Raw genomic sequence first — 101223 nt, forward strand, 5'->3', positions numbered from 1 at the left:
CTGTTTGTTACATATTGCTATGAACACTCATCGTTACATTGATAATAATTTTGATTGCTGCCTAAGCAGCAATTTCGATTAACTCAACACCTGTGAGTGTCCACACAGATTTACTTGTTTGATTGTTAAAGAGCGTTGACCGTGTTGGTCAGGGATGCGTATTCTACGCTTTCCCTCGTTGGCGTCAAGTGTTTTTTCAAACTTCTTTTTGCCGTTAATTTGAAGTGGTTAAAACCCTCTCAAATCAACCTGACTCAGTGTTTCGCTGTTGCGGTCTGCCGTGTCAGTGGATGCGCATTATAGGCAAATCCTGAAACACCGCAAGGGGTATTTGAAAGAAAATGACATAAATATGAATGACAGCTGCTTTTTCAAACGAAACGCATAAAAAAGGGACTAAACAGTCCCTTAATCCAGCTATAGCGTTATTTACTCACCAAAGAATCTGGATTCTTGTTTGATAATAACGGCTTTGTTTTCGATGCTAGCCTCTACGACTAAGTTGATTTTTGTCACTGTTCGTTCTAATTGACCCGGATCCACCGCAATACTAATAGGTAATGTCAGCACTTCACCTGCCTTTACTGCAACTTGTTTAGGGCCATTCCACTCATACCCCTCAAGACCATTCATTGAAAGTTGATATTCTTGAGCCTGTTCTGTTTTATTGAGCAGCTTTAACGTATAGGTATTTTCAACTAGTCCATCATTTGTTATTCGATAAAGAGCATTACGATCTCGGATAACATCCATCCGCACAGGCGCTATTGTCGCACTGGCATATATGAAAACTAAGATCATGACAGTTAAAGCAACTCCATAACCTATCAGTTTTGGTCTAACAATAGTCTCTTTAATATCTTCTAGTTTATTTTCTGTAGTGTAACTAATTAAGCCTTTGTCATAGCCCATTCGCTCCATTGTAGTATCACAAGCATCAATACAAGCACCGCAGTTAATACATTCGTATTGAAGCCCATTTCGAATATCGATACCAGTAGGACAAACCTGAACACATAAGTCACAGTCAATACAGTCACCCAAGCCCATTTCTTTATGGTCGGCTTTTCGAGATCGTGGTCCTCTTGTTTCACCACGTTTCGAATCATAACCTACTATATAAGTATTCTTATCAAACATAGCTGCTTGGAAACGAGCATACGGGCACATGTGAATACACATAATTTCGCGCATCCAGCCGGCGTTGCCATAAGTTGCAAAGGTAAAGAAAACCACCCAGAAGTAGATACTCAGATCAGCATTAAGTGTAAATACATCTATATACACTTCTCGACTTGGCACGAAGTAAGACACAAAGGTCATTGCGGTTAGTAAGGATATGAGTATCCAAGAGGAATGTTTAGCTGTTTTTCGCCATAGTTTATTGAAGCTCCATGGCATTTGGTCAAGCTTGATACGTTTATTACGCGCGCCTTCGAATTTTTCTTCGAACCAAATAAAAATAAACGTCCATACGGTTTGTGGACAGGTATAGCCGCACCACACTCTTCCAAGATAAGTGGTCACAAAAAACAAACCAAATGCGGCAATCGTGAAGAGTGCGGCCAACAAGGTTAAATCTTGTGGCCAAATAGTCAGACCAAAAATATGGAATTTTTGTTCAGCTAAATTAAACCAGACAGCCTGTCTGTCTCCCCAAGGAAGCCAAGGCAATATTAAGAAAAATGACATGGTGGCCCAACCAATACGCCTTCTTACCGTCGTCCACAAACCTGTTACAGCACGAACATAGATGCTATTACTCGGATTGAACCTGTCAGCTTTACTCGCATCTGGCTGATGGATTTTGATCCGTTTTTCTTTGGCGTAATCTTTAGGTGTAGATTCTTGGGTCATCTTAATGCCTTACTACTTATATAAATGGGGCAAAAATAAGTGGATGTTATCGAAACAAATAATCGGAATAAGTTATCGATTTTAGATAAAAAACTCTATCAACTGCTACACACTCGTATATAGAGTGTTAATTGAGTATATTATACTCGTATTATTCATTGTTATTCACTTTAATTGGACTAAAAGATGAGAGGCTGGATCCTTATTGCACTGATTGGCGGTGTTATTTACTACTTTGCGACTGAAACAGACAAATTAGATGAACCTATTGCTGAAATACAATCAGTATTAAATAGCGCAGATGAAAAAGTCACTTCGATGACGGGCACAAAAATAATAAGAAAAAGCGACAAAGTTATTTCAATGCCTTCAGGGGTTATTGAAAGGCTATCAAGTAAAGAAGCTTTAGAATTTAAGTCTATTTTTACTGATAATGCTACTGTGGCCGCTTTTGATGATGAGTATTGCGGTTTTGGGGCAAAACACCCGGTTTTTGGAAAAGAAAACCTGCAATTAATCTGTGACAAGATATAAATTTTACTTTCCTGACATCTGTCAATTGACCTGAGATTTAATTCAGCCTAGCCTTTGGATATTCGATTGAAAAAGGCTAGTAAAATGACACAACAGGTTTCTGACATATTTGACCCTTCACTTTGGGATACTGTAAGTGGTTTCGACTTTGAAGATATCACTTACCACCGAGCAAAAGACCAAGGTACAGTTCGTATTGCAATCAATCGTCCTGATTGTCTTAACTCTTTTCGTCCAAAAACAGTTGATGAACTGTATACCGCTTTAGATCATGCTCGCCAATGGTCCGATGTTGGCTGTGTATTACTGACAGGGAATGGTCCATCAGCTAAAGGTCAGTTCTCTTTTTGTGCTGGCGGCGATCAACGTATTCGTGGCAAAGATGGTTATAAGTACGAGGGCGCAGAAGAAGGTAAGCCTGATGTAGCACGTATGGGCCGTTTACATATTTTAGAAGTCCAACGATTAATTCGCTTTATGCCAAAAGTGGTTATCGCTGTAGTTCCAGGTTGGGCTGTTGGTGGTGGTCATAGTTTACATGTTGTATGCGATCTAACATTAGCTTCGAAAGAACATGCTGTGTTTAAACAAACCGACCCTGATGTAGGTAGTTTTGATTCTGGTTACGGCAGTGCATACCTTGCAAAAATGATTGGCCAAAAACGAGCTCGTGAAATTTTCTTCCTTGGCTTTAATTACACAGCAGAAGAAGCATTCGATATGGGGATGGTTAACCGCGCAATACCTCATGCTGACCTTGAAACAGAAGCTTTATCATGGGCAAAAGAAATAAACAGCAAGTCGCCAACGGCAATGCGCATGCTTAAATACGGCTTTAACTTGCCAGATGATGGTTTAGTTGGCCAACAATTGTTTGCAGGTGAAGCTACACGCCTTGCCTACGGTACTGACGAGGCTCAAGAAGGTCGTGATGCATTCCTAGAAAAACGCGATCAGGACTTCTCTAAATTCCCTTGGCATTATTGATCGACACACAAAATTAGTTTTATAAAAGTTTACCCCCCCACGGGTCAGCCCTCTGCATTTATTGAGGGGGCACTTATCCCTTTCAATCAAGCCTTCATATTCGAAATATTGATCATTTCTTATTATAAATTTTAAACCTTAATTGCATATTCCTACCTTAATCGAATAAACCTTTTCTCGTAATTGGAAAAAAACACTTTAAATAATAATGAGAACTATTATCATTGAATTAACTAAACAACACGACTCATTAAGGTTCTCCCATGAAAAAGACACTTACTTTTGCTATTTTGCATTTCAGCGTAGCTTTTACGATTACCTATCTATTAACAGGCAGTATCGTCATTGGTGGGGCGGTCGCTTTAATTGAACCTGCAGTGAATACAGTGGTGTATTATTTCCATGACAAAGTTTGGAATCGAATCGAGGCTAATGATTTAGCTATTGCAGCAAGTTAATAACCTCTATTCAGATCTAAGCTTTAGATGCCAATACTTGACTATTTTGGCGGTATTTCTTTCTCTAAACCTAATTTATTGGCTAAAGGTGCAATTGCGCCACCTTGAATAAAGATAGAGAACAATACAAAAAAGAACACCATATGCACCATGTCAATTGCACCTGGTACACCTGCGGCAGCTGGTATTAATGCGAAAACAATAGGCGTTGCTCCTTTTAAGCCAACCATTGATATAAATAGACGCTTTTTCCAACTCGCGTTTACAAATGGGAGGTAGCATAACTGCACTGCGAGAGGCCTTGCGACAAATATCAATAATAAGCCTGGAATAATAGAAACCCAAAAAACGGTCATTAAGGTTTGCGGGAAAATCTGCAGCCCCAATACGATAAACATCAGTGCCTGTGCTAACCAAGACAAACTATTAAAAAAGTGCAAATTTATCTGTTGGCCACGTTTAATACCATTACCTATGACAACACCAGCAATATAAGAAGCGAGTAAAATATTACCGCCTAACAATTCTGCACCATAAGTGGCAATGATAAAGCTTGCTAAAACAAATACAGGGATCAAACCATATTCAGACAAGCTAATCTTATTTAATAAAGTAACCGCGACCTTTCCAACCAAGAACCCTACAACAATGGCGACTAAAATCTGAGTCACTAAACTAAGGCTTAATGAAGATATAGAGATTGATTGACTAGAAGATAATGCCATTTCTGTTAATACAATCACCATTAACATCGCTACAGGGTCATTGGTTGCTGATTCAAACTCCAGCACGGTATCGGTTTCTTCTTTTAATTTTAGCTTTTTCGATTCCAAAATTGAAAATACAGCTGCAGCATCGGTAGAAGAAACCACCGCCGCAAAGAGTAAACAAATAATAAAATCAAAATCGAGCAATAAATAAAGAATGGCTGCAAATATTAATGTGGTAAAGATAACCCCGAAAGAAGCTAAAACTCCCCCTTCTTTATAAGCTACTTTTATTTTTGCAGTTGATGTATTTAACCCGCCAACAAATACAATCACATTAAGAGCAAGTCCACCTATCCAAGCCGTTTTATCTAGATTGTCATATACAAAGTTAAACTCACCATTACCCAGCGATAATCCTACGCCCATAAAAATGAATAATGACGGAATACCAAGAGTACGAGATGGGTGATGTAATAGAATGCCAATAACAATCAGAATAGACATTCCAATCATGATCATCTCGGTTGTCATAAAGCCGCCTTTAGGAGTGAGGTAAATGTATTTTGGTGTTTTGGCATCTCTGAAATAAACGCCTAAGTTATAAAGGCTGTAATTTTTATAACTAAATAGATATTCGAGCCCGACTGTAATAAAACTTTAATAAAATAATTAATAAGAAATGATTTGTGCACAATATACCACTTTTGGCGCCACCAAACTTAAAATAGACTTAAACAATGATTAACACAAAATCCATCTTGGTGAATTTTCTCACTCCAAGTCTAACTGACATCCTTTCTAACTGCAGACATCATCATTTAATTCCTATTTAAGAAATCTTGATATGTTTTTGCTGAAATATAGTTAATGAAGCAAGACAATTAACAGCACGATAACACTTAAAAAACATCACTTTAGATAATCCTCATAGAGAAGATAGCAATCATTAGCGCTGTAACTTAACTGTCATATTGATCTGTCTTAATGCACTCGCTTCAAATTACAGCGAGAAAGAAGCACCCTAACTTTCAATATCCAAGATGGGTATTAAGTACAAATTTAAGTACAAATAATAAGTGGAATTTGTGATGAAAAAAGTGATTGGTTTATTAACTGCTGTTGGCTTAATGACGGCACCTCTTGTTCAAGCTGGTACAGTAACAGTATCTGGTTCAACATCTGTTGCTCAGGTTATGGAAGTACTAGCAGAGAATTATCAAAACACTGCGAAAAAGCATGTTGAAGTACAAGGCACTGGTTCTTCTGCTGGTATTCGTGCAGCGAAAGACGGCACCAGCATGATTGGTATGTCTTCTCGTAACATTAAAGAAAATGAGTTAAACGATGATACAAAAGAAATCGTTATTGCTCGTGACGGTATTGCAGCTGCAGTAAACAAAGCAAACCCAGTTCAAAACTTAACTCAAGAGCAAATTTCAAAAATCTACCGCGGCGAAATCAAAAACTGGAGCGAAGTAGGCGGTGAAGCACGTCCAATCGTTGTAGTCACTCGTGAAAACGGTTCGGGTACTCGTGGCGCTTTCGAAGAAATCATGGACTTACAACGTACTGTAAATGGCCACAAAGTAACGGCCATTACCCCTACTGCTCAAGTCGGTAACGGTAACGGTATGATCAAAACAATCGTAGCAAATAACCCATATGCCATTGGTTATATCTCACTAGGTTCAGTTGATGACTCTCTAGTTGCACTAAGTGTAGATGGCGTTGAAGCTACTGACAAAAACATTGCAGCTGGCGAATATCAAATTGCTCGTCCATTCATTGTATTAGTGAATAACAAGCCACACCCAAATGCACAAAGCTTTATTGACTTCATCATGTCAAATGACGGTCAAAGCATTGTTGCTGAAGAAGGTTACATCCGCGTTCAGTAATTAATAAACGCAATTCCTAAAGAGGAGCTCATGCTCCTCTTTGTAGTTTCTATCAAATATTAAAATGATTAATCATCAGTACGACCTCGAGGCATATGATGAATACAGCAACTAGAGTCCAATCACAAGGACTGCAACTTGCACCCAAAAAAGCCATGGACATCAAAGAAATTTTCTTTCATGGCCTTTTCCTATGTTGCGCTATGGTTGGCGTACTATCGGTTTCCACCATTGGATGGTTTGTATTTAACGAAGGTTTACCTGCATTTAAAGAAGCAGGTGTTACTGAGTTTGTAACAGGTAAAGAGTGGCTGCCACCAGCGTTATATGGCATCTTCCCGATGATTGTAGCCTCAATCATCTCTACTGCTGGCGCCGTTATGATTGGTGTTCCAATTGCAATTCTTACAGCTGTATTCCTCGCAGAAATTGCGCCTAAATGGTTAGCAGATCTCGTTCGACCCGCCGTTGAGCTATTAGCTGGTATTCCATCTGTTGTTTACGGTTTTTTCGGGTTGGTGATTATTGTCCCAGCTATCGAAACCCTATTTAATATTCCTGCAGGTAATACCCTATTAGCAGGAATTATTGTGTTGGCGATTATGATTTTGCCAACCGTTATTACTATTTCAGAGACCTCAATTAGAGCGTTACCTTCAGTCTATAAAGAAGGAGCCTTAGCTTTAGGAGCATCTCATGTTTACAGTATTTTTAAAGTATTAATCCCTGCAGCTAAGAGCGGCATATTAACGGGTGTAGCACTTGGTGTAGCACGTGCTATCGGCGAGACCATGGCCATTATTATGGTGATGGGCAACGCACCAGCTATGCCTGGGTCAATCCTTGAGCCAGCCAGAACACTAACAGCAAACATTGCAATGGAAATGGCTTACGCAACAGGTATCCATTCAAACGCATTATATGCAACAGGAATCGTTTTATTAGCCTTCATTGTGCTACTTAATGGTTCACTGCTATATCTAAACCGCAAGAGAGCGTACTAATAATGTCTAAGTTTACTCAATCAGACTCTAAATCATTACTGTCGAGAGAAAATCAAGATAAGTTGCTTAATGGCGCTATCTGGGCTGCAGCGGGTATCACTATTTTGTTTTTACTCTGGGTTGTGTGGCATATCCTTTCAAATGGTTTAAGCCATGTAAGCTGGGAGTTTATTACCGGAGCTTATACTCGAATAGGTGAAGCATCAGGTATTTGGGCAATGATTGTTTCAACAGTTTATATGGTAATGCTTTCATTAGCATTCGCGGCGCCGATTGGCATTATGACTGCGATATACCTTACTGAATATGCTGCACCGGGTAGTAAATTAGTCCAAGTTATCCGTTTTTGTACTGAATCATTAGCGGGTATTCCATCAATTGTTTACGGCCTATTTGGTATGACATTTTTTGTTAGTACTTTAGGTTTAGGGTTCTCAATTCTTTCAGGAGCATTGACATTAGCGATGCTGATTTTACCGGTGATCATTCGTACCACTGAAGAAGCGTTAATGGCTGTACCGATGAGCTACCGTGAAGGTGGTTATGCATTGGGCAGTAGTAAGATTTACACCATTTGGCGCTTAATTTTACCAAGCGCTTTACCTGGAATTGTTACGTCAGTCATTTTAAGTACTGGCCGCGTTATTGGAGAGTCTGCACCGGTATTTTTAACCGCCGGTATGGTGACTCAAATTCCTGACTCTGTAATGGATTCAGGCCGAACATTGACTGTTCATTTATATAAGTTAACTCAGGAACTGTTTACTCAACATGAATGGGATCAAGCGTACGCTACAGCGACGATATTGATTGTATTAGTGTTGGCATTGAACTTAGCAACCAAAGTTATAGCTAACCGTTTAAATAAGTCTTCCTAAGTAAAAAACATACTGATAAATATCAATTTGTCACAAACGAATATCACGAACAGAGAATAATGACACGCAAAAAGTCGTGTCAGATAAAGGCCAGAAAATGAACAAATTACAAGTAAGCAACTTAGATTTATTTTACGGTGAAAACCACGCATTAAAAGATATTTCAATTGATATACCACAACGTCAAGTTACGGCATTAATTGGTCCATCTGGTTGTGGTAAATCAACGCTACTGCGTACACTAAACCGCATGAATGATTTGGTTGCAGGCGTAAAAATCACCGGTACTGTTGCATTTGAAGGCGAAGATATTTATGCCGATGTTGATGTAAAACAGCTAAGAATGCGTGTAGGTATGGTATTTCAAAAGCCAAATCCATTTCCTATGAGTATTTATGAGAACATCGCTTTTGGACTTAAAGCCCAAGGCGTTAAAGATAAGAAGGTACTTGATCAAGTCGTTGAAGACTCACTGCGCGGCGCGGCATTATGGGAAGAAGTGAAAGACCGTCTTAATACCCCAGCATTCGGGCTTTCTGGTGGCCAACAGCAACGCCTTTGTATTGCTCGTGCCATTGCAATGGAGCCAGAAGTCATTTTAATGGATGAGCCAACCAGCGCACTTGATCCTATCGCGACTCATAAGATTGAAGAGTTGATGGACGAGTTACGTAAAAAGTTCACCATTGTAATTGTGACTCACTCAATGAACCAAGCTAAGCGCATTTCAGACAGAACCGCGTTCTTCTGGATGGGCGAGTTAGTTGAGCAAGGTGAAACTCAGCAAGTATTTAATAACCCACAAGACTCACGGACCCAAGGGTATGTGAGCGGAGAATTCGGTTAGTATTATTACTAAATAATGACCCAATAACTTAAAATGAAAGCCTTCAATATTTATTGAAGGCTTTTTCTTTATTGCCGATCCATTTATTTCACCACTGTAAACTTTTTTGCGTTTGATTTACCATTTAACTTCTATTCATATTGGAAATAACAGTGGCCAAACCAAACGCAAAAGGACCAACCCGTACCGTTGATGTATTCTGTGCTAAATGTAAAACCCAGCTTTTTAAGTATCGTAAAGGTGGAAAAGGTGCATTAGTTAAGTGCTTTAAAGAACGGATTGTCGATGATTACACTAAAACGCCTTGTATCTGTCCACAATGTGAAACACCTTTTGCCAGAGACACTTTAGTCCGTGGAACTCCAGCATTTAAAATGATTGGTGGCAAAGTCACTATGAAATAACACACATTGTGACTTATATAGTCAGCGACACCCAAACAGAGGGAAACTGAAGCTGATAATGATGTTGTTAGTCTAACGTTTTCTTAAAACGTGTTGAGGCAATAAACAAACCTACAACAGTAAAACCAGCAAGCCACAATGTATCGCGCCATAAATCAAATAAATCAGCTTCACGTAACACCACACCGCGAATTAGACGCATAAAATGTGTGGCTGGTAATACTTCAGATATCCACTGTGCGACTTCAGGCATACCTTCATAAGGAAACATAAATCCAGACAATAATATTGAAGGTAATAATACAAACACGGTCATTTGCATCGCTTGTAACTGAGTCTGTGCCACAGTCGATATCATTAATCCTAACGACAAACTGGCAGAAATAAACAATAACGTACCCAATAATATCTGTGCAACCGACCCGTTAATCGGGACATCAAAAATAAAATGCCCTAAGCCTAAAATAATAAAAACTTGCACCAAGCCAACAAAAATATATGGGACTATTTTAGCAACCATTAGCTCTATAGAATGGATTGGCGTAGTAATCAGCAATTCAAGGTTGCCCCTCTCGCGCTCACGAACTATTGCAGTGCTAGTAAAAAGAATCATTGTCATGGTCAATATTACCCCAAGCAATCCTGGGACAATATTCACTGCTGAACGCCGACTAGGATTATAGAATAATACGACCTCAAACGTTTTTACCGTCGGCGGCCTAATATCAAAATCGAAGTCCGTTAATGGCATAGATTGTAATGCTAAAATTGCTGAACTAATCATGGTATCAGAGCCATCAACAACCCATTGCCCTAACACCCGATTTTGTACCATACGTTGAGTTAAATCACTGGGCAGAATCAATGCAGCTTTAACAACGCCTTCTTTAATTGCTTGTTCGGCCTCTTCTGCGGTAGCAAAACGTTTTACCACATTAACAACTTGAGTCACTTTTACCGACTCAGTAATCACTCTTCCCGCGGTACTCTGACTTTGATCAACCACGGCAATAGGTATTTGGCGAATATCGGTATTTATTGCAAAGCCAAACAATAACAATTGAATAAGCGGAAGCATTACAACCATGCCAAAAGTAATACGGTCCCGTGACAACTGGCGTATTTCTTTGACCATTACCGCATTCATTCGATAAAAAGAGATCATTGACGTCCCTCTCCGGTCACACACACAAAAACATCTTCTAAACTTGGGCGAGCAATGTTCATTTCCGCATGTTGTAGTTCAGGAAAAGTTGTTTTTAACCATTGAATCGGCTCTATAATATCTTGATAAATAAGCACCCTTAACCGCACACCCAGTTGAGCAGCAGAACGCACAGCGCCTGTAGCCAATAGTTTTTGCTTTAATGACCTTAGTTGCTCACTCTTAACTTCAACAATATTAACGCCCATTTGTTTCATTAACATATCAGGTTCACCGTCTGCTCGAATCACCCCCGACTCCATTACCGCCAAACGATGGCAACGCTCAGCCTCGTCCATATAATGAGTCGTCACCAATATCGTGGTGCCTTGCTCAGACAGTTCAAATAACTGCTCCCAAAATTCTCTTCTGTTTTCAGGGTCAACTGCAGAGGTCGGCTCATCAAGAAAAAGTAATTCCGGTTTATGCATAGTGGCACAAGCTAAAGACAAGCGCTGACGTTGACCACCACTCATACCTTCAACTCGTTGTTTGCGTTTAGAGTCCAAGCCATAAGTCACAAGTTGTTCATCAATGCGCTGACTGAGTAACTTGCTACCCATTCCAAAAATTTGCCCAATAAACTGCATGTTTTCTTCCACACTCAAATCGTCATATAACGAGAACTGTTGCGTCATATAGCCAATTTTCAATTTCAGTAGTTCCGCCTGCTTTGGAATAGAAAGCCCCAACACATTAACCTGGCCTGATGTCGGACTTAGCAACCCGGTAAGTACTCTGATCATTGTGGATTTTCCACAGCCATTCGGCCCCAGAAAACCATAAATACAGCCTTTAGGAACCCTTAATGTCACGTTTTCAATTGCTGTAAAATTCCCAAACTGCTTAACCACATCAACCGCTTCAATAGCGAATTCACTCATGATGACTCTCCGCCTATGCCATCAACAATAAGATCAACTTGTGCTGGAACCCCTGATGGATATTGTGCCGCTGACTCTTCCAAGTCGATCTCAGCAAGATACATTAGCCGCGCACGCTCATCTTCTGTTAGTGCATAATAAGGGGTAAAAGAGGCCTCATGGGACACCCAGCGAACCGTACCCGTTAAGGCGTGTTCGACACCATCAACATGCACTGTCACTTGCTTTCCTGGTATAAAGTTAATTCGATGTGTCGCTGGAACATACACTCTGGCATAGGGAACTCTATTTGCTAACATAACCGCAACGATGCCATTCACCGCCACTCGCTCACCCAAGTTGTAGGGTAGGTTATCTAAAATTCCGTCACGGGTTGCCACTATAGTAAGTTCAGCTAGTTTCTGAGATTGAAGTGCAACCTCAGCATTCGCCGCAGCAAGTTCAGCTCTAGCTTGCTCAATATCTTCAACTCTTGAGCCCGCCGTTAATTTACTAAACTCTTCTTTGGCAGAATGTAACGCCGCTTGGGCTTTATCTCTAGCGGCCAATGCGGCATCTAACTCCGACTGGCTGACTAGCTTACGCTCAATCAACTCAACTTGGCGCTGATAACTTTTCTGCGCCTCTACGTATTGCGCTTCAGCTTGAGCCACATTTGCTTGGGCTGAGGCAATATCTTCAGGTCGTTCACCATTGGTCAGCTTCAATAAAAATGCAGTTGCTTTAGCTTCATTAGCTATGGCGCTCGCGAGCACGGCTTGCTGATTTTTTGTATCAAGCTTTACAAGAACCTGTCCTGCGTTAACAAAACTGCCTTCATTAACCGGTAATTCACGAATAATTTCATTTGATGTTGCCGTAAAAGTCACCCTGTCACGTTCTAACGTTCCAATAGCTTGAGGTGTTGAAGTTGGCGAACAACCCAACAGCATCAAAATAAAAAGCAAGCTTATAACTATTAATCGCATCCATTTTCCTTAGCTAATTTACATCGCACTTTATTTGTACAGTAGCAAACAACCTCGTTGGTTAAAATATAACTTCTGCAAAAGTGTTAGCCCGTTTAACTGATTTCGAACAAGCACAAATAAACGAACGTTCAACTGCACCCCAAACGATCACTCAAAGCGATTTATAGTCACATCATATTGAGTAACTATTGATTACCCAAAGGCCTGAATTAAAATTCATAATAAATATACTTAGGAGAAATACATTTCAAGCTTACCAAGTACTACGCAGAGTCTTTTCTAAACCATCATTTAATGCAGAACAGTTAACTGTTGTATGGCAGACTATTAACGCTGAATACGGTTGTTCTTACTGTGTTCCAGCGCATACAGCTATCGCTGGCTTGATGAATATTGATGCTGCATTATCAGAAACACTTATAAATCGTGAAGCAATGCCAACAGTAAAACTGAAGATGCCATTGGCATGGCAGGATTAATGGTCTTTGATGTTTTTATAGTGATGTTGATTCTGAATAATCAGCAATCAAAGCCGACATCATCAAAAAACTAACGGCAGTAAAATATAAAACCGGTATCGAAGATATGATAATGACGCAAACTACGAGCGATGAATGAGATCTTACTATTTCACAATTCAATTCATCTGATGATAATCAAAAGATTAGCTTATGCTCTCAAGCTATTCAATTTAACCAAGATAGCAGTGTTGCTAGTTTAGGAATGTGATCATTCTTACTGATTAAAATCGTTTATAACTTCGTTAGAAATTTTGTAGGTAGAGCAACTAGCTAGCTGCAATTTCTGCCTTGTTCTAAGCGATTTTTCCTACGCAATATCTGATCGCTTATTTATCCCGATTGGTACTATACCCAAACAACTTGAAGATACGTGTTTCAGAGCTTCACCGTGTTTTCAATACTAGGCGCGTTAATGCGGTAATGTAGGTACCTTATAAATTAGCGCAACAACGTAGTGGGAACACGGTGAAACTCCCTGAGGGCAAGTTTTACACGCGTTTATGCTGCGTTATTGATTTTGAAAAGGGAATACCATTACCCGCAATCAATGCCTTGCCTAAACGCGTGTAAATTCTTGCTGAAATCCAGCAGCTTCAGCTTGTTTGGGTATAGACGCTTTATGATTTATTGAATAAACAAAAATGCCACTGACAGTTTGTAAAGACTGCTAGTGGCATTTTAATTATTACATTTAAATCAAAGCTTACAAACGACTTAAATTCAACAGTTTTAATCTAAATGGCTTACCGCTTCTAGGGTAAGTTTAATCATGTCATTTAAGGTTTGCTGGCGCTCATCAGCCGTCAAATGTAAACCTTGTCTTAAATGATCTGTCACTGTCATCATGGCTAATGCTTTAGCACCATATTCAGCTGCTACACCATACAAACCAGCCGCTTCCATTTCGACACCTAGAATTCCATATTTTTCCATCAAATCGTAACGTGAATCGTCAGCAGAATAGAATAAATCAGATGAATACAAGTTACCTACATGGTAATTAGCGCCTTGCTTTTCTGCTGCATCAGCTGCCAAGCGTAACATGTTAAAGTCTGCAATCATGGCAAAATCAGTGTTAGCAAAACGGGTACGGTTAATAGCTGAATCAGTACTCGCGCCCATTGCCATTACCACATCCATTAATTTAATGTTATCGCTTACCGCTCCACATGAACCTATACGAATAATGTTTTCGACACCGTATTCGGTAATAAGCTCTTTAGCATAAATAGAAATTGATGGTATCCCCATGCCCGAACCCATGACAGAAATACGCTTACCATTGAACTCACCTGTATAGCCGAGCATATTGCGAACATCGGTTACTAATACGGCATTTTCAAGGAAATTGTCAGCAATGTATTTAGCACGTAAAGGATCACCCGGCATTAAAACGGTTTTAGCAAAAGCGCCTTCGGGGGCATTAATATGTGGTGTCATCTTGTTACTCCGAAAAAGCCTGCTGCGTTAGCAGGCATAACATACAATTGAAATTAATTTGCTAGACTAAATAATAAGCCAGCAATAGTACCGCTCATCAAGTTTGCAAGAGCTGCAGCTATTAAGGCTTTCATACCTAATGCGCTTAAGTCATGGCGACGTTCAGGACATAAAGCCGCTAAACCACCGATCACCATGGCCAATGAACCTAAGTTGGCAAAGCCACACAATGCAAAGCTAATAATGATTTGGGTTTTCTCTGATAAATCATCAGCAACTTTTAAGAAATCGATATAGGCGACAAACTCATTAATCACCATTTTCTGACCGATAAATGATGCAGCTTGAGTAGCCTCACTCCAAGGCACACCCATAATCCAAGCTAACGGCGCTAACAAATAGCCGAGAATAGCTTGCATGGTTAATTCGCCATATCCAAACCAGCTACCAACGCCACCGATTAAGCCATTAACCATGGCGATAAGCCCAACAAATGCAATTAATAGTGCAGATACAGCCAATACCTGCTGCATTCCCATAGCAGCCCCACTGGCAGCAGCATCTAGGACATTCGCCGGTTTATCCTCTTGTTCTTCCATTACCTTTTTAATGTCATTACGTGGTGTTTCAGTTTCTGGCCACATCAATTTGGCAAACAGTAATCCAGCTGGTGCCGTCATAAAGGCCGCTGTCAGCACATACTTAATATCAACGCCCATTTGGATATAACCAATCATGGTGCCACCAGCCACAGAGGCTAAACCACCTGTCATCACTGCAAACAATTCTGAGCGAGTCATGTGCTTAACAAAAGGACGCACCATAGATGGCGCTTCAATTGGGCCAACAAAAATATTCGCAGTTGCCGATAATGACTCAGCGCGACTCGTGCCTAACAGTTTTGATAAGCCACCACCTATCAAGCCTATAATAAGCTGCATGATGCCTAGGTAATACAACACAGCAATTAGCGCACTGATAAAGACCACTACAAAAAGGACATTGATGACAAAGATAAAGCCCACACCGAACTTGGCCAAATCACCAAAAACAAAGGCAAGACCTTCGTTACCATAATTAATAACATGCATAACGCCGTTAGAGGCTGCATCAAGCATGCTTTGCCCTATAGGCAAATACATAACAAAAGCACCAAATGCCACTTGAAAGATCAGTGCACCGATAACCGTTCTGGGTTTAATCGCGCTGCGGCGTTCAGACAATAAAATGGCTATTCCAATTAGTGCACACATACCTAATAAACTGATGAAAACTTCCATACATTTTGGACTCATTAAATAGTTAATTGCCTGCAGTGTATCTGTGTTTACCTCAGACTCAAGTGTTCTGTATCACCAAAAAAAACAATATTATTTAAATGAGAAAAACCATGAAAAACAAACCTAAAAACAATACAAAACCAACAAATTGCACACCCACAAGAAACAATAAACCCACACCAGACAAAGAAAGCCAAACAAGCCTTACAACAAGAAAACATGGAGCGTTAGAAGAGGATACTTCAGGACAAAGAAAGATGAATAAGGAAGCTGAACAATAGAGATCAGATAATGACAAAATTGAAAATTAATTACGTATTAAATGACAATTAAACGGGGAAAAAAAACAAAAAAGCCCCCAATATTGGAGGCTTAAAATTTGTAGATTCAGAATAAAGTTGGAAACCAAATCCTTCAGTATTCCCATTTCATCCGTTAGCAAAAAACAAGCTTATTTAAATAAAGATCGAAACAAAACATATAAGTATCACTACATTGCTCAAAAGTCAGTCGCCCTCATATAAATAGAGTTGGAAACAATATGGTTCGCACCCAAACAAATTTTTATAAAACAGCAGGTTGAACTGAAGCTGATATAGCTCAGATATCGAAAATCAATATCTATACTCCGCAAGAACAGTCAATAAAAAGTATATTGCTCGGTGGGCTTACTAGGAAAAACGGTGCTTTATCAAGAGTTGGCAAAAAACTTTCACAAAACTAAATCAGTAAGATCCGAAAGAAAATTAATCTCTACTGCTTATCTGGTGTATACGTTTAGAAAATCACATATATTTACCCCCCGAATGCGATTTTCATTAAGCATAACCACCCAAGCTAACGCCCTCTAAATATTTCAATACCAGATTATAATTGCCGCATTCAACAGCTCGCTGGGGGGTCATACCTAAAGCCGGTATCATTTGACTCTCATACCAATTTATTGCATTTTCAGTTGACCCAGCCCATTCCAGAACTAAGCTCAGGATGAACTCTTTTTGGACTGATTTTTCCAAAAACTCATTGGGTATTTCGAGCTGATTAATGAGGTGTTCAGCAACTTTTAATAGGCCATTATTTCTATCACCCAATATTACCGCCAATGCAGAATCTCCACCAAAAGCATCGTTGGCTTTCTTAATCCAAGTATTTGATTGCTCACACTCAGGGAATAATATTTGAAGGCACTTGTATATTTTCAAAACGAATGAGATACGTTCTAACACTTCTGGCGTAATTAAAGAAAAGGGAGGCTCCATAAGCTTTTCAGTACTAACGTCACCGTTAAAACCAAGCAATAATAGCTGGTCTTCACCTGAAATATTCCACTGTTGCATAATACCGACATACGTCGAAATCGCTACTTTTGATATATCTTCAAAGCGGTATTCTGATAATGAGTTTTCGTCACTAAACATCATTTACTCCCTAAAAATAACTCTAAACAAACCCATGCAATTCGCATAGTTTTCTGGTTATATCAGTCATTCTTTCTTCACTTAATCCTGCATGCTTAATCAACATCCAAAAAGGAAGTGACTGTTCATAGGTTAAAACCCGAGTAATTCTTCGAATTTGATATTCACTAACCGTCTCTTGGTATACATTTAAAAACTTATTAGTAATTGGTAATTTATGAAGGTTTTTTTCAATGGCAGCCTTATTGGGTAGTTGCTGCATGAACCATAACTTTGATTGACGAGGTAATAAAAGATCTTGTTCTACTTGGTCTCGGGCTTTTATCAACCTCTTAGTTGTTTCAATATCTCGCTGATGCCAATTAACTCGATTAGTCATATTATCGATAGGTCTTCGATAACGTTTATTGAGCTTCATCAACCAACTGTGTTGGTTACGATAAAGTTGCATATATAAGCCACCGCCTGAAGTTGCTCTAGCGACTTTAGTTCCCAACACTTTTACTAGTTGCAACCATTTAGCTTTTAACTCTCTTATGTTTAATTGAGTATTTAAAACTATTTCGTGGTCTAGCTGAGGAGTATGTATGTTTTTGATTGAGCCAACGTCTTCAAGTACATCCTCTATCTCCCAAGAACCATCATATAGTGCATGTAAAATAACGATGTGCTCTAGGTATGAGAAAGACTTTCGATGTTTGCGGGTTATGCAATGAAGCCAGCTATTCGATGAATCAAGTGGCCACAGGTTATATTGCTTCAACCATGCTTCTGGCCAGTAATGTAAGACCTTTTCTTTCACAGCTTCAAAGCTGCAATATTTGCCCTTAGTGCATTGTGATTGCTGAATTAAGTGACGATAGTAAGAAGTCCATTGTTTATATGATGGTGAAGGGTGACTCCCCCTATTTAAAAGCGATTGAATAGGTAGGCTGAGCCTTTGATCAAACTCATCATAACCAAGTCTTGGCGGCATCATCAGATTAACGGTCGTGGCTGGGTAATACTCATGACGATGCCTCTTATGATTAAATTGACTAACTTCTTCAAGTAGACAATTATGTTTAGTACAGCTCACCAAACCGATGACTTGATGCATCCTCACCCAATATGCCTCCCCATAAGAGTCAATTTGCTCGGATATACACATCGGACAATAACGAATTAACTGTAATTTAGGTAAGCGACTCGCTGCCCAGCCGCTCATCAAGTGCGTTCCCCCATTAGACTTAGCTTTCATCCAATCTATACATTTCACTTTTCTAGCTAGAGGAATAAAGGGCGAACACAATGGGAATAGTGTGTGCTGATAAATTAGCAGCTCAGAGCTAATACCACCTAGAAAAAACAACTTGGTCAGTTCATCTAAGTGAGAAGGAAAATCTATTGTTGCAATGGCACATCGGTTTTTTAGTGTTAGCTCAAGCCATGTTTTATGACTAAAACTACAAAAATGCGCGCTTGCGCGCGCTAAAATACTGTAAGTTAGCTCATCTTCATATGGGTAGGGGAAGTTGAGCATAGGTGCCTACCACTCACTAAACCAATCATCATTCTTGTCATCCCTGACTCTTGATGCGTCACTCAATGTAGAGTCAATATCTTGCTTGTCCTCATCAGTGACTTTGCGCTTTTTAACTCGCTTATTAAGTTCCTGCTCAGTGACAACATCTTTCTCATTATCTTGCAGCCAATTAGCAACCTTTTCCAAAGCGACTTCTATCGGTATTTCTGGAAAATCGCTAGTTATGCGCGTCGCAACCTCCTTCGCTATCTCGACATCAACTTTTTTGTCAACTAAGAAATTTAGAACGCGTGACTGATTGGATTTATCATCCCGAGTTGTATGGTGTTCAACCTCCTCTTTGAAAGTAAACATTAGCGTGTCTACAGACGGCAGTGTCAGCCCTTTGTATGATCTCAATGCTAAAGAATCTTGTCTTTTCAGCACCGACATTTGAGTACGAACTAAACCAAACTCTTTCTTTTCCACTTGCTTAAGCAATTGCACTGTCATTTTATCTTTTTGTGAATACAACGCTTTCAATTGAGTCGCAACAAAAAGGCTAATAGCCACTTTTGGTATACCTTGTGATAACTCATATAAAGCCTCACAAAAATCACTTGGCACAGACGTTTCGGGCGCAGTAACAACTTGATATTTCCATAAAGCTGAAACAAATTTTTCCCAATTTTCCGTCGACGGAATACATTGTCCATTTTCAATTTTCACTAACGGTAGAAGCTTCCAATCAAGTGTCCCCATCCCCAAAACATCAAAGGTGATTTTTGCATGGCTCTTGAACAACCCTTCAGATTCATTGCTACCACTTAACACTATTGGAAGGCCGGTAGACTCTGATAGCTCAACAATTTTTCGAATCAAACCTTGCGGTGAGCTCCCTGAAAACAGGTTTTCGATGTCATCAATGACAAGGATCCCAAGATGGAACCGTTCAACGGAATACTTAACTGCATAGAATAATTCATGTTCATTTCTAATGCGAAATGCACTTGTCATCGCATCTGTTTTTGTTGCCCTTTGCATACTTTCAAAAAAGCTATAACAAAACGACTTAACTGTTGGCTCAACAGGACATTTCATTTCAATGTGAACCACCTGAGCTTTTCCGTATTCCTTATGACTAATAACTTGGTCATACATGTTGCCAATGCGCAATATAGCTTGGGTTTTCCCTTCACCAGCAGTACCTTTGACAAACAATAGCTTTGCACTTGCCCTACGGTCTTCCATACTCGGTATATCTGTAATAGATCGCTTGCTATAGCCTTGTCGAAGCATCAAATCATATTTAAACAATAGTTCGAAGTGCTGATCAGTGGGAAAGAAGAAATCTTCGATAGCCATACATAGCAACTGTGCTCTTTCATGAGCAGATAAGTCACTGCTATTTATGAGTTCTGTTTGTAACGACACGAGACGATTATATATATCGTCGGCGCTACCAAGTACGGGAAGAGCTTCTATTAACTCATTCCCTTGATAAGCCTGAAGTTGGCTTTTTTGATAATGAGCAGCAGGTAAGTGCCGATTCAGATTGTCGAGTTCGGGCAATAAATTCAATTGCATAACATCAAGTCCTTTTGTTTTTAAGTAGTTCATCTACTTCTGGGTTATAAAGAGCGTCATCCTGATGCTCTTTTTCTTCTGGGTTTTCAATGGGGTCAAAAATACTACCACCATCTTTCATTCTTTGATCCCGTTCTTCATGAACAGCATCGACTCTGTTTGCTTTTATGGCTCCTATTCTTGCTGCATCTGAAGCCATTTGACCTTTTGGCGCCTTGCTTCTAATTTCTTTCAAAAAGTCCTCTTTACCTACTTCTCTATCTACAAGTACTGCCTCGTGTTCCTTACCCGTTTCATGATCTGTTTTCTTGGTCTCTGCTCTAAGCACCTCGATTTCTTGTAAAGAATAAGAACGATCATAAAAGCGACTTCGGTCTGACATTTCACACTGGATAAATTGCGGCTCTTTACCGGGTAATATGACTATAATTTGTTTCATACATGATGGGTCATATATACATTCGAGTTTGTCGTAGGGACATAATTCACGGTTTTTTTCAAAAAAGGCTTTTTTTTCTAATTCATCACTCCAATAATAAAGCCCTTCTACACAAACCCCCTTAACTGAAATCGTCGCCGTTTCGCGTGGGAGCATAGATAACAAGAAAGTCTTTCTAGACACTGTCTTCAAGCTGCCCATTCTGTTTTTAACCCCCCACTTCCATAACGAGATCGGAGTCAGCGGTAAATCAACAGGCATGTCAGCGTCACGATCATAACTTTTGGACAAATCCGCATATTGATTATGAATTAGAATTTCTTCCAGAACATACCCTCTTAACTCTTCAAGTGTTACACCAGCTTTTAAACGAGTATCTTTTCCACCCTGTTTTTTGGCTTTTATTGCTTCTGCCACACCTGGGAGGTCATCCTCAAAACTTTCTTCTACCTTGCGAATAGCCCTTTCAATCATTCCATTAGCGTCGGAGCCATAACTTCGAGAAGCAGTAAATGTCACACCAAATTGATTTCTCAATACATCGCCAGCATGTGTATGTATCTCACCTTTATCACCTGATATTTTTTGACACATAGTGACAGGAACTAAGCCTGCTGGAACATTATCAAAACCCGCTTTTTTAAAATCATCCGTATTATCAGAAATAGCCGATGCTAACGCCAATACTGTTGAGTAGTATGAAGGGTTCTCAAACCCTAAATACCAACCGACGACTGTTCTCGAAAAAACGTCTTTAACCAGCACGAGAGTTGGTTTTCCGATAATTAATGTTCTATCAAAAGCTGAAACTAAATGAATTTTTGTTAGGGTTGTATCTACACCAAACATATCGGCTGGTCCGTTAACTTGTGTATTGATTGTAGAAGATTTTGCTTTAACGTCTTTTTCATACTTGTGCTTATCCATACGTTTTCTCAACGCATAAATCTCATTAAATTCAGTATGATAAAACTGTCGCATCTGCTCAATAGTGGGGATATCTTCATCCTTGATGTCCCCCTTCATAGTGCGATAACGATTTTTAAATTTCTTGTGCGTTTGTGAAAACTTTTTACCTTCTGCTAGATAGTGCTTTTCAATAACAGTCTTAAAAAGCTTATTAACCAAATCAGTTTTTATCGCCTTTGATCTGTCTTCAAATTGTGCTCTAGGCCCTGTCCGTGAATTGACAAATGTACGAACTTTACCCGCAGCACCACTGTTACTATACTTTCCAATTAGAGCATTTGGCACTGCGCCTTTGCGCCAGAAAGTTCGGCAAGTTTCACCAACAAACTTAGACTTCTTGTTATTCTCACGTTTGGCTTGTCGGAATAGTTCTCGCCGACGACTCCTCAAGAAAAACTCGCTGTCCTCTACGATATTCTTGATAACTCTATAACGTCGATCACGAACCTCTTTGTCTTTTTCTGTCGCAAATTCAGCACCAGCAATATGCTTGGCAAAAGGGTCATTAGTTATTGAAAATTCGCCCTCAAATGCCAAATTTTCCAAATAGCATTCTTGGAAAGTTTCAGGTTCAGCTAACCTTTCATCCATATTAAACAGGACGACATGCTCCACCGGCAATGCCAATACTCGATGCTTTTGTTCATTCATCTCATAAACTTGATTGAGTTGAAGGTTTAACATTAGCCTGCTGTCCTCAAGTCCATTTTAATCTCGTTGAACGAGATATCTTTTCCTTTGATCTCGGAAAAATATATATTTAAATCAAACATTAAATAATGCTTAGCAAAAAGCTGTCGTAACAGCATCAAGCCATGACCTTCTTGCAATTTTTCCAATGTAGTAGTCATTTCAAGATACTCAGCTATCTCAGCAATTCCATCATTTGGGTATTTTGTAAATAGCGCCATAAACTCAGCAGCAAACCCCATTAATTTATGAGGTGGAGTTTTGTACCACAGCGGTTGATGTAACCATTGCAGATTTTTCTTGAGCGCTAAGGGGAAATCTTTTTCTGTTTTGACCAAGAACTCGATGTTCTTATCATTCCAATAAGCTTTTTCGATTGTTAGCTTTTCAATGACGCGTGGTTTGATTAATTCGGAGAATGGCTTAATTTGCTCAGCAACAATTCTATCCTTGTAATGAACAACAAAATCCGTCGTCATAACAGTATGAAAGCCTCTAACACTAGGGTGTTTAAACGAAACACTAGGTCGATTGGCTATTTCTAAGGTTTTTTCACGATCTAATGGAAATTGTTCATTGAAGTCGATAACTGATGAGTCATGTTCAAGTTGATATACTCTAGCGGCTTCAATGTCAGAAAAAGTATGCACTATACGGCTTAGCTTGAATGATGGGATACGATGACTACGACCATAGGAAGCAACATCAAACACAGTTAACCACGGCTTGTAAGTTCCAAGCCTGCCCTGTCCGCGCCCTTCTTTTGCCCACTTCTCATACTTTTTGTCATCTTGCTCATAACAACTTCTACTCATAAAAAACTCCTTACTTAAACTACTCGTCATCCTGACAATTTAACGCTAGGTACGAATAGATCTTAGCAAAGATCAAATTTTGATCAACTGAGCTTTTTCTTGTAAATCAATGAAAACTAAAGATATAATACAATATTACACTATAATTGATTTTTATTTTTTTGAGATGTGTTGTAGAACAACAAGTTAACTGGAAGGAATTTTTTTTAAATTTTTTGAAAAAAAATTTATTTTCACACAAATATTTGAACCAAATTTGGCTGTTTTCTAGAGGGGATTTTAATTTAGAACTTTCATCCAATAATATTACACTATTTTCATAATGTTATACGTCTTATATTCAACCATTTTCGGTTCATTCAAATTGAGAAACTAACCACAGCTAGGCATAGTTTAGATTATCTCTTACTGCTGTAGTTAATGAAATATGACCGCTGATTCAGGGTATTTTTAGCTTGTTTTTGGACAAAACTGATTTTACACTATTGAATCAAGGTCTTTTATTTGTATTAGATAGTTTATAGGGAATGTCTAAAAACCAGGCCAAAACCACCGCATAGTTTTGACCTGGGAGTTATATTGTTTAATACATCTCAGATTATGCCAGTAACCCTTCTAGATTCTTCAATGCGTTTGCAATGACCGTTTCTTTCTCTTTGATACTTGAGATTATCTCTGCCGGTGTTCGGGTATCTTGTTCTACAACCGCATACGGGTTGGAGGCCTTAATATCAAACGTTGCAGCATCAATATCAGAGGCCTTAGTCTCTAGCGCTTTGGCTGCCTTTTGCTTCTGTACAATCTGTTCATCTACGGCATCTAGAGCTGCTTTCTCAGCTTTATCCTTTTTAAGTTGTTTATGCTGTTCTTTTAAATCAATAACCTCGGCTTTAATGACAGCAGCCTCTTCAAGTAAAGGCTGCATTTCTTCGCGGGCTTTAGCTCGGCGATCAGAAAAATTAACCGTCCAAGAATAGCGACTATCACCTTCTGGTTTACCGTGGTTTTGCAGCATACGTGCGTAGCTTGGGAACGGCTTATCCGATTGAGTTTGATCTTCTAACCAATCAGCGGTAAGTGTATTGGGTAGTTGAGCATCGGGAAGAACTGTACCATCTTTCGCAAAACCAAAGTGCGCTAGTGTTAATGGTGTTTTCTTACCAACTTTGATATGTGATAAGTCGTAGTACCAAATTTTTTCGGTTTTCTTTCCTTTGGTAAAAAATAGTAGATTGGTTTTTACGCCAGCTCCCGCTGTTGAAAATACACCACCGGGTAAACTGACAATTGCCCAAAGATCGCATTCATCTACAAGTTTTCGTTTGGTTTCGACAAAAGCACTTTGGTTAGTGCGGAATAGCAGACCTTCATCCAATACGATTGCACAGGAGCCCTCAGGTGCAAGTTCACTTAGAATGTCCTGAACAAAAAGTACTTGGGTCGAACTGGTTTCAAATGCAAAGTTTTTCTGTGCGTCTTTGCCTTCTTTGCCACCAAACGGAGGATTGGTCAAAATCACATCAAACTGCTTCGGAGCTTGCTCAAATAGCCCGGCGTAAGTAGCTCGGCGAGTTAATGAATTGCCATGCCAAAGGTTGGGCTGATCGATACCGTGTAGGACTAAGTTAGCCAGTGCTATAGGGATTACTAGGTTCTCTTTTTCACGGCCAAAAAACGTATCGTATTTTAGTGTGTCGAGATCAGTACTCGCAGGGCTTTGTCCAAGTTGTCGGGCGATATGTTCATAAGCAATCGCAAGAAAGCCACCAGTACCGCAGCAAGGGTCATAAACGATTTGCCCTAATTGCGGTTTCACAGTGTGAACCATTGCGCGAATGACTTCACGTGGAGTGAAAAACTGGCCTCCGTCGGAGTTTTTCTCACCCATTTTCAGCAATAGGTCTTCATACACTTGTGATAGGGTGAAGAAGTGAGTGTCGTCAACATAGTCAATATTGATCTCGTGCACTTTGTCCAGAATATCACGTAGATTAGCTTCGCTATCGACTCTAACGCGCTCAACAGCAGTCATAGTTCGACCTATTATTCGCTGTTTTCGGCTGGCTTCAGGGGTGGGTAAACCTGTTTGCGGGTCGATATCCATACTGTGTAGATGGGGCAGTAACTCTTTATTGATAAAATCAAACAATTTGCCATCACCTGCCGCAAATAACTCCTGCCTTTTCCAGCCGAACGGTTTTCCTTCTGCTGTTTTAGGGTGGTCAGTTTTTTCAGAAAAGGGAGCGGCCCAATCCTGCCAGCGGTATGGGCTGTTTAACGCAGGGGTAAAGTTTGCCCCTAATACTTCTGCTTCTTCGCGAGCTTTGGTTTCCTGCGCATCGAGAATGCGTAAAAATAGAATCCAAGTGAGTTCAGGTACATATTGTAATGCGCTGCTACAATTTGAGCGTCTCATCACATCACAGATGCTCTTTACAAAAGATGAAAGGGATTGGGTTGAGGCAATAGCCTTAGATTGTTTAGTTGTCTTTGTTGCTTTAGCCATAGTTAATTCTCAAATGATTTGGCAAGTATATGGGCGGGCAGTTTTTCAATATCTACTAATTTGGCTTTGGTGGATTGCTCTAGAGCATCTATTTCTGTCATAGCCGATTGAATACGAGCAACTAACTCTAGCTGTTCAGCTTTTGTTGGAGCGGGAACTTCAAGTGCATTCAGAAGCGTACCATTAAGCGCTGATTGACTTCCTCCACGATCAGATGATAATTCTCGTAAATCTTGATAAGAAGATTTCATCCATAGATATAAAAACTCAGGCTCCCAAGTGTCGTTTGGCATTACAGCGAAACAGTTTTGGTTTGTCGTAGCTGGAATTTCTAAAATCGCGGATTGCCCGCGAGTCTTTCCTTGACCTATCATTGCAATCAGTACGCTCTTAGGTGGAAGTAATTTTACCGAGCATTCAGCAAGAGCCAAATTAGAAATAGCTTCTTCAGTCGATGTTATCGGCGCAAAAGCGACTTCACCTGTTTTTACCCAAGCAATTTCCGCTGGTTTCCAATATTGCTTATTACCACGTGATGGTGTTGATCCGCTGGTAGTTGGAGCATTGTCTCCCAAACGCTTTTTCGGAACGGAATCAAGTGCAGCGAAGAACGCTTTTAGCATGCGGGCGCGTAACAGGTGAACATCACTTAACTGCACTAGTGCCGCCTGTCGGGCAGTTTCCACTTCTGTTAATTGCGCTTTTAGACTTGCCGCTATTTTGCGTTGTTGTGTTAGTTCAAGGTATGGAACATCTAAATTTAAGATTTTGTTTTTATTGAGCAGAGCCGCTCCCATGCTGTTTTTTGTATCGTCACGACTTGCTGCCATAGGTAAAACAAGAGACAGATAGTCTAAATCGATACCAGATGCTTTAGCCTCATCTGGGTCGAAAGTAGCAATCGCCTCATTCGTATAAAGCTCTTCTCCTGCAAAAGACGTTCGGCCAACTGTTAACTTGAAGCTAAAAAGCAAACTCCCCTTTTTAACAAGCTTACAATTGGAGTTTCTTACACCATCGTCGGAAATGCATTCTGCTGTTCTTGTAAGTATAGGCTGACCCTCCATATCTCGAATTGAAACCCATAAATTAGAGCCATCGAAGTATGATGGATTGCCTCTACTTGGGGTTCCTCCAATTTTTACGTCAGAGAAAAGATCAGATATTTTTTTGGTGGGAACGCTCATAATCCAAATAATCTCTCTTTTGCTTCATGTATCGCCTGCACTGGAGATCCTAAAGCACGCAAGGTATTTAAACCTCCAGCTAGTTTAATCTCAGGTACTTCCCATAAACTTGGGCTTTCTAGTGCATCGGTGCCACCTCGGGCAAATTGGTGGCCAAGGCCTTTCAGAACAATTGCAGCTTTATCATTCATATTTTCAAACCAGCTCTGATTGTTGTTTATAAATTGTTCACCGCGTTCTGGGCGTGTCAGGGCTCGGGTATGGTAGCCGTGGTGGCCAAAAAAGTCGTACAAATCAAAATCGTTCATTTCATCTATTTCGCGGATCACTTCCGGGCTAAAATTATCGCTAAGCAGGTGATCAATTAATTGTCGGCGCTTCTGAGTTTCAATCCATAGCGCACGGAAGTCGTTTAAATTCCGTGCTTCGCTCAATACACGTAGCATTACTTCTCGGCGGTATTCATCTACCGGTATTGGAGTGTCTCGTCCATCTCGTCGGCTGAGAATGAAACGCCCTTGCGGGTTGATAATCACGCTTTTCCCGCCGATTTCTGCTACTATAGGGCCGCTATTTCCACCGCCTCCACCGAGAAGCTCTTCGCCACCACTCTTGCCACCAGAGCCAGGAAGGGGTGGCTTAGTAATAAAATCAGTGCCAAATAATTGGGTAACGTCGGTATAGTCGTATAGCCAGAATTTGTATTTTTGGGTTTCTTCGTGAATGCGGGTGCCGCGGCCTACCATCTGGTAAAACTTTATGGGCGATTGCAAGTAACGGAAAAACACTACTGCGTTTATACGCTCAATATCGACGCCTGCTTCTAACAAGTCCACGGTACAAGCAATAAATGCCCTCTCTGCGGAGCCACGCATAGGTTCAATCATGTCCGAGCCGTTGTTAGCGCCTCCCATACATTTGAACGCATAGTGGTCTTTAGGTGTTTGGCTGTGCTCTTTACACCAGCGAACGTACAAGTTGTTCATATGTTGAGCCACGCGATCCGCGTGTATTTCACGGGTGCAGAAGAGTATCACTTTCTGCTCTGGCCCGCCATTTTCACACAGTAGTTTGAACAGATCTGCGCACATTTTTGGCGTGCGTAGTTCTATAAAGAGTTCATCGTCGAAGTCTTTGCCAGTGTATTCACTGTTGGTGAGATCATCTTCAGTAAGTGGTAATCCCGTTTTTATATCCTTCACGCCTGCTTTGAGTATTTCGTCCCTAGTAAAGGTGGCGTTATCAATGCTAGCTTTACGTTTGACTATTTCACAGGCCGCGAGGTAGCCATCCTCCTGAGCTTGAATTAGCGTGTATTCATAAACTGGCTCACCAAAATACTGGCGGTTATTGGCTGTGATTTCTTGGTCTTCTTGGCTGACGTGTTTGGATTCTTCCAGTTTTCGTGGTGTCGCTGTAAGGCCTATATGAATAGCGTTAGGGTTGCGTTTAAGTACTTCCGACCAACGCCCCCATGCCGAGCGATGGCATTCGTCGATAATGATTACACTAAAGGCATCTTCACCGTAATGCTCAGAGAGAAAGCTTGCAAAACCGTCATCGTCATCAAGCCCCAGAGTTTGATAAGTTGCAATGTGAACGCGGGCATTTGCCGCTGCATTACCACCTTTTTCGGTTCGTACAATACGAGCATTATCGCCAAAAGCTGCTTTGAGTTTTGTGTATGCTTGCTCGCGTAATTCATCACGGTCACACAAAAAAAGCGCGGGTTTAGGCAATTGACCTGACTGGCTCATACGCCAAAGCAGGTTGGTGGCAATAATGGTTTTACCTGCTCCAGTGGCTAGGGTGAGTAAGACACGTGGTGGGTTACCTGACTGTTGTTCGAGTAGAATTTTCTCAAACGCTGCGCGGATAGCGGCATCCTGATAGTAGCGAGATTGCGACCAAGCAGGACTATCAGCCTGAAACAACATTGCTGCGGCAGGGTGGCTTATGTTTATACCAACGTCTTTCGCATAGCGAGCAGTTAAATCAGAATGAGGAGGAAAGTCTATGAACGGGAATGGACCATTCTGTAAGCTAGTGGTGCAATCAAACTCGCCATATCTATGTCCGTTTGTGGAAAACACATATTTAACATCAAAGCGTTCGCAATCTGCGTAGCCCTTGGCCTGCTGCATTCCTTTGAGAGGATCTTCGCTTTCTCTTTTTGCCTCGATAACGGCGACTGGGAGAGCTTTAGGCATAGGATCAACCTTCACACAAAGGAGGTAATCTGTTCGTCCAGGTCCTTTGCGACGACGTCCCTTGCTTCCGCTTGGTTCAACTGGCGCGGGTGTTAAAATAGTTTCTAGGGTTATTCGATCCTTGTTGACGTATCCTTTGTCACGTAAGACTGGGTCTATCAGATGATAACGGGTATCCGCTTCATTCATGCTCATAATTCTTAGTCCTTATTCTTAAAATTTGTCATGGCTAGATAGATTAGTTTTTATGTTTATCCCATCTTGGAAGCCACTAGAAACCTAAACAGAATACAAAGCCCATGGGTAGTTACCTCATAGAACTTGGGGGAAAGGAAATCTAACCTACGGTTTTATTGTAATTTACTCGATATGTCTCAAGCGAGCCACTAGAAGTTATGCATAAGATGTCATTTGTCCTGATATATGGCCCGGAATTTTCAATGGTTATATGGGGCATTTGCTCATGTGGGGCGGAAGGGTTGTTACGATAAATTGATTAGATAAATTTATAAAAATGTAAAGAAAAATGGCTAAAAAGCTGACCCCCTCTAAATAGGTTTGGGGAAAAAGTGATTTTCACACATAATTGTTGCATGCAAAAATTATCCAACTTAAAGGTCTTAGTTATAGTATTTATTGCTAACAAAAATGAGATTACATGATGAGATAATGACAAGTCATAGTCAAACTCAGGGGTTCCAAATAAACCCCTTGAATTTGATTCTAACTTTATTTAGATGTTTCTATCTTTATTTAATGGTTTCCTACTTTATTTAGAATCTACAAAATTAATAACTCTTTAGGACTTTATTCAACAGTCACTGATTTCGCTAAGTTACGTGGTTGGTCTACGTCAGTCCCTTTAATCAAGGCAACATGATAAGACAATAGCTGTAGTGGAATGGTATAAATCAATGGCGCCATAAATTCATCACAATGTGGCACTGGAATCACCTTCATGGTGTCATCTGATTCAAACTCTGCATCTTTATCTGCAAACACATACATTAAGCCGCCGCGAGCACGCACTTCTTCCACATTTGATTTAAGCTTTTCAAGTAATTCATTATTAGGTGCAACGACAATTACAGGCATATCAGCATCAATCAATGCTAATGGACCATGTTTAAGCTCACCCGATGCATAAGCTTCTGCATGAATATATGAAATCTCTTTTAACTTAAGTGCACCTTCCATCGCGATAGGGTATTGATCCCCGCGACCAAGGAACAATGCGTGATGTTTATCAGCAAAGTCTTCAGCAAGCTCAGCAATAGCGTCATCCAAGCTTAACGCTTGTTCTACCTTAGCTGGCATAGATTGTAAGCTTTGAGTGATCTCCGCTTCCATCTCTTCAGTCATACCGTTATGACGACCAATTGCTGTAGTCAGCATTAATAAACCAGCTAACTGCACCGTAAAGGCTTTAGTAGATGCCACACCAATTTCAACACCCGCTTTCATCATATAAGCCATGTCAGACTCGCGAACTAATGATGAGCCAGGAGCATTACAAATGGTCAGCGTCGCTTTGTAGCCCATATCTTTAGCTAAGCGCATGGCCGCTAAAGTATCAGCCGTTTCACCAGACTGGGAAATAGTCACTAATAGGCTATTTGGGAACATGTGTGATTTGCGGTAACGGAACTCAGATGCAATTTCTACGTTGCAAGACACGCCGGCCCAATCTTCTAACCAATAACGTGCAGCCATACCTGCATGGTAACTCGTACCACAGGCAATAATTTGTACATGTTTAATATCTTTTAAGAAATCTGCGGCATTTTCACCAAACGCAGAATCCAATACTTTGCCAGCAGAAATTCGGCCTTCAAGCGTATGAGCAATAGCGGTTGGTTGCTCATAAATTTCTTTAAGCATGTAATGGCGATATTCACCTTTGTCGCCAGCATCATGAGTGACTTCAGACTCTTTAACTTCACGCTCAACGGCATTACCATCAACATCGAAAATATTGACTTCGCGACGGGTAATTTCAGCCACATCACCTTCTTCTAAAAAGGCAAATGAACGAGTAACAGGTAGTAATGCTAATTGATCAGATGCGACGAAGTTTTCACCTAGCCCATAACCCACTACTAATGGACTACCACTTCGAGCAACTATCATGCGATCGCTATCACGACGGTCAATCACAACCGTGCCATAAGCACCTTCGAGTTGTTTTACTGTCGCTTGAACCGCTGCGAGCAATGTTTCATGCGTCTTTAATTCATGATGAACTAGGTGACAAATTACTTCTGTATCGGTATCTGATGCAAAGGTATAGCCCAACCCTTTAAGCATTTCGCGTAACTTATTGTGATTTTCAATAATACCGTTATGAACAACGGCTATATCACCTTCAGATAAGTGTGGATGAGCATTGCGTTCACTTGGTTCACCATGTGTCGCCCAACGGGTATGAGCAATACCTGTTCCGCCCGTTAATGATTCATTAGCTAAAGCGTCATCTAATTCTTGTACTTTACCGACACGGCGCGTACGTCCAAGTTCACCTTGATTAATAATAGCTACACCAGCAGAATCGTATCCACGGTACTCTAGGCGCTTTAGGCCTTCAACTAAAATTTCAGCTACATCTCTTTGCGCTACCGCGCCAACAATCCCACACATATTCTAATACCTACTTTTAATACTTAAATTTAATTTGGTTTATTTCTTGTATGACGCCAATAATACTTTGACACCATGTTGAGTAATTTTGTCGACCATTTCTGCTGGTAATCTATCATCAGAAACTAAAACACTGATGTTTTCCCAAGCTAGTTCGAGGTTGGGGATCCTGCGCCCAAATTTATCTGACTCAAGCATCACAATAACTTCGCGTGATACTTCAGCCATGAGTTTACTTAACCCTGTTAGCTCATTAAACGTAGTTGTTCCACGCTCAAGATCAATCCCGTCAGCACCGATAAATAATTGGTCAAAATTATACGAGCGTAAAACTTGCTCTGCGATTTGGCCTTGAAAAGATTCAGAATGCGGATCCCAGGTACCACCTGTCATCAGTAAGGTGGGTTCATTTTCTAATTCGTGAACGGCATTAGCCAGTTGCAATGAATTGGTCATCACCAATAAACCACGCATATTATCGAGTTGTTGAACTAAACCCGAAGTCGTACTGCCGCTATCGATAATTATGCGGTTATGGTCTTTGATTAACTGCGCAGCTTTTTTAGCAATAGATAACTTATTAGGCGCAATTTTAGCGCTAAATTGCTGCGTGACCTCATCAGGCACAGCAATCGCACCACCATAACGGCGCAGCAGTAACCCAGCTTCTTCTAACGTTGCTAAATCCTTACGGATAGTCACTTCAGAAGTTTCAAACCGTAACGCTAACTCATCAACACTTACCTCGCCTTGCTGAGATAAAATGCTAATAATATTATGTCTACGCTGCTGTGTATTACGTTTGTTCATATTAACCATAAGTTTCGATTCGAAAGATAATTATAATCAATCGAAACTTTATTGACAATATTTCAATCAACTTATATCCATGTACAGTAGAAACAAAAACGGCCTGTTAAATAACAGGCCGTTTAGATAAAACAGATTAATCTATCAATTTATTTAGCTTTTTTAACAGGTCTTGCCCAATCTTTAATGTGGCGCTGTTTTACGCGAGTAATGACTAGCTCACCTTCGCCAACATCTTTGGCAATCGTTGAGCCGGCACCTAAAGTGGCACCTTTACCGATTGTAACCGGGGCTATAAGTTGTGAATCACTGCCAACAAAGACATTATCTTCAATAGTGGTTTGGAATTTATTAGCTCCATCATAGTTACAAGTAATAGTACCTGCACCGATATTAACCCCAGAACCAATTTTAGCATCGCCTAAATAAGCTAAGTGTCCCGCTTTTGAACCTACGCCTAATACCGCTTTCTTCATTTCGACGAAATTACCGATATGAGCATCTTCTTTTAGCTCTGCACCAGTACGTAATCGAGCAAATGGTCCAGCACTCGCCGCTATACCAAGCTTGGCGCCTTCGATGATAGAGTAAGGTTTTATTTCAGCATTATCAGCAATATCACAATCAATTAAAATGGCACCAGCACCGATAGTGACATTATTACCTAAGGTAACCTTACCTTGGAAAATGACATTAATGTCAATCATCACATCCATACCAACAGTCACGTCACCACGAATATCAATACGAGCAGGGTCTCGTAGATTTGCACCTTCGAGCATTAACTTTTCAGCGCTACGGGCTTGATAAGCGCGCTCTAATTGTGCCAATTGAACGCGATTGTTTGCGCCTTCAACTTCAACAGCAGATTCTGGTTGTGCAGTATCAATTGCAACACCATCCTCTTTCGCCATAGCAACAATATCTGTTAGATAGTATTCACCTTGGGCATTTGAATTAGATAATCGACCTAACCAAGACTTTAACTGTTTACCTGGCACAGCCATGATGCCCGTGTTCACTTCTTGAATAAGCAGCTGCTCAGCATTGGCATCTTTTTGCTCAACGATACCGACTACACTGCCATTTTCACGAACGATACGGCCGTATCCAGTTGGGTTATCTAAATTAACCGTCAAAATTGCCATACCATCTTGTGGACGTGCAGCTAATAACTTCTCTAAAGTAGATTGCTGTATTAATGGCACATCGCCATAAAGAATTAATACAGTGTCATCGTCATTAATATTTGGGTTTGCTTGTGCGACAGCATGCCCAGTACCAAGCTGCTCAGCTTGAAGTACCCAATTAACACTCTGTTCGCCCAACGCAGCTTGCAATTTATCGGCACCATAACCGTAAACAAGCTGAATAGCTTCGCTGCCTAATGAGTTTGCCGTATCAATAACGTGCTGCACCATGCTTTTATGCGCAATAGGGTGAAGAACTTTAGGTAAATCAGAACGCATCCGTGTTCCCTTACCAGCGGCTAGAATAACTACATTTAATGACATCAGGTTTCCTTGAACTACTATTCAATTTAATTGGGTGTATTTTAACGCAGTTTTATTGTAGCTGGAAACTTAGATAGTTGAATTGAAGGTGGAAAGAGGGTTTTATGTATCTTTTCTACTTTATTTTATATTTTAAAGATTAGTTCAGATACAAAAAAGGCGACCCTGAGGTCGCCTTTTTAAAACAATAACCTTTATCTGGCAATGTTCTTTTTGATGGTTTCAACAACACGAAGCTGAGCTAAAGATTTAGCTAACTCGATTGTTGCAGCTTCATAATCGAAGTCAGCACCTGCATTAGCGATATTCGCTTCAGCACGTTCCTTAGCTTCAATTGCAGCTTGCTCATCAATATCATTGGCACGCAAAGCGACGTCAGCAAGAACAGAGATTGAATCAGGTTGCACTTCCAGGATACCACCTGAAAGATACATCACATCTTCACTACCATCTTGCTTAATCATGCGCGCCATGCCAGGTTTGATTTTAGTTAGCAAAGGAGCATGGTTAGGCATAATGCCTAACTCACCTTCGGTACCGCTCACTTCTAAGAAGCTTACGTCACCGCTGTACATGCTGTTCTCTGCACTGACTATATCAAGTTTGACTGTCATGGCTGCCATCAAGATCTCCTAAAATACTAAGCTAATGCTCAGTTATTTCTTTTTGTTAGCTTTCTCGACAGCTTCGTCGATTGAACCAACCATGTAGAACGCTTGCTCTGGAATGTGATCGAACTCACCACTCAAGATGCCCTTGAAGCCACGGATAGTGTCTTTAAGAGAAACGTACTTACCAGGAGAACCTGTAAAGACTTCTGCTACGAAGAAAGGTTGAGATAAGTATTTCTCAATCTTACGTGCGCGGAATACAGTTGTTTTATCTTCATCAGATAATTCATCCATACCCAAGATAGCAATAATGTCTTTCAGCTCTTTGTAGCGTTGAAGTACAGTTTGTACGCCGCTTGCTACATCGTAATGCTCTTGACCAACTACTAATGGATCTAATTGACGTGAAGTCGAATCCAGTGGGTCAACCGCTGGGTAAATACCTAGCGAAGCAATGTTACGAGACAGTACAACAGTCGCATCTAAGTGAGCGAAGGTTGTTGCTGGTGACGGATCGGTTAAGTCATCCGCAGGTACATATACCGCTTGTACAGAGGTAATAGAACCAGACTTAGTTGAAGTAATACGTTCTTGTAGAACACCCATTTCTTCAGCTAGCGTTGGTTGGTAACCTACTGCAGAAGGCATACGGCCTAATAGTGCAGATACTTCAGTACCGGCCAAGGTGTAACGATAGATGTTATCAACAAATAACAGTACGTCACGACCTTCGTCACGGAATTTTTCAGCCATTGTCAAACCTGACAATGCTACACGTAAACGGTTTCCTGGAGGCTCGTTCATTTGACCATATACCATGGCTACTTTGTCGAGAACGCCAGAATCTTTCATTTCGTAGTAGAAGTCGTTACCCTCACGAGTACGCTCACCAACACCAGCGAATACAGAAAGACCTGAGTGTGCTTTTGCGATGTTGTTGATTAATTCCATCATGTTGACGGTTTTACCAACACCAGCACCACCAAACAAACCAACTTTACCACCTTTAGCGAAAGGACATACAAGGTCGATAACCTTGATACCAGTCTCTAAAAGTTCTGTTGAGCTTGACTGATCTTCGTATGAAGGAGCTTCACGGTGAATTTCATAACGCTCTTCTTCACCAATGTCGCCACATTCATCGATAGGCTCACCCAATACGTTCATGATACGGCCAAGGGTTGCAACCCCAACCGGAACAGAAATTGGTGAACCTGAGTTTTCGACCTCTAGACCACGACGCAGACCATCAGAAGAACCCATAGCGATGGCACGAACAACACCACCACCTAGTTGCTGCTGAACTTCCAGCACCAAACCATTACAAGTTCCTTCACCTGTGATCTTCAGAGCGTCATATACCTGAGGTACAGAATCTTGTGGAAACTCTACGTCCACAACCGCGCCAATTACTTGGACAACAGTACCTGTGCTCATGATTAATCCTCTAAACTTGATTTCGTTACCTAACCTAAACCGCTGCAGCGCCTGAAACAATCTCCGACAATTCCTGCGTAATCGCGGCTTGTCGTGCCTTGTTGTAAACTAACTGCAAATCGCTGATCAAATCGCCTGCGTTGTCTGTTGCTGCCTTCATCGCTACCATACGGGCAGCTTGTTCAGACGCAATATTTTCAACAACACCTTGGTAAACTTGAGACTCAACATAACGTGTCAGTAAAACTTCCAAAATATCTTTTGGATCTGGCTCGTAAATATAATCCCAAGGGTACTTAGCTACTTCTTCTTCCGATTTAGGCAAAGGTAGCAGCTGCTCGATCACAGGAGTCTGGGTCATTGTATTAACGAATTTGTTAAATACAATAAACAGACGGTCCAATTTACCTTCGTTGTAAGCTTGTAGCATAACTCTCACGGTACCGATTAAATCGGCTAACTTAGGCGCATCGCCTAAACCTGAGGCATGGGCAGAGATATCTCCACCAAAGCTTTTGAAAAACTGAACACTACGTGCGCCAATAGGACAAAATTCAACATCTGCCCCTTGTTCTTTCCAGTTTTTCACGTCTGACACAACCTTTTTGAAAAGGTTAACGTTCAGACCACCACAAAGGCCACGGTCGGTTGACACAACAATGTAACCAACCCGCTTGGCATCTCGAACTTCCAAATATGGATGTTTATATTCAAGAGTACCTTGCGCTACGTGACCGATCACCTTACGCATATGCTCTGCATACGGGCGGCTAGATGCCATGCGTTCCTGCGCTTTGCGCATTTTGCTGGCAGCAACCATTTCCATTGCAGAAGTGATCTTTTGAGTGTTTTTAACACTCGCGATCTTGGTTTTAATCTCTTTAGCGCCGGCCATTTCTACTCTCCAATCTGGGACCGAAGGTGCCCAAAGACACCTCGATAATTATTACCAGGTTTGGGTTTCAATGAACTTGTCCATGCCCGCTTTTAATTGACTTTCAATGTCTGCGTTGTAATCGCCAGAAGCATTAATAGTATTAACAAGCTCAGCATGTTCGCTGTTCATGAATGAAAGCAGAGCAGCTTCGAAGCTACCGATTTTACTTAGTTCAACACTCTTCAAGTAGCCTTTTTCAGCTGCGAAGATTGAGATAGCTTGGGCAGCAATGCTCATAGGAGCATATTGCTTTTGCTTCATAAGTTCGGTAACACGCTCACCATGCTCAAGTTGAGCACGAGTTGCATCATCTAAGTCAGATGCAAATTGTGAGAACGCAGCAAGCTCTCGATACTGTGCTAACGCGGTACGAATACCACCAGACAGTTTCTTAATGATCTTAGTCTGAGCCGCACCACCAACACGAGATACTGAAATACCTGGGTTAACAGCAGGACGTAAGCCTGAGTTAAATAAGTCAGTTTCAAGGAAGATTTGACCATCTGTAATAGAAATTACGTTAGTCGGTACGAATGCAGATACATCACCTGCTTGGGTTTCAATAATAGGCAACGCAGTTAAAGAACCGGTTGTACCTTTTACTTCACCGTTAGTGAATTTTTCTACATAGTTTTCGTTTACACGTGAAGCACGTTCTAATAAACGAGAATGTAGATAGAATACATCACCTGGGTATGCTTCACGTCCTGGTGGACGCTTCAATAGTAGAGAGATCTGACGGTAAGCAACTGCTTGCTTAGATAGATCATCATATACGATTAAAGAATCTTCACCGCGGTCACGGAAGTATTCACCCATTGAACAACCAGAGTAAGGTGCTAAGTATTGTAATGCTGCAGCTTCAGAAGCTGTTGCTACTACAACGATAGTGTTAGCTAATGCACCGTGCTCTTCAAGCTTACGTACAACGTTAGCGATTGTAGAAGCTTTTTGCCCTACCGCTACGTATACACATTTAATGCCTGAATCTTTCTGGTTGATAATTGCATCGATAGCCATCGCTGTTTTACCAGTCTGACGGTCACCAATGATCAATTCACGTTGACCACGACCAATAGGGATCATGGCATCAACGGCTTTATAACCAGTTTGGATTGGTTGATCTACAGACTGACGTTCAATAACACCAGGAGCGATAACTTCAATAGGAGAGTAACCATCGTTGTCGATTGGTCCTTTTCCATCAATTGGCTCACCAAGGGTGTTAACAACGCGGCCTAATAAACCACGACCTACTGGTACTTCAAGAATACGACCAGTAGTCTTAACTTTTGCGCCTTCTGCTAAATTAGCATAAGGACCCATTACTACGGCACCGACAGAATCACGTTCTAAGTTCAACGCGATTGCAAAACGGCCACCAGGCAGTTCGATCATTTCACCTTGCATTACATCGGCAAGGCCGTGAATGCGAATGATGCCGTCACTTACTGCAACGATTGTACCTTCGTTGCGAGCTTCACTAACGACGTCGAACTGCTCGATCCGCTGCTTAATCAGATCGCTGATTTCAGTGGAATTCAGTTGCATGCTCAAACTCCCAATTACGATTGTAGCTTATCAGACAAGCGCGATAGATTACCGCTAACAGAGCCATCAATGACTAAGTCGCCTGATTTAATAATTACACCGCCAATAAGCGATGCATCTACACTACAATTCAGCTTAACTTTGCGTGCGAGACGTTTCTCAAGAGAAACACTAATTTGCTCTTCCTGCTCAGAACTTAGCTCAGTCGCTGAAACAACAGTTGCTTCAACTTCTTTCGCCCATTCATTGCGGTACTCAGCAAAAAGTAGAGAGACTGTTGGCAGTATCTCTAAACGACCGTTTTCAGCCATAACCTTTATAAGGTTTTGACCCTGTGCGTTTACCTGCTCACCACATACTTCAATAAATAGTGAGGCAAGTTTTGCACTAGCCAATGAACCACCAAGCAACGGTTTAATTGATTCGTTTTCACTAACCAATGCCGCGAAGTTCAGCATTTCTGCCCAATCTTCAATTGCTTTATGTTCAACAGCAAAATCAAAAGCTGCCTTTGCATAAGGACGAGCAATGGTGCTTATTTCAGCCATAACTCCGATTCCTTAATTAAATTTCAGCAACAAGTTTATTAACTATGTCACTGTGAGCTTCTGGATCAATCGAACGTTGAAGAATCTTCTCTGCACCAGTTACGGCAAGAGTAGCAACTTGCTTACGCAAGTCATCTTTAACGCGATTACGTTCGTTTTCAATTTCAGCTTGACCTTGAGCGATAATTTTCGCACGTTCGGTATCAGCTTCAATTTTCGCTTCTTCAACTATTTGAGCTTTGCGCTTATTAGCTTGCTCAATAATTTCATTAGCAGTCGCCTTCGCTTCTTTTAGTTGCTCATTAGCTTTCGCTTGAGCCAACTCTAGATCTTTTGCAGCACGTCCTGCATCAGCTAGCCCATCGGCAATTTTCTTCTGGCGTTCTTCGATAGCGTTCATCAATGGCGGCCATACAAACTTCATGCAAAACCACACGAAGAGTGCAAAAGAAATCGCTTGGCCTAGCAGGGTAGCGTTAATACTCATAACGACAACTCCTTCTAAGGGGGGCGATTAGCCAGCTAATTGACCTAAGAATGGGTTAGCGAATACGAAGAATAATGCAACACCAACTGCAATCATTGAGATCGCATCAAGTAGACCAGCTACGATGAACATCTTAGTTTGTAATGCTGGAGCAAGTTCTGGTTGACGAGCTGAAGCTTCTAAGAACTTACCACCTAAGATAGCAAAGCCAATACCAGTACCTAGCGCTGCTAAGCCAATCATGATCGCAACAGCTATTGCTGTAAAGCTAATTACAGTTTCCATTTTATCTCCGATAAATAACTAATTTTATTAAATTAATGTTCTTCATGTGCCATGCTTAGATATACAATCGTAAGCATCATGAAGATAAACGCCTGCAGCACAATAACCAAAATATGGAAAATAGCCCAAGGCACTGATAATGCAAACTGAGCCCACCAAGGCATCAGTGCTATCAGAATAAAGATCAACTCACCTGCATACAGGTTACCAAACAGACGAAGCGATAATGAAATCGGCTTCGCAACCAAGGTTACTGTTTCCAATACTAAGTTTACTGGAATCAATGCCCAATGATTGAAAGGTTGTAAGGTCATTTCTTTAGTGAAACCACCAAATCCTTTTACTTTAATACTGTAAAAAACAATCAACGCGAACACACTCAAGGCTAAACCAAGAGTTACGTTTAAGTCAGTTGTTGGTACAATTTTAAGGTAAGGAACACCTAAAAATCTGTTTGCGGCTTCAGGTACAAAGTCAACTGGAATTAAGTCCATTAAATTCATCAGGAAAACCCAGACAAAGATAGTCAGACCTAATGGTGCGATAACAGCGTTACGCCCATGAAATGAGTCTTTAACGATTTTATCAACACCTTCCACGCACATTTCAACGAAACATTGAAATTTACCTGGAACGCCAGTTGTTGCTTTTTGTCCTACTTTGAAGAATGCCCACAAAAATAGAACCCCAAGACCTACTGAAAACAAAAGTGAGTCAATGTGCCAAGTCCAAAACCCGGCATCTTGACATGCATGATTAAAAGCAATTCCGCCATCGGCAGAACACATTTTCGCATTAGTCAGGTGATGCTGGATATACTCGGAAGCATTTAATGCTTCACCAGTTGTCGCCATGATTAATCTCACTTAATTTTGCTTGAAGTATAAAGGGGCTGTCCAAGGTATTAGTAAAGCCAGCAAATAACAGCTAAACAACGGCAAAAATGGCGTTTTTAGCATGCCAAATGCGATGGCAAACAACACAATGGTTAGCAGCAACTTTACCGCTTCCCCCAAGAAAAACATCCAAACGACTTTTCCTGACGCTTTAGCTCCCGCATGAGAGAAAGCAAGGGTTGCGAATACAAAATTAGGGAGTACAGCAATGAGACCACCTGCTATAGCAGATAAGCCATACTGAGCTCCCCACAGAGCGAAAAAGAAAATTGAAGTTCCCCCAGCTACCGCCGCCTGTAACAACACTATTCGATAGGCTGACCACCGGCCACGACGCGCTAAAACCTTACTCAATTTTGAATCTCCGCATTAGTACTTATTTTTCCGCTAGGCCATTAATGTGATCATTAACAACTCAGACTGGAAAAAAAGCATGCAAAGTATACCTTTTCACACCTTGTTTGCAACTTTGATGAGAGGTTAAACAGTGATATTAGGCGCGATTTAGCTCTAAATTTCTAAAAAGTCAAAATTACGCCTTGTTACAAAGTTACTATTGAAATGACTTTGTTGGGAGATTTAGTGGATTTTGCTAAGTATTCCATCCAATTCAGCAAGATCTTGGTAGTTTATTACAATTTTACCTTTACCTTTACTGCCATGATTAATCGCAACTTTAGCACCTAGTTTTTCAATTAACTGTTGCTCCAAGCGAGTTACATCATGATCTTTAGTTGGCTTTTCAGCTTCTTTAGCAGGATTTAGGGCTTTATTGACTAATCGTTCAGTTTCTCGAACTGTCATTTCTTTAGAAGCGACTAATCGAGCTAAATTAGTTTGCTCTTCACCGTCAATAGCAAGTAGGGCTCGGGCATGACCCATATCAATATCCCCATACTCTAATAAACGCTTTACTGGCTCATTTAAACTATTTAAACGTAATAAGTTAGACACACTTGCTCTAGATTTCCCGACAGCATCAGCAGTTTGTTGATGAGTTAATTCAAACTCTTCAAGTAAACGTTGCAATGCAATCGCTTCTTCCATTGCATTTAAATCTTCACGTTGAATGTTTTCTATTAAAGCAATGGCAACAGCTGACTCATCAGGTACCTGCTTTACAATACAAGGTACCTTGTCTAATTGAGCAATTTGCGATGCTCTCCAACGACGTTCACCAGCAATAATTTCGTATTTTTCAGCATCAACTTTACGCACAACGATAGGTTGAATAACCCCTTGTGATTTAATTGACTCTGCAAGCTCTTCTAGCGCTTCAGGTGACATATCCTTACGCGGTTGATACTTCCCAGACTGCAACAAATCTAAATCAAGCATTAGCAGGCCATCTTCCTTTGGTGCTTCGATGGTTTCAGCTTTTGTTTGAGTCTGTTCTGTTTTACGGCTCGCAGCATTACTGTTACTTAACAATGCATCCAAGCCTTTACCTAAACCGCGCTTTTTTAACGTCATTTTATTCCCTTACGCTTAATTAGATTCTGTTTGTTGCTCTGCACGGCGAATGATTTCACCCGCAAGCGCTAAATAGGCTTTTGCACCAGCACTAGACTTGTCGTAATACATTGCTGGTGCGCCAAAACTTGGGGCTTCAGCTAAACGAATATTTCGAGGGATCACTGTGCGATAGACTTTTTCGCCAAAATGTTGCTTTAACTGATCCGAGACATCGTTAGATAACCGATTACGAGGATCGTACATGGTACGTAAGATCCCTTCTATACAAAGGGTAGGATTAACCATTGCCCCTAACTTAGTAATGGTATCAATTAGCGCAGTTAACCCTTCTAATGCATAGTATTCACATTGCATTGGTACTAATACTGAATCAGCAGCTGACATGGCATTTACCGTCAACATATTCAAAGATGGCGGACAATCAATAAAGATAAAGTCATAATCATCTTTGACTTCTGCCAATGCATTTTTTAATCGAATTTCTCTAGCGAAAAACTCCATTAATTTAATTTCTGCCGCAGTGACATCGCCATTTCCGGCAATCAGATCATATTTACCTGTGGTGTCTTTAATGACTATTTCTTCAAAGGGCTTTTCTTCGACTAATAACTCATAAGCAGTATTTTCAACTTCATATTTGTCGACGCCACTACCCATAGTGGCATTACCTTGTGGATCAAGATCGATTAACAGCACCTTGCGTTTTGTGGCCGCAAGCGAGGCTGCTAAATTAACACAAGTTGTTGTTTTTCCTACGCCACCTTTCTGGTTGGCTACGGCAATGATTTTACCCACGTGTTCACCCTAAGGACATATTTACGATGTCCGATAATATTTATTCTTTGTAAGTGCGATTATTTTTTCGCTAGCTTTAACAGATGTCTTTGCTCATCTAACTTTGGTACTTTCAATGTGATGGTTTCTACCACATCAAATCCAGCAGGAATATTGGTTAATTCAGCATCACTCAATTGACCTTTAAGTGCATAAAACTGACCATGTTCGGCTGGTAAGTGGTGACACCAACTCAGCATATCTTCAATTGAAGCAAAAGCGCGACTGATCACACCATCAAACTTTTGCTCAGGTTCATACGCCTCAACACGGCTTTCAACTGAAGTAATGTTATTGATCTTCAATTCAAACTGAACTTGCTTTTGAAAACGGATCCGCTTGCCTAAGCTATCCAATAAAACAAATTCTTTATCTGGATTTAAAATTGCTAGTGGGATCCCAGGTAAGCCTGGTCCAGTGCCAACATCAATGAATCTTTGTCCCTTAAGATAAGGAGAAACCACCAAACTGTCCATAACATGACGGATTAACATCTGTTCAGGATCTCTGACTGAAGTCAGGTTATAGGCTTTATTCCATTTATTTAGCATGGTAACAAACCCAACCAATTGTTGCTGTTGAGTTTCAGTCGCTGAAATATTGGTTTCAGCTAGATAAGTTTTAAGTTGATCGGCTAACACGCTAAGTGACCTCAAAATCAAAGGGAATCATAAATCATCGGGTATTATGAATGGCAGAAATGACTAAGGGAAGCCTCAAAGCTTCCCTTATTAGTTAAAACACAACTTTTTACTGGTAATTAAGCACTTTTACGCAATAAACCACGCTTTTTAAGGTGAACCAGTAAAATTGAAATTGCCGCAGGCGTCATTCCAGAGATCCGAGAAGCTTGGCCAATGGTTTCTGGCTTATGCTCATTCATCTTAGCGATCACTTCGTTCGATAAGCCCGCGACTTCTTGATAATCAAGATCCAAGGGTAAATTGGTTGTTTCATGGCGTATGGCTTTATCGATCTCACCTTGTTGTCTTTGGATATAACCAGAATACTTCACTTGGATCTGAACTTGCTCTGCAGCACGTGCATCTTCAATCGCAGGACCAAAACCTTCTAAGCTCATTAATTTTTTGTAATCCATTTCAGGACGACGCAATAAGTCTTCAAATGAGGCTTCACGAGAAATCGGAGTATTTAACTCAGGGTTTAATACATCTAGCAAAGGCGAATTATTATGAACCCAATTACTGCGTAAGCGCTGTAATTCAGTTTCAATCGATTCTCTTTTTTCGCTAAATTTCTGCCAACGTTCATCATCAACTAAGCCAAGTTCACGGCCTTTTTCAGTCAAACGTAAATCAGCATTATCTTCACGGAGTAATAATCGATACTCGGCGCGGCTGGTAAACATACGGTATGGCTCTTTTGTGCCAAGCGTCGATAAATCATCAACTAACACACCGATATAAGCTTGATCACGTCTTGGGCACCAAACTTCTTTGCCTTGAACTTGCAAGGATGCGTTCATACCAGCAAGTAACCCCTGAGCACCCGCTTCTTCATAACCAGTGGTACCGTTGATTTGTCCAGCAAAGAACAAACCATCAATATTTTTTGTTTCTAACGAGTTTTTAAGATCTCGTGGATCAAAATAATCATACTCAATGGCATAACCAGGTCGAATGATCTCAGCATTTTCCATGCCTTGAATTGATCGAACTAAATTTAATTGCACGTCAAAAGGTAAGCTGGTTGAGATCCCATTTGGGTAGATCTCATTAGTCGTTAACCCTTCAGGTTCAATAAAAATCTGATGGGAATTTTTGTCAGCAAATCGATTAATTTTATCTTCGATTGATGGACAATACCTTGGACCAATACCTTCAATCACCCCTGAATACATTGGGCTACGATCAAGTCCACCACGAATAATATCGTGAGTTTTTTCATTGGTATGGGTGATAAAACAAGAGACTTGCTGCGGATGTTGGTTTACATCACCGATAAATGACATTACAGGTAATGGATCATCACCTTTCTGCTCTTGCATTTTATCAAAATCAATGGTGTTGGCATCGATTCTTGGTGGAGTCCCCGTTTTAAGGCGTCCAACTCGGATCGGTAGTTCTTTCAATCGGTTTGCCAATGCTATTGCTGGTGGATCACCAGCTCGTCCACCACTGTAATTCTCTAATCCAATATGGATTTTACCGCTTAGGAAAGTACCAGTAGTTAACACTACACTTGGCGACTCAAATGCTAATCCCATCTGAGTGACAACACCAATAACTTTATTATTTTCAACAACTAAATCATCTACAGCTTGCTGAAAAATACGTAAATTGGGTTGATGTTGAAGAATTTGCTGAATTTTTTGACGATAAAGCGCTCGGTCTGCTTGTGCACGAGTCGCTCTAACCGCTGGGCCTTTGCTCGAATTTAAGGTTCTAAATTGAATACCTGCGAAGTCAGTGGCTGTTGCCATTGCACCACCTAAAGCATCAATTTCTTTAACCAAATGGCCTTTACCAATCCCGCCAATGGCTGGGTTACAAGACATTTGTCCAAGGGTATCGATATTGTGAGTCAGTAATAGGGTTTTTGATCCCATTCTTGCTGCTGCAAGTGCCGCTTCCGTTCCGGCATGACCACCACCAACAACAATAACATCAAACCGTTCATGAAAATGCATTTTGTAACCTTGGGTAAAAGTAATTTTATAATTTACAAATAAATTAGATTTTAAAATCGACAGACTGTATCAGCCGAGTATTTTAGCACTTGCTTTGCCTTTCGGGAATGATCAATTTTCTCAATTTGATCAGACCAGCTTCGCTTAATAGATCTTAAGATCTTTAAATAGATCTTTTTATTACTGTTACTATTAGGATCGAGGTTTTCTGTGGAAAAGCCTATTTATCTTTAATAATCATAAGTTAACGAGAAAATGATCCTGTGATCTAGCTGCGATCTAAATCAATATATCTTGGGGATAGATCGCCTACTTATCCACAGGGGTGATCATTAGTGAGATCAGCTGTGGATCAATACAAAGTTATGATCGGATAAAATAATAGCTTATCCACATAGTTATCTTTTAAATTAACTTATTGTGGATAAGATTAACTATTACTGTGAGTATAAATAAAGATATTAAAAGATTAGATCTACTTAATATCAGTTTGCCACTCTGATAACCAAGCTAAAGCAGCATCTTCAGGTACAGGATCCATTTGTACATCAACTTGGATCTTATTCACAATTGCTTCTGCATGTAAAAGATCGAGTTGAGAAATTATTTTTTCAGGGCCTTGGCAAAAAGTGTCGTAGCTTGAATCACCAATGGCACATAATGCGTATTTTAATGAACTGAGATCTTCATTTGTGCTGATCAATTGCTGATAAAAAGGATCAATATTGTCTGGAAGATCGCCTGCTCCATGTGTAGAACAAACAATGATCCACAGTGAATTAAGGTCTAAATCGGTTAGATTTGGGCTTAAATGTATCGTTATTTGATGACCTAAATTGGTTAATTGAGCAGCCATATCGTCTGCTACATATTCAGTTCCGCCTTGTGTCGTACCCACTAATATCTCTATTTTTGCCATGTTAATACCTAAGTTTGATCATTATTCGCCGTTGCTTAAGTCATAGTTTACGCAGATTTGCCATTGCACAAAGCGGTTTTTGTCCGTATTTTCAAAGATAACTTTTAACAAACTTGTAACTTACTTATGTCTCTAGTTTCAATTACGGCTGAAATTGCTGATTTAGCATGGGGGCCACACATGCTGGTTCTTTTAGTCGGTGGTGGCTTATTTTTCCTTATTTATTCTAGGTTTATCCCATTTCGTTATATAGGGCATGCCATCAATATTGTCCGTGGAAAACATCCAGATAAAGGAGCTGAAGGGCATATTAGCCATGCTGGAGCTTTATCTAGTGCCATGGCGGGTACTGTGGGTATGGGCAATATAGGCAGTGTGGCCGTTGCTATTATGGTCGGCGGTCCAGGGGCTATTTTTTGGATGTGGATCAGCGCTATTGTCGGTATGGCAACGAAGTTTTTTACTTGTACTTTAGCCATTATGTATCGTGGTAAAGATGAGAATGGTGATGTGCAGGGTGGTCCCATGTACATCATTACTCAAGGTTTATCGAAAAAGTGGCATTTTCTAGCGGTGTTTTTTTGTGTTGTAGGCCTAGTAGGTAACTTTCCGTTATTTAATTCAAATCAATTAGTGCAGATTATTCGTGAGTGGTTAATTGTAAAACCTGGTCATTTCCCTGCTAATGAATCTACTTTTTGGGTCGATTTATCGTTAGGGATTGTGGTGATGTTGGTTGTTGCTAGCGTTATTTTAGGCGGGATCAAACGAATAGCCTCTGTTGCATCTAAAGTGGTGCCGTTAATGATCTTCATTTATATGAGCTGCGCCTTTTATGTTATTGCCACTCATTTAGAGGATGTTCCTGGTTACTTTGAGTTAATCATTACCGAAGCTTTTTCACTAAATTCAGTGGGTGGTGGCATATTAGGCACCATGTTGATTGGTATACGTCGCGCTGCGTTCTCAAACGAAGCGGGTATTGGTACTGAAGTGATGGCACATGGTAGTGCTAAAACCAATGAGCCGGTAAAAGAAGGGCTTGTTGCTATGCTTGGCCCCGCAATCGATACCTTAATAGTGTGCACGGCCACCGCGATGATCATTCTTATTTCTGGAGTTTGGCAAGGCACTGAAGCTGAAGGGGTAAACCTGTCTGCACAAGCGTTTGAAATAACGATGCCTGGAGTCGGGCCTTATTTACTGATCCTGTGTGTTGTCTTTTTCAGTATTAGTACCATTTTTACGCAGGCTTTTTATGGCGGGCAATGTTTTGCCTTTTTATTTGGTCGTCAGCGGTTACGTTATTACCAATACTTCTTTTTATGTGCAATTTTATTTGCTGCAACGGCCAGTTTACGCGAAATTGTCAATATTATTGATGCGGCATATGCATTAATGGCTATGCCTACTATGACATCAGCTATTTTATTAGCGCCAAAAGTCAGACAAGCATCGAAACTGTATTTTGCTAAACTTAAAGCTAACTAAATGAATTAATTGTCATTTAAATATAATAAAAAGGAGTGAGTCTGTTAAGGCTCACTCCTTTTTTATTCAACAGCTTTAAAGCTTCACTCTGCTAACAAGTATTCACCATGGAAACGAAGGTGCTCTTCAATGAAACTACTAATAAAGAAGTAACTATGATCATAACCTTGCTGCATGCGTAAAGTCAGTGGGTAGTTCTTTATTTTAGCAGCATCAACTAAGGTTTCTGGCTTCAGTTGTTCTTCAAGGAAGTTATCGTCAGTGCCTTGATCCACCAGCATAGGTACGGTTGAATTTGATGCTTTGATTAGCTCAACGCTGTCATATTCAAGCCAATCTTGTTTATCTTGACCTAAATAACCATTAAATGCTTTCAATCCCCATGGGCAATCGATCGGATGACAAATAGGACTAAACGCTGATATGGACTGATATCGATCGGCATTTTTAAGACCAATCGTTATGGCGCCATGTCCGCCCATTGAGTGACCGCTTATACTGCGCTTATCAGTGACAGGAAAATGTTGTTCGACCAATTTAGGTAATTCATGCACAACATAGTCATACATTTGATAATGAGTATTAAAGGGAGCTTGGGTGGCATTTAAATAAAAGCCAGCACCTAAACCAAAATCATAAGCGCCATCGGTATCATCAGCGACATTCTCTCCACGCGGGCTAGTATCTGGTGCGACAATGGCAATGCCAAGTTCAGCTGCAATGCGTTGAATGCCGGACTTTTGCATCACATTTTCATCAGTACAAGTGAGTCCTGATAACCAATAAAGTACGGGGACTTTTTGGGTCGCCGCTTGCGGTGGTAAATAAATAGCAAAACGCATACTGCAATTTACCGTAGTTGAAGTATGGGTGTATTGCTTCAACCATCCGCCAAACACTTTATTACTGCTGATATTTTCAATGGTCATTCGAGATCCTTTTACAGGCCATGTTGCTGACACCAACTAAACCTAATCAGATGAAGTTGGCGCCATTCTATTGAACTAAATATTTACTTTTCGAAATGAATCACTGAGCGAATACTTTCGCCGCTGTGCATTAGATCGAAAGCATCATTAATACCTTCTAGGCCCATAGTATGGGTAATAAAGTGATCAAGTTTAAACTCACCATTTAGATACTGATCAACAATACCTGGTAATTCACTGCGACCTTTAACACCACCAAATGCGCTGCCTTTCCAAACTCGACCAGTAACTAATTGGAATGGACGAGTAGAAATTTCTTGGCCAGCACCTGCTACACCAATAATGACTGATTCGCCCCAGCCTTTATGACAACACTCAAGTGCGCTGCGCATAACGTTGACGTTACCGATACATTCAAATGAGAAATCTACACCGCCATCAGTGAGTTCAACAATCACATCTTGGATAGGCTTGTCGTAGTTTTTAGGGTTAATACAATCTGTGGCGCCAAGTTTAGTGGCCAGTTCAAATTTAGATTCGTTGAGATCAATACCAATAATACGTGATGCACCAGCCATGGTTGCGCCAATAATGGCCGATAAACCAATGCCACCGAGACCAAAAATTGCAACCGTATCGCCTTTTTGAACTTTAGCCGTATTCAGTACTGCGCCCATACCTGTCGTTACACCACAACCTAATAAACACACTTCTTCAAGAGGCGCATCTTTATTAACTTTTGCTAGTGAAATTTCAGGTAGTACTGTGTATTCAGAGAATGTTGAACAACCCATATAATGGAATATTGGTTCACCATCTTTATAAAAGCGTGTGGTGCCATCTGGCATTAAGCCTTTACCTTGAGTCTCGCGAACCGCGCTACAAAGGTTAGTTTTACCTGATGTACAGAATTTACACTTGCCACATTCAGCCGTATAAAGCGGAATAACATGGTCGCCAACTTTTACGCTGGTTACGCCTTCGCCGACCATTTCTACAATACCACCACCTTCATGGCCAAGAATCGCTGGGAACACGCCTTCAGGATCATCACCTGATAACGTAAATGCATCAGTATGACAAACACCTGAAGCGATAATCTTAACCATGACTTCGCCAGCTTTAGGGTACATAACATCGACTTCTTCAACTGATAACGGTTGACCTGGTCCCCATGCTACAGCGGCTTTTGACTTAATAAATTGTGCTGACATTATGTTTGTCCTTTTTTAATGACGTTCGATAAAAGCAATCTACTTAGTGTAGATGTGATTTTGTATTAATAGAGCTATTGTATTTATTTTCTGTCAGTTGATAATAAGCTTAAATAACAAATGACTTTTACGAGTGAGTAATAATGCTGCCATGGGAAGGTGTTTATGAGTTTGTCGCAGTCGCTGAAACCGACAGTTTTACCGCGGCAGGAAAGCGATTGTCTATTTCGACAGCTCAAGTTAGTCGCCAAATCAGTCAAATTGAGAATAGGTTAAATACTAAACTGTTTTACCGCACTACAAGAAAAGTCTCGCTTACTGAAGAAGGCCAAGTTTTCTACCGTCATTGCCGGCAAGTCATAGATGGACTTGAAGAGGCTGAACGGGCTATTAGTAGTTTACAAAATAAACCCCAAGGTTTAATTAAGCTGACAGCACCAGTGACCTATGGTGAAAAATTTATCATGCCGATAGTGACGGATTACATGCAACAGCATCCAGATGTTGAAGTCATCTGTGAACTCACCAATCGACAATTAGATTTAGTCGAAGGTGGTTATGACTTGGCTATTCGATTAGGGCGATTAGCAGACTCAAGCATGATGGCAAAAAAACTCACCAGTCGTGAGCAGTTTGTTTGCGCAGCTCCAGAATATATTAATCGCTTTGGTGCACCCTATACTTTATCTGAGCTGAGTCAGCATAACTGTTTAATAGGTTCTCAGCCTCACTGGCATTTTAATGAGTCAGGTAAAGACAGAAGTATAAAGGTGCAGGGCAACTTGCAGTGTAGCAGTGGCATAAGTTTGCTTGATGCTGCATTAAAAGGTTTAGGTATTGTGCAGCTACCTGGTTATTACGTTAAGCAGGCCATTGCTGATAATAAATTAAACGTACTGTTAGCTTCATTTCAGCAAGAGCAAGAAGGTATTTGGGCTCTATATCCACACAATCGTCATTTATCGCCAAAAGTCAGGCTACTGGTGGATAAGCTGACCGAGTGCCTTTCGCAAAAATGATTTTTGCTACTTCAAAAATGGTTTGCTTTACCATTTAGCTAATAAATCCTAATTAACGATTTGGAATAAGTTCCAAATCGCTATCTTACGTCCATATTTGTTTAAAATATGAGCTCCAGTTAACTTTTGTAAATCTACTCCTTTAGATATATCTAACTGCTGTTTAATTCCCTTTTTGGAATTGATTCCATCTTTATGATGGTTAGGTCAATTTAAACAAAGGGTGATGACCTATGAGTAATGTAGATCTGTTAGGACGCCGTAAATTTATCGCGGGTTTAGGCGCTGCAGCGGGTGCTGCAATGGTAGCTCCAGCGATGGCTGTTTCTGAAAAAACGGACGGTGTTAAGTGGGATAAAGAAGTTGAAATCGTTATTATTGGTTCTGGATTTGCTGGCTTAGCTGCAGGGATTGAGGCAACAAAACTGGGCGCAAAAGATGTCCATATTTTTGAAAAAATGTCTTACTTTGGTGGTAATTCAGCGATTAATGGTGGCTTATTTGCAGCACCAGGAACGCCAATGCAATCTAAAGAAGGCGTAAAAGATTCTGTTGATCGCATGGTCGCTGATCAAATGGCTGCTGGACGTGGTATTGCCGATGAAGCATTACTTCGCCATGTTGCTGAGCATGCAATGGAAGCTTTACAAATGACTTTTGATGCGGGCTCTGAGTACCATCCATATCTGCAACAGCTTGGTGGTCATTCTGTTGCACGTACTTACCAAACAACCGTGAGTTGTGGTGCGGGTATTACCCAACCTTTATTACATAAGTGTCGTGATTTGGGTGTTCATACTCATAACCGCTCTAAGTTTGAAGGTTTCTTGATTGGTGGTAACGGCGAAGTTCTTGGCGTTAAAATGCGTGATAACTACCACTTTGATGAAGAGCAGCCAGGTAAAGTCATTAATATTCGTGCCAAACGTGGTGTGATTATGGCAACAGGTGGTTTTGCTCAAAACGTTAATCTTCGCATGGCGCAAGATCCAACATTAACCTCAGAAGTAGGTTGTACCAATGCCCCAGGTGCTACAGGTGAAGGCATGTATGAAATGTTCCGCTTAGGTGCAGTACCTGTTCATTTAGCTCATATTCAATCAGGTCCATGGGCATCACCTGATGAAGGTGGTTTTGGTTACGTGTCTAACTATTCTATTTACAATTTCCCTCATTCAATTGCGATTAACCGTTTAACAGGTAAACGCTTTATGAACGAAATTGCTGACCGTAAAACGCGTGCCGATGCCGAGCTTGCATGTCGTGATGAAAAAGGAAATGCACTACCTCCAATCTTAATCACCAGTTATAAGGATTCTAAAAAGCACCCTAATACTAAGAAAGTGATTAAGTACAATGTGGGCTGGAAGTTTGATTCTATTGAAGAACTTGCCTCTCATTTTAATGTACCAACTAAAGCACTTAAAACCCAAATTGAAGAATATAACCAGTACGTTAAGTCAGGTGAAGATACTCAATTTGGCAAGAATATGACCAAGGCGAAAGACAAGTATATTGAAGCACCGTTTACCGTTGTTCGTTTATGGCCAAAAGTGCATTACTGCCAAGGTGGTGTGCAAATTACAACTAAAGCAGAAGTAAAAGACAGCTTTACTGGTAATCCTATTGCTGGTTTATATGCCGCTGGTGAAGTGTGTGGTGGTATCCATGGTGTGAGTCGTTTAGGTAGTTGTTCTATTCCTGAATGTATGGTCATGGGAATGACAGCCGCCCGCAGCATGATGAAAGCTTAGCCCCAAAACACAAGAGGAATTATTGATGAAAACATTAAAGATGATGCTTGCAATGGGTTTACTTTGTTTAAGCAGTGCAGCCGTTCAAGCGGTAGAAATTAGAGATCATCACCAAGAAGTGATTGGTAAAGATTGTAAAACCTGTCATGACAATGGCATTAAGCAATTTCCATCAGATCAAGCTTGTCAGCAGTGTCATGATGTAGATGAACTTGCTGAAACAACTGCTCGTAGTGAAGAAGATAAGTGGCAAAACCCACATAACAACTTACATTACGGTAAAGAGTTACCTTGTCAGGAATGTCATGGTGAACATAAAGCGAAAGAGCCGATTTGTAGTAACTGTCATACATTTAAGTATGATAAGCACAAAAAATAATACTTAACTGATACGCCTCAAAAGAAGATTGAATATTGAGTTTTAATTTCCCCATTTAAATTCATTTATGAAGTCTTTTGAAAGCCTCTAACCCGTTGGTTAGGGGCTTTTTTATGTTTAACTGTTTTTATAGATAAATAGATAGATTAGCTATCAGCCACTTCGGCTAAGTTCTCAACATTGGCTTTGATTAGGGTAATCAATTGTTGTGTTGCATCAGTTTGAGTATCAGGATTGAGGTATAGCGCTTCATTGAACACAGGTAAAATAGGCAGGCCATGTTCAATGGGATCTAATATTTGCATTTTGTCGCTGATCCGAAACTCTGCAACAGGTGCAATTGCCAGATCATTTTCGACGGCCATACATAATGCTTGTGGTGAAGGCGTTGATAATAATACGTTGATTGATCGCATTGTCAGCTGATGATTAGCGAACACTTGCGCACGAATAGGGCAGTTTTCTGGATAAAGTGCCATTGGAAGCACGTTACGCTTATGGGCATTGCCATTTTTGGCTGCGACCCAATGAAAGCGTCGTTCAAACAGTAATTCACCATTTGCAGGTGTTTGCCAATGAGTTGCTACAATGACGTCAAACTCGCCTTGCTGTAAGCGCTTATATAAATTTCCACTAACGTCAGTATCTATAACCAATTCAATACATGTGAATTCACGAATAAATTCTAATAAACAACTGCTCAAGTAACGTTTTATATAGTCTGTTGGCACACCAAGTCGAATGATTTCTCGATTTTGGCAATCTTTTAAATCATCTAAAGCCTTTGAATTGAGTTGCATCATTTTATAGGCGTAGTTAAGTAAAGTGACACCTGAATCGGTCAGCGTAACACCTTTGTTATCGCGGATTAATAATGGCTGGCCAACACTTTCTTCAAGCTTTTTAATTTGCAGACTTAATGCTGATTGGGTTCGACAAATCTGCTCAGCAGCTTTTGAAAGGTTGCCATTTTCGGCGACCGCGATGAAGCTTTCTAGTAATTCAATTTTTAACATTGGCTTTAGATAATCTGGCTATTGAGATTGATCATAGTGGTATCAGTATTACTTAATATCGAAAACGTAAAAAGCTTGTTATCGTGTGAATGTGAACTGGTAACATATTTTTCATTCAAAGTAAGGGATACATCATGAGTACTTGGCAGCAAAGAGGAGAATACCTAGTCGAAGTATCTCAGCGTTGTTTAAGAGGGCATAAAACATTTGATTTATGTCGTTCACATTTAGTTCAAGCTAGCCAAATATCTAAGGGGACTATTTATAATCACTTCCCTACAGAGGCTGATTTAATGGTTGCTGTAGCAATTCATGATTTAAATCGTTGGAGTGTTCAGGCTGCACTTGATGAACAACATTATCAAGACCCGCTTATTCAGTTTTTAGCTCATCAATGTTGGCGTTTACACGATACCTTAGTTAATAAAACCTTTGTCATTGAAAGAGTCATGCCTAACTCTGATGTTTTATCTCAAGCTAGTGAGGTGTATCAGGTAGCTTATCAGCAAAGTTACGATGCTTATTTTTTATGGTTTCATGGAATTATTGCAAAAATAGGCAAGGTTGAAGGCTTTAATCGTGATGAATTAGTGATGAGCTACTTACGTGGTGCGATGATTAATTGTGATGATGCAGATAAGGACGGAAATGATGTTCAGCTATATTATCAATACTGTTATGCCATCGTTCAATTACTAGGGCACTCAGATAAAAGATTACCTGCTATTACTAAGTTTAAAGAATGGTTAAGTAAAATGCCGCAACATCAAACTGCGGCATAAGGTATTTAATTTTAAGATTATTGCGTCAAAAAGGCCATGACTTTCGCTTTTGGCATACCAGTAATCTTTTGAATCTTATCAAATGTGACTTCTTGGTTGGGACTATATTGCTCAATGGTATTAAGTTGATGCAGCCATAAATGTCCTGTCATGGTGGCATCTGCTAATGCTCTATGAAAAACACCATCATTAGGTAGTTGATGGTAATCAACCAAGGTCCCTAATTTATGATTAGGCGCTTCTTGGTTAATTCTGCGTGATAACAATAAAGAACAAGAAAATTGTCCTGAATATCGATGATTAATTCGCTCGAACTCTGCATCTAAAAACTTCTTATCAAAGCTAGCGTTATGGGCTACTAGGTTGAAGTCTCCAATAAAATCAGCAAAGCGTGCCATGACAGTTTCGCAATCATCGGCTGTTTGCAGCATTTGATTGCTAATACCTGTGTAGTTTTCAATAAAACTATTTACCCGACGTCCTGGGTTCATTAATTCTTGAAACGAGTCTACTACAACTCCATTCACCAGCTTAACAGCGCCAATTTCAATGGCTCTATCAGCGTTATCAGGTGATAAGCCGGTGGTCTCGAAATCGAGTACGATAACGGTATTTGCTAAACTCATAAGGGCTATTTACCAATACAAAAAGAACTAAAGATTTTGCCAAGTAAATCATCTGAGGTGAACTTACCGGTAATTTCAGAGAGGGCCATTTGTGCCATACGCAGTTCTTCTGCTAACAATTCACCGGCTAAATACACTTCCAGTTGCTCTTTTCCTAACTGCAAGTGACTTGAAGCTAAGTCTAATGCTTCCAAATGACGACGACGGGCGATGAACCCACCTTCAAGGTTACTTTGGTAGCCCATGAGAGTCTTAAGATGTTGTTTAAGCTCTTCAACACCTAAACCTGTTTTAGCTGAAATGCGGTAAACGTTATAACCGTGCTCATCAGTCGTCATAACTGGCTCGCCGGTTAAATCGGCTTTATTACGTACAACGGTGACACCAAGTCTTGATGGCAGACGGTCTATAAAGTCAGGCCAAATATCATGTGGATTAACGTCGGTAGTCGTGGTGCCATCAACCATAAATAACACCCGATCAGCAGTGGCTATTTCATCCCATGCGCGCTCAATACCAATTTTTTCTACGGTATCAGCTGTGTCACGCAAACCTGCTGTATCGATAATATGCAGTGGCATGCCATCTAAATGGATGTGTTCGCGCAGTACATCACGGGTAGTTCCAGCAATTTCAGTCACAATAGCGGATTCTTTACCTGCTAATGCATTTAACAAGCTAGATTTACCCGCGTTAGGGCGACCCGCAATGACAACTTTCATGCCTTCACGAATAATAGAACCCTGTTTAGCACTGGCTTGGACAGAGTCGAGTTTATCGATGATTTTATACAGAGAATTAGCAATTTTACCGTCTGATAAAAAATCCACTTCTTCATCTGGGAAATCAATCGCTGCTTCAACGTATAAACGCAAATTAGTGACTTGTTCGACAAGTTGGTGGACTTCATCCGAGAACTCGCCTTGGAGCGAGTTTAACGCGCTCTTAGCGGCTTGTTCGCTGGTGGCATCAATTAAATCAGCAATGGCTTCTGCTTGGGTTAAATCAAGCTTATCGTTCATAAAGGCTTGCTCACTGAACTCACCTGGTTTAGCAATTCGAAGCCCATCAACTTCCATGACACGCTTAATCAGCATGTCTAATACTATTTGGCCGCCATGACCTTGCAGTTCCAATACATCTTCACCAGTAAAGGAGTTAGGTCCTTTAAAGAATAAGGCAATCCCTTGGTCAATGACTTCACCAGTCGCACTTTTAAAGTCACAGTAGTCGGCATAACGGGTTTTAGGTAAATGGCCTAAAACGCTTTGTGCGACTTCAGTTGCTTTATCACCTGATACACGAATGATACCGACGCCGCCACGACCTGGTGCGGTTGCTTGTGCCACGATAGTGTCTGTCATTGAAGAAAACCTTGTTGAAAATAGTAAAGGAAAAGGCGGCTTAATAGCCGCCTTTAAAGATTATATCAGTTCGAGCTATGACTTATTTTAAGCCTTTTTTCTCTAAACCGGCATAAATAATCTTTTGTTGTGTGATTGCCACTAAGTTACCAACTAACCAGTAAAGAACTAGTCCAGATGGGAACCATAGGAAGAACACAGTAAAGATAACTGGCATCCACTGCATCATTTTAACTTGCATAGGATCCATGGTTGGTGCCATTGGCTGCATTTTCTGCATTAACCACATAGACACACCCATTAATAACGGTAATACGTAGTAAGGATCTTGAACCGATAAATCGTCAATCCAAAGCATGAATGGTGCATGACGCAATTCATAACTTTCTAGTAGTACCCAATACAATGCGATGAAAATTGGCATTTGTAACAAGATAGGAAGACAGCCACCCATAGGGTTAACTTTCTCTTTCTTGTACAGTTCCATCATAGCTTGACCCATCTTCTGACGGTCATCACCAAAACGCTCTTTCAGCTCAGCAAGCTTTGGCTGTAGGTTACGCATTTTCGCCATTGAAGTGTATTGCGCTTTAGTCAGTGGGTATAAAAGACCACGTACAGATAGCGTAATTAAGATAATGGCCACACCCCAGTTAGTTACGATTGACTGGAAGAACATCAGTAACTTGTAGATAGGGATGGCTAACCACCAAAGGAAGCCGTAATCCACTACTAAGTTAAGTGTTTCTGAAATATCAGATAGGGCTTTTTGATCTTTAGGACCAACAAAGAACTGTGCACTAATGGTTTGTTGTGTACCAGGAGCAATATCATGTACTGCGCCGCGGAAACCAATGTTAGCTTGTCCACCAGCACTCATGCTTGTGAAAATAGTATTTGAGTCTGTTGCTGGTGGTACCCAAGCTGACACGTAGTAATGTTGAAGCATTGCTGCCCAACCGCCTAGTGTTTGTTGGTTTAGATTACTCTTAGCAATATCATCAAAATCATACTTTTCATAACGTACATCTTGAGTAGAGAATGCTGCACCACGGTAAGTCGGCATCATCATGCTACTTTCAGACTCTTGTACAGATTGTTTAATCTGACCGTACATTTGCATTTGAAGTGGCGCTGCAGTGGTGTTGTTTACGTTGTAATCAACTGTCACATCAAACTGACCACGAGTGAAAGTAAATACTTTGGTATAGCTTGCGCCATTTGCATCTACATAGCTTAATGGTACAGATAAAGTGTCTTGGCCAGCGGCTAACTCATATAGTTCAGACTCAGCAGAAAAATGCGCACGACCGTGAGTACTGCTATCAATACCATCACGTCCGATTAAGCCACTTTGAGAAATATAATTGAAAGAACCGTTTTGCTCTAACAGAACAAAAGCTTCTTCGCTATCGATTTCAACTTTATGGTCAACAAGTGCTGCATAAACAATATCACCACCGACTGGGTCGATTTTGATGTTTAGCTGATCAGTGTTAACTGTAATCAGATTTTGAGTCGCCGGTAATTGAACAGGCATGCTTGAATCAGCATCAGGTACATCGCCAATGTTTGACGAAGGTACGTTATTCGTTTGAACAACCGATTGCGTTGCTGTCGGTTGTGGAGCTTTATCGTCTTGCCATGCTTGCCAAAGTAAAAAGCTGACAAACAGTAGTGCGATAAGCATTAAATTGCGTTGAGATTCCATAGCCTATTTGTTACACCTGTCGTTTTTAGGGGGGACGGGATCACTTCCGCCGGGATGTAAAGGGTGACATTTTAGTATGCGTTTCGCTGCAAGCCAACAACCTTTCGCAGTTCCATGCGTTTTTATTGCTTCAATCGCATAATAAGAGCACGTTGGGTTGAATCTACAGCGAGGTCCCAGCATGGGGCTGATAAGAAGTTGATAACCACGAATAGCCTTGGTGGCTAGCCATTGTAACGGCGACTGAGTTTGCGCCATAACTTCTCTGTTAATTTATGTAGTTCTGCATTTTCCATATCGACCACGCCATTTCGAACCAAGACAACAATATCAAGGTTTGGTATGTCATGCTGACTTAAACGGAAATTTGTTCTGATTATTCGCTTAATACGATTACGGTCACTGGCATTTTTAACAAAACGTTTAGCAACTGTTAATCCAATACGAGGATGTTGTTCTGAATTGGGTATCGCGAGCAGAGTTATTTCAGCAGAAGATGCTTTGATGGGATTTGAAAATACAGCTTTAAATTGCGCGGGAGTTAACAGACGTAACTCCCGCGTAAAAGCATAGCTAGTCACTATGAATATCTACCGATTAAGCAGATAAACGAGCGCGACCTTTTGCACGACGACGTGCAATCACTTTACGGCCGCCTACAGTGGCCATACGTGCGCGGAAGCCGTGAGAACGCTTACGCTTCAGGTTGCTTGGTTGAAAAGTACGTTTACTCATTTTGGCAATCCGTATATTTAGTAGTTAATAAACCTTACATTCTTAAAATAAGAGGTAAGGGCAAAAAAGAGGCCGAATTGTAATCACTTTAATCACTACCGTCAACAAGGAAAGTAGCTATATGCACAATTTTTACCTAATTACTTTTCCGTTAAACTGCAAATATGTACCACAGGATGTGGATAACTCTGTGAATCAACACTACATGTTGTGGATCAAAGGCTGTTTAACTAGATCAAAGCGCGGCTATTATAGATCAAGAGTGATCGGTTAATAAAGCAGGATCTACGAACAAATACGATTAATTGGATCGTTTTTGATCTTTAAAGATCACAGATATCCACATACAATGATCCGGCTGGGGATAAATATTTTATTATCGATAGCGATCATTGAGATCTAACGATAGAATACCCCTCCTTCAACAAACGATATTAAGGAATATTAAGTGGCGGTTTCACTTTGGCAACAATGTATCGGCAGGCTGCAAGACGAACTTTCTGCGCAGCAATTCAGTATGTGGATCCGTCCGCTACAAGCTGAAATGGATGGCGATACTTTGGTACTTTATGCACCTAATCGTTTTGTACTCGATTGGGTTCGAGATAAGTATATCAATATCATTAATCAATTTTTTACAGAACAGTTAGGTGGAAATGCCCCTAAACTGCGCTTTGATATTGGTAGCCGTCCGTCAGCAGTAAAAAAACCTGCACCTGTAAAAGCAGAAGTAAGACCGACGCAAAGTACGCAAACTAAGCAACGTGTCAGTACTGCATTTAATACGCAAGCTGAGCCGATTGAGCATGCGAACCATCGCAGTAACATCAATCCGACTTATCAGTTTGATAATTTCGTTGAAGGTAAATCAAACCAATTAGGTAAAGCTGCTGCGCTTCAAGTGGCAGAAAATCCTGGCGGTGCTTACAACCCATTATTTTTATATGGCGGCACCGGTTTAGGTAAAACCCATTTACTTCATGCTGTGGGCAATGGAATTATTAAGAATAATCCCAATGCTAAAGTGGTTTACATGCACTCTGAACGTTTCGTTCAGGACATGGTTAAAGCACTTCAAAATAATGCGATTGAAGATTTCAAACGTTATTATCGCAGTGTTGATGCGCTTTTTATTGATGACATTCAATTCTTTGCCAATAAAGATCGTTCTCAAGAAGAGTTCTTCCATACCTTTAATGCGCTATTAGAAGGTAATCATCAGATCATCCTGACATCGGATAAATACCCGAAAGAAATTGACGGTGTTGAAGATCGTTTAAAATCTCGTTTTGGTTGGGGTCTTACGGTTGCGATTGAGCCTCCTGAACTTGAAACCCGTGTGGCGATCTTAATGCGTAAAGCTCAAGAGAGCGGTATTAACCTTCCTGATGAAGTGGCGTTCTTTATTGCTAAGCGCTTACGCTCAAATGTGCGTGAATTAGAAGGTGCATTAAACCGAGTTATTGCTAATGCTAACTTTACCGGCAGACCGATTACAATTGATTTTGTCCGCGAAGCATTACGTGATTTATTAGCGCTACAAGAGAAATTAGTGACGATTGATAATATTCAAAAGACCGTTGCTGAATACTACAAAATCAAAATGGCAGATATGCTATCTAAGCGTCGTTCTCGTAGTGTTGCGAGGCCTCGTCAAGTCGCAATGGCATTATCAAAAGAACTGACAAACCAAAGCTTACCTGAAATTGGGGACGCCTTTGGCGGTCGTGATCATACTACCGTACTACACGCATGCAGAAAAATTGCTCAATTGCGTGAAGAAAGTCATGACATTAAAGAAGATTATGCTAACTTGATACGTACATTATCTTCTTAATATCAGGAAATTGAGACGAATGAAATTTTCAATTGATAGGGATGCCCTATTAAAACCACTTCAATTAGTGTGTGGCGCAGTAGAAAGACGTCATAACTTACCTATTTTATCAAATCTACTTGTGGAAGTTAGTGAGTCCTCACTTAAGCTAACAGGTACGGATTTAGAAGTAGAACTTGTAGGGCAAGCGCCTATACAAGGTGAAATTGAAGTGGGCAGTACGACTGTTCCAGCTAAAAAACTTTTAGATATCGTCAAGTCCCTTCCTGAACAAGTCGAAATCAAAATTGAACAACAAGAAAACAAATGGTTATTGCGCTCTGGTCGTAGCCGTTTTTCGTTAGCGACATTACCGTCGTCTGACTACCCCAATGTTGAAGCTTTTCAAGCTGAGATAGAGTTCAGCCTAAAGCAAGGCACGCTTAAGTCGATTATTGATTCAACCCAATTTTCAATGGCAAACCAAGATGTACGTTATTACCTTAATGGTTTGTTATTTGAAACATCGGGGACTTCATTAAAAGCAATTGCCACCGATGGACATCGTTTAGCACTGAGTCATCGCGATATTGGTATCGAATTACCTGAAAAACAAGTCATCGTACCGCGTAAAGGTGTGGTTGAAATGTCGCGCTTATTAGAAAGCGAAGACAAAGAGATTAATATTGCTATTGGTGATAGCGCTATTCGTGCGACAACGGATAATGCCGTATTTACCAGTAAGCTTGTTGATGGTCGTTTCCCTGATTATCGCCGCGTATTACCTAAAGGTGGTAATAAGATTGTTGTGGCGAGCCGCAATCACTTAAAACAAGCGTTAACCCGTGCTTCTATTCTATCGAATGAGAAGTTCCGTGGTGTTCGTATTCAGCTTGAACCCGGTTTATTACGCATTACTGCCAATAACCCTGAGCAAGAAGAAGCGGAAGAAATTATCGACGTTGAATACAATTCTGAGAATTTAGAAATTGGTTTCAATGTGAGTTATTTGCTAGATGTATTAAATAACTTAGCCAGTGATGACGTCAGAATCACGCTGATTGACGGAAATTCGAGTGCATTGATAGAAAACCATGCAGAAGAAGATTCAATGTATGTCGTGATGCCTATGCGCTTATAGAACATATTTGAAATAGTCGACTTACTGTAACTTCTGCAGTTACAGCGACGATTTTATCCTAAGAAGGTGCTACATTAGAGCACCTTCTTTAGTTTTACCTCTTTGCTGATAGGTTTGAGAAATTACCACTCATGAGCTTAACCCGTCTTAATATTGCCCAGTTTCGAAATATCCTTTCGGCATCATTACAACCTGAGCCAGGTTTAAACCTAATTTATGGTGAAAATGGCAGTGGAAAGACCAGCATTTTAGAGGCGATATACTTTTTGGGAATGGGGCGTTCTTTTCGAAGTCATTTATCCCAAAGAGTGATTAATGTTGAACAAGAGAGTTTAACCTTGTTTGCACAGCTGGAAATGGAATCGGGTGAAGCCAAATTAGGTCTACGACGCTTTCGAAATGGTGACATTGACGTTAAATTAAATAGCGATAAAGTGAAGCGTTTATCTGTTTTAGCGGAAACCTTACCTATTCAAGTTATCACGCCAGAAAGTTTTTCTTTACTATTTGAAGGCCCAAAAGCACGCCGACAATTTATTGATTGGGGGGCTTTTCATGCTGACGTTAATTTTTACCAAGCATGGGTGAATACTAGAAGAATTTTAAAGCAAAGAAATCAACTCCTTAGAGATGGTTCTTCTTATGCCACAATTCAATTTTGGGATAAGGAATTGGTGCGGTATGCTGAACAAGTTACTTCGATACGAAATCAATATGTAGACTCGTTAAATGAGCTACTTAAGGGTATAATCGAAGAGTTTTTACCACGAGTTGATATTAAAGTTTCCTTTACTCGTGGCTGGGATAGCAAAACGGATTTTGCCGAGTTACTCGAAACTCAATATCACAGAGATTTATCATCGGGAAATACAGGCAGTGGACCACATAAAGCGGATTTACGATTACGTGTTGGCAACCTCCCTGTGCAGGATGCATTATCCCGAGGACAGTTAAAATTATTGGTTTGTGCATTGCGTATTGCACAAGGCAAATTGCTTCAAGAACAACAAAACAAGCATAGTATTTACCTTGTGGATGATCTTCCATCTGAGTTGGATGCACAACATAGGCAACTATTGCTAAAACAGTTAACCGAAACCGGTGCACAAATTTTTGTCACAGCGATTGATCCTGTTGCAATAGTCGATTCGCTGGCAAGCCCGCCAAGTAAAATGTTTCATGTGGAACATGGGCAAGTCACGGTAGTTGAATAAAAACGAGAGAGAAATATGTCAGAGAATAGTTATGATTCTTCGAGTATTAAGGTTTTAAAAGGCCTTGATGCAGTTCGTAAGAGACCAGGGATGTACATCGGCGATACAGACGATGGTACAGGTCTTCATCACATGGTATTCGAAGTGGTCGATAACTCTATCGATGAAGCCTTAGCAGGTCACTGTAATGACATTACTATTACCATTCATGCTGACGGCTCAGTGTCTGTTACCGATGATGGTCGTGGTGTTCCAGTTGCTATCCATGAAGAGGAAGGGGTATCAGCTGCAGAAGTTATTATGACCGTACTTCATGCTGGTGGTAAGTTCGATGATAACTCATACAAAGTATCAGGTGGACTTCACGGTGTAGGTGTTTCTGTAGTAAACGCACTGTCTGAAAAACTGCAAATGATCATTCGTCGTGATGGCCATATTTATGAGCAGTTTTACACTATGGGTGTACCTAATGCGCCAATTGCGCCAGTGGGCGATACTGATAAAACCGGTACTCATATCCGTTTTTGGCCAAGTGCTGAAACCTTCTCAGATACCTTGTTCCATTTTGATATTCTTGCCAAGCGTGTGCGTGAATTATCATTCTTGAACTCAGGTGTGGGTATCCGCTTAGTCGATGAACGTGACGAGCGTGACGAATTCTTTAAATACGATGGTGGTATTAGCGCATTCGTTGATTACCTAAACCGTAATAAAACTCCTATCAACAAAGATGTATTCCATTTCACCCACGAGCGTGAAGATGGCATTACTGTTGAAGTAGCAATGCAGTGGAATGATGGTTACCAGGAAAGTATTTTCTGTTTCACCAACAATATTCCACAGCGTGATGGTGGTACTCACTTAGCGGGTTTCCGTGGTGCACTTACACGTAACTTAAATAACTACATGGAGCGTGAAGGCTTCAATAAAAAAGGCAAAACTAGCGCGACGGGTGATGACGCTCGTGAAGGCTTAACTGCTGTTATTTCGGTTAAAGTACCCGATCCTAAGTTCAGTTCACAAACCAAAGACAAACTGGTTTCTAGTGAAGTGAAAGGCGCGGTTGAACAAACAATGGGTGAGCAGTTAAATGATTACCTATTAGAAAACCCAGTTGATGCTAAATTAATTGTTGGCAAAATTGTTGATGCAGCACGTGCCCGTGAAGCGGCGCGTAAAGCCCGCGAAATGACTCGTCGTAAAGGCGCATTAGATTTAGGTGGTTTGCCAGGTAAACTTGCAGATTGCCAAGAGAAAGACCCTGGTCTTTCTGAAATATACATAGTGGAAGGGGACTCTGCTGGCGGATCAGCCAAGCAGGGGCGTAACCGTAAAAACCAAGCAATTCTTCCGCTTAAAGGTAAAATCTTAAACGTTGAAAAAGCACGTTTTGATAAAATGTTATCTTCGCAAGAAGTGGCAACGCTAATTACTGCACTTGGTTGTGGTATCGGTCGTGACGATTACGACCCAGAGAAAACTCGTTACCATAACATCATTATCATGACCGATGCCGACGTCGATGGCTCGCACATTCGTACGCTGCTATTGACCTTCTTCTTCCGTCAAATGCCTGAGCTGATTGAGCGTGGCTTTATCTATATTGCACAACCTCCTTTATTCAAAGTGAAAAAAGGTAAGCAAGAGCAGTACCTAAAAGATGAGCCAGCATTAACTGAGTACTTAACTACTCAAGCGTTAGATGGCACACATATTTACCCGACTGCGGGTGCACCAGGTATGTCAGGTGAACCATTAGAGCGTTTAGTGGCTCAGTACCGTGAAGTTGAAGCGATTATTGAGCGTTTAGCTAAGCGTTACCCTGAGTCGATTACTAACCGTATGATCCATCACCCTGGTATCACTAATGATATGTTGTCTGATGAAGGTCAAATGAAGCAGTGGTGTGATGCATTCGTCGCTGACTTAATCGAACTTGAGTCTGACGGTGTTATCTATAGTATTGAGCCAATGTTAGATCCTGAGCGTAAAGCTTACTTACCTAGCTTAACGATTCGTAAGCACGGTATTGATACTAACTATCTGTTCAGTTATGACTTCTTCCAGTCAAACGACTACTCGCTGATTGCCAAGTTAGGTAAAGCGTTAGACGGTATGATTGAAGAAGGCGGTTACATCAAACGTGGCGAGCGTATGAAAGAAGTTGAGACCTTTATTGAAGCCCTTGACTGGACCATGAGCGAAGCAAAACGTGGTTTATACATACAACGTTATAAAGGATTGGGTGAGATGAACCCTGAGCAGTTGTGGGAAACGACAATGGATCCTGAAACTCGTCGTATGTTACGTGTAACTATTGAAGATGCTGTAGGCGCTGACCAATTATTCACGACATTGATGGGCGACCAAGTAGAGCCACGTCGTGACTTCATTGAAACCAACGCGTTAAACGTAGCTAACTTAGATGTGTAATCTTAAAACGAGTTAGTCAATTAAAGTGGGTGCCTAAGTTTAGGTGCCCATTTTTGTTTCAGCTTTATAAAAATCATATACATCAATTTACTACCTGTAGTATAGGTATTTCCCATGTTCAAGAAACTGTTTAATAAGATGTTCAATGTGCGCAGCAATCAAGAAGTCAGCGAAGCGAAAGCATTGAACCCGCAGCACAATGTTTTATCTAAGAGTAAAACGGTTAAAGCCTCGCCGGTAAATGCGCAAACATCCACTGTCAGCAATGTACCAAACAAAGCAGCTTCGTTGGCTATTACGGTTGACTCTTCAGCGCTGTTTTATAGTCTATTATTTCCAGTAAGCGACCAAGATACTGGTGCAATGGCGAATAATTTAGAGCGCAATGTGTTAGCAAAAATTGAACAAGCTTTCAGCTCACCACAGCAAATTGCCGACAAAGTATTAAAGTTGCCCAGCCGTTTATCTGAATTAGATAGAAAGCTGGCTCAGGATGATGCGGATACCAAAGCGCTATTGGGGCTGATTGAACAAGATCCATTACTAAGTATTGAAGTTTTAAAGCTCTGTAACTCAAGTGCATTCAAACGCTCAGATAAAGATATTACTAGTTTGCAGCAAGCGGTAGTGCAAATTGGACTTAAGCAGTTACAACTGTTTGTTCGCACTAGTTTGATGAAAGAAATGATCAATGTTAAGCCGATTTATTTTAGGCGTTTTGGTGCTGAAATTTGGCGTCATTCAATGCAGGTGGCTTTTCTGGCAAATGAGCTTTCAGAGCAAGATAGTGATACTGCCTTTTTCTTGGGACTATTGCATGATGTTGGCAAAATTGCGATTTTTAAAATGATGATTGAAGCATTTCGTCTAGCTGAACCTGGTGAGCAACCGAGTTCGGTTTTGTTTAAACAAGTCATGACAACAAAGTCTTTAGTATTGAGCGCATTGTTAGTGAAGCATTGGGAGTTATCTACTCAGTTCGAACAAGCTTTAGCACAACTTGCAAACACTCATCATCGTCCAACAGATCCAATGGCGTTAGCTGTGTGGCGGGCCAATATTATTAGTGAATGCTCGATGCTAAAACAAGTAGATAAACTAACCTCAGAAGCTCAGAGTCAATTGCTAGCCCAAGTGGGTATTGATGATGAAACTTTCGAAATACTGCACAAAAAGCTAATAACTTTTTAATCAGTAACGTTAACTAGTATTCAAAAATTGCATAAAAAAACGCGCCTTAGGGCGCGTTTTTATTAAAGCTTACTGACTCATCAATATCAGTTAGAACTGTTACTGAAGTCGTGAAAGTTACTGAAGTAGTGAAATGTCAGCGGCATGTAAGAACTGCTCACGTAGGCTATTAAGTAGTGCTAAGCGATTATTCTTTAATGCTTCATCATCAGCCATTACCATTACATCTTCGAAGAAAGTATCAACACTTTCTCGAAGGCTTGCTAATAATGCTAATGCTTCTTGATAGTTAGCATCAGCAAATAAAGGTGCAAGTTGTGGTTGTAACTCAGCTAACTTCTCCGCTAATGCCTTTTCAGCACTTTCAACTAAAAGCCCTGAATCAATAGCTGAAGGGATTTCACCTTCAACTTTAGCCAAGATGTTAGATACACGCTTATTAGCAGCTGCAAGTGCAGAGGCTTGCTCTAGTGTTCTAAAGTGAGCAACGGCTTTAATGCGGCTTTCAAAGTCTGCAGGTGCAGTTGGTTTGCGAGCTAATACAGCTAAGATGACGTCAACACCGACACCTTGATCTTGATACCAAGCGCGGAAGCGGCCCATAAAGAACTCAAGTACTTGCTCAGAAACACTGTCGTTAGTCAGGTTTTCACCGTGTAATTCTTTTGCTTTAGCAATTAAATCAACTAAATCTAACGGTAAGTTGTTCTCTAAACAAAGACGTAAAATACCAATAGCAGCACGGCGAAGCGCGAATGGATCGGCTGCGCCTTTTGGTGCTTGGCCAATACCAAAAATACCCACTAAGGTATCTAACTTTTCAGCCAGTGCGACACAGATTGAAATTGGCGCTGTAGGTACGGTATCACCAGAGAACTTAGGCTTGTATTGCTCAGCTAATGCAACTGCAACGGCTTCAGTTTCACCGTCTAAGCGTGCGTAATGCATGCCCATGGTGCCTTGAAGATCAGTAAACTCCATCACCATATTGGTCATGAGGTCTGATTTAGACAGTAAACCTGCACGAGCAGCTTCTTCACTGTTTGCACCTATGTTGGTGGCAATGTAGCCAGCCATTGCAGAAATACGCTCTACGCGAGCTTTAATCGTGCCTAATTGTTTTTGGAAAACAACAGACTCTAAGCTGGCTAAACGTGTTTCTAATGACTCTTTCTTATCTGTTTCAAAGAAGAACTCAGCATCGGCAAGGCGAGGGCGAACCACTTTTTCGTTGCCCGAAATAATTTGCTGAGGATCTTTTGATTCAATGTTAGTCACGAAGATAAAGTTCGGTAATAACTGACCTGCTTTATCAAATACTGGGAAGTATTTCTGATCGCCTTTCATGGTGTAAACCAAAGCTTCAGCAGGAACATCTAAGAACTTTTCTTCAAAGCTTGCTGTTAACACAACAGGCCATTCAACTAATGCGGTGACTTCTTCAAGTAACTCATCTTCAAGTTCAGCAACACCGCCAATGTCTTTGGCAGCAATTTCAGCATTTTCTTTAATGATGTCTTTACGGCGTTGGTAATCAGCTAATACTTTGCCCTGAGTTTCAAGTTCAGTTAAGTAGTTGTCTGCATGATCTAGTTCAAAGGTATCAACACCCATGAAACGGTGACCACGTATAGTACGGGCTGATTCAATACCTAATAATTCACCGGCAACGAGTTCATCACCTAATAGCATGGTGACAGTATGAACAGGGCGGATAAATTGAGTGGTATTACTACCCCAGCGCATTGGCTTAGGAATCGGTAATTTATCTAATGACTTTTGCGCCATAGCAGCAATTAAAGACTTGGTTTCTACACCAACCACTTTGGCTTGGTGTAATAACCATTCACCTTTATCTGTTTTAAGGCGGTCAGCTTGTTCAACGGTAATACCATTACCACGAGCCCAGCCCATAGCGGCTTTCGTAGGGTTACCTTCAGCGTCAAATGCCTGAGCAACAGCAGGGCCACGTTTTTCTACTACTTTGTCAGCTTGAGCAACAGCTAATTGCTGAATGCTAATCGCTAAGCGGCGAGGTGCGGCATACCAAGTGGCATCAGCAAATGCCAATTCTGCTTTGGTCAGCTCTTCGGTAAAGTTGGCTAAAAAAGATTCAGCCAGTTTACGTAATGCTTTTGGTGGTAACTCTTCAGTACCCACTTCAATGAGTAAGTTTTCAACGTTCATATTTTACCTCTACTTACACATTGGGAAACCAAGCGCTTCGCGTGCTTGGTAATAAGATTCTGCAACACCTTTAGCCATAGTACGAACACGCAAGATATAGCGTTGGCGCTCCGTAACTGAAATAGCATGGCGAGCATCAAGTAAGTTAAATGCATGAGAGGCTTTCATTACTTGCTCGTATGCAGGTAATGGCAAAGGCTTTTCAAGTGCTAATAATTTCTGGCAGGCTTTCTCACAATCTTCAAATTGCTTGAACATGACTTCAACATCAGCATGTTCAAAGTTATAAGTTGATTGTTCAACTTCATTTTGATGGAAGATGTCACCGTACATGACTTTACCCATAGGGCCGTCAGTCCAAACAAGATCATAAACACTATCAACTTCTTGGATGTACATTGCTAGACGTTCTAAACCATAGGTGATTTCACCTGTTACTGGTTTACACTCTAAGCCACCAACTTGCTGGAAGTAAGTGAACTGCGATACTTCCATACCGTTTAACCAGACTTCCCAACCTAAACCCCAAGCACCTAGTGTTGGCGATTCCCAGTTGTCTTCAACGAAACGTACATCATGTACGCCCATATCTACGCCTAAGGCTTCTAATGAACCAAGATAAAGCTCTTGAATATTACTTGGAGAAGGCTTTAGAACTACTTGGAATTGGTAGTAATGCTGAAGACGGTTAGGGTTTTCACCGTAACGGCCATCAGTAGGTCGGCGACACGGTTGTACATAAGCACTGCTCATTGGCTCTGGGCCTAATGAACGTAAGAATGTCATTGGGTGGAATGTACCTGCACCCACTTCCATGTCCAATGGTTGAACGATTGCGCAACCTTGCTGCGCCCAGTATTCCTGCAGGGTCATAATGAAGCCCTGGAATGTCTTTACGTCGTGTTTCGTCGTCATGTCCGCTTATCTACTGGTTGAGGCTGAAAATAGAAAATGGTTTTGATTATACCTTGTAGATTAATACAGATGTAGGTTATTTTTTAACGTAGAGATTAAAAATTTGAAAGGGCAATAGGAATGGATCTGAAACGCTGTGCTTGGTTGAGTGATGACCCGCTATATATCGATTATCACGATAAAATTTGGGGAAGGCCAGTTTATGATCCCATTGTACTTTTTGAGAAGCTTTGCCTTGATGGTCAACAAGCTGGATTGTCTTGGATTACTATTTTAAAAAAGCAGCATAACTATCAAGCTTTGTTTGCCAATTTTGACCCTAAGGTTATTGCTACATTCGATGACGCTAAAGTTGAAGAACTATTATTAAATCCTGGGATTGTTAGAAACCGTTTAAAGGTGAATTCAATTATTCGAAATGCTAAAGCCTATTTAGCTTTCGTCGAATCCGGGAATGACTTTTCAACATTTCTGTGGGAATTTGTTGGCGGTAAACCTAAATTGAATCATTTCAGTTCAATGTCAGAAGTACCAGCGCAAACTCCCGAGTCAGAGGCAATGTCAAAAGCGCTTAAAAAACAGGGTTTTAATTTTGTTGGTCCAACAATTTGTTATGCGTTTATGCAAGCTGTCGGTATGGTTAACGATCATACAACAGACTGTTTTCGCTACGGAAAGTAATATTTATCTGTTTAAGTTTGCAAATAAAAAGGGATGTTCCACGTGGAACATCCCTTTTTTATACTAAACAAACAAGATTAGTTATTTAGCTGATTCGAAGAAAAATGGTTTACGTTGAATTTCTTCGCCATTTAACTGGTTCATGGTTTCGGCATTATATAACTTACCGTTCGCCATGGTGTACGTCACTCTGTCTGTGACGCGAATATCAGCTAAAGGGTCTCCATCAATAACGATAATATCCGCCAGTTTACCTGCTTTAATCGAACCTATTTGATGATCCATTCCGAATGTTTTGGCCGGGTTAATGGTCGCAGTTTTAAGCACGTCCATATTGCTCATACCGCCTTGAGCGAACATCCACATTTCCCAGTGAGCAGCTAAACCTTCACGCTGACCATGAGCACCAATATTTGGATGAATACCAATTTCATTCAACTCATTGGCTACGCGAGCAACATTAAAGTGATTGTAATGGGCATCTGGTGCTTTGGTTCTACGCATTGAGCGAGCATTAAGAATATCGCTTGGTACGTACATACTTAAACGTGGGTGAGCCCAAACATCAGTTTTGTCATACCAGTAGTGCTCGCCTGAAATCCCGCCATAAGCAACAACTAGAGTCGGGGTGTAAGCCACTTCTGTCTGACTCCAGAATTGTTTGATGTCACTGTAGATTGAGCCTGCTGGAAGCGAATGTTCAATCGTTGTATGACCATCGGCAATCATTGATAAATTGTGCTGAAGTAAACTTCCGCCTTCAGGCACAACCATCATCTCTAATTCACGTGCAGCCTGAATCACTTGTTGACGTTGGTTACGACGCGGTTGGTTATAACTCTTCACACTAAAAGCACCGACTTTTTTCAAGCGCTCTAAATGGAATTTTGCATCATCTAACGAATCGACATGAGACGTATAACCTGGAGCATTTGCACCATATAGAATGGTACCCGTTGAGAATATACGTGGACCGACAATATTACCTGCCTTTTGCTGCTCAGATGCTGCAAATATCTCAGTGGTATCATTTGATGGATCATGAATCGCAGTAACACCAAGTGATAAACCAGAATAAAGCTGCCAGTTTTGTTGAGGTATGATTTCATCGTCAGCTTGACCACCATGAGCGTGGGCATCGAATAAACCAGGCATCAAAGTTTTACCTTTAATATCGATTACCTGTGCACCTTTCGGGATGCTTACGCTAGCATCACCAACACTAACAATCTTATTGTCAGTAACTATGACTACACCATTTTCAATGACTTGATCATTTTCCATAGTGATGACTTTACCGCCAACAAAAGCGACTGTTCCACGTGGAACATCTGCTTTTTCTTTAAAGCCAATCGCTGTGACAGTCGGTTTTGCTTCATCATCAGCTTTTGCATATTGAGTATCAACAGCTGCTTGGTATAAGTCAGGGCCTAGAGTCCAGTAAAGCTCGTTACTCTTGTTGTTCCAACTTATGCTTTCACCTGCGCGCGTGCTAAGTTGAGTGACAGGAAGGTTAGTCGCTTTCGGGCTAATACGTACAGTTTCACCATGTTTAGCGAATGGCGTAACGTAAACGCGGAAACGTTCAGAGAATGCTAAGTGTTCGCCATTTGGTGACACTCTAAATTCTGTAGCATGCTCGCTAGTATAATGGGTACGCTTTTCGAAACCATCTAAGCTAATTGAAGATAGTTCAGGAGTTTCACCGTGATCCATAAAGTATACGCGTGAGTTATCTGCACCAAATTGTGGTTGATACCCATTCGCGGTAATTTTTATGTTGTTCTTTTTCTTGAGGTCAACTTTATATAAACCTGGTTCTTGTGACCAAGTTCGCGGTGTCATGTAACCGCCTTTAGCTTTACGGTACACAACAACTTTGCCATCAGGCGAAAAGGTCGGTTCTACATATTTACCAGGCTCTTTGGTTAGTTCTTTACTGCGACCACCTTTGGCGCTAACGATACTAACAGTTCCTTGGTCTTGGTCATTCCAAGTCGTAAAGACAATATTTTTACCATCACGTGACCATTGTGGGAAAAGTTCGTTAATATCATCATCAAGTCGAGTTAGACGTTTTTGTTTACCGTCTTCAATATCACGGATCCAAAGTTTACCTAATGCTTCAAATACCACTTTCTCACCGTTAGGGGATACTTGTGCCATACGCAGCATTTTTACATCAAATTCATCTTGATCAAGATTTTGAGTAAAACGAACGGATGGTTGAACATCTAATTCTGTTTTAACTGAGAAAGGAATATTCTCTACTTCTTTGTCTTCAACATTTAATTTATTGATTTTACCTTTGGCCCAAAATACGATTTCTTCGTTATCTTGTGTCCAAGACATGGTAGGGTACACACCATGAATCGCCCATGTTTCTTGCATATCACGATCAAGGTTGTCGTAAAGTTTGATGTGTTCACCAGACTTTAAGTCGAGTAAATATAACGTTGATTGGAAACCATCACGCTTAATATAAGCAAGCTTAGTTCCATCTGGACTAGGTGTTGGACGAATTGCACCGCCAGTGCCTTGAATTAACACTTCGATATCACCTGTTTGGGTATCGTAGCGTTTAATTTTATAAATCCCTTTTACAGAATCCTTTGAATAGTGAAATGTTTTACCTGGTGTAGCATCTTGGCTGAAGTAAATATAACGACCATCTGGTGAGTAAGCTGGTTCACCTAAATCTTTCTGATCATTAGGTCTTTCAGTTAGTTTAACGCCTTCACCACCTGCAACATGATACATCCATACTTCACCAGCGCCTAAACTGCGGCTGGCTGTAAAGTGTTTACGGGCGACCAAATATTGCGAGTCTGGGCTCCAAGCAGGGCTGTTCAATAAGCGGAACGTCTCGGTAGTCACTGGGCGAGGATTGCTACCATCGGCATCCATAACCCAAATATTATCGCCACCGTCTTCATCAGAGGTAAAAGCAATTGATTTACCATCTGGGCTATATACTGGCTGCATTTGCCAAGCAATGCCTGATGCTAGTTTTTTAGCTTCGCCACCACTTATTGGCATTTGATAAATGTCACCAAGTAAATCAAACACTATGGTTTGACCGTCAGGTGAAACACTGACGTTCATCCAAGTACCTTCGGTAACATCAATTTGAAGTTTTTCTAATGGTGCATTGGCTGGAGCGTTAACTTGCCATTTTTCAGTTTCTTCTGCGGCGTTAACAGCTAATGATGCACTAGCTAAACTCAGCGCTATTGCGGTGTAGAGTGGTTTTATTTTTGAGGTAAACATGCACAGTCCATTTTATGATTATCGTTATAGGTAGAGTTATATTTTTATCAATCGAGTGTTGTTTGCGAGTTATAAAACTGATGATATTTATCGCATAATTTTAGCAAGAACTAAACTGTTTTTCTGTTTCAATTGATGACAGATATCAATGGCAAGATTATGCGAATAGAGAATGGATGCTGTGGGTGATGTAAAAGGTAAGCTTGTTGAATTTTAAAATATTTTAATGGACTAAACCATGACGCTGTTTAGTTATCTAAAACTTATTTAAAGATAAAATCTGTATTCGATACCAGTACCGGCTTGGTGAGCTTTTGTTATTAGTTATTTTTATATTTAACTTTAAACGTTCATTCGTTTAAGTGAGTTAACTCAAGAGGATTAATCAATGCTGACCTTATCATCAACTTGAATTAACCCTTCTTTAACTACTTTACAGGTTACGCCGCCACGCCAATGCGGGAGTAAGGCTTTTTCGAGACCAGCATGAGCCATTTCCATTTTTGCACATGGATCGGTTTCACCAGTGATAAGTAAGCTAACTTCTTCACCGATAGAAATATGTTTACCGACATCAGCTGAACTGAACTGGTAATCATCAATTAGAATATTGGCTCTGCGGGTGAGCCAATCTAAGTCTGCATCTACTTCTTGGCAGGCTTGCTGCCATTGTTCAAGTGACATCACGGTCACTTGTCGTTTGCTGGGACGACCAAAAACATCATTTTCTACACCACGAAGCAGGCTTACATTGGCACAAAAAACTTGATTCATTTTGCCTTTTTTAACTGTCTTGTAAGCAATTGCTTTAAGTGTAGACATGATCAGAGTCCCTTTTTAATCATATATTTATATGGTGTTTGCTTAGTGTCGCTTGCGATAAGAGTATGATCCATAAATTCACAAAAGCTTGGAATATCTCTGGTGGTTGCAGGGTCATCAGCTGTGATAAGTAACGTTTCACCCTCAGCCATTTTACGAACTGTTTTACGGATCATCATCACAGGTTCTGGACAACGTAAACCAAGTGCATCTAAATGATGTTCTGCTGTAGAAAATATTTCGTTCATACCAACTCTATATACGACTCACTAACAATAATTGCGCTAATTTTACTCTGGTTAAAGCCTGTTGCAAGTGCTGAAACTTAGCTTTATTAGTATTTCGTGAACTAAGACAGGATGTTCCACGTGAAACATTTATCTGGTTGGGACGCTTTGTAACAAAAAAGCCGCACTCAGAAGAGTACGGCTTTCAACCTTAAGCGTTATATTGAATCACTATTAGCTTTCAACTCGCTCAAAAATCGTTGCGATGCCTTGGCCTAAACCAATACACATAGTCGCAAGACCATATTTCGCATCTTTAGCTTCCATCAAGTTAATCAAGGTCGTTGAAATACGAGTACCTGAACAACCTAATGGATGACCTAATGCAATTGCTCCGCCGTTTAAATTCACTTTCTCGTCAACAACATCAGTAAGACCAAGGTCTTTAACACATGGAAGCGACTGAGCTGCGAAAGCTTCGTTTAATTCAATCACGTCCATATCATCGATATTTAGACCTGCACGAGCCAGAGCTTTCTTAGTCGCTGGTACTGGACCGTAACCCATGATTGCAGCATCACAACCAGCAACAGCCATTGAACGAATGCGAGCACGAATTGGTAGACCTAATGCTTTAGCTTTCTCTTCTTCCATCACTAACATTGCCGAAGCACCGTCAGATAAAGCAGAAGATGTACCGGCAGTCACTGTACCATTGGCAGGGTCAAACGCAGGGCGTAAACCTGACAGCGATTCTAGTGATGTTTCAGGACGAATTACTTCATCGTGAGTTACTTTAATTAATGCACCATTTGCATCGTGACCTTCAATAGGTACGATTTCGTTATCAAAGCGGCCTTCAACAGTTGCTGCATGAGCACGTTGATGTGAACGTACTGCAAATGCATCTTGTTGTTCACGAGTAATACCGTGCATTTTACCAAGCATTTCCGCGGTTAAGCCCATCATGCCAGAGGCTTTAGCAACATTACTTGCAAGACCTGGATGGAAATCTACACCATGGTTCATTGGTACATGACCCATATGCTCAACACCACCAACGATAAAGGTATCGCCTTGGCCAGTCATAATGGCACGAGTTGCTTGATGTAGCGCATCCATTGATGAACCACATAAACGGTTAACGGTTACAGCACCAGCTGTTTTTGGAATACCAGCTAATAAAGCAGCATTACGTGCGATATTAAAACCTTGCTCCAATGTTTGCTGCACACAGCCCCAAATAACATCTTCAATGTCGTTTGGATCAAGCTTACTGTTGCGGCTTAATAATGATTTCATTAATTCAGCAGAAAGGGTTTCTGCACGTACATTTCTAAATACTCCAGCCTTAGAGCGGCCCATTGGAGTACGAATGCAGTCGACGATTACAGCGTTTTTCATGATGTTATTCCTTTACTGCTAATTAGGCTGGGTAGTATGTGCCGTTAGTGGCTGCAAGCTCGCGCATTGCGTCAGTCACTTGATATAAGCCGCCTAAGTGTGCAAATTTGTCTGCCATTGCAACAAAGTTAGCGACGCCCATAGTATCTAGGTAACGGAATACACCGCCTCTAAATGGTGGGAACCCAATACCATAAACTAAGCCCATATCGCCTTCAGCAGGAGAAGCAATAATACCTTCTTCTAAACAACGAACTGTTTCAATCACCATTGGGATCATACAACGAGCGATAATCTCGTCAGTTTCAAACTCTTTAAGTTCGCCAAATTCTTTACCAAGTAATTCGTAGCTGGTTGGATCTAAATCTTTCTTAGGCTTACCGCGACGATCAACAGAGTAAGAGTAGAAACCTTTAGTATTCTTCTGACCAAAGCGTTCACTTTCAAACATGATATCGATAGCATCTTTGCCATTTTTACCCATGCGATCAGGGAAGCCTTCAGCCATAACTGCTTGTGCATGGTGACCTGTGTCTAGACCAACAACGTCAAGTAAGTATGCAGGGCCCATTGGCCAACCGAACTGTTTCTCCATTACTTTATCGACTTTAGCAAAGTCAGCACCATCGGCTAACAAGCCGCTGAAACCAGCAAAGTATGGGAACAATACACGGTTAACAAAGAAGCCTGGACAATCGTTAACAACGATAGGAGTTTTGCCCATTTTACTTGCGTAAGCGACAACAGAAGCAATAGTTTCTTCTGATGAGTCTTCGCCACGAATAACTTCAACCAAAGGCATTTTATGCACAGGGTTGAAGAAATGCATGCCACAGAAACGCTCAGGTTTCTTCATGCTCTTCGCAAGTAAGTTAATTGAAATGGTTGAAGTGTTTGACGCGATAATGGCGTCATCAGCAACGTATTGCTCAACTTCAGCAAGTACAGATGCTTTAACTTTTGGATGCTCAACAACGGCTTCAACGATAACGTCAGCATCTTTTACTGGTGCGTAATCTAAAGCTGGTGTGATGTTGTTTAATACCGCCGCCATTTTAGCCGGAGTAGAGCGGCCACGTTTAACTTGTGCAGTTAGCAGTTTAGCAGCTTCGCCTAAGCCTAAATCTAATGCTGGTTGCGCGATGTCTTTCATGACAATTGGCGTGCCTTTACTTGCGCTTTGGTATGCAATACCGCCGCCCATGATACCTGCACCTAATACGGCAGCACTGTTTACTTTCTTAGCAAGTTTGCCTGCTTTCTTTGCTTTGCCTTTTACGAATTGGTCATTTAAGAAAATACCAATCAGTGACGTCGCAACTTCAGTCTTAGCTAATTTGATGAATGCTTTGTTTTCAACTTTAAGTGCTTCAGCACGGTCAAGTGTAGCTGCTTGCTCAATGACGCTAACGGCCATCATTGGCGCAGGGTAATGTTTACCCGCAACTTTAAATACCATGCCTTTAGCGGTGGCAAATGACATCATTGCTTCAACTTTTGGTAAGGTAAGTGGTTTAAGTTTACGGTCGCGGCGAGACTGCCAATCAAGTTTTTCAGCAATAGCATCTTTCAGCATTTGTAATGCAGCAGCTTCTAGATTCTCAGGAGCTACTACAGCGTCAATTGCGCCAACTTTTAATGCAGCTTCTGGGCGTTGGTCTTTACCTGTGGTGATCCACTCAAGGGCGTTATCTGCACCAATTACACGAGGTAAACGAACTGTGCCACCAAAACCAGGAATAAGACCTAACTTGGTTTCTGGTAAACCGATACGCGCATTGGTATCTGCGATACGTAAGTCAGTAGCAAGAATGGCTTCACAACCACCACCAAGTGCAAATCCGTTAACAGCTGAAGCTGTTGGGAAAGGTAAGTCTTCAAGTTTATCAAATACCGCACTTGCTTGTTCAACCCAAGCTAATAGTGTTGCATCGTCTAGTTCGAACAAACCTAGGAATTCAGTAATATCGGCACCAACAATAAAGGTACTCTTACCTGATGTTAGTAATAAACCTTGAATGCTAGTGTTTTGCTTGATGCTTTCAAGAGCAGCATCTAATGAAGAGAGAGTTTCTTTATCGAATTTGTTAACTGAGCCAGGTGCATCGAAACACAACTTGGCAATGTTATCCTCTAATAACTCTACTTGAATTGTAGGACTTTGGTAGATCATTGCTTGCTTCCTTTTTGCTAAAAGCGACTTCCACATCACAATTACTGTGTTGTTATTTAGCTTTGATATCTAGCTTTTTATCACAGCAGCGACGGCCATCATTTGACCAGTTGCCAAACAGTGTGCGACGAAATGAGACAAATTACAACACTCAATTTAAACGGACGTTTAAATTTTTATCTGCTAGAGGCATTTTTGCCCTTTGTGATACACTTCACAGGTTCTTAAACAAGAAAAATAACATCACAGGGATAGCAAAAATGGATCAGCTAGCTAATTTTTATCATGCGCACATTGCAGAATTAAATCGTCGGGTTGCCGAGATTGTCTCTCGAGAACAACTTGCTGGTTTAGTGATACATTCCGGTCAGGCTCATCGACAGTTTTTAGATGATTTAAGCTACCCGTTTAAAGTTAACCCTCAATTTAAAGCTTGGTTGCCTGTATTGGATAACCCTAATTGTTGGATTGTGGCCAATGGCACTGATAAGCCTCAATTAATTTTTTATCGTCCAGTGGATTTTTGGCATAAAGTCAGCGATGAGCCTAGTGACTTTTGGGCTGAACACTTTGATATTAAATTATTAACCAAAGCTGACCGCGTTGCTGAGTTATTGCCTAATAATATTGCAGATTGGGCATATCTCGGTGAGCACTTTGATGTCGCTGAAGTATTAGGAATGAGCAAGCGCAACCCTGATTCTGTTTTGAATTACTTGCATTACCACCGCGCTGATAAAACTCAGTATGAATTAGAGTGTCTTCGTCGTGCAAATCAAATTGCAGTAAAAGGGCACCTTGCGGCTAAAAATGCTTTTTATAATGGTGGTAGTGAGTTTGAAATCCAGCAGCAATATCTGTCTGCAATTGGCCAAACTGAAAATGAAGTGCCGTATGGCAATATTGTTGCCCTTAATCAAAATGCTGCAATTTTGCATTACACCGCGCTTGAGCATCAAATTCCGTCTCCACGATTATCATTTTTGATAGATGCTGGTGCGAACTATAATGGTTACGCATCTGATATTACCCGTACTTATTCATTTGAGAAAAATCGCTTCTATGAGCTGATTGTTGAAATGAACAAGATGCAGTTAGCGATTGTCGATATGATGAAGCCGGGAGTTAAATATACCGATCTTCATTTAACCACCCATGCAAAGTTAGCTGAGTTGATGTTGGAATTTAATTTAGCCACTGGCGATGCTCAAGGATTAGTTGAGCAGGGTATCACTAGCGTGTTTTTCCCACATGGCTTAGGTCATATGCTTGGCTTACAGGTTCATGACATGGGAGGGTTTTCACGTGATGAACGTGGCACTCATACCCCAACACCTGATGGGCACCCATTCCTGCGTTGCACGCGTGAAATACAAGCGAACCAAGTATTCACCATTGAACCTGGTATTTATATTATTGATTCATTATTAGGCGAATTAAAAGCTGACCATCGCCAAGCGCAAATTAATTGGGATACGGTTAATGAATTACGCCCATTTGGCGGTATTCGTATCGAAGATAATGTTATTGTTCATCAAGATCACAATGAAAATATGACACGAGAACTTGGCCTGATTGACTGAACAATACTTAATTCCCAATCAAACGCTGACGATTGAGGAAGACATTAAACACAGCCGCTTCATTACTGTACTGTTTCATTGCAGTAGTGAAGTAGAGTTGAAGTGTGTACTTACTAACACAAAGGTAACATATCCTGGTGCTAACCATTATTGTTATGCTTTTGTGGCGTCCGATCCTCAAAATAGTATTACCATAGGCAGTAGCGATGATGGTGAGCCTGCAGGTAGTGCGGGTCGACCAATGTTGGCCACATTACAAGGTTCAAATATTGGTGAAATTGGTGCGATAGTCGTGCGCTATTTTGGCGGAACTAAATTGGGTGTCGGTGGCTTAGTTCGCGCTTATTCTTCTGGAGTAAAGTCGGGTTTAACTGAACTGACGACAGTTACCAAGTACATACGTTATGCCTCATCATTACAGTGCAGTTACCCTCAACTTAATAATGTCGAATATCTGATAAATCAGTTTGATGGCATTATTATCAATAAAAACTTTACCGATATGATAGAAATTGAGTTTGAAATAGCGAAAGCTTTTCATGATGACTTTAATCGTGAACTGGCGACTCAAACTCAAGGTCAACTTAAGGCGAAGTTTAACGTTTGATGGTGGGAAAAAGTATGCCAGAATATAAGGTTATATAACTGTGAAATTTACACGGTCTAAAACCAATGCCATGCAAACTAGTGCAATAATAAATGCAATATAAAACAATTATCAGAATAACCGGCCTGTTGATGGGACTATTTTCTATCACCATGTTGCCGCCAGCATTGGTTGCCATTCTTTATCAAGATGGTGGCGGTACTGCTTTTATTCAGGCATTTTGCGTTAGCTTATTTTTAGGTTTTTTACTCTGGTACCCAAACCGCAGACAAAAAGGCGATTTACGCACCCGTGAAGGCTTTTTGATTGTGGTGCTATTCTGGACCGTTCTAGGCTCCATTGGTGCTTTGCCATTTATTTTCTCCAACGAACCTAATCTCAGTTGGACTGACAGTTTTTTTGAATCCTTTTCAGCGCTAACAACCACTGGTGCAACAGTGATTGTTGGCCTCGATGACTTACCTAAAGCCATTTTGTTTTACCGGCATCTACTGCAGTGGATGGGCGGTATGGGTATCATTGTACTTGCTGTGGCTATTTTGCCACTGTTAGGTATTGGTGGAATGCAGCTGTATAAAGCTGAAATTCCCGGACCTGTTAAAGACAGTAAAATGAAGCCAAGGATTGCCGAAACGGCTAAAGCACTTTGGTATATTTACCTGCTGCTCACCGTCGCCTGTGCAACCGCATTTTATTTTGCAGGAATGGGGGCATTTGATGCGATTTGTCATTCGTTCTCAACCATTGCGATTGGTGGTTTCTCAACCCATGACGCCAGTATTGGTTATTTTGATAGCCCATTGATCAATGTCATTTGTGCGGTATTTTTGCTGATTGCTGCGGTGAACTTTAGCTTGCACTTTGCGGCCTTCAGTTGGCGCGGAATTAACTTTAAAGTGTACTTTCGCGATGCAGAATTTAAGGCTTTAATTGGTATTCAACTGGCATTAACAGCGATTTGTTTTGCGACTTTATATAGCTCAGGTATTTACGATACGCCTGAACAAACCCTTGATTACGCTTTTTTTCAAGTGGTTTCCATTTCAACGACAGCAGGTTTTGGTACTGAAAGTTTTCATACATGGCCGCTGTTTTTACCAATCTTATTGATCTTCTCTAGCTTTATTGGTGGTTGTGCCGGTTCTACTGGCGGCGGTATGAAAGTTATCCGCTTTGTATTACTGCTGCTACAAGGCTCGCGCGAGATGAAGCGGCTTATTCATCCTAAAGCCATGTATTCTATTCGTATCGGTGGTTCGGCATTACCTGATCGTGTGATTGATGCAGTGTGGGGGTTCTTCTCTGCTTATGCGTTAGTGTTTGTGGTGTGTATGGTGTTACTAATGGCCATGGAGATGGACGCCATCACGGCATTTAGTGCGACTGCGGCAAGTATTAATAACTTAGGCCCAGGTTTAGGCGATGTTGCCAGTAACTACGCGAGTGTGACCGATGGCGCTAAATGGGTATTAGTACTTGCGATGTTATTTGGTCGTCTCGAAGTGTTTACCTTGTTAGTACTGTTTACACCGACTTTTTGGAAAAACTAACTTAACCAATGTGTTAATGACTAACAGGGAATGATCATTTACAAGGAATGAAAATGTCGAATAACTTAATTATCTATTCAACCGTTGACGGCCAAACACTGGCAATATGTGAAAAGATAAAGCAGCAATTAGAAACAACAGATGAGCAAGTGACAATTGCCTCTATTGAGCAAGCTGGTACATTAATATTAGAAAGCTTTGATAAGATTTTAATTGGTGCAAGTATTCGTTACGGTAAGCACCGACCTGCTTTATTTGAATTTATTAATCAACATGCCGCTACATTAGATAAAGCCAATAGCGCCTTTTTTACCGTGAATGTGGTGGCAAGAAAACCAGAAAAGAATACCCCTGAAACTAATCCTTATATGCAAAAGTTTTTAACTTTAACAAGCTGGAAGCCAAAGCTGTTGGGTGTGTTTGCAGGTAAAATTGATTACCCTAAATATCGAACTATCGACAGAGTCATGATCCGCTTTATTATGTGGATGACTAAAGGGCCAACAGATACCAGCGGCACATACGAGTTTACTGACTGGAATAAAGTGGATGAGTTTGCCAACGAGTTTAAGCAGCTCTAAACATTGAGCCTTTAGAAGGGGTCAAGCTAGGCTTTGAGTGAGAGTCAAAGCCTGATCTAGCAGGGCAGTTGTTTACAAAAGATCTATATAACAATCGCTTTTTTATAGCGAGCTAGTTAGCGCAATATAAACGATGCAAAATCGAAATCACTTCAGTCACTTCTTCATTCTTTAATGTGTAGTAAACATTTTGCGAACTTTTACGTGTATTGACTAAATCCTGCGCTCGAATAACTGCAAGGTGTTGTGATAATGCTGATTGACTCAGTGGCACCTTTTCGTTGAGTTCAGTCACACTGTGTTCTTTGTCGAGTAATAAACACAAGATCATCAAACGATATGGGTTGGCAATAGCTTTTAACCATTTGGCAGCCATTTCCGCGTTACCTAACATCGAATCTACATCAATATTTTCAGACATCTATATACCTTACCTGACTATATACATTAAATTTATTACCTAATTGGCATCATACTGCTGGCTTACACAGATCTCAATTTTATCGTTCAAATATATGAGTCATTTCTAATTTGTGATCAAAGAGCACGATTGCAATGGATTTTTTTGCCACAATGATTGCTTATTAGAGCAACCATCGGTGTAAAAATGGCAAAAACATTAGTGATTTATTACTCAAGAGGCGGTCATACGGCGCAAATTAGTCGTGCGATAGCTGAGCAGATTGTCCACAGTGGTCATCAATGCGATGTGGTCAATATTCTTGATAATAATCATGCTGACATTGATTGGGCTAGTTATGACGCCATTGCGCTAGGCGCTTGTGTCCTTTACGGCTCTTACCATAAGTCAGTGTTTGAGTTTGTGACTCGCTATCAAGCTGAGTTAAGCAGTAAGCCAAACAGCTTTTTCTGCGTTAATGTTGTTGCCCGTAAGCCTGAAAAGCGTATTCCAGAGAACAATAAGTATCTGCAAAAGTTCATCGAGCTTTCACCTTGGACACCGCAAGATGTGAAGATTATTCCTGGAAAAGTGAATTACCCGTCTTGGACATGGTATGACAGCTTAGCCATTCGCTTAATCATGAAAATGACCGATGGACCAACAGATCCTACAAGCGTGATTGATTACACTGACTGGGATGATGTAAAAGTTTATGGCAATCATATTGTCAGCTTAGTTGAGGCAGAAACTGCTAGCTAAACGCTTTATACAATATCTTCAGCAAAGAAAAGGTGATGCTTACAATGCATCACCTTTTTACTTTTTTATTTCTTACTTTCAATCAAGGAAAGTGCTTAAGCTGAGCGGGTTAATACTTCCAAAAATTAGGCGCAAATAACACTGCAACAGTGATAATCTCAAGCCGTCCTAATAACATTCCAAATGCTAAAGCCCATTTAGCTACATCTGGTAAGCTAGAAAAGTTCCCCGCAGGGCCAATTACAGGGCCTAATCCCGGTCCCACATTTGTGACAGCAGTAATGGCGCCACTGATACTCGTTACTGGATCTAAACCCGTTAAAACTAGCGTCACTGCAATCAATAAAATCACGATAAAGAACAACATAATAAAAGCCACTATCGAGCGAATAACATCATTATCTATGGTGTGATTGTTATAGCGCTTTTTGATCACCGCTTGTGGGTGGACTTGTTGATTCAACTGCTGGTGCATGACTTTAAGCGCGATTTGAAACCTAAAAATTTTAATTCCGCCAGAAGTTGAACCTGAACAACTGCCGACAAACATTAGAAATAAGAAAGTCAGGCTGGCAAACGCTCCCCATGCTTGATAATCTGTTAATCCATAGCCTGTCGTGGTGACAACTGAGACCACATTGAAGCTCGATAACCGTAGAGCATCCAAGTAGGTCATGTCAGATTTAAGCCATAACCAAGTTCCGAGGCTGATTGAGACAAATACGATAAATTTGATAAAGCCTTTTACTTGTTCATCATTCCAAACTTTAACCGAGCGTTGTTGAATAGATTGAACGAACATTAATAAAGGCAGGCCACCAGCAGCCATGAACAATACCCCAATCCAATGGGCTGAAGGAGTAAAGGCTGACATCGAGCTATCGGAGGTCGAATAGCCGCCAGTTGAAAGGGTGGTCATTGCATGATTAATGGCTTCAAACCAATGCATACCGGACAAATGATAGGCCAGTGCGCACAGGACAGTTAACAACACATATATCTTAAAAAGGTGCTTAGCCATATGTTGGGTACGGGGTGTTGCTTTATCGCTCCAGTCTGAAGACTCGGTTCTAAATAGGCGCATACCACCGACATTTAGAAATGGCAGAATCGCCACGGCCATGACTATAAAGCCGATACCACCAAGCCATTGAAGCAAGGAGCGCCAAATTAAAATACTGTGGTCCATGTCATCGAGCCCCGATAACACAGTAGACCCAGTTGTAGTGATCCCTGACATGGTTTCAAAAAAGGCGTCGGTATAGTTAATGCCGTGATAAAGAGTAAAAGGCAATGCGGCAAAAAAACTGACGATTAACCAAGTGATTGTGGTGAGCAAGAACATGTCACGAATATTGAGGTTAACTTTTTTGGTGTGTCCGGCTTGAATACATAAAATGGCGACGAAACCACTGAATAAACCGGACATCATAAAGTCGCCAATGGTTTCCTCATGATAAAAAAGTGCAAAAGCCATTGGCACCAGCATGAAACCGGTGAGAATAGATAGAAATATGCCAACAACAAACAGTAGCGGCTTGAAATTTAGCATGGGTTGCTAAAAGAAAAACGCACTCGGTTGGAACAGTTTTTCGACATCGCCGATAAACTTTTTATTTACTAAGAATAGAATCACATGATCTCCTTCTTCGATAATGGTTTTATCGTGGCCCATGATCACTTCATCATTTCGCACAATTGCACCAATGGTCGTCCCTGGTGGAAGTTTGATATCGCTGATTTGTTTACCGACAACTTTAGAGGTTGATGAATTTCCGTGTGCAATTGCTTCAATAGCCTCTGCTGCGCCGCGTCGTAATGAGTACACATTACAAATGTCGCCTTGGCGTATATGGGTCAGTAATGCAGAAATCGTCGTTTGCTGAGGAGAAATCGCGATATCAATATTAGCTTCTTGAACAATATCGACATAGGCTTCTCGTTGGATCAGCACCATGACTTTTTTGGCGCCCATACGTTTTGCTAGTAGGGCTGACATGATATTAGCTTCGTCATCATTTGTGACGGCAATAAAGACATCAGTTTGATCTATGTGTTCTTCAAGTAGCAATTCTTGGTCTGAAGCATCACCATTAAAGACGGTGCAATTTTCGAGTTTTTCAGACAGGCTTTCAGCCCGCTCTAAACTGTGCTCAATCAGTTTGACTGAATGATTCTTTTGTAGGCGCTTAGCTAAACCAAAGCCAATATTACCACCACCCGCAATCATGATATTACGGTATGAGTTATCCAGCTTTTGCATTTCGCTCATGACAGCTCGAACGTGGCGCGTATCGGCAACGAAAAAGACTTCATCATCGGCTTCGATAATCGTGGTTCCACGGGGCATAATGGCTTTGCCTTTACGGAAAATAGCCGCGACCCGGGTATCAATATTCGGCATATGCTCACGTAGCGCCGCCAGTGCATTACCCACTAACGGGCCACCATAGTAAGCCTTTACTGCAACAAGGCTTAATTTACCGCTAGCAAACTGTAGCACTTGTAATGCGCCAGGATATTGCACTAAACGCTCAATGTAAGAGGTCACCAGTTGTTCAGGTGCGATAAGTTCATCAATAACAAAACCACCACGGGTTTTGGCATCGCTACCTTTGACCTCAGTGTTGATGAACAGTTTATCTTGAAGGTCTAGGTAGGCTTCAGAGCGAATTCGAGCAATTTTAGTTGGGGTACCAAATAGACTATAGGCAATATGACATGCTGCCATATTACATTCGTCACTATTGGTCACAGCAATGAGCATGTCAGCATCTTCGGCGCCGGCTTTTTTTAAGGTGCTTGGATGAGCACCGTGGCCGATAACGGTTTGTAGGTCGAACTTATCTTGTAAATATTTAACCCGAGTACGGTCATTATCTACCAGAGTAATATCGTTGTTCTCGCCCACAAGATTTTCAGCCAGTGTGCCGCCAACTTGTCCTGCGCCTAAAATAATAATCTTCATTGCTGTGCTGGTATCCCTGCTATAACACGCTTAAACCGCTTTAACTAAACGGGCGTAATAAAAGCCATCCATATTGTTTTGACCTGGCAGGATCTGCCAGCCAATATCTTCAGCTGACGATTGCTGGGCAATCTGAATTAATGTCGCATCTGGTGTGCGTTGTAAAAACTGTTCTATTTGCTGGCTATTTTCTTGCGGCAAAATAGAGCAAGTGGCATATAGCATAGTGCCGCCAGGCTTTAGCCATTTCCAGCAATGGTCGATAATTTGCTGCTGCAATAAAGCGAGCTCTTCAATATCATTATTTTTGCGTAACCATTTAATATCTGGATGACGGCGGATAACACCAGTGGCTGAACACGGCGCATCGAGCAAGATTCGGTCAAACTTATCACCTTGCCACCAGCTATCAATATCGGCTGCATCACCATGAATAACTTGCGCTTTTAAATTTAATCTGTCCAGATTTTGTTGCACGCGCTCTAAACGTTTGGCATCAAAATCTACGGCAACCATTGAGATAGTTGGTTCACATTCGATAGTGTGACAAGTTTTACCGCCAGGAGCGGCGCAAGCATCAAGCACTTGCTCATTTGCTTGAGGGGCTAACAGGGTTGCAGCCCACTGAGCTGCACCATCCTGAACAGATGCAGAACCTTCAGTAAACCCAGGTAGTTGCATCACATCTTTTGGCGCCGCTAATAGAATGGCATCATCACTGTCACCCGCAGAAGCTTCAATCTCATGTTCAGCAAGCTGGCTTAGATAATTATCGCGAGTTTGAGACAATTGATTGTTGCGAAGCCACATTGGTGGACGTTGATGGCTTTGCTCAATAATGTCTGCCCAGTTCTCAGGGTAGGCACTTTTAAGGCGCTTAATAAACCAAGCTGGCGTGTTGTACTTTAAGGTGTCGTTGTCAGTGTTTAATGGGGCTTCTTTACGTTGAATATTACGTAAAACACCGTTAATGACTTTGACCAGCCCGTCAAATTTCATCTGACGACAGGCTTCTGCTGTCTCTGAAATAGCTGCATGTGCAGGAATACGGGTAAAGTACAATTGGTAGCACCCGACTAACAACAGTTGGTGCAATATGCGTTGTTTGGCTTTAAAAGGTTTGCTTAAACAGTCGCTAACACACTTATCTAATTGCGGCAGTTGACGCATGACGCCATAACAAAGCTCTGCAAGTAAGGCTTTGTCTTTACCATTAGTTAAGTGTTGTTGTTGATCAGGCAAGGCAACAGATAACGAGATACCTTTTTCTAATACATTAAAAATAGCTTTGGCTGCTAGGGCTCTAACATTCATTAAGCTTGTGCCTCTTTTTGTTCATCAGCACTCACAAAGCTGGTGCCTTGTGTAAACCATTCTGCGCGAGAGTTTAATATATCAGCCACAGGCATCTGTTTTTTACCTGGAAGTTGCATTATTTGCAGTTGCAGAGTGCCGTCACCAGTGGCAACGGTAACACCTTGTTTATCACTTTCGATAACTGTGCCAGGAGCGTGATCTGTTTGCTCAGCAGAGTAACCTGCTTGCCAAACCTTGATGGTATTACCTTGCAAGGTAAAGTGACTTGCTGGCCAAGGGTTAAAAGCACGGATTTCTTGCCACAGCTGTTTAGCACTCTTATTCCAATCGATTTGCGCTTCTTCTTTCGACAGCTTTTCGGCGTAATTAGCTAAAGCTTCATCTTGTACTTCTGGGACGATTGACCCATCACTAATACCCACTAATGCTTCGGTGAGCGCAGCAGGACCTTGCTCAGCAAGCTTGCTGTATAAGGTGGCTGAAGTATCAGTATCTTCAATCTTTAGTGAGGTTTTTAATAACATGTCACCGGTATCTAAACCAATATCCATCTGCATAATGGTGACGCCAGTATCACTATCGCCCGCCCATAATGCGCGTTGAATAGGGGCGGCACCGCGCCAGCGAGGCAAAATAGAACCATGAACGTTAATACAACCTAAACGAGGAGTATCTAATACTATCTTTGGTAGAATTAAGCCGTAAGCGACAACCACCATTATATCGGCATTTAAAGATGCAAGTTCAGCCTGAGCGTCTTCTTTGCGCAATGACGCCGGTTGATAAACTGGAATATCATTGGCAACAGCCAATTGTTTTACCGGACTTGCTTGTAGCTTCTTGCCTCGACCTGCAGGTCTATCTGGCTGTGAGTAAACAGCAACGACATTGTGTTCAGAGTCGATTAGAGCTTGCAGGTGTAAAGCTGCAAAGTCAGGGGTTCCGGCAAAGATAATATTTAACGGTTTCAAATGGAGTCCTATGCTTCTTTGGCTTCTAAACGTGCTTCTTTCTCAAGCTTTTTCTTAATACGGTCACGTTTCATCTTTGATAAGTAATCAACGAAAAGCTTACCTTGTAGATGATCCATTTCATGCTGAAGACAGATAGCAAATAACTCATCAGCTTCGACGGTGAACTCTTCTCCGTGACGGTCTAGTGCTTTCAAAGTGACAAATTCAGAGCGATCAACTTTGGCATAAATACCAGGAACAGATAAACAGCCTTCTTCATTTGTGAAATCACCACTCTTAGCAACAATTTCAGGATTAATGAAAATGGTTGGGCGTTCAACCTCGTCTTGTAAGTCCATCACAATCAATTGTTGATGGAAATCCACCTGGGTTGCTGCTAAACCAATGCCTTTTTCTTCGTACATTGTTTCTAACATGTTATCAATTTGGGTTTGTAGTTCGTCGCCGAAATCGGTGACGGGCTTGGCTACAGTACGTAATCTTTCATCTGGAAAGCGTAAAACTTTTAATAATGGCATATATAAACTCTTAACAAGTCTGTCAAATTTCAGCCAGTTAGCTATACTGGCTTAGATAATGGGTTAATTTTAATCCTTACTGACCATCAATAACAGCAAAAGCTCTAATAAAGAGCTAAACACATGGAATGAACCATGAAACGGATATTTTTACTCGCGTTTTTGACACTTAGTACACTGTTAGTTAATGCAGATACATTAACATTAAAATCAGGCCACCCTGATTCTTATATCGTTAAGAAAGGCGATACCCTATGGGATATCTCTGCTTTTTTCTTAGACGATCCTTGGCGCTGGCCTAAATTATGGGGCGCAAATCCACAGATTGCGAATCCACACCTTATTTATCCTGGCGACAGATTAACGCTGGTATTTATCGATGGCCAACCACGTTTGGTATTGAAACAGCATATCAAAAAAGGGCCTGAAGGGCGCATTAGCGACAAAGGTGGACCAATTCCTGCCATTGACCTTGCACTAATTCAACCTTATTTAGTTCAAAACCGTATCGTTGATCCTGAATGGTTTGAAGGTTTACCGATGATTCTTGGCGGCGAAAGTCCATCACGTCACCATGTTATGAATGATGTGGTATACATTAATGCCAATTTACCTGTTGGCCAAAAGCTAGCTGTCTACGAAGAAGGTCGCGAGTTTTTAGATAAAGAAACGAGTGATATTTTAGGGCAAGAAATCATTCTAACCGCCAGTGGCCGTGTGACTGAGTCAGGAGATATTTCTAAAGTTGAGTTACTTAGTAATTTACGTGAGTCTAAAGCAGGCTTTAAAGTAGCACCTGTAGAAGATGAAGCGCTAATGTCGGCTTATTTCATACCTAAAGCTGCGCCTGAGGCGGTTCCTGCTAATGTTATGGCGATTGAAAAAGACATTCGTGAAGTGGGTAAGCTTGATATTGTTTATTTAGACAAAGGTGCGCAAGACAATATCGAGACAGGACATGTTTTTGCTATTTACCGTAACGGTGAGACTATTGTTGTCAATGGCGATGGCTTACCAGTACCCACGATTGACCGCAACGCATATGAGAATTTAAAAGCAAAGATATCAGATGATGAAGTGTTCACTATGCCTGACATCTATCACGGTAAGTTAATGGTGTTTAAAGTGTTTGAGAAAACCAGTATGGCGATTGTGATTGCCAACGAACGTCCTGTGCGAGTTGATGATAAATTGGTTACGCCCAAAACGACTGACTTAAGAGGCGAGTAAATATCTGAAAACCTGGTCGATTGGCTAGTTGTTTGTGCAGTATCCGGGCTAGGACCCGCTCGGATTCAACAATTGTTAACTCAAATGGATGTTGAGGAACTAAGACAACGTTTAGAGTTTGAAAAGCAGTCTTTGCCGTTATCGGCAAAGCTGCTGTCTCAATGTCAGGTTGATTTTGACAAAGTAGAAGTCGCACTTGAGTGGCAACAGCAATCTTCCCATCACCACATCATTTGTTTTTCTGACCCCGAATATCCAACGCTTCTGAAACAAATATCCGATCCTCCCTCAATACTGTTTGTAAAAGGGCAAATTGAAAGCTTACTCTTGCCATCAATAGGGATGGTCGGAAGCCGCAATGCTTCAGTGAGTGGTTTGAATACTGCTAATGTGCTTGCTGCAGAACTTGTTCAATTAGGTTTTTCGATAACCAGCGGAATGGCAACTGGTATTGATGGTGCAGCGCACAAGTCGGCTTTAGGCAATAACGGTGTTACTATCGCGGTTTTAGGAACCGGTGTTGAATGTGTTTACCCTAAAAGGCATAGCAATTTATATCAACAAATTCAGCAGTCTGGTTGTGTTGTAAGCGAGTATTGGCCTCAAATCGGCCCTTTTGCAGGCAATTTCCCTAAACGAAATCGAATCATCAGTGGCCTTTCTCTTGGTAGCATTGTGGTTGAAGCGACTCGTAAGAGTGGCTCACTTATTACTGCTAGATTAGCCATGGAGCAAAACCGTGAAGTGTTTGCTGTGCCGGGTTCCGTTGCTGGTGGATATAGTCAGGGCTGCCATGATTTGTTAAAAAATGGGGCGAAATTAGTAGAGTGTGCTGCAGATGTTGTTGAAGAATTGTCCACATTGACAAGCTTTCACCTTGAAGATGTCGCTAATCGTCACCATATAGAAGATAATACAACAAATTTGCCATTTTCTGCGCTGTTAGCTAGTGTAGGTTATGAGACTACCAGTTTAGATCTGGTAGTCGAGCATAGCGGGAAGTCGATAGATCTGGTGTTAGTAGAAATGCTTGAACTTGAATTACAGGGCTGGGTTGCGCAAGTGCCTGGTGGTTACGTCAGACTAGAGAGGAGATAACCATATGTTTGATATCCTCATGTATCTTTTTGAGAACTATGTTCATAGTGAAGTTGAGCTATTAGTTGACGAAGATGAGCTTACCAAAGAGTTAACCCGTGCGGGTTTTCACCAAGCTGACATTTTAAAAGCCTTATCGTGGCTAGAGCGTTTAGCAGATTTACAAGAAAGTGATAAACCTTACTTGTGCAATCATGCTCAGCAGTCATTTCGTATTTACACTAAAGAAGAAATGGCAAAATTGGATGTTGAAAGCCGAGGCTTTATATTGTTCTTAGAACAAATCCAAGTGCTGACTGTTGAAACCCGTGAAATGGTCATTGACCGTGTGATGGCGTTAGACGAAACCTCCTTAATCTTGGAAGATTTAAAATGGGTGGTGTTGATGGTGCTGTTTAATGTGCCAGGCAACGAATCAGCTTATGAGCAGATGGAAGATCTTATTTTCGAGCAGCCTGACGGCCGTTTACATTCTTAAGGTTTCACTATTTGTGATGAAGTGACTAAAAAGGAGGCTAGGCCTCCTTTTTTGATCTTCATTTTTGCTACTATATTCTTTACAGCATATGAAAGGCTGAGCTTAGTTTCCGTCTTACATTTTAATTGAGAGCGTCATGTCTAAAATTGATCAGCAGCTATTCACCGCACACGAACATGCTTTAGAAAAAGAGTTTGAACTCTGCCCTAAGTGTGGCTGCGAACTCTCGGTTAAAAATAGTAAACATGGTGGCTTTGTTGGGTGTAATAATTACCCGACCTGTGATTTCACTCGACCATTAGTACAACATGAGTCAATTGAAACCCAAGTCATTGAAGGTTCTGAATGTCCCGAATGTGGTAATGAGCTTGCGGTTAAGTCTGGGCGTTTCGGTATTTTTATCGGTTGCACTCATTATCCTGAGTGTAAACACATCGAGAAGCATGATCATGACGCCGAAGCTGAGGTGATAAATTGTCCGCATTGCAAAAAAGGTCAATTAGAGTCTCGTACTAGCCGATATGGTAAAACTTTTTTTGCTTGTAATACTTATCCAAAGTGTAAGTATCTCGTCAATTATCCTCCTCATAATGAATCCTGCCCAGAATGTGGCTTTGGTATTTTAGTTGAGCGTAAAGGTGCTGCAGGTAGTCGCTTAGAGTGCCCACAAAAATCCTGTAAATATAAACGTCCGCTATAAGCTTTTCATTAGCTTAAGCGTATATCAGTATTTGTTCATATCCATATAGTCTGTATAATTTGCCATTAATTTAATCAGGTTAAAGGGTATTTCATGCAGCGATTGCAACCATCTGAAGTTAATAAGGTGTTTGTTGATGGAGGGGTTATTGCTTATCCGACAGAGGCGGTTTATGGCCTTGGATGCGACCCTGATAACCTTATCGCTATTCAAAAGTTATTGGACATAAAACAAAGACCTTGGCAAAAAGGGCTTATTTTAGTCGCCAGTGATTACCAGCAACTTCAACCCTATATTGACGAATCCCAATTAACTCAAGCGCAGTTAGCTTTTGCTTTTAGCAAATGGCCTGGCCCGTATACCTTTGTTATGCCAATCAAAGCAGGGGTCAGTAAACTGTTATGTGGTGAGTTTGACTCGATAGCTGTGCGTGTTTCAGCGCACCCAGTTGTCAGAGCATTATGTGATAGCGTCAATAAGCCCTTAGTTTCGAGCAGCGCCAACCTAGCGGGCCACGAGCCTGCAATGTCAGCAACTGAAATCGAACAGTCTTTTCCTACAGATGTAAGTGCACTCGTACTTGGTGAGTTAGGCTCACAACGTCAACCTTCAACAATTATCGATGCCCGTAGTGGCAACATACTACGCAATGGACAATAAGGAATTTGATATGGCAATACCTGATGCCACAGTGGTAAAGCAATACCTGTTATCTCTTCAAGCAAGCATTTGTGAAGGTTTAGAGGCTTTAGATGCGAAAGCGAAATTTCAAGCCGAGTCATGGGAGCGTGCTGAAGGTGGCGGTGGTACCAGTCGTGTATTAACTAACGGCCAAGTATTCGAACAAGCCGGAGTGAATTTTTCCCATGTAATGGGAGCTGCTATGCCGGCTTCTGCGACAGCGCATAGACCTGAATTAGCTGGACGTAGTTTTGAAGCCATGGGCGTGTCGTTAGTGATTCACCCTAAAAACCCATTTATCCCGACAACCCATGCAAATGTGCGATTTTTTATTGCCCGTAAAGAGGGAGCTGATCCTGTGTGGTGGTTTGGTGGTGGCTTTGATTTAACTCCTTATTACCCATTTGAAGAAGATGTTATATCTTGGCACCAAACTGCAGCGGACATTTGTGCTCCGTTCGGCGAAGATGTTTACCCGAAATACAAGAAGTGGTGCGATGAATACTTCTTCTTGCCACATCGTAACGAAACTCGTGGTGTTGGCGGCTTGTTCTTTGATGATCTCAATGAACATGGTTTTGAGAAAAGCTTCGACTTTATGAAAGCGGTGGGAAGTGGTTTCCTAACAGCTTATTCGCCCATTGTTGAGCGTAATAAAGATCTCGAATACAACGATGATGAACGTCAGTTCCAGTTATACCGTCGCGGCCGTTATGTTGAATTTAATCTGGTATATGACCGAGGAACTCTATTTGGATTGCAAACAGGTGGCCGCACCGAATCTATCTTGATGTCGATGCCGCCTTTGGTGCGTTGGGAGTATGGTTTTACCCCAGAAGAAGACTCTCAAGAGGCAGAACTATACGAACGCTACCTTAAACCTCAAGACTGGTTAAAGCTCGAGAGTTAGTCTTTATTGCGCATGTTGTTGGCAAGTGTCGAAATGGCCTGAAAAATCACTCGTTGATGTTCAGGCTTTTTTATTACCTTGATGATGGCTTGTTCCATGCAGGTGAGCCACTGATCGACCATTGCTTGGTCGATAGCGAATGGCGTATGCCTTGCCCTTAGTGCGGGATGGCCGTATTTCTGTTGATACAACTGCGGTCCGCCTAACCAGCCACTTAAAAATTCAAATAGTTTTTGTTCGGAATCTCCAATAGGCGAGCGATGAATCGCAAGCAAGGGCGCTGTATCTTTACGTTTTTGCATCTGTTTATAAAACTCTTTTGCCAATAAACGGATAGTCTTCTCACCACCAATTAATTCATAGGCATTTGATTGAGTTTCATCACGGTCATCATTGTTTGTATTGTCAGCTTCGTTGATAGCAAATAACTTTTTTAACCACTTCATTAATTACTGCACTCAGTTATTAGATAAAACCTGCCGAGATTATAACGATATTTCTAATGACGGTTAATAGAGTGGCAGTGAATTGCATCATTGGGTTTGTTAACGTTTTGCTACAAATCAATTGAATGCTTGCTGTATTTACGCTGATAACTTGGTTAAATTAAGCAAAGTAACATCAATAATAATAAAAGGGAGTATAGGTAATGGCCAAACTTGCGCCGTCTTTAGTGGTGATCGCTGTATCCACTGCATTGTTGGGGTGTAATCAAACCCAACCACAAGATCCTCAAGTAACAATCAATAAGAACCCTTATCCAAGTACTTATCAAGTATTACCGCGCACTACCACGTTACTGACTAATGCTACAGTACTGACAGGTACAGGTGAAAAGATAGAAAGTGCAGATGTGTTGATGCTAGACGGTAAAATTAAAGCGGTTGGTGCTAACTTGTCAGCTGATTTGATTAAAGATGCACAGGTTATTGATGCGACAGGTCAATGGATAACCCCAGGTATTATTGATGTTCACTCTCACTTAGGGGTTTATCCAAGCCCTGGTGCTGATGCACATAATGATGGTAATGAAGTAACCAATCCGAATACTGCTGAAGTTTGGGCTGAGCATAGCGTTTGGCCACAGGACCCTGCGTTTAATCGCGCCCGAGAAGGCGGAGTAACCACACTTCAAATTCTTCCTGGCTCAGCAAACTTAATTGGTGGCCGTGGTGTGACCTTAAAAAACACCCCATCAACAACGATGCAAGGAATGAAGTTTCCTGATGCGCCATATGGTCTAAAAATGGCTTGCGGTGAGAACCCTAAAGGCGCTTACGGTAGGGGGCAAAAAGTTGCTCCTATGACTCGAATGGGCAATATGGCTGGTTATCGTCAAGCCTTTATTGAGGCGACTGAATATAAACGAGCTTGGGATAAGTATGAGTCTGACTATGCCGCAGGCTTAAATGTTAAAGCGCCAGAACGTGATTTAACCAAAGATACCTTAAAAGCAGTACTGGAAGGCGAAATCCTCATTCATAACCATTGCTACAAAGCTGAAGAAATGGCGATGATGGTCGACTTGGGTAAAGAATTTAACTATCACTCAGGTACATTCCATCATGCAATCGAAGGTTACAAAATTGCTGAGCTGTTAGCTGAAAATGGTAACTGTGCAGCAATGTGGCCTGATTGGTGGGGCTTTAAGATGGAAGCCAATGACATGATTGTTGAAAATGTTGCCATGGTTGATGCGGTCAAAAACTCATGCGCTGTTGTCCATTCTGATTCGAGCACTACGATACAACGTCTAAACCAAGAAACGGCCAAAATCATGTATAGCGCCAATCAAAATGGTTTTGAGTTAACCGAAGAACATGTCATTAGTTGGATTACTTCTAACGCAGCTAAGTCTTTAGGGATTGCTGATAAAACCGGCTCACTTGAAGTTGGTAAAAATGCCGATGTAGTGATTTGGAACAGTAACCCGTTTAGCGTTTATGCTCAGGCAGACAAAGTGTATATCGATGGCGCTAAAGTCTTTGATAGAAATGACGACGCTTACCGCGCTAAAAGTGACTTCATGTTAGGTCAACAATAAGGAGCAAGACATTGAAACATTTTAAATACTCTCTCGTTGCTATCTCAATGTTTGCTGGGTTGCTACCTTCATTAGCGCAAGCAGATACATTGGCTGTCACAAATGCCAAAATCTATACTTCAACAGAACAAGGGGTATTAACCAATGCCTCAGTCATTATTGAAGATGGAAAAATCATTCAGCTGAACCCAAAGGTTGTTAATGCCGATACGATTATCGATGCTAAAGGCGGTATTTTAACGCCAGGGTTTATTGGGGCGATGAATTCACTTGGCTTAGTTGAAGTCGGTCAAGAAAAAATGACCCGAGACACCAATGACAAAGCCGCGGATATGACCTTCGATCCGAGTTTGGCATTTAACCCTAAAAGTGTCGCAATTCCATTTGCTCGAAAAGGTGGTATTACCCGTAATATCGTTGCGCCAGGTGGTGGCGAAACAATATTTTCAGGTCAAACAATAGAAGTCACTCTTACTGGCGATTGGGACAGTGTTGTTGCTACAGAACAAGCGTTGTTTGTCTCGCTTGGCGCTAAGCATGATGGTTCGCGTATTATCGGAATGCAAAATCTAATTAATAAATTAGAGGAGCGTCAAAAGGCACTGGCCAAAGCCGAAAATAAAGCCTCGGACAAAGACGCTGCAAAAGAGCCAACAAAAGAAGAACTCATCATTAATGCAGTGCTCAAAGGTGACAAACCACTTATTGCCTATGCTGATCGCGGTAGCGATATTATGCAACTGATTAAACTCAAACACCGTTTTAATCTAGATTTAGTCTTGCTTGAGGCTGCTGACGCAGTCACTTTGGCTGATGAATTAGCGCAGGCAAATATTCCCGTTGTCATGGATGCGATGCGAAGCCTTCCTGAAAGTTTTGATTCTTTGCATAATTCTCTGGATAACGCAGGTAAATTAAGTAAAGCTGGCGTCAAAGTGGTGTTAGCCACACCTGGCGATGCACATGGTAACTACGCATTACGTTATAGTGCAGGTAACGCAGTAGCCAACGGTATGACTTACGATGATGCTATGGCTGCGATTACCAGTAATGTTGCTGATACTTTTAACCTTAACGCAGGACGAATTGCGGTTGGCATGCCTGCAGATATTGTACTTTGGAGCGGTGATCCGTTTGAGTACAGTAGTCACATTGAAAAAATGTGGATTGGCGGTGAAGAGCAAAGCACCCAAAGCCGCCAAGATGAATTACGCGATCGTTATATGACTAAATCCTCAATGCCTCAGGCCTATACCAATAAATAGGAGAGCATGAGTTAACCTAAGCTATAAATGAAAGAGAGAATATTGATGACCGATAAGTATGCTGTATTTGGCAATCCAATCGCACAGAGTAAATCGCCATATATCCATACCGAGTTTGCTAAACAAACTCAGCAAGTTATGAGCTATCAAGCGATTCTTGCACCGGTTGATCAATTCTCTCAATCATTAATGGCGTTCTTTGCTGGTGGCGGTAAAGGGGCAAATGTTACCGCCCCTTTTAAAGAGCAGGCTTTTGCTGCGTGCGATGAACTGAGTGAGTTAGCTAGATTAGCTGGTGCGGTTAACACCCTCATTTATCTACCCGATGGTAGCATCCGTGGAGATAATACTGATGGCATAGGGTTAGTTACTGATGTTATTCAGCACTTTGGTGATATTTCGGGTAAGCATTTACTGCTTATTGGTGCTGGTGGCGCTGCAAGAGGTTGCATTAAACCTTTATTGCAAGCTGGAGTAAAACTAACAATTTGTAATCGTACCTACAGTAAAGCACAACACCTTGCAGAGCTCTTTACTGAATTTGGCGATGTGAACGCAACACCAATAGATGAGTTAACTACTTCATTTGATCTTGTGATCAACTCCACTTCTGCAGGTTTAGCTGGCGAACTAATAAGCTTACCTTCAAATATCATTACGACTCATACGCAATGTTATGACATGTCCTACGGTGCTGAAGTCACCCTGTTTAATCAGTGGGCATTATCACAAGGAGCGAGTGAAGTGGTCGACGGCTTAGGGATGTTAGTGGGCCAAGCTGCGCAGAGCTTCAACATCTGGCGCGGTGTGATGCCGTCAACAACAGCTGTGCATAACACGCTACGTGGTCAATTGTCTTAAAGGTTAGCAGTATGAATCAGAGTATTATTTTTACTGATATTGTTGAGTGGAATGAAGCAACAAAAACGCTTTCCTTGATTGCGCAGGTACAAGGCATGAATGTGACATGCTTGATTACGTCTGCAAGGTTAGAAAGACTCGCATCATTAACTATTCAAAATGAACAAGAAGCGTTAACTGCGTTTGAGCAAGTGAGATTTGATATAGAAGATATTGCTGAAGCGCTCATCGAATCAGAATCGTTCGATGAGCAAGGATACATTCATGTTTGATTATGTCAGTTAGCTAGATTGCTGCAGGTCTACTAAATACTCATTTTTTAGTCTGACATAGTTATCAGCAGACTGAGGTAAGAAGGCTAATTCTTTTTCAGTTAATGGCCGTACTTGTTTACAAGGGCTACCGACATATAAAAAGCCACTTTGTAGTACTTTACCTGGTGGCACAAGAGAGCCCGCTCCCAGAATCACATCATCTTGAATGATGGCACCATCTAAAATGATAGCGCCCATACCAACAAGAATACGATTTCCCACAGTGCAGCCATGAAGCATTGCTTTATGGCCAATCGTAACATCATCTCCAATAATTAAAGGATTACCTTCTGGATTAGCTGGAGACTTTCGGGTTACATGAAGAACTGAACCATCTTGAACATTACTGCGCTTACCAATGCGGATAATATTAACGTCACCACGTGCAGCTACCATTGGCCAAATGCTGGCATCATGATCTAATGTGATGTCACCAACAATAACCGCTGCGCTATCTACATATACACTATCAGCTAATTGTGGGTGAATTCCTTGATAAGAACGAATTGAGCTAAACATATAAAATCCCTGATTTGTTTAATTAGTCTAAGTATAAAGCCTAAAAGGGCTGCTTTGCTGCTAAAAAAGCATAAAAAATAGCTGATTAGTTTAAATTGTCAGCAAGCGAACCATAAAAGTGAATAATCTTCAAAAAAGCCCTTGCGGTGTTTCAGAATCTCCCTATAATGCGCATCCACTGACACGGCGACAGGCCAACAGGCTCAACGTATCAGGGTTAATTAAGAAGCTTTTAAACTTCATAATTAACGGGCAGAAAAAGAGTTTTTAAATTAGTTTAAAAAACGCTTGACGCCAACAACGGGAAGTGTAAAATACGCCTCCTCAAGCCAACGACCTAGCGTCTAACGGCGATATCTGAAAAATTGATATCACGCTCTTTAACAATCAAACAAGTAAATCTGTGTGGACACTCACAGGTGTTGAGTTAATCGAAATTGCTCACTCTTTCTCGTAAAGAATGAAGCAATCAAAATTATTATCAATGTAACGATGAGTGTTCATAGCAATATGTAACAAACAGGATGTAGATTCTTCCGAGTCTGCATAATGTAATCAGAATTCATTGAGCCGTT

General features: G+C 41.0%; 92 protein-coding genes. 36 read left to right on the forward strand and 56 right to left on the reverse strand.

Annotated elements, in window-relative coordinates; translation table 11 throughout:
• Nucleotides 1-429: 429 nt before the first annotated feature.
• Nucleotides 430-1857 (reverse strand): cytochrome c oxidase accessory protein CcoG, encoded by a 1428-nt coding sequence (ccoG, locus tag L2735_RS14405; RefSeq protein WP_248985379.1) that lies wholly within the window; start codon nucleotides 1855-1857, stop codon nucleotides 430-432.
• 186 nt (nucleotides 1858-2043) lie between these two features.
• Here ccoG and L2735_RS14410 point away from each other — a divergent pair, with 186 nt between their 5' ends.
• The 3 genes from L2735_RS14410 to L2735_RS14420 all read left to right on the forward strand — a co-directional run bounded on the left by L2735_RS14410 (nucleotide 2044) and on the right by L2735_RS14420 (nucleotide 3836).
• On the forward strand, nucleotides 2044-2391 hold the full coding sequence (locus L2735_RS14410; protein WP_153916764.1) for a hypothetical protein: 348 nt from the start codon (nucleotides 2044-2046) through the stop codon (nucleotides 2389-2391).
• An 84-nt stretch (nucleotides 2392-2475) separates the two neighbouring features.
• Nucleotides 2476-3378 (forward strand): 1,4-dihydroxy-2-naphthoyl-CoA synthase, encoded by a 903-nt coding sequence (locus tag L2735_RS14415; protein ID WP_248985380.1) that lies wholly within the window; start codon nucleotides 2476-2478, stop codon nucleotides 3376-3378.
• Nucleotides 3379-3641: 263 nt separating this feature from the next.
• On the forward strand, nucleotides 3642-3836 hold the full coding sequence (locus L2735_RS14420; RefSeq protein WP_248985381.1) for a DUF2061 domain-containing protein: 195 nt from the start codon (nucleotides 3642-3644) through the stop codon (nucleotides 3834-3836).
• 41 nt (nucleotides 3837-3877) lie between these two features.
• Here L2735_RS14420 and L2735_RS14425 read toward each other — a convergent pair whose 3' ends face one another.
• Entirely contained in the window at nucleotides 3878-5077 is a 1200-nt protein-coding gene (locus L2735_RS14425) for a potassium/proton antiporter (protein WP_248985382.1), read from the reverse strand.
• A 557-nt stretch (nucleotides 5078-5634) separates the two neighbouring features.
• Between L2735_RS14425 and L2735_RS14430 the strand changes: the two genes are divergently transcribed.
• The 5 genes from L2735_RS14430 to L2735_RS14450 all read left to right on the forward strand — a co-directional run bounded on the left by L2735_RS14430 (nucleotide 5635) and on the right by L2735_RS14450 (nucleotide 9577).
• Nucleotides 5635-6444 carry a phosphate ABC transporter substrate-binding protein gene (locus tag L2735_RS14430; RefSeq protein WP_248985383.1) on the forward strand — a complete coding sequence of 270 codons (810 nt, stop codon included), beginning with the start codon at nucleotides 5635-5637 and terminating at the stop codon, nucleotides 6442-6444.
• Between the two features lie 98 nt (nucleotides 6445-6542).
• Nucleotides 6543-7448 carry a phosphate ABC transporter permease subunit PstC gene (gene pstC / locus L2735_RS14435; protein WP_248985384.1) on the forward strand — a complete coding sequence of 302 codons (906 nt, stop codon included), beginning with the start codon at nucleotides 6543-6545 and terminating at the stop codon, nucleotides 7446-7448.
• Nucleotides 7449-7450: 2 nt separating this feature from the next.
• Complete coding sequence (gene pstA / locus L2735_RS14440) at nucleotides 7451-8326, forward strand: phosphate ABC transporter permease PstA (protein ID WP_248985385.1); 876 nt, start codon at nucleotides 7451-7453, stop codon at nucleotides 8324-8326.
• A gap of 97 nt (nucleotides 8327-8423) precedes the next feature.
• Nucleotides 8424-9173 carry a phosphate ABC transporter ATP-binding protein PstB gene (gene pstB / locus L2735_RS14445; protein ID WP_248985386.1) on the forward strand — a complete coding sequence of 250 codons (750 nt, stop codon included), beginning with the start codon at nucleotides 8424-8426 and terminating at the stop codon, nucleotides 9171-9173.
• Nucleotides 9174-9325: 152 nt separating this feature from the next.
• On the forward strand, nucleotides 9326-9577 hold the full coding sequence (locus tag L2735_RS14450) for a hypothetical protein (RefSeq protein WP_248985387.1): 252 nt from the start codon (nucleotides 9326-9328) through the stop codon (nucleotides 9575-9577).
• Between the two features lie 67 nt (nucleotides 9578-9644).
• Here L2735_RS14450 and L2735_RS14455 read toward each other — a convergent pair whose 3' ends face one another.
• Genes L2735_RS14455 through L2735_RS14465 form a run of 3 tightly spaced genes read right to left on the reverse strand, consistent with a single transcriptional unit; the run spans nucleotide 9645 to nucleotide 12633 of the window.
• On the reverse strand, nucleotides 9645-10742 hold the full coding sequence (locus L2735_RS14455; RefSeq protein ID WP_248985388.1) for an ABC transporter permease: 1098 nt from the start codon (nucleotides 10740-10742) through the stop codon (nucleotides 9645-9647).
• Entirely contained in the window at nucleotides 10739-11665 is a 927-nt protein-coding gene (locus L2735_RS14460) for an ABC transporter ATP-binding protein (protein ID WP_248985389.1), read from the reverse strand. Before L2735_RS14460 ends, L2735_RS14455 begins: the two co-directional genes overlap by 4 nt.
• The gene (locus tag L2735_RS14465) at nucleotides 11662-12633 is read right to left on the reverse strand and encodes an HlyD family secretion protein (protein ID WP_248985390.1); all 972 of its coding nucleotides are present in this window, start codon (nucleotides 12631-12633) and stop codon (nucleotides 11662-11664) included. Before L2735_RS14465 ends, L2735_RS14460 begins: the two co-directional genes overlap by 4 nt.
• Before the next feature lie 191 nt (nucleotides 12634-12824).
• On the opposite strand from L2735_RS14465, the gene L2735_RS14470 reads away from it, so the two are divergent.
• Nucleotides 12825-13115, forward strand: a complete 291-nt coding sequence (locus L2735_RS14470; protein WP_248985391.1) for a carboxymuconolactone decarboxylase family protein — start codon at nucleotides 12825-12827, stop codon at nucleotides 13113-13115.
• A 771-nt stretch (nucleotides 13116-13886) separates the two neighbouring features.
• Here L2735_RS14470 and deoD read toward each other — a convergent pair.
• Complete coding sequence (deoD, locus tag L2735_RS14475; protein WP_248985392.1) at nucleotides 13887-14597, reverse strand: purine-nucleoside phosphorylase; 711 nt, start codon at nucleotides 14595-14597, stop codon at nucleotides 13887-13889.
• Nucleotides 14598-14650: 53 nt separating this feature from the next.
• Nucleotides 14651-15877, reverse strand: a complete 1227-nt coding sequence (locus tag L2735_RS14480) for a NupC/NupG family nucleoside CNT transporter (protein WP_248985393.1) — start codon at nucleotides 15875-15877, stop codon at nucleotides 14651-14653.
• 110 nt (nucleotides 15878-15987) lie between these two features.
• Here L2735_RS14480 and L2735_RS14485 point away from each other — a divergent pair, with 110 nt between their 5' ends.
• Nucleotides 15988-16158, forward strand: a complete 171-nt coding sequence (locus L2735_RS14485) for a hypothetical protein (RefSeq protein WP_248985394.1) — start codon at nucleotides 15988-15990, stop codon at nucleotides 16156-16158.
• Nucleotides 16159-16695: 537 nt separating this feature from the next.
• Here the strand turns inward: L2735_RS14485 and L2735_RS14490 are convergent.
• The 25 genes from L2735_RS14490 to mioC all read right to left on the reverse strand — a co-directional run bounded on the left by L2735_RS14490 (nucleotide 16696) and on the right by mioC (nucleotide 46794).
• Nucleotides 16696-17298, reverse strand: coding sequence for a hypothetical protein (locus L2735_RS14490; protein ID WP_248985395.1), 603 nt, complete (start codon nucleotides 17296-17298; stop codon nucleotides 16696-16698).
• A 19-nt stretch (nucleotides 17299-17317) separates the two neighbouring features.
• Nucleotides 17318-18817, reverse strand: a complete 1500-nt coding sequence (locus L2735_RS14495; protein WP_248985396.1) for a TnsD family Tn7-like transposition protein — start codon at nucleotides 18815-18817, stop codon at nucleotides 17318-17320.
• Nucleotides 18818-18823: 6 nt separating this feature from the next.
• Nucleotides 18824-20386 carry an AAA family ATPase gene (locus L2735_RS14500; RefSeq protein WP_248985397.1) on the reverse strand — a complete coding sequence of 521 codons (1563 nt, stop codon included), beginning with the start codon at nucleotides 20384-20386 and terminating at the stop codon, nucleotides 18824-18826.
• A gap of 4 nt (nucleotides 20387-20390) precedes the next feature.
• Nucleotides 20391-22478: a Mu transposase C-terminal domain-containing protein gene (locus L2735_RS14505; RefSeq protein WP_248985398.1), complete on the reverse strand. Its 2088-nt coding sequence runs from the start codon at nucleotides 22476-22478 to the stop codon at nucleotides 20391-20393.
• Entirely contained in the window at nucleotides 22478-23299 is an 822-nt protein-coding gene (locus tag L2735_RS14510) for a TnsA endonuclease N-terminal domain-containing protein (RefSeq protein WP_248985399.1), read from the reverse strand. Before L2735_RS14510 ends, L2735_RS14505 begins: the two co-directional genes overlap by 1 nt.
• Nucleotides 23300-23897: 598 nt before the next feature.
• The gene (locus tag L2735_RS14515) at nucleotides 23898-25805 is read right to left on the reverse strand and encodes a type I restriction-modification system subunit M (protein WP_248985400.1); all 1908 of its coding nucleotides are present in this window, start codon (nucleotides 25803-25805) and stop codon (nucleotides 23898-23900) included.
• Nucleotides 25806-25807: 2 nt separating this feature from the next.
• A complete protein-coding gene (locus L2735_RS14520) occupies nucleotides 25808-26992 on the reverse strand; it encodes a restriction endonuclease subunit S (protein ID WP_248985401.1) in 1185 nt (394 codons plus the stop codon).
• Nucleotides 26989-29397 (reverse strand): DEAD/DEAH box helicase family protein, encoded by a 2409-nt coding sequence (locus L2735_RS14525; RefSeq protein WP_248985402.1) that lies wholly within the window; start codon nucleotides 29395-29397, stop codon nucleotides 26989-26991. Before L2735_RS14525 ends, L2735_RS14520 begins: the two co-directional genes overlap by 4 nt.
• 612 nt (nucleotides 29398-30009) lie before the next feature.
• Nucleotides 30010-31839, reverse strand: coding sequence for a glutamine--fructose-6-phosphate transaminase (isomerizing) (gene glmS / locus L2735_RS14530; protein ID WP_248985403.1), 1830 nt, complete (start codon nucleotides 31837-31839; stop codon nucleotides 30010-30012).
• A 39-nt stretch (nucleotides 31840-31878) separates the two neighbouring features.
• A complete protein-coding gene (locus tag L2735_RS14535) occupies nucleotides 31879-32649 on the reverse strand; it encodes a DeoR/GlpR family DNA-binding transcription regulator (protein ID WP_248985404.1) in 771 nt (256 codons plus the stop codon).
• Nucleotides 32650-32798: 149 nt separating this feature from the next.
• Nucleotides 32799-34163, reverse strand: a complete 1365-nt coding sequence (gene glmU / locus L2735_RS14540) for a bifunctional UDP-N-acetylglucosamine diphosphorylase/glucosamine-1-phosphate N-acetyltransferase GlmU (RefSeq protein ID WP_248985405.1) — start codon at nucleotides 34161-34163, stop codon at nucleotides 32799-32801.
• Nucleotides 34164-34357: 194 nt separating this feature from the next.
• Nucleotides 34358-34786 (reverse strand): F0F1 ATP synthase subunit epsilon, encoded by a 429-nt coding sequence (locus L2735_RS14545; protein ID WP_248985406.1) that lies wholly within the window; start codon nucleotides 34784-34786, stop codon nucleotides 34358-34360.
• Nucleotides 34787-34819: 33 nt separating this feature from the next.
• Nucleotides 34820-36211: a F0F1 ATP synthase subunit beta gene (atpD, locus tag L2735_RS14550; RefSeq protein WP_248985407.1), complete on the reverse strand. Its 1392-nt coding sequence runs from the start codon at nucleotides 36209-36211 to the stop codon at nucleotides 34820-34822.
• A 34-nt stretch (nucleotides 36212-36245) separates the two neighbouring features.
• On the reverse strand, nucleotides 36246-37106 hold the full coding sequence (gene atpG / locus L2735_RS14555; protein WP_220754408.1) for a F0F1 ATP synthase subunit gamma: 861 nt from the start codon (nucleotides 37104-37106) through the stop codon (nucleotides 36246-36248).
• A 51-nt stretch (nucleotides 37107-37157) separates the two neighbouring features.
• On the reverse strand, nucleotides 37158-38699 hold the full coding sequence (atpA, locus tag L2735_RS14560; RefSeq protein WP_248985408.1) for a F0F1 ATP synthase subunit alpha: 1542 nt from the start codon (nucleotides 38697-38699) through the stop codon (nucleotides 37158-37160).
• Nucleotides 38700-38713: 14 nt separating this feature from the next.
• On the reverse strand, nucleotides 38714-39247 hold the full coding sequence (gene atpH, locus L2735_RS14565; protein WP_248985409.1) for a F0F1 ATP synthase subunit delta: 534 nt from the start codon (nucleotides 39245-39247) through the stop codon (nucleotides 38714-38716).
• A 16-nt stretch (nucleotides 39248-39263) separates the two neighbouring features.
• Entirely contained in the window at nucleotides 39264-39734 is a 471-nt protein-coding gene (gene atpF / locus L2735_RS14570; protein ID WP_055025454.1) for a F0F1 ATP synthase subunit B, read from the reverse strand.
• Nucleotides 39735-39761: 27 nt separating this feature from the next.
• Nucleotides 39762-40019, reverse strand: a complete 258-nt coding sequence (atpE, locus tag L2735_RS14575; RefSeq protein ID WP_012157432.1) for a F0F1 ATP synthase subunit C — start codon at nucleotides 40017-40019, stop codon at nucleotides 39762-39764.
• 32 nt (nucleotides 40020-40051) lie between these two features.
• Nucleotides 40052-40873, reverse strand: a complete 822-nt coding sequence (atpB, locus tag L2735_RS14580) for a F0F1 ATP synthase subunit A (RefSeq protein ID WP_248985410.1) — start codon at nucleotides 40871-40873, stop codon at nucleotides 40052-40054.
• A gap of 12 nt (nucleotides 40874-40885) precedes the next feature.
• Nucleotides 40886-41269: an ATP synthase subunit I gene (locus tag L2735_RS14585; protein WP_248985411.1), complete on the reverse strand. Its 384-nt coding sequence runs from the start codon at nucleotides 41267-41269 to the stop codon at nucleotides 40886-40888.
• A 225-nt stretch (nucleotides 41270-41494) separates the two neighbouring features.
• Complete coding sequence (locus tag L2735_RS14590; protein ID WP_248985412.1) at nucleotides 41495-42388, reverse strand: ParB/RepB/Spo0J family partition protein; 894 nt, start codon at nucleotides 42386-42388, stop codon at nucleotides 41495-41497.
• A 15-nt stretch (nucleotides 42389-42403) separates the two neighbouring features.
• Nucleotides 42404-43186 carry a ParA family protein gene (locus tag L2735_RS14595; protein WP_248985413.1) on the reverse strand — a complete coding sequence of 261 codons (783 nt, stop codon included), beginning with the start codon at nucleotides 43184-43186 and terminating at the stop codon, nucleotides 42404-42406.
• Nucleotides 43187-43245: 59 nt separating this feature from the next.
• Entirely contained in the window at nucleotides 43246-43866 is a 621-nt protein-coding gene (gene rsmG / locus L2735_RS14600; protein WP_248985414.1) for a 16S rRNA (guanine(527)-N(7))-methyltransferase RsmG, read from the reverse strand.
• Nucleotides 43867-43985: 119 nt separating this feature from the next.
• Nucleotides 43986-45875 (reverse strand): tRNA uridine-5-carboxymethylaminomethyl(34) synthesis enzyme MnmG, encoded by a 1890-nt coding sequence (mnmG, locus tag L2735_RS14605; protein WP_248985415.1) that lies wholly within the window; start codon nucleotides 45873-45875, stop codon nucleotides 43986-43988.
• 475 nt (nucleotides 45876-46350) lie between these two features.
• Complete coding sequence (mioC, locus tag L2735_RS14610; RefSeq protein ID WP_248985416.1) at nucleotides 46351-46794, reverse strand: FMN-binding protein MioC; 444 nt, start codon at nucleotides 46792-46794, stop codon at nucleotides 46351-46353.
• A gap of 126 nt (nucleotides 46795-46920) precedes the next feature.
• On the opposite strand from mioC, the gene L2735_RS14615 reads away from it, so the two are divergent.
• Entirely contained in the window at nucleotides 46921-48285 is a 1365-nt protein-coding gene (locus L2735_RS14615) for an alanine/glycine:cation symporter family protein (RefSeq protein ID WP_248985417.1), read from the forward strand.
• Between the two features lie 83 nt (nucleotides 48286-48368).
• Here L2735_RS14615 and fghA read toward each other — a convergent pair whose 3' ends face one another.
• Together fghA and L2735_RS14625 are read right to left on the reverse strand one after the other, a co-directional pair.
• Nucleotides 48369-49214 carry an S-formylglutathione hydrolase gene (fghA, locus tag L2735_RS14620; protein ID WP_248985418.1) on the reverse strand — a complete coding sequence of 282 codons (846 nt, stop codon included), beginning with the start codon at nucleotides 49212-49214 and terminating at the stop codon, nucleotides 48369-48371.
• Nucleotides 49215-49297: 83 nt separating this feature from the next.
• Entirely contained in the window at nucleotides 49298-50428 is a 1131-nt protein-coding gene (locus tag L2735_RS14625) for an S-(hydroxymethyl)glutathione dehydrogenase/class III alcohol dehydrogenase (protein WP_248985419.1), read from the reverse strand.
• A 143-nt stretch (nucleotides 50429-50571) separates the two neighbouring features.
• On the opposite strand from L2735_RS14625, the gene L2735_RS14630 reads away from it, so the two are divergent.
• From L2735_RS14630 to ardB, 3 genes are all read left to right on the forward strand, one after another.
• Nucleotides 50572-51447, forward strand: a complete 876-nt coding sequence (locus tag L2735_RS14630; RefSeq protein ID WP_248985420.1) for a LysR substrate-binding domain-containing protein — start codon at nucleotides 50572-50574, stop codon at nucleotides 51445-51447.
• A 233-nt stretch (nucleotides 51448-51680) separates the two neighbouring features.
• The gene (gene ardA / locus L2735_RS14635) at nucleotides 51681-53201 is read left to right on the forward strand and encodes an acrylate reductase flavoprotein subunit ArdA (protein ID WP_248985421.1); all 1521 of its coding nucleotides are present in this window, start codon (nucleotides 51681-51683) and stop codon (nucleotides 53199-53201) included.
• A gap of 25 nt (nucleotides 53202-53226) precedes the next feature.
• Complete coding sequence (ardB, locus tag L2735_RS14640; protein WP_248985422.1) at nucleotides 53227-53580, forward strand: acrylate reductase cytochrome subunit ArdB; 354 nt, start codon at nucleotides 53227-53229, stop codon at nucleotides 53578-53580.
• A 146-nt stretch (nucleotides 53581-53726) separates the two neighbouring features.
• Here ardB and L2735_RS14645 read toward each other — a convergent pair whose 3' ends face one another.
• The gene (locus L2735_RS14645) at nucleotides 53727-54596 is read right to left on the reverse strand and encodes a LysR family transcriptional regulator (RefSeq protein WP_248985423.1); all 870 of its coding nucleotides are present in this window, start codon (nucleotides 54594-54596) and stop codon (nucleotides 53727-53729) included.
• Nucleotides 54597-54730: 134 nt separating this feature from the next.
• Between L2735_RS14645 and L2735_RS14650 the strand changes: the two genes are divergently transcribed.
• Nucleotides 54731-55378 carry a TetR/AcrR family transcriptional regulator gene (locus L2735_RS14650; protein WP_248985424.1) on the forward strand — a complete coding sequence of 216 codons (648 nt, stop codon included), beginning with the start codon at nucleotides 54731-54733 and terminating at the stop codon, nucleotides 55376-55378.
• A gap of 17 nt (nucleotides 55379-55395) precedes the next feature.
• On the opposite strand, the gene L2735_RS14655 is transcribed toward L2735_RS14650, so the two are convergent.
• The 6 genes from L2735_RS14655 to rpmH all read right to left on the reverse strand — a co-directional run bounded on the left by L2735_RS14655 (nucleotide 55396) and on the right by rpmH (nucleotide 59814).
• On the reverse strand, nucleotides 55396-56004 hold the full coding sequence (locus tag L2735_RS14655) for a 3'-5' exonuclease (protein WP_248985425.1): 609 nt from the start codon (nucleotides 56002-56004) through the stop codon (nucleotides 55396-55398).
• Between the two features lie 5 nt (nucleotides 56005-56009).
• Entirely contained in the window at nucleotides 56010-57368 is a 1359-nt protein-coding gene (gene mnmE / locus L2735_RS14660; RefSeq protein WP_248985426.1) for a tRNA uridine-5-carboxymethylaminomethyl(34) synthesis GTPase MnmE, read from the reverse strand.
• 82 nt (nucleotides 57369-57450) lie between these two features.
• Nucleotides 57451-59079 (reverse strand): membrane protein insertase YidC, encoded by a 1629-nt coding sequence (yidC, locus tag L2735_RS14665; RefSeq protein ID WP_248985427.1) that lies wholly within the window; start codon nucleotides 59077-59079, stop codon nucleotides 57451-57453.
• 3 nt (nucleotides 59080-59082) lie between these two features.
• Complete coding sequence (yidD, locus tag L2735_RS14670) at nucleotides 59083-59337, reverse strand: membrane protein insertion efficiency factor YidD (protein ID WP_248985428.1); 255 nt, start codon at nucleotides 59335-59337, stop codon at nucleotides 59083-59085.
• Nucleotides 59304-59660 carry a ribonuclease P protein component gene (rnpA, locus tag L2735_RS14675; RefSeq protein WP_248985429.1) on the reverse strand — a complete coding sequence of 119 codons (357 nt, stop codon included), beginning with the start codon at nucleotides 59658-59660 and terminating at the stop codon, nucleotides 59304-59306. Before rnpA ends, yidD begins: the two co-directional genes overlap by 34 nt.
• A gap of 16 nt (nucleotides 59661-59676) precedes the next feature.
• A complete protein-coding gene (gene rpmH, locus L2735_RS14680; RefSeq protein WP_011867659.1) occupies nucleotides 59677-59814 on the reverse strand; it encodes a 50S ribosomal protein L34 in 138 nt (45 codons plus the stop codon).
• Between the two features lie 448 nt (nucleotides 59815-60262).
• Between rpmH and dnaA the strand changes: the two genes are divergently transcribed.
• From dnaA to L2735_RS14705, 5 genes are all read left to right on the forward strand, one after another.
• Nucleotides 60263-61651, forward strand: coding sequence for a chromosomal replication initiator protein DnaA (gene dnaA, locus L2735_RS14685; protein WP_248985430.1), 1389 nt, complete (start codon nucleotides 60263-60265; stop codon nucleotides 61649-61651).
• Between the two features lie 19 nt (nucleotides 61652-61670).
• A complete protein-coding gene (dnaN, locus tag L2735_RS14690; RefSeq protein WP_248985431.1) occupies nucleotides 61671-62771 on the forward strand; it encodes a DNA polymerase III subunit beta in 1101 nt (366 codons plus the stop codon).
• A 131-nt stretch (nucleotides 62772-62902) separates the two neighbouring features.
• Nucleotides 62903-63985 carry a DNA replication/repair protein RecF gene (recF, locus tag L2735_RS14695; RefSeq protein ID WP_248985432.1) on the forward strand — a complete coding sequence of 361 codons (1083 nt, stop codon included), beginning with the start codon at nucleotides 62903-62905 and terminating at the stop codon, nucleotides 63983-63985.
• A 15-nt stretch (nucleotides 63986-64000) separates the two neighbouring features.
• Nucleotides 64001-66418, forward strand: a complete 2418-nt coding sequence (gene gyrB, locus L2735_RS14700; RefSeq protein WP_248985433.1) for a DNA topoisomerase (ATP-hydrolyzing) subunit B — start codon at nucleotides 64001-64003, stop codon at nucleotides 66416-66418.
• A 114-nt stretch (nucleotides 66419-66532) separates the two neighbouring features.
• The gene (locus tag L2735_RS14705) at nucleotides 66533-67609 is read left to right on the forward strand and encodes an HDOD domain-containing protein (protein ID WP_248985434.1); all 1077 of its coding nucleotides are present in this window, start codon (nucleotides 66533-66535) and stop codon (nucleotides 67607-67609) included.
• A gap of 117 nt (nucleotides 67610-67726) precedes the next feature.
• On the opposite strand, the gene glyS is transcribed toward L2735_RS14705, so the two are convergent.
• A complete protein-coding gene (gene glyS / locus L2735_RS14710; protein ID WP_248985435.1) occupies nucleotides 67727-69796 on the reverse strand; it encodes a glycine--tRNA ligase subunit beta in 2070 nt (689 codons plus the stop codon).
• Between the two features lie 9 nt (nucleotides 69797-69805).
• Nucleotides 69806-70711 carry a glycine--tRNA ligase subunit alpha gene (gene glyQ / locus L2735_RS14715; protein ID WP_248985436.1) on the reverse strand — a complete coding sequence of 302 codons (906 nt, stop codon included), beginning with the start codon at nucleotides 70709-70711 and terminating at the stop codon, nucleotides 69806-69808.
• 120 nt (nucleotides 70712-70831) lie between these two features.
• Here glyQ and L2735_RS14720 point away from each other — a divergent pair, with 120 nt between their 5' ends.
• Nucleotides 70832-71392, forward strand: coding sequence for a DNA-3-methyladenine glycosylase I (locus tag L2735_RS14720; RefSeq protein ID WP_248985437.1), 561 nt, complete (start codon nucleotides 70832-70834; stop codon nucleotides 71390-71392).
• 81 nt (nucleotides 71393-71473) lie between these two features.
• Here L2735_RS14720 and L2735_RS14725 read toward each other — a convergent pair whose 3' ends face one another.
• The 5 genes from L2735_RS14725 to fadB form a co-directional block, all read right to left on the reverse strand.
• Nucleotides 71474-74662 carry an amidohydrolase family protein gene (locus L2735_RS14725; RefSeq protein WP_248985438.1) on the reverse strand — a complete coding sequence of 1063 codons (3189 nt, stop codon included), beginning with the start codon at nucleotides 74660-74662 and terminating at the stop codon, nucleotides 71474-71476.
• Nucleotides 74663-75043: 381 nt separating this feature from the next.
• Entirely contained in the window at nucleotides 75044-75484 is a 441-nt protein-coding gene (locus tag L2735_RS14730; protein WP_248985439.1) for an MOSC domain-containing protein, read from the reverse strand.
• Nucleotides 75485-75486: 2 nt separating this feature from the next.
• Complete coding sequence (gene tusA / locus L2735_RS14735; RefSeq protein WP_248985440.1) at nucleotides 75487-75732, reverse strand: sulfurtransferase TusA; 246 nt, start codon at nucleotides 75730-75732, stop codon at nucleotides 75487-75489.
• A gap of 213 nt (nucleotides 75733-75945) precedes the next feature.
• Nucleotides 75946-77115, reverse strand: coding sequence for an acetyl-CoA C-acyltransferase FadA (gene fadA, locus L2735_RS14740; protein WP_248985441.1), 1170 nt, complete (start codon nucleotides 77113-77115; stop codon nucleotides 75946-75948).
• A 22-nt stretch (nucleotides 77116-77137) separates the two neighbouring features.
• A complete protein-coding gene (gene fadB / locus L2735_RS14745) occupies nucleotides 77138-79288 on the reverse strand; it encodes a fatty acid oxidation complex subunit alpha FadB (protein WP_248985442.1) in 2151 nt (716 codons plus the stop codon).
• Nucleotides 79289-79548: 260 nt separating this feature from the next.
• Between fadB and pepQ the strand changes: the two genes are divergently transcribed.
• From pepQ to hemG (L2735_RS14765), 4 genes are all read left to right on the forward strand, one after another.
• Complete coding sequence (gene pepQ / locus L2735_RS14750) at nucleotides 79549-80871, forward strand: Xaa-Pro dipeptidase (RefSeq protein WP_248985443.1); 1323 nt, start codon at nucleotides 79549-79551, stop codon at nucleotides 80869-80871.
• Nucleotides 80864-81478 (forward strand): YigZ family protein, encoded by a 615-nt coding sequence (locus L2735_RS14755; RefSeq protein ID WP_248985444.1) that lies wholly within the window; start codon nucleotides 80864-80866, stop codon nucleotides 81476-81478. Before pepQ ends, L2735_RS14755 begins: the two co-directional genes overlap by 8 nt.
• A 92-nt stretch (nucleotides 81479-81570) precedes the next feature.
• Entirely contained in the window at nucleotides 81571-83028 is a 1458-nt protein-coding gene (locus tag L2735_RS14760) for a TrkH family potassium uptake protein (protein ID WP_248985445.1), read from the forward strand.
• Nucleotides 83029-83081: 53 nt separating this feature from the next.
• Nucleotides 83082-83609, forward strand: a complete 528-nt coding sequence (gene hemG / locus L2735_RS14765; protein WP_248985446.1) for a menaquinone-dependent protoporphyrinogen IX dehydrogenase — start codon at nucleotides 83082-83084, stop codon at nucleotides 83607-83609.
• Nucleotides 83610-83721: 112 nt separating this feature from the next.
• Here the strand turns inward: hemG (L2735_RS14765) and L2735_RS14770 are convergent, their stop codons facing one another.
• Complete coding sequence (locus L2735_RS14770; RefSeq protein ID WP_248985447.1) at nucleotides 83722-84030, reverse strand: ArsR/SmtB family transcription factor; 309 nt, start codon at nucleotides 84028-84030, stop codon at nucleotides 83722-83724.
• Nucleotides 84031-84216: 186 nt separating this feature from the next.
• On the opposite strand from L2735_RS14770, the gene hemG (L2735_RS14775) reads away from it, so the two are divergent.
• Nucleotides 84217-84771, forward strand: coding sequence for a menaquinone-dependent protoporphyrinogen IX dehydrogenase (gene hemG, locus L2735_RS14775; protein ID WP_248985448.1), 555 nt, complete (start codon nucleotides 84217-84219; stop codon nucleotides 84769-84771).
• Between the two features lie 109 nt (nucleotides 84772-84880).
• Here hemG (L2735_RS14775) and L2735_RS14780 read toward each other — a convergent pair whose 3' ends face one another.
• The 5 genes from L2735_RS14780 to def are packed head-to-tail and all read right to left on the reverse strand — an operon-like array spanning nucleotide 84881 to nucleotide 90548.
• A complete protein-coding gene (locus L2735_RS14780) occupies nucleotides 84881-86323 on the reverse strand; it encodes a TrkH family potassium uptake protein (RefSeq protein WP_248985449.1) in 1443 nt (480 codons plus the stop codon).
• 6 nt (nucleotides 86324-86329) lie between these two features.
• Nucleotides 86330-87739: a Trk system potassium transporter TrkA gene (trkA, locus tag L2735_RS14785; RefSeq protein WP_248985450.1), complete on the reverse strand. Its 1410-nt coding sequence runs from the start codon at nucleotides 87737-87739 to the stop codon at nucleotides 86330-86332.
• A 30-nt stretch (nucleotides 87740-87769) separates the two neighbouring features.
• Entirely contained in the window at nucleotides 87770-89053 is a 1284-nt protein-coding gene (gene rsmB / locus L2735_RS14790) for a 16S rRNA (cytosine(967)-C(5))-methyltransferase RsmB (protein WP_248985451.1), read from the reverse strand.
• Entirely contained in the window at nucleotides 89053-90027 is a 975-nt protein-coding gene (gene fmt, locus L2735_RS14795; RefSeq protein WP_248985452.1) for a methionyl-tRNA formyltransferase, read from the reverse strand. Before fmt ends, rsmB begins: the two co-directional genes overlap by 1 nt.
• 8 nt (nucleotides 90028-90035) lie before the next feature.
• The gene (gene def, locus L2735_RS14800; protein WP_248985453.1) at nucleotides 90036-90548 is read right to left on the reverse strand and encodes a peptide deformylase; all 513 of its coding nucleotides are present in this window, start codon (nucleotides 90546-90548) and stop codon (nucleotides 90036-90038) included.
• Between the two features lie 135 nt (nucleotides 90549-90683).
• On the opposite strand from def, the gene L2735_RS14805 reads away from it, so the two are divergent.
• The 6 genes from L2735_RS14805 (at nucleotide 90684) to hemF (ending at nucleotide 95645) form a co-directional block, all read left to right on the forward strand.
• The gene (locus L2735_RS14805; RefSeq protein WP_248985454.1) at nucleotides 90684-91778 is read left to right on the forward strand and encodes a LysM peptidoglycan-binding domain-containing protein; all 1095 of its coding nucleotides are present in this window, start codon (nucleotides 90684-90686) and stop codon (nucleotides 91776-91778) included.
• Between the two features lie 72 nt (nucleotides 91779-91850).
• Nucleotides 91851-92876, forward strand: coding sequence for a DNA-processing protein DprA (gene dprA / locus L2735_RS14810; protein WP_487250619.1), 1026 nt, complete (start codon nucleotides 91851-91853; stop codon nucleotides 92874-92876).
• 4 nt (nucleotides 92877-92880) lie between these two features.
• Nucleotides 92881-93354, forward strand: coding sequence for a DUF494 family protein (locus L2735_RS14815; RefSeq protein WP_248985455.1), 474 nt, complete (start codon nucleotides 92881-92883; stop codon nucleotides 93352-93354).
• Between the two features lie 136 nt (nucleotides 93355-93490).
• On the forward strand, nucleotides 93491-94054 hold the full coding sequence (locus tag L2735_RS14820; protein WP_248985456.1) for a DNA topoisomerase family protein: 564 nt from the start codon (nucleotides 93491-93493) through the stop codon (nucleotides 94052-94054).
• Nucleotides 94055-94147: 93 nt separating this feature from the next.
• Nucleotides 94148-94714: an L-threonylcarbamoyladenylate synthase type 1 TsaC gene (gene tsaC, locus L2735_RS14825; protein WP_248985457.1), complete on the forward strand. Its 567-nt coding sequence runs from the start codon at nucleotides 94148-94150 to the stop codon at nucleotides 94712-94714.
• A gap of 10 nt (nucleotides 94715-94724) precedes the next feature.
• On the forward strand, nucleotides 94725-95645 hold the full coding sequence (gene hemF / locus L2735_RS14830) for an oxygen-dependent coproporphyrinogen oxidase (protein WP_248985458.1): 921 nt from the start codon (nucleotides 94725-94727) through the stop codon (nucleotides 95643-95645).
• On the opposite strand, the gene L2735_RS14835 is transcribed toward hemF, so the two are convergent.
• Complete coding sequence (locus tag L2735_RS14835) at nucleotides 95642-96091, reverse strand: group II truncated hemoglobin (RefSeq protein WP_248985459.1); 450 nt, start codon at nucleotides 96089-96091, stop codon at nucleotides 95642-95644. The genes hemF and L2735_RS14835 overlap by 4 nt on opposite strands.
• Nucleotides 96092-96294: 203 nt before the next feature.
• On the opposite strand from L2735_RS14835, the gene L2735_RS14840 reads away from it, so the two are divergent.
• Genes L2735_RS14840 through L2735_RS14855 form a run of 4 tightly spaced genes read left to right on the forward strand, consistent with a single transcriptional unit; the run spans nucleotide 96295 to nucleotide 100087 of the window.
• Entirely contained in the window at nucleotides 96295-97689 is a 1395-nt protein-coding gene (locus L2735_RS14840) for an amidohydrolase (protein WP_248985460.1), read from the forward strand.
• Between the two features lie 47 nt (nucleotides 97690-97736).
• Nucleotides 97737-98954, forward strand: a complete 1218-nt coding sequence (locus L2735_RS14845; RefSeq protein ID WP_248985465.1) for an amidohydrolase family protein — start codon at nucleotides 97737-97739, stop codon at nucleotides 98952-98954.
• 45 nt (nucleotides 98955-98999) lie between these two features.
• The gene (gene aroE / locus L2735_RS14850; protein WP_248985461.1) at nucleotides 99000-99815 is read left to right on the forward strand and encodes a shikimate dehydrogenase; all 816 of its coding nucleotides are present in this window, start codon (nucleotides 99000-99002) and stop codon (nucleotides 99813-99815) included.
• Between the two features lie 11 nt (nucleotides 99816-99826).
• On the forward strand, nucleotides 99827-100087 hold the full coding sequence (locus tag L2735_RS14855) for a DUF1488 family protein (protein WP_248985462.1): 261 nt from the start codon (nucleotides 99827-99829) through the stop codon (nucleotides 100085-100087).
• 9 nt (nucleotides 100088-100096) lie between these two features.
• Here the strand turns inward: L2735_RS14855 and L2735_RS14860 are convergent, their stop codons facing one another.
• Entirely contained in the window at nucleotides 100097-100648 is a 552-nt protein-coding gene (locus L2735_RS14860; protein WP_248985463.1) for a gamma carbonic anhydrase family protein, read from the reverse strand.
• Between the last annotated feature and the right edge of the window lie 575 nt (nucleotides 100649-101223).

Source organism: Shewanella olleyana, assembly GCF_023283825.1.
GTDB classification, from domain to species: domain Bacteria; phylum Pseudomonadota; class Gammaproteobacteria; order Enterobacterales; family Shewanellaceae; genus Shewanella; species Shewanella olleyana.

Excerpts from the sequence above, each read along its gene's own strand:
- ccoG (WP_248985379.1), bottom strand. The coding sequence starts at position 1,857 with ATGACCCAAGAATCTACACCTAAAGATTACGCCAAAGAAAAACGGATC.
- L2735_RS14410 (WP_153916764.1), top strand. The coding sequence starts at position 2,044 with ATGAGAGGCTGGATCCTTATTGCACTGATTGGCGGTGTTATTTACTAC.
- L2735_RS14415 (WP_248985380.1), top strand. The coding sequence starts at position 2,476 with ATGACACAACAGGTTTCTGACATATTTGACCCTTCACTTTGGGATACT.
- L2735_RS14420 (WP_248985381.1), top strand. The coding sequence starts at position 3,642 with ATGAAAAAGACACTTACTTTTGCTATTTTGCATTTCAGCGTAGCTTTT.
- L2735_RS14425 (WP_248985382.1), bottom strand. The coding sequence starts at position 5,077 with ATGACAACCGAGATGATCATGATTGGAATGTCTATTCTGATTGTTATT.
- L2735_RS14430 (WP_248985383.1), top strand. The coding sequence starts at position 5,635 with ATGAAAAAAGTGATTGGTTTATTAACTGCTGTTGGCTTAATGACGGCA.
- pstC (WP_248985384.1), top strand. The coding sequence starts at position 6,543 with ATGAATACAGCAACTAGAGTCCAATCACAAGGACTGCAACTTGCACCC.
- pstA (WP_248985385.1), top strand. The coding sequence starts at position 7,451 with ATGTCTAAGTTTACTCAATCAGACTCTAAATCATTACTGTCGAGAGAA.
- pstB (WP_248985386.1), top strand. The coding sequence starts at position 8,424 with ATGAACAAATTACAAGTAAGCAACTTAGATTTATTTTACGGTGAAAAC.
- L2735_RS14455 (WP_248985388.1), bottom strand. The coding sequence starts at position 10,742 with ATGATCTCTTTTTATCGAATGAATGCGGTAATGGTCAAAGAAATACGC.
- L2735_RS14460 (WP_248985389.1), bottom strand. The coding sequence starts at position 11,665 with ATGAGTGAATTCGCTATTGAAGCGGTTGATGTGGTTAAGCAGTTTGGG.
- L2735_RS14465 (WP_248985390.1), bottom strand. The coding sequence starts at position 12,633 with ATGCGATTAATAGTTATAAGCTTGCTTTTTATTTTGATGCTGTTGGGT.
- deoD (WP_248985392.1), bottom strand. The coding sequence starts at position 14,597 with ATGACACCACATATTAATGCCCCCGAAGGCGCTTTTGCTAAAACCGTT.
- L2735_RS14480 (WP_248985393.1), bottom strand. The coding sequence starts at position 15,877 with ATGGAAGTTTTCATCAGTTTATTAGGTATGTGTGCACTAATTGGAATA.
- L2735_RS14485 (WP_248985394.1), top strand. The coding sequence starts at position 15,988 with ATGAAAAACAAACCTAAAAACAATACAAAACCAACAAATTGCACACCC.
- L2735_RS14490 (WP_248985395.1), bottom strand. The coding sequence starts at position 17,298 with ATGATGTTTAGTGACGAAAACTCATTATCAGAATACCGCTTTGAAGAT.
- L2735_RS14495 (WP_248985396.1), bottom strand. The coding sequence starts at position 18,817 with ATGCTCAACTTCCCCTACCCATATGAAGATGAGCTAACTTACAGTATT.
- L2735_RS14500 (WP_248985397.1), bottom strand. The coding sequence starts at position 20,386 with ATGCAATTGAATTTATTGCCCGAACTCGACAATCTGAATCGGCACTTA.
- L2735_RS14505 (WP_248985398.1), bottom strand. The coding sequence starts at position 22,478 with ATGTTAAACCTTCAACTCAATCAAGTTTATGAGATGAATGAACAAAAG.
- L2735_RS14510 (WP_248985399.1), bottom strand. The coding sequence starts at position 23,299 with ATGAGTAGAAGTTGTTATGAGCAAGATGACAAAAAGTATGAGAAGTGG.
- L2735_RS14515 (WP_248985400.1), bottom strand. The coding sequence starts at position 25,805 with ATGGCTAAAGCAACAAAGACAACTAAACAATCTAAGGCTATTGCCTCA.
- L2735_RS14520 (WP_248985401.1), bottom strand. The coding sequence starts at position 26,992 with ATGAGCGTTCCCACCAAAAAAATATCTGATCTTTTCTCTGACGTAAAA.
- L2735_RS14525 (WP_248985402.1), bottom strand. The coding sequence starts at position 29,397 with ATGAGCATGAATGAAGCGGATACCCGTTATCATCTGATAGACCCAGTC.
- glmS (WP_248985403.1), bottom strand. The coding sequence starts at position 31,839 with ATGTGTGGGATTGTTGGCGCGGTAGCGCAAAGAGATGTAGCTGAAATT.
- L2735_RS14535 (WP_248985404.1), bottom strand. The coding sequence starts at position 32,649 with ATGAACAAACGTAATACACAGCAGCGTAGACATAATATTATTAGCATT.
- glmU (WP_248985405.1), bottom strand. The coding sequence starts at position 34,163 with ATGTCATTAAATGTAGTTATTCTAGCCGCTGGTAAGGGAACACGGATG.
- L2735_RS14545 (WP_248985406.1), bottom strand. The coding sequence starts at position 34,786 with ATGGCAGCCATGACAGTCAAACTTGATATAGTCAGTGCAGAGAACAGC.
- atpD (WP_248985407.1), bottom strand. The coding sequence starts at position 36,211 with ATGAGCACAGGTACTGTTGTCCAAGTAATTGGCGCGGTTGTGGACGTA.
- atpG (WP_220754408.1), bottom strand. The coding sequence starts at position 37,106 with ATGGCCGGCGCTAAAGAGATTAAAACCAAGATCGCGAGTGTTAAAAAC.
- atpA (WP_248985408.1), bottom strand. The coding sequence starts at position 38,699 with ATGCAACTGAATTCCACTGAAATCAGCGATCTGATTAAGCAGCGGATC.
- atpH (WP_248985409.1), bottom strand. The coding sequence starts at position 39,247 with ATGGCTGAAATAAGCACCATTGCTCGTCCTTATGCAAAGGCAGCTTTT.
- atpF (WP_055025454.1), bottom strand. The coding sequence starts at position 39,734 with ATGAGTATTAACGCTACCCTGCTAGGCCAAGCGATTTCTTTTGCACTC.
- atpE (WP_012157432.1), bottom strand. The coding sequence starts at position 40,019 with ATGGAAACTGTAATTAGCTTTACAGCAATAGCTGTTGCGATCATGATT.
- atpB (WP_248985410.1), bottom strand. The coding sequence starts at position 40,873 with ATGGCGACAACTGGTGAAGCATTAAATGCTTCCGAGTATATCCAGCAT.
- L2735_RS14590 (WP_248985412.1), bottom strand. The coding sequence starts at position 42,388 with ATGACGTTAAAAAAGCGCGGTTTAGGTAAAGGCTTGGATGCATTGTTA.
- mnmG (WP_248985415.1), bottom strand. The coding sequence starts at position 45,875 with ATGCATTTTCATGAACGGTTTGATGTTATTGTTGTTGGTGGTGGTCAT.
- mioC (WP_248985416.1), bottom strand. The coding sequence starts at position 46,794 with ATGGCAAAAATAGAGATATTAGTGGGTACGACACAAGGCGGAACTGAA.
- L2735_RS14615 (WP_248985417.1), top strand. The coding sequence starts at position 46,921 with ATGTCTCTAGTTTCAATTACGGCTGAAATTGCTGATTTAGCATGGGGG.
- fghA (WP_248985418.1), bottom strand. The coding sequence starts at position 49,214 with ATGACCATTGAAAATATCAGCAGTAATAAAGTGTTTGGCGGATGGTTG.
- L2735_RS14625 (WP_248985419.1), bottom strand. The coding sequence starts at position 50,428 with ATGTCAGCACAATTTATTAAGTCAAAAGCCGCTGTAGCATGGGGACCA.
- L2735_RS14630 (WP_248985420.1), top strand. The coding sequence starts at position 50,572 with ATGCTGCCATGGGAAGGTGTTTATGAGTTTGTCGCAGTCGCTGAAACC.
- ardA (WP_248985421.1), top strand. The coding sequence starts at position 51,681 with ATGAGTAATGTAGATCTGTTAGGACGCCGTAAATTTATCGCGGGTTTA.
- ardB (WP_248985422.1), top strand. The coding sequence starts at position 53,227 with ATGAAAACATTAAAGATGATGCTTGCAATGGGTTTACTTTGTTTAAGC.
- L2735_RS14645 (WP_248985423.1), bottom strand. The coding sequence starts at position 54,596 with ATGTTAAAAATTGAATTACTAGAAAGCTTCATCGCGGTCGCCGAAAAT.
- L2735_RS14650 (WP_248985424.1), top strand. The coding sequence starts at position 54,731 with ATGAGTACTTGGCAGCAAAGAGGAGAATACCTAGTCGAAGTATCTCAG.
- L2735_RS14655 (WP_248985425.1), bottom strand. The coding sequence starts at position 56,004 with ATGAGTTTAGCAAATACCGTTATCGTACTCGATTTCGAGACCACCGGC.
- mnmE (WP_248985426.1), bottom strand. The coding sequence starts at position 57,368 with ATGACAGACACTATCGTGGCACAAGCAACCGCACCAGGTCGTGGCGGC.
- yidC (WP_248985427.1), bottom strand. The coding sequence starts at position 59,079 with ATGGAATCTCAACGCAATTTAATGCTTATCGCACTACTGTTTGTCAGC.
- yidD (WP_248985428.1), bottom strand. The coding sequence starts at position 59,337 with ATGGCGCAAACTCAGTCGCCGTTACAATGGCTAGCCACCAAGGCTATT.
- rpmH (WP_011867659.1), bottom strand. The coding sequence starts at position 59,814 with ATGAGTAAACGTACTTTTCAACCAAGCAACCTGAAGCGTAAGCGTTCT.
- dnaN (WP_248985431.1), top strand. The coding sequence starts at position 61,671 with ATGAAATTTTCAATTGATAGGGATGCCCTATTAAAACCACTTCAATTA.
- recF (WP_248985432.1), top strand. The coding sequence starts at position 62,903 with ATGAGCTTAACCCGTCTTAATATTGCCCAGTTTCGAAATATCCTTTCG.
- gyrB (WP_248985433.1), top strand. The coding sequence starts at position 64,001 with ATGTCAGAGAATAGTTATGATTCTTCGAGTATTAAGGTTTTAAAAGGC.
- L2735_RS14705 (WP_248985434.1), top strand. The coding sequence starts at position 66,533 with ATGTTCAAGAAACTGTTTAATAAGATGTTCAATGTGCGCAGCAATCAA.
- glyS (WP_248985435.1), bottom strand. The coding sequence starts at position 69,796 with ATGAACGTTGAAAACTTACTCATTGAAGTGGGTACTGAAGAGTTACCA.
- glyQ (WP_248985436.1), bottom strand. The coding sequence starts at position 70,711 with ATGACGACGAAACACGACGTAAAGACATTCCAGGGCTTCATTATGACC.
- L2735_RS14720 (WP_248985437.1), top strand. The coding sequence starts at position 70,832 with ATGGATCTGAAACGCTGTGCTTGGTTGAGTGATGACCCGCTATATATC.
- L2735_RS14725 (WP_248985438.1), bottom strand. The coding sequence starts at position 74,662 with ATGTTTACCTCAAAAATAAAACCACTCTACACCGCAATAGCGCTGAGT.
- L2735_RS14730 (WP_248985439.1), bottom strand. The coding sequence starts at position 75,484 with ATGTCTACACTTAAAGCAATTGCTTACAAGACAGTTAAAAAAGGCAAA.
- tusA (WP_248985440.1), bottom strand. The coding sequence starts at position 75,732 with ATGAACGAAATATTTTCTACAGCAGAACATCATTTAGATGCACTTGGT.
- fadA (WP_248985441.1), bottom strand. The coding sequence starts at position 77,115 with ATGAAAAACGCTGTAATCGTCGACTGCATTCGTACTCCAATGGGCCGC.
- fadB (WP_248985442.1), bottom strand. The coding sequence starts at position 79,288 with ATGATCTACCAAAGTCCTACAATTCAAGTAGAGTTATTAGAGGATAAC.
- pepQ (WP_248985443.1), top strand. The coding sequence starts at position 79,549 with ATGGATCAGCTAGCTAATTTTTATCATGCGCACATTGCAGAATTAAAT.
- L2735_RS14760 (WP_248985445.1), top strand. The coding sequence starts at position 81,571 with ATGCAATATAAAACAATTATCAGAATAACCGGCCTGTTGATGGGACTA.
- hemG (WP_248985446.1), top strand. The coding sequence starts at position 83,082 with ATGTCGAATAACTTAATTATCTATTCAACCGTTGACGGCCAAACACTG.
- L2735_RS14770 (WP_248985447.1), bottom strand. The coding sequence starts at position 84,030 with ATGTCTGAAAATATTGATGTAGATTCGATGTTAGGTAACGCGGAAATG.
- hemG (WP_248985448.1), top strand. The coding sequence starts at position 84,217 with ATGGCAAAAACATTAGTGATTTATTACTCAAGAGGCGGTCATACGGCG.
- L2735_RS14780 (WP_248985449.1), bottom strand. The coding sequence starts at position 86,323 with ATGCTAAATTTCAAGCCGCTACTGTTTGTTGTTGGCATATTTCTATCT.
- trkA (WP_248985450.1), bottom strand. The coding sequence starts at position 87,739 with ATGAAGATTATTATTTTAGGCGCAGGACAAGTTGGCGGCACACTGGCT.
- rsmB (WP_248985451.1), bottom strand. The coding sequence starts at position 89,053 with ATGAATGTTAGAGCCCTAGCAGCCAAAGCTATTTTTAATGTATTAGAA.
- def (WP_248985453.1), bottom strand. The coding sequence starts at position 90,548 with ATGCCATTATTAAAAGTTTTACGCTTTCCAGATGAAAGATTACGTACT.
- L2735_RS14805 (WP_248985454.1), top strand. The coding sequence starts at position 90,684 with ATGAAACGGATATTTTTACTCGCGTTTTTGACACTTAGTACACTGTTA.
- L2735_RS14815 (WP_248985455.1), top strand. The coding sequence starts at position 92,881 with ATGTTTGATATCCTCATGTATCTTTTTGAGAACTATGTTCATAGTGAA.
- L2735_RS14820 (WP_248985456.1), top strand. The coding sequence starts at position 93,491 with ATGTCTAAAATTGATCAGCAGCTATTCACCGCACACGAACATGCTTTA.
- tsaC (WP_248985457.1), top strand. The coding sequence starts at position 94,148 with ATGCAGCGATTGCAACCATCTGAAGTTAATAAGGTGTTTGTTGATGGA.
- hemF (WP_248985458.1), top strand. The coding sequence starts at position 94,725 with ATGGCAATACCTGATGCCACAGTGGTAAAGCAATACCTGTTATCTCTT.
- L2735_RS14835 (WP_248985459.1), bottom strand. The coding sequence starts at position 96,091 with ATGAAGTGGTTAAAAAAGTTATTTGCTATCAACGAAGCTGACAATACA.
- L2735_RS14840 (WP_248985460.1), top strand. The coding sequence starts at position 96,295 with ATGGCCAAACTTGCGCCGTCTTTAGTGGTGATCGCTGTATCCACTGCA.
- L2735_RS14845 (WP_248985465.1), top strand. The coding sequence starts at position 97,737 with ATGTTTGCTGGGTTGCTACCTTCATTAGCGCAAGCAGATACATTGGCT.
- aroE (WP_248985461.1), top strand. The coding sequence starts at position 99,000 with ATGACCGATAAGTATGCTGTATTTGGCAATCCAATCGCACAGAGTAAA.
- L2735_RS14855 (WP_248985462.1), top strand. The coding sequence starts at position 99,827 with ATGAATCAGAGTATTATTTTTACTGATATTGTTGAGTGGAATGAAGCA.
- L2735_RS14860 (WP_248985463.1), bottom strand. The coding sequence starts at position 100,648 with ATGTTTAGCTCAATTCGTTCTTATCAAGGAATTCACCCACAATTAGCT.